The sequence below is a fragment of the Bacillus velezensis genome, assembly GCF_001461825.1.
Lineage (GTDB): Bacteria > Bacillota > Bacilli > Bacillales > Bacillaceae > Bacillus > Bacillus velezensis.
In genome coordinates this window covers 228,058-343,400 of sequence record NZ_LLZC01000012.1, presented here as the reverse complement: position 1 = coordinate 343,400, position 115,343 = coordinate 228,058, and the positions used below count along the sequence as shown (strand labels likewise).

Genomic DNA, 115,343 nt, shown 5'->3' with positions numbered 1-115,343 from the left:
GTCTTCAGAAAACAAATCATCAAGACTGCTTAACGTGCCGTCTTCCTCTACTTGATGTGTCGCAATTTTGCCTTTGGCCACTGTCAGCTCAATGAAGCAGCCCCAGCAATAGTATTGGTTTACGCCGATTTTGCCGATATCTTTACTTTTGCAGTTCGGACATACAAGCACAGACTACACCTCTTATCCGTTCAGGACGATGCCTTCTTTCCCCGCTTCAATAAGCGTATCGGCGGCGCGGCGCACTTGGCGTCTGCCAGCCAGATCTGAAAAGAAGCCGTCCGAGAGTTCATATGCTACGATTATGCCCCTGTCCAAACAAAAGTATACATCTTCCAGCAAACCGAACATTTCACCATCAGGCGATTTCACCGGCTGCATCTTAATCTGTTCAAAAGTGAAACAGCTCTTCGGCAAAGGCTGCAAATGAGCATGACCGGCAGCTACGGCTTCTTGATCCATCTCTTTTATATCACTTGCCTCTAAAAAAAGATGGCGGTTGTGAAACAGGCGTTTCTGCTCCAGCACGAAACCGAGAAACCGGCCGTCCAGAGAGAAACATACATCCGATATCATCCCGAGACTGCGCCCGGTGTTTTCGTCATATACTGTTCGTCCTTCAGCTGCATGGCATGTTCTCAAAGTGTGATCAACCACCTTTTGTTGAACACGTATAGGTTTTGCCAAGAAGCCGGGCAGCATACTTTGAAATGACTTCCACAGGCGAAAACCCGGCGCATGTTTATGCTCCGGGTTTTATTTACGCTTTTTCTTCCATAAAGTCAAACGGCGTGATGCCTTCCATTCCGATGTTCGCATCATATACACTGAACGGCAGCTCTTTTTGCAGGGCGGCCAGTTCTGCATCCATCTCTTCAGTCTGCTCTGTGAGCCTGTTTTTAAGCGACGTCTGTCTGACGGTGGCATCATTGTTTTTGACGCCCCATTCAAGCGCTTCTTCTTCTCCGCAAAGAATCAGAAATTTTTTCGCCCTTGTTATGGCGGTATAAAGCAGATTTCTCCTGAGCATTCGATAGTAGCCTTTGACGACAGGCAGGACGACAATCGGGAATTCGCTTCCCTGCGACTTATGAATGGAACAGCAGTAAGCGTGGGTAAACTGGCTGAAATCCTTTTTCGTAAAGGTGATTTCGTTGCCGTCAAACGAGACGACGACCATGTCTTCTTTTTCCGTATTTTCTTTGGCATAAAAAATGGACACGATTTCGCCGATATCGCCATTAAACACATTGTTTTCCGGCTGGTTGACAAGCTGTAATATTTTATCGCCCGTCCTGTAGACGACATCACCGAATTTCAGCTCCCGCCTTTTTTCTTTCGGCGGATTCATGATGTCTTGAAGAAGCATATTCAGCTCGTTAATTCCCGCTTTTCCCCTGTACATCGGGGCAAGCACTTGAATATCCCTGGAGGTATACCCCTTTTTTAACGCGTTCGAGACGACCTGATCCACGACTTCTTTCATCTGTGAAGAATTACAGCGGATAAATGAGCGGTCCTTTGTCGGCGCGGTCAGCCCTTTTGGAAGCAGTCCTTTTTTCATATCATGCGCAAGTTCCACAATGGATGATCCTTCAGCCTGACGGTAAATATCTGTCAAACGCACGGTCGGCAGCACCTCAGAAGCCAAAAGGTCTCTGAGCACCTGCCCCGGTCCTACTGAAGGAAGCTGGTCTTCATCACCGACGACAATGAGCTGAATGTGCTTAGGAAGCGCCTTAAACAAATGGCTGGCGAGCCAGATATCGAGCATACTCGCTTCGTCTATAATGATCAGTTTCCCTTCAATCGGCTGATCTTCATTGTAGGTAAAGCCTTCAGCGCCATTCCAGCCGAGCAGCCTGTGAATCGTAACAGCCGGCAGCCCCGTAGATTCGCTCATCCGTTTTGCGGCTCTTCCCGTCGGCGCGGCAAGCAGCACCGGGAACGTCTCGTCTTTTTTATAATCACCGGGGTCAAGCGATACTCCGTGCAGTTCACTGTATAATTCCACGATTCCTTTAATAACGGTCGTTTTCCCCGTCCCGGGTCCTCCGGTCAATAAAAGCATCGGTGAAGACAGCGCTTTTTGAATGGCATCCTTTTGGCTTGGTGCGTATTGAACATTCATCCGTTCTTCCAGTTCACCGAGTGCAAGCAGAAATTCCGATTCAGGAAATTGATCGGCATACTCCGTCTGAGCCGCAATGTCGAGCACGCGTTTTGCGACATTTTGTTCGGCGTAAAACAAGGACGGAAAATAGCAGCGCTCTCCTTCTATGACGATATCCTTACTCTCCCCGAGGGCGATGATGCCGTCAGCCGCATCCATCTCCGTGACGCGGCCGCCTTCAGCTGACTGATTCAGGAGCGTTTGCGTATTGATAATCAGCTGCTTTGTCTCTATGTACGTATGGCCTTCTGAAAGACAGGTCGATTCAATCGTATATAAGATTGCCGCTTTGATCCGCTCCGGGTGGTTTCCTGACAGACCCATTTTTCCGCCCAGCTCGTCAGCTTTCACAAAGCCGATGCCTTCAACGTCTTTTACAAGCTGATAAGGATTTTCCTGAATTTTCTCCAGGGTTTCCGTTTCGTAGGCCTGATATATTTTCATTGATAGCTGGGGCCCGAAACCGTATTGGTTCAGAGAGATCATAATCTGCTCAAGCCCCTGATGCCGCTGCAGCTCTCCGGCAAGCTTATCCGCTTTCTTTTTCGACATTTTCGGCACATCGTAAAGCACCGACGCATCCGTCAGAATTTTATTGAGCGCGCCGTCTCCGAGCTTTTTGACGATTTCTTCCGCCGTTTTTTTTCCGATTCCTTCAAACAGATCACTTGATAAATAGTGAATGATCCCTTCTTTTGTGGTCGGAATTTCTTTTTTAAAGTGTTCAGCCTGAAATTGCAGGCCGAACTTAGGATGCGTGGCGGTTTTTCCGTAAAATGTGTAGGTCTCATCTTCTTGCAGCAGAGGGAAGTAGCCCGTTACGGATACGACCTTGTCTTCGATCGCCTCAGACGTTTCTGCAACTTTGACTTTCAGCACTGTATACAGGTTGGTGTCATTATGATAAATGACCGTATGAATGACGCCTTTTACATACGGCTGTTCTTCGATGTTCAGCTGATCCACGAGCCTTCCCTCCTTTTGTTATGACTGGGTGATAAGCTGTTTCGCATGAAGCGCAAGCATATGATCAGGCTGTATGCCGATTGCGCCTTCGAGCATCTCAAGCGCCTTTTCACGATTTTCTTTGTACGCGTAAGCGACCCCGGCATTATAAAATGCGTCCGCGTGGCTTGGGTCCTGCTCGATCACCGTCTCAAACTGCGCCAGAGCTTCATCCAGCATTTCTTCATTTGCGAGACACATTCCGAACTGGAAGCGTGCTTCCGTGTCATTTTCGTTTAATTCAACGGCACGCTGCAAATACGGCAGTGCAAGCTTCGGCCGCTCTAATTTAACGAGAACGGTCCCCAGCATATAAAACAAATCTCCGTTTTCCATTCCGGAGCGAAGCGCTTTTTCAAACATATCCTTCGCTTCGGAAAACGATTCTTTCATCACGTATACGTTTCCCGCACCGTAATAAGCGGCTGCCGCCGAATTGTCCAATTCGAGCGCTCTGTTATAGAATGCAAGCGCCCGTTCGAGTTCGTTCACAGAAGAAAGCAGATTTGCGAAGTTGATATACGGCACCGGATCTTGGCCGTTTTCCTCAATCGCTTTCGTAAAAGCCTCTGCTGCTTTTTCAAAATCGCCCTCCTGCATGGCGTCAATCCCGATTTTATTATAATCCATTTTTAACTTCCTTTCGCTAAAAAACCCCAACATGCGAGTTGAGGTTTTTTACATGTGTTATACGTACCACAGTTTTGTTCCGTCTTTATAAACGTCATCTATCGTTCCGCCGCCGAGGCACTCTTCTCCGTCATAAAAAACGACGGCTTGTCCCGGCGTAACGGCGCGTACCTGCCCGTCAAAAATGACTTCCGCTTCATCATCACCCGTCATTTTCACCGTTACTTTGTGATCTTCCTGACGGTAGCGGAATTTCGCCGTGCATGTCATTTCGCCGCCGTCCATCAGACCGGGACGCGTCCAGCTGACATTTGTCGCCGTGATCTTATCGGAATACAGAAGCGGATTATGGAATCCTTGATCAACATACAGAATGTTTTTTTCAAGATCTTTACCGACGGCGAACCACGGCTCGCCGCTTCCGCCGATTCCAAGACCGTGGCGCTGTCCGATTGTATAATACATCAGACCGTCATGACGCCCTTTTACTTCTCCGTCCATTGTCATCATATCGCCCGGCTGAGCAGGGAGATATTGGCTGAGAAACGTTTTGAAGTTGCGTTCGCCGATAAAGCAGATTCCCGTGCTGTCTTTTTTCGCAGCTGTCGCAAGTTCCGCTTCTTTGGCGATTTCCCGCACGCGGCTTTTTTGCAGATCACCGATCGGGAACATGACTTTGCTGAGCTGTTCCTGATTGAGCTGATTCAGAAAATAAGTCTGGTCCTTGTTTTCATCCAGACCGCGGAGCATGCGCACTGTACCTGCGCTTCTGTCTACACGGGCGTAATGGCCCGTCGCAAGATAATCCGCGCCGAGTGACAGAGCATGATCCAAGAAAGCCTTAAACTTAATTTCTTTATTGCACATGACATCCGGATTGGGGGTTCTTCCGGCTTTATATTCATCAAGGAAATATTGAAATACCTTTTCCCAATATTGCTTCTCAAAGTTGACGGCATAATACGGAATTCCGATCTGGTTGCAGACCCGGATGACGTCTTCATAATCTTCCGTCGCCGTGCAAAAACCGTTTTCGTCCGTATCATCCCAGTTTTTCATAAAGATTCCGATTACATCGTAGCCCTGCTCCTTCAGCAGAAGGGCCGCCACGGAAGAGTCCACGCCGCCGGACATGCCGACTACGACTCTTGTATCCTCCGGCCGTTTTTCCATTTGCATTCACTCCATTAAAAACGTAAGTCCGCCGTTTTAAGCAAGCCGTTTAACGACGGCGGCAAGCTTTTCGGCGGCTGTTTCGATTTGTTCCGCCGTATTGCCGAGGCCGAAGCTGAGGCGGATTGACGAAGTCAGCCTGCCGCTCTCACTTCCGAACATGGCCGTAAGCACATGGGACGGAAGAACGGATCCCGCTGTACAAGCAGATCCGCTGGAGACGGCAATGCCTTCCATGTCAAGATTGACCAGCAGCGCTTCCACCGGCACACCGGGAAAGTAAAGGTTTAAAATATGAGGCAGGCATTTCTCGGCATCTCCGTTCACCTCCGCTGTAACGCCGGATTTTTCCAGCGTGCTCATGATAATGTTCTTAAACTCCTTATACTTCGCTGTTTTCTCTTCCCTCTCACGGTTTGAAAGGACGACCGCTTCTTTTAAGCCGGCGATGCCCGGTACATTTTCCGTCCCCGCGCGGCGCTTTCGTTCCTGCTCTCCCCCGAGAAGAATCGGTGACAGCTTCACCTCTTGATTTACATATAAAAAGCCTGTCCCTTTAGGCCCGTTAAGCTTGTGACCGGAAACAGACAGCATGTCAATTCTGCTTTTTTTCACGTCAATCGGCATATAACCGAATGCCTGAACGGCATCTGTGTGAAAATAGGCCTGATGCCCGCTTAACAGCTCTCCGATTTCGTCAATCGGCTGAATGGTTCCGACTTCGTTATTGCCATACATGACGGTAACAAGGATTGTATCATCACGGAGCGCTTCTTTCACCTGATTTGCACTGATCCGTCCTGAAGGGCCGGGGATGAGGTATGTCACCTCAAAGCCGTCTTCTTCCAGCTTTTCGCAGGCGTGCAATACAGCATGATGCTCAACAGCGGTCGTAATGATATGCTTTCCTTCATTTTTCCGGGCGGCAGCCGTTCCGAAAATCGCCAAATTATCAGCCTCCGTGCCGCCGCTTGTGAAAATAATTTCCTGTTCTTTCGCACTGATTTCGCGCGCGATGTCCGCTCTCGCTTCATCGACCCATTTCCGGGATTCTCTCCCGAATGAATGAATGCTTGACGGGTTGCCGAAACTGCCGAAGAAATGGGGCTTCATTTCTTCAAGCACACGCTCATCCATCGGGGAAGTCGCGGCATGATCTAAATAAATCCGTTCCATTGTCTGTACACCTCTGGTTTAAATATAGAACATATAAGCTTCCTGCTCGCCGTCCGTGTAGCTCGCAAGGTCTTCTAACGTCGTGCTGTCCAGCACGTCTTTTACAGCGTCGCGGATGCGGATCCATAACTCCCGCTTGGCAGGCTCTTCATCCTCAAGCACTTCTACCGGGCTGATCGGCCCTTCCAGCACTCTGATAATGTCTCCGGCCGTTATCTCTTCAGGCTGGCCCCCGAGCACGTAACCCCCGTAAGCGCCTCTGATGCTTTTTACGAGTCCCGCGTTTCTGAGCGGTGATACAAGCTGTTCCAAGTAATGCTCAGAAAGGCTGTTTGTTTGGGCGATGCTTTTGAGCGACGTCGGACCGTCTCCGTGCTTTTTCGCCAATTCAATCATAATGGTGAGCCCGTATCTTCCCTTTGTCGATATTTTCAATATGAACACCCCAGTCAATTCTAATTGTTAATTTATACAAGTAAATGGATATGAATAATCTGTTTAGTATCTTATAGACCAACTGTTATTATAACATAACTTATCCTAATTTTCATTGAAACACGGGGCCCGCCGCAATTCGCTTTTCTAATCGTCCGTTTTCCGTTACCCTGTATATGTAAGGAGAGATGTTCATGAAACCATTGGCGTATCGGATGCGGCCTGCCAATATCGAAGACATTATCGGCCAGGAACATTTGGTCAAAGAAGATAAAATCATCGGCAGAATGGTGCGTGCAAAGCACTTATCATCCATGATCCTGTACGGACCGCCGGGCATCGGAAAAACGTCCATCGCCACAGCGATCGCAGGATCGACAAGCATCGCATTCAGGAAATTGAATGCCGTCATTCATAATAAAAAAGACATGGAGATTGTCGTACAGGAAGCGAAAATGTCAGGCCAGGTCATTTTAATCCTTGACGAAGTGCACAGGCTTGATAAGGGAAAGCAGGATTTTCTGCTGCCCTATTTAGAAAACGGAATGATTATTTTAATCGGCGCGACGACCGCCAACCCTTATCATGCCATTAACCCGGCCATCAGAAGCCGGACCCAGATATTTGAGCTCGAACCGTTAACACCCGATCTGATCAAGCAGGCATTGAAAAGAGCGCTCACAGATAAACACCGGGGACTCGGTTCCTACAGCGTTTCGGTGGACGACGACGCGATGGATCATTTCGCACAAGGGTGCGGAGGAGACGTCCGCTCCGCTTTGAACGCACTGGAGCTTGCCGTGCTCTCTACAAAGGAATCAAGCGATGGCACGATCCGGATTACACGGGAAACGGCGGAAGAATGTCTGCAGAAAAAAAGCTATACTCATGATAAAAACGGCGATGCGCATTATGACGTCTTATCCGCCTTCCAAAAATCAATCCGAGGCTCGGACGCAAACGCCGCCCTTCATTATCTGGCCCGTCTGATCGAAGCCGGAGACCTTGAAAGCTTATCAAGAAGGCTTCTCGTGATCGCCTATGAAGATATCGGCCTCGCAAGCCCGCAGGCAGGCCCCCGGGTGCTGAGCGCGATTCAGACCGCAGAACGGATCGGCTTTCCGGAAGCGAGAATTCCGCTGGCCAATGCGGTAATCGAATTATGCCTCTCGCCAAAATCAAACTCCGCCATCACAGCCGTTGATGAGGCGCTCAAAGACATCAGGGCGGGTAAAATCGGCGATGTGCCGAAACATTTAAAAGACGCCCACTATAAAGGGGCCCAAGAGCTCGGACGCGGGATCGGCTATCAATATCCTCACGATTTCGAGAACGGATGGGTCGAACAGCAATATTTGCCCGATCCGTTAAAAAACAAGCAATACTATAAACCGAAACAAACGGGGAAATTTGAAGCCGCCATAAAGCAAGTGTATGAAAAACTGATGAAGCAGAAAAAATAACCGGACAAGGACACCTATGTGTTCTTGTCTTTTTTGATACCGGCCAAAATCTTTCGTGTAAACGGCGGATTCAAATAAAAAACAGCCTTTCCTGAAGAAGGCTGTTTTTCTTTTTATTTATCTTTAACCCGTTTAATGTCGATCTCCTTTAAGAGCTCCATGACAACATGTCCGCCCATAATCAGACCGGCCACTGACGGAACCCAGGCGTTGGAAGACGGCGGCATTTGCGCTTTGCGGATTTTCGCTTCATCATTCCCGACTTCTTTTCTGACGTCTTCACGGATGACGATCGGGCTTTCATCAGAAAAAATGACCTGTACGCCTTTTTTAATGCCCTCTTTGCGAAGCCTTGTGCGGACGACTTTGGCAATCGGATCAGTATGGGTTTTTGAAATATCAGCAATCTGAAAGCGTGTCGGGTCTGTTTTATTCGCCGCTCCCATGCTTGAAATCAGCGGAACATTCCGTTTCAGACATTCTTTCATCAGATGAATTTTATAATGAATCGTATCCGACGCGTCAATGACGTAATCGAGCGGATACTCAAAGAACTGCTCATACGTCTCTTCCGTATAAAACATTTTTAAGGCGACGACGTCACAATCCGGATTAATATCCGCGATCCGCTCTTTCATCAAGTCTGTTTTCGGCTGTCCCACCGTCGACAAGAGCGCATGCAGCTGGCGGTTTACGTTTGTAATGTCAACATCATCTTTATCGACAAGCACGATCCGCCCCACTCCGGACCTCGCCAATGCTTCGGCTGCGAATGAACCGACTCCGCCGACGCCGAGAACGGCCACCGTGCTGTTTTTTAACGTGTCCAGCCCTTCTTTTCCAATCGCTAGCTCATTTCTGGAAAACTGATGTAACAAGAACCTCACTCCACATTCTGGTTTTATAAACTCGGCTTGTCAAAAAGCCGCTGGTTTTAGCGCACAAAAAATAAAGTCCCAATTGTGCCGTTGCAGCTTTCCTTCGTTTTGAACCCGCTCTCAGCAGGTGGGTGCCCTTTTTTAAATCTTGTAAGTCCTCTTAACGAATGAAAAGAGGCATGTACGCCATTTAAAAATACGGGCTCCCAAATCAAAAAAATGTTCGGTCAAAACTAGGTGTACAACTAACACATCAGGACTTTATTTAACTTGTCAAAATCATATCACAGCAGATTTTGATTTTCAAGAAACAAACTGCTGATCTTTACTGTTTCACTTTTCTTTTGACAGAAAGGTGAAGTTCTTCAAGCTGGGCGTCGCTCACTTCGCCGGGCGCTTCCGTAAGAAGGCAGCTTGCGCTTGCCGTTTTCGGGAAAGCGATCGTATCTCTTAAGTTTGTGCGGCCTGCAAGAAGCATAACCAAACGGTCTAAGCCGAGCGCGATTCCGCCGTGCGGAGGGGCGCCGTATTCAAAGGCTTCAAGAAGGTATCCGAACTCCTCCTCCGCTTCTTCTTTTGTAAAGCCGAGAAGCCCGAACATTTTTTCCTGAACGTCTTTTTCAAAAATACGGATTGAGCCTCCGCCGAGTTCATAGCCGTTTAAGACAAGGTCGTAAGCCTGCGCTTTCATATCTTCAGGCGCCGTTTCAATCAGGTCAAGATCTTCACGGACAGGCATTGTAAACGGGTGGTGAGCCGCATAGAAACGGCCTTCTTCCTCGTCATGCTCCAGTAACGGCCAGTCCACAACCCATAGGAAGTTGAAGAGGCTTTCGTCAATCAGGCCGCGTTCTTTGCCGAGCTTTAAGCGAAGCGCGCCGAGGGATTGAGCCACAACCTCAAACTTATCAGCCCCGAACAGGAGCAGATCGCCTTCAGAAGCATCAAGCGCTTCAGCCAGTTTTGCCTGCTTCTCTTCATCAAAGAATTTCGCAATCGGGCCTTTTACGCCGTCAGCTTCAACTTTCACCCAAGCGAGACCTTTCGCGCCGTAATTTCCGGCAAAAACGCCGAGCGCATCGATATCTTTTCTGGAATAGTCGCCGGCAGCGCCTTTGACATTGATCGCTTTTACAACGCCGCCGTTTGCCACGGCTGATGAGAACACCTTAAATTCAGTATCTTTCACTATGTCTGACACGTCCGTCAGCAGCATGCCGAAGCGGGTATCTGGCTTGTCGGAACCGTAGCTGTTCATCGCTTCTTCATATGTCATTCTCGGAAGCGGAAGCGGTACTTCAACACCTTTTGTTTCAAGCATGACTTTCGCCATCATCTCTTCCGCCAGAGCCATGATGTCCTCTTGACTCATAAAGGACATTTCGATATCAATCTGCGTAAATTCCGGCTGGCGGTCGGCACGCAAGTCTTCATCGCGGAAGCAGCGGGCCACTTGATAATACCGTTCAAAGCCCGACACCATCAGAAGCTGTTTAAAAATCTGCGGCGATTGCGGAAGGGCGTAAAATTCTCCTTCATGCACCCGGCTCGGCACCAAGTAATCACGGGCGCCTTCGGGAGAGCTTTTTGTTAAAATCGGTGTTTCAATATCAAGAAATCCGTTTTCATCCAAGAAATGGCGGATGGATTTTGTGACTTGATGGCGCATTTGCAATGTTTGAAACATCGCCGGGCGGCGCAAATCCAAATAACGGTGTTTTAACCGGACGTCTTCAGAAACGTCAGCCGCCTGGTCACTGATCGGAAACGGAGGCGTTTTCGCCGTGCTGAGCACCGTCACCGCTTCAGCTTTGATTTCAATTTTACCGGTTTTCAGGTTGGGATTCACCGTGCCTTCTTCACGGGCAGAAACCGTGCCTTCGATATCAAGCACATATTCGTTTCTGATTGCTTCCGCTGCGGCAAGGGCTTCCTTCGATACGTCAGGGTTGAACACGACTTGCACAATACCCGAGCGGTCGCGCAAATCAATGAAAATCAAGCCGCCGAGATCGCGCCGTTTCTGCACCCACCCTTTCAGTTTGACGGTTTCGCCAATCGCTTTTTCAGTTATCTCGCCACAATAATATGTTCTTCCAAACATAGCGTTCCTCTCCTTCACTGCTTTTGATCTGCCTTTAACACTTGTATCAGCTCGTCTAACACCACTTCACGCTGCTCTCCTGTTTCCGCATCTTTTACATTGATTTTATTTTGGGCAAGTTCATCTTCCCCTAAAATCGCAATAAAACGTGCGCCGAGACGGTCAGCCGTTTTGAATTGGCCCTTCATCTTTTTATTTTCATAATCGATTTCACTTGAGATGCCCGCTTCTCTCAGTTTGTACACGAGGGAAACGGAATAATCCTTCGCTTTTTCTCCGAGCGTCACGATGTAGCAGTCAATCCCCTGATTGACGGGAAGCTCTGTTTTCTCAGCGTCAATGGCTGCCAGCAGACGTTCGATGCTCATCGCAAATCCGATACCCGGCGCTTCAGGTCCGCCGATCTGTTCAACAAGCCCGTCATAGCGGCCCCCGCCGGCAAGGGTTGTAATCGCTCCGAATCCTTCGGCATTGCTCATAATTTCAAAAGCGGTATGGTTATAATAATCAAGCCCTCTGACAAGATTCGGATCTATTTCGAACGGGATGCCGAGATCGTTTAAGTATTGTTTTACTTTCTCAAAATAAGCGGCTGATTCTTCATTTAAGTAATCAAGAATGGACGGAGCCGTTTTCATCAGTTCATGCTCTCTGTCTTTCTTGCAGTCAAGAATTCTGAGCGGGTTTGTGTGCAGACGCGACTGGCAGTCTGAGCAAAATTCTCCGATGCGCGGTTCAAAATGTTTGACGAGCGCTTCCCGGTAGGATTTGCGGCTCTCCTGGTCACCAAGGCTGTTCAGCACAAGCTTGATATGTTTCAAACCGGCTTTACGGTAAATACTCATCGCAAGCGCAATGACTTCTGCATCCACGGCCGGATCTTTGGAGCCGATCGCTTCAATTCCGAATTGATAGAATTGGCGGAAACGCCCTGTCTGCGGACGTTCGTAACGGAACATCGGTCCGACATAATAAAGCTTCGTCGGCTGCACCGGGTTCGCAAATAATTTATTTTCATTGAACGCGCGGACTGCGGCGGCTGTTCCTTCCGGCCGAAGCGTCAGGCTTCTCCCTTTACGGTCTTCAAACGTGTACATTTCTTTCTGCACGATATCTGTAGACTCACCGACACCTCTTGCGAACAGTTCCGTATGCTCGAAAATCGGCGTGCGGATTTCTTTATATTGATAAGTGCGGCACGTCTCCCTCATAATTTGTTCGACGAACTGCCATCTGTCTGATTCACCCGGCAGTATGTCCTGTGTGCCTCTTGGAATGTGATATGCCATGTTACAGGCCTCCTTAATGTCTTTCTTCAAATAAAAAAACTCCCGCTCCTACTATACATGTATAGTAGGGACGAGAGTTATACCCGTGGTGCCACCCTAGTTGGAATGCCGAAGCATCCCCGCTCTGACCTTTAACGCAGGTTCACGTCCGCTGCCTAATGACTTGCAAAAGCGTTCAGCAGGGAACCTCCGGAGTGTTGTTTCGAGAAAGATGCAGTGCGGATCCGCTTTCAGCCCGGGACGGTTCCTCTCTTCTCCATGCATTCTGACCTACTCTTCTCCATTATCGGTTCAAAATCGTTATCATGACTTATTTACATCAATTTCTATTATAATAATGGGATTGCACTCCCCTGTCAAGTTTTATTCCGTCTGTTTTTCCTTGCGACCGCTTCTTTCGATAAGAGACCGAACTCCGTCGCCGTCTCTTCAAGAAAACCCGCCTTTTCTCTATCGCTCTGATCACTGAAGTGCAGATTTCCTTCCGCATCGTGCAGCGCGCGTCCCATTTTTGGTTGATATTTCATGATTTGCACACCTTTTCGCTGTATTTATGACTAGTATAAACAAACCATTTTATTTTTATTTAACATTCAGCAAGGAAAATACGATATTATACAAGAATGTATTTTAGTTAGTTCAGAAAGGAGGACAGCCATGAAGAAGAGAACTCTTGCTCTTATTTTATGCGGCGTCATCATCACAGCGCTTCTTCCGTCATTCCACACCGCAATCGCCGCAGAGGGAGAAGCGGTCATCGCGACAGACAAGATCAATGTCAGAGGCGGTCCCGGCCTGAGCTATGGAATTAAGGCTGAAGTAAAAAAAGGGGAAAGATACCCGATCGCTAAAGAAGAGGGAGACTGGGTGCAGCTTCAGCTGAGCCCCGGTAAAACCGGATGGGTCGTTTCCTGGCTGATATCAAAAACAGCCGGGGGAGCAGACAATTCATCCGCAACAAGCGGAACGGTCACTTCCACCGATCCTGACCTCCGCATCAGAAAAGGCCCGGGGACATCATATGAAGTCATCGGCAAACTTCCGCAAGGCGCACATGCATCCGTGCTGGACAAGAACAGCGGATGGGTGAACATTTCTTATCAAGGCACAACCGGATGGGTTTCTTCCGAATACGTCACCGCGGACAGCGGCGGATCGGATACGAAAGCAACTTCGGCCCGAAGCGGGTCAAAAAACGGGACGGTCGGCGTTTCTTCATTGAATGTCAGAAGTGCAGCATCACATGATTCAGCGATTATGACTAAATTATCACGCGGAACAAAGGTTTCCATTTTAAGTGAAGACCACGGCTGGCTGAAAATTGAAGCAAACGGGCAAAAAGGCTGGGCAGCAAGCCACTACATCATAAAGGATTCTGACTCATCGGGCAGCGCATCCGGCTCGGGAGACGGTTCTGCGGGCTCAGGCTCCTCGAAAAAAGCGTATATTGTGTACGGCGGCACCAACTTAAGGAGCTCGGCCTCGACTTCCGCTTCTATCGTAAAAAGAGCAGATAAAGGCGCAGCCTACCCGATTGTCGGCTCAAGCGGCAAATGGTATGAAGTCCGGCTTGAAAACGGACAAACCGCATATGTGGCAAACTGGGTCGTACAAACGTCAAAAAGCGGGGAGGAAACAGGAGAAGCACCTTCTCCCGACACGTCGGGCGGCAGCGGCTCACTTAAAAACAAAACGATCGTCGTTGATCCCGGACACGGAGGAAAAGACAGCGGAACGATCGGCTACTCCGGAAAGTTTGAAAAAAACGTAACGATTAAAACCGCTAAGCTGCTGGCCCAAAAATTGCGGGCATCCGGTGCAAACGTGTATATCACCAGACAGGATGATACTTTTATCAGCCTGCAGGCCAGGGTTTCAACCTCTCATTACCGGAATGCGGATGCCTTTATCAGCATTCACTATGACAGCTATGCCGATACGTCAACGCGGGGAAGCACGGCTTATTATTACAGTCCGTCTAAGGATCGCCAGCTTGCCTCAGACGTCCATTCTGAAGTACTGAAGCGTTCCCCTATCCCGGATCGCGGCGTTCTGTTTGGCGATTATTACGTCCTGAGGGAAAATAAACGGCCTGCCATGCTGTATGAGCTCGGCTATCTCAGTCAACCGCAAGAAGAAACAATCATACATAGCGGCTCTTATCAGGAAAAAGTGACAGACGGAATTGAAAGCGGATTGGAACATTATTTTCAATCATAAAAAAAGCTGCCGAACGGCAGCTTTTTTTATTGTTTAGAATCCATAATCAATGTAATCGGCCCGGAATTCGTCAGCTGAACATCCATCATGGCTCCGAATATTCCTGTTTCCACTTTGACTCCTTTTTCCCGAAGGAGTTCGTTCCACTTTTCATAAAGGAGCACAGCCTGATCCGGTTTAGCCGCATTCATAAAATTCGGGCGTCTCCCTTTCTTCGTTTCGCCGTAAAGCGTAAACTGGGAAACGGATAAAATCTCCCCGCCCGTATCCAAAAGCGATAAATTCATCTTGCCGCTTTCATCATCAAAAATCCGAAGATTCACGATTTTATCCGCCAAGTAAGCGGCATCTTCTTCTGTATCTTCATGAGTGATGCCGACAAGCGCCATAATGCCGGGTCCGATCCGGCCGGCGACAGCGCCGTCAACCGTCACACTTGCTTCTGTTACACGCTGAACAACTAATTTCATAGCAAGCTCCTTTTAGTTCATTACCCGCCGGACTGAATAGATGTCTCTGATCTGCTTAATCCGCTCGACCACTTTATGCAGATGGTTGATGTTTTGAATAAAAATCGCCATATGAATCGTAGCGACTTTATTGCGGTCGGATTTGCCGGAGACAGAGGAGATGTTGGTTTTCGTCTCATTTACGGCTTGGAGCACCTCATTTAAAAGCCCGAGACGGTCATACCCCAAAATCTCAATCTCAACGTTATATTCTTTGCGTCTTTGAACCTGTGATTCATGCTCCCATTCAACAGGGATCAGACGTTCCTGCGCTTCATTCGTTTTGACGTTCGGACAGTCATCCCGGTGAACGGATACACCGCGCCCTTTTGTAATAAAACCGACGATATGGTCGCCCGGCACCGGGTTGCAGCATTTCGACAAGCGGACGAGAAGGTTGTCAATGCCTTTTACGCGCACACCCGCTTCCCGTTTTCTCCCTTGCGGATAATGTTTCGGCTCGGAAGTGACTTCCTGAACGATTTTTTCCTGCTCTTCCTGGTCACGCAGCTTCCGCTCTTTTTCAGTGAGCCTGTTGGCCACCTGAAGAGCGGTAATGCCGTTATACCCGACCGCCGCGTACATATCCTCTTCATTTGAGAAATTGAACTTGTCGGCAACTTTTTGAAGATTTTCGAGTGTTAAAACATCTTTCACTTCAAAATCAAGATTTTTAATTTCTTTCTCGACAAGCTCACGGCCTTTTTCGACGTTTTCTTCACGGCGCTGTTTCTTAAAGAATTGGCGGATTTTGTGTTTCGCCTGGGACGTCTGCGCCAGTTTGACCCAGTCTTGGCTCGGGCCGTATGAATGCTTGGACGTCAGAATCTCGACGATGTCGCCCGTCCGGAGCTTATGGTCAAGCGTCACCATTTTTCCGTTCACTTTCGCCCCGATTGTTTTGTTGCCGATCTCCGAGTGTATCCTGTAGGAAAAATCAATCGGCACAGAGCCTGACGGCAGTTCAATGACATCGCCTTTTGGCGTAAATACGTATACCATGTCAGAAAACAGATCGATTTTCAGCGATTCCATAAATTCTTCCGCATCCGTAGACTCGTTTTGGAATTCCAGAATTTCACGGAACCAGGACAGTTTTTTCTCAAATGTCGCTTCTTCGTTTGCAGCCTTGCCTTCTTTATATGCCCAGTGTGCGGCCACCCCGTATTCAGCGATCTCATGCATCTCAAACGTTCTGATCTGCACTTCCAGCGGATCGCCTTTAGGCCCGATTACGGTCGTATGCAGCGACTGATACATATTCGGCTTAGGCATCGCAATATAATCTTTGAATCTGCCCGGCATCGGCTTCCAGCACGTATGAATAATGCCGAGTACGGCGTAGCAGTCTTTAATGCTTCCGACAAGAATACGGACGGCGAGCAGATCATATATTTCATTGAACTGTTTATTTTGCAGCGCCATCTTGCGGTAAATGCTGTAGATGTGCTTCGGACGTCCTGAAAAGTCCGCTTTGATATTCACTTCTTCGACCCGTTTTTTCACTTCATTGACAACCTCTTCGACATAAAGTTCGCGTTCCGCGCGCTTTTTCTTCATGAGGTTGACGATTCTGTAATACTGCTGAGGATTCAAATAACGGAGAGCGGTGTCTTCAAGCTCCCATTTGATTTTAGAAATCCCGAGCCGATGGGCCAGCGGAGCGAAAATCTCCAGCGTCTCATTTGAAATTCTCCGCTGCTTTTCCTGCGGAAGATGCTTTAACGTCCGCATATTGTGAAGGCGATCCGCCAGCTTGATCAATATGACTCTGATATCCTGAGCCATAGCGACAAACATTTTTCGATGGTTTTCCGCCTGCTGCTCCTCTTGAGATTTATACTTAATTTTACCGAGCTTCGTCACGCCGTCGACAAGCATCGCCACTTCTTCAGAAAATGCTTCCTTCAGGTCGTCGAGGGTGACATCCGTGTCCTCTACCACGTCATGCAGAAATCCGCCCGCAATTGTGGAAGGGTCCATTTCCAGATCGACGAGAATCCCCGCCACCTGAATCGGATGAATGATGTACGGCTCACCTGATTTGCGGTACTGTTCGCGATGCGCGTTTTGCGCATACAGGTAAGCTTTCTCAACAAACGCAATCTGCTCCTCCGGCAGATAAGTGCGCGCTTTATCTATTACTTGCTCGGCAGTCAATACTTGTTCGTTCGCCATGGAATCACCTTTTTTAAATGTAAACTGTATTAGTTTATTATCAAGAAAAAAACGAGAGATGTAAAGGGCAGAAGTTCAAAACACCTAAAGAATCTGTCAGGATGATGAAATAATAGGAAAAAAGCACCCTGACACGAGTGCTTTTTTCCATATGCGGTTAATATTTCATTAATGTTAAAATATCGTAATCGTCAAGCTTGTCTCTGCCGTCAAGGTAAGAAAGCTCGATTAAGAACGCAATACCGGCTACGACGCCGCCCAGTTCTTCGACTAGCTTAATCGTTGCTTCGATCGTGCCGCCTGTTGCAAGCAAGTCATCAGTAATCAGCACGCGCTGTCCCGGCAGAATCGCATCTTTATGAATCGTCAGTACGTCTTTTCCGTACTCCAAACCGTAATCGACTTTAATGACCTCACGCGGAAGTTTTCCTTCTTTCCGAACCGGCGCAAAGCCGACTCCGAGAGCGTATGCAACCGGACAGCCGATAATAAAGCCGCGCGCTTCAGGCCCGACAACTAAATCAATTTCTTTTTCTTTTGCATATTCAACAATTTGGTCAGTAGCGTAACGGTATACGTCGCCTTTGTCCATCAATGTCGTAATATCTTTAAATTGTACGCCTTCTTTCGGGTAATCGGGCACAATTGTTACGTATTTTTTAAGATCCATCTGTTCTATGTCCTCCTCGTACTTTCATAAGCTTCTGAACCTTGGTTCATCAGCTTATTCAGCCATTCCTTCAGCTCATGGGCTGCGGAATAATTGAGCTTCTGGTCTAATTCCATCAGCTGCTGTTTTACCTGATAGGTTTGCGAATCTGCCAGGTCGCGTTTTTTCGCGCCGCTCACGACAGACAGCACACCATCTTCTATTTTAACAAAACCGAGATCAAAAAACACCTTTGTCATGAAATTGATTGTGTCAATTGACCATCCTCTGTGTCTCGCAAGCTCTGAACCATGCTTGCCGAAGTCAAAAGCGCCCCTTTTTAAGAGAAATGCGTAAAACCACTTGAAATCATTCCGCGATGGAAATGAGGACAGGAAATGTTCTTCATGATTGATAAAAACAAAATAAATCCGTTCCGGCTTCTTTCCGTCAAGCAAATGCTGCAGGCGATCCGCTGACGGCGGCACATCCAGAAAAACGGCATATTTTCCGTCAAGCTGGAGAGCTTCCGCCTCGGATTCCGATGTGATCCCGGCCAGCTCGCCCGACAGCTCTTTTGCACGGAGCTTCTGAGCGGTTTTTTCGTTAAAGCTGATGAGCACCCGTTTTTCCTTCGGCAGCGAGGTGACCGTGTCTTCCCACGTCCGCTTGCCCCTGATATCAAAAAGCTGCCATTCCGGCACCGCAGCATCTTTAATCATCAGCTGGGGTTTCTTTCTGTTGTTCCATTCATTAATGGACATCTCGCCGACAATGGAAATCGTTGATCCGGGGACAACTCCGGCTTCAAGCTCCCCTTTGTTAAAGCCGACGCAGTCAAGGACGGCGGAATCACTTTTCACCGTCATTTTCACGTGATTTTTATTCGCTCCGATCAGGCGCACATCATCAAGCACGGCATTTTTCACCATCACATGCGGTTTAGGGTTAAGCATGCCGAACGGCGACAGCATATTCAATTCTGTAATGCTTTCAACGGTTATGTCTTCAACGCCGCAGACAAGATCAACCTCCTGAACGGGAATAAAATCCTCTTCCGTAAGGGTTTCTTCAGCCATTTGATTCAGCCTGTCCCTTAATTCCGCCACATCTTCAGCCTTCAACGTCATTCCTGCCGCCATCGGATGCCCGCCGAAATGAGGAAGAATGTCTCTGCACTGTGAAAGGCTCGTAAAAAGGTTGAAGCCTCTGATGCTTCGCGCCGACCCTTTAGCGATGCCCTGCTCCTCATCTATCCCAAGCACAACAGCGGGCCGGTAAAAACGTTCAGCCAGCTTCGATGCGACAATACCGACGACTCCCGGATTCCAGCCGGCTTTTGCCACTACAATGGCAGACGGGTTTCCGCCTTGCTGCTGAACCATTTCAACAGCCTCTTCGGTCATGGTTTTCACTATTTTCTGCCGCTCTTTATTCAGCCGGTCAATATCCGAAGCCAGTTCCTCCGCTTCAAACTGATCTTCGGTCATCAGCAGATGCACGGCGGGATCAGCCTGTTCTATTCTTCCGACGGCATTGAGCCTCGGCGCGACCTGAAATCCGATCGTTTCCTCATCAGCTTGTCCGATATCTCCGCCGGAAAGCTTAATCAGAGCTTTGAGGCCCGGCCGATTTGTCGTCCGAAGCCTTTCGATCCCAAGTGACGCAATTAATCTGTTTTCATCATGAAGAGGCACCAGATCTGCAACCGTACCGATTGCCGCCAAGTCCAGCATAGCTTCCGGCAAAGAACCCGTAAGCGCGTGGGCAAGCTTAAACGCCACACCGACGCCGGCCAATTCTTTAAACGGATAGCCGCATCCCGGCTGCTTCGGGTGGATGATCGCAAATACGTCAGGAAGCTCGGGTCCCGGCTCATGGTGGTCGGTAATAATGACGTCTAAGCCCAGCTCTTTTGCGACTTCAGCTTCATGGACGGCGGCGATTCCCGTATCCACTGTAATGATCAGCGAAAATCCCCGCTCTTTTATGGAACGGAAAGCTTGTTCATTCGGGCCGTAGCCTTCTGTGAAACGGTCGGGAATATAAAAGTCAACGTCCGCCGACAGCTGTCTGAGTGCCGTCAGCATCACTGACGTGCTTGTAACGCCGTCTGCATCGTAATCTCCGTAAATCATAATCGGTTCCCCTTGAGAAACCGCCAGTTTTATCCGATCAACTGCTTCCCGCATTCCCTTTAATTCATACGGGTCATAAAAGTCTGCATCCTTTGTATGTAAAAACAGCCTTGCGCTTTCGGCAGTATCAAAACCTCTTTTTACAAGCAGTGATGCCACAAGAGGTGTTATGTCCAATTGTTCTGTGAGTGATTTGACTTTTTCCTGATCCGGCTGCTGGATTTCCCAGCGCATTTTTGACGCTAACATAAATTCACCCCTCAACCACCCTATTATACTAGAGCGGACTGAGGGGTTTCAAATGTTATTCTGATCCTTTTTTCTCTTCAAGCATTTCTTCCGGCGGCGCGGCTGTTTTTTGGCCGTCCGAATCAGCCGTCAATTCACCTGCGGATCTGTTTTCTTTCCGCAGCATTTTAATTTCGCGCTTCAGCTTCATCACTTGAAATATGCCGGCCGAAAACACGATCAGCGCTCCCATTAACACAGAACCTAAAATGACTAAAATCAGCGGCCATTCAGCGGTTCCGAACAGATAATCAACCTCAACCGCCCGCACGTTAATGACAGCAAAAATGGCGACAATCAGAGTAAATAGTAATGCGAATATAATAGTCCATTGTTTATTCATGCGTCTGCCCCCAATCGTTCACTCTTATCTTTTCCCCCATTTTCCCGGGAGTAAACCCCGGTCTCAGGAAATCCGGGCCGTTAACTGCTCGCGGACCAGCTTTTTCAGTCCGCTTCTTTCTCCCGATATGACGAGGGTGTCCCCTTCTTCAATTACGGTATCAATGCCGGGGCTCAGCTGTTTTTGCCGATTTTTCTTTACGATCGCAATAATCTGGACGTTGTAATGTTTCTTGATCTCCAAATCTCCGATTGTACGGCTGACAGCCGGTGCATGAGATTCGGCTTTAAACCACTCAATGACGAGGCCATCAAGCGCGACTTCCACAGATTCCAGCGCTTTCGGCTTATACGTCATCCCGCCTAAAATAGCGGAAATCTGCCTCGCCTCTTCGTCGTTAAATTCAACGCATGCCAAGCATTCGTCATGATCATTCTCATCGAAGTAATAGAGCTCTTTTCTGCCGTCATCATGAAGAATAATACTGATTTTATCGTGATTTTTCGTAATGACTTCTACTTTCTGGCCGATGCCCGGAAGCTCCGACTCACGAACGTTCATAAGAACCCTCCTACATGTTTTTACAATGATGATTGATTATGTAAGCGTATGTCATTATAGCAAATGCAGGTTTTAAGTTCAATGCGGCCTGAAAAAACAGGCTGCCTTCTGCAAGACAGCCTGTTCCCATTTTACTCTTCGATTGATTTTTTCCCTTTAAATTCTTTTCCTTTCCATACAAGCCACAGCTGCGCGGCGATGTAAAGAGAGGAATAAACACCCGTCAATAAACCGACCAATAAAGCGACGGAGAAGTTTGTAATTGACGATGAGCCCAAAATGAGCAGCACGACGACAACAATCACAACGGTCAAGACCGTATTGATCGAACGTGTAAAGGTTTGCTGCAAGCTCAGATTCACGATATGTTCCAGATCGGCAAATGACTTCGGCTTACGTTTTTTCATCTGCTCACGTATCCGGTCAAATGTAACGATCGTATCATTTATCGAGTAACCGATTATGGTGAGTACAGCGGCGATAAAGGTGACATCGACCTCCAGCCTGGTAATGCTGAAAAACGCGACGATAAAGAAAGCGTCATACAGCAGGGATACAATTGCGGCGATTGCCATTCTGTACTCGAAACGGATTGACACGTAAATAATGATGCCGATTGATGCAATGGCGACAGCATATAAAGCATTACGGGCCAGTTCTTTTCCGACTGTCGGCGATACCGTGCTGACGTTCGGTTCAGATCCGTATTTGTCCTTAAAGTACGTTTTGATTTCAGCGATTTTTTCTTTAGACGGCTCTCCGACAAACCGGGCCGCGGCAACATGGTTCTCTTTACCAGAAAGCACGATGTTTTCCGGCTCCATGCCGAGAGAATCAAAATCTTTTTCAACCTGCTGCGCCGTCAAAGAATGATTGCTCTGCACGTCAATCCGCGCGCCGCTTGCAAAATCGATTCCCAGGTTGAGCTTAAAGACCAGTAAGATGATAATTCCCGCAATGGTTACAGCGCTTGAGAAAATAAAGAAATATTTTCGCTTGCTCGTGAAATCCCATTTTTGGAATGCCGTATGCGGTTCAGTATTTTCATCCGTTTTTTGAATGTCCATAATATGTTTTTTCTTGACGCCGAACCAGCCTTTTTTCCGGTCAAGCCATCTGCTTTCCACGAGAAGAGAGAGCAGGAATCTTGAAAGGAAGACAGCTGTAATAAAGCTTGTCAGAATTGACAAAATCAGCATCGTCGCAAACCCTTTTACAGAGCTTGTCCCGAAAATAAAGAGTACGACCGCTGCGATGATCGTTGTGATGTTCGCATCGAAAATCGTCGCGAATGACCGTCTGTTCCCTGAACGGAAAGCTGAGCGGACGGATTTGCCGAGTTTCAGTTCTTCTTTTATCCGTTCATAGGTGATGATGTTGGCGTCAACCGCCATCCCGACACCCAAAATGAGCGCCGCAATACCCGGAAGCGTCAGCACCGCCTGCATCCAGTCAAACACTTGAAGCGTAATATACACGTATACAGAAAGCGTAATTACCGCTATGAGTCCAGGCAGTCTGTAATAAAGCAACATAAATAAGAAAACAATTGCAATACCGATGATGCCGGCCTCTACCGTATCATGCAAAGCCTGCTGTCCGAATTGCGCCCCTACGGAAGTAGAGTATTTTTCGGTCAGTTTCACAGGCAGCGCGCCCGCGTTTAAAATATTGGCCAAGTCCTTTGCTTTTTGAACGGTGAACTGGCCTTCAATCGTGACATCCTTTGTATTTAGTTCCCGGCTCACATTCGGAGCGGATACATATTTCGGATGTTTTTTGCCGACTTCTTTTTTAAATGAATCGCCTTTTTGGTAATCAAGCCAGATCACAAGCTGATTATTAGGCGCCATTTTCTTGACTTTTTTCGTCACTTCTCCGAACTTATCCGCATCCTTCAGCTTAACGCTGACAATCGGTTCGTTCGTCGTCGGATCAAATGTTTGCTTCGCGCCGTTTTCCACGAGATCAGAGCCGTTTAAAAGCTCTTTATCATTCGTATCCCTGAACGAGAGCTGCGCTTCCGTTGACAGAATTTCGCGCGCCCTGTTCTGATTCGTGACGCCCGCCAGCTGAACGCGGATGCGGTTATTTCCTTCAATCTGAATGTTCGGCTCGCTTACGCCGAGAACGTTAGCCCGGCGGTTCAGCGCCTGCACCGTGCTGACGAGCACGTCTTTTGTGATTTTATCGCCTTTTTTGACGGGCTGCACATCGTACAGAACTTCAAACCCGCCGCGTAAATCCAATCCTAACGTAATATTATTGGCAGCCGGTTTTGTAAAATACCCCAGCCCTGTGCCGATCAATAATACGATCAGGAAAAACGCAATCAAGCGTCCTTTTTTCATTATGTATTTCCTCCTTAAACCTATGCCGTCAAATCATTATCTCAGCAGTTCATCTAAAGCTTCCTGACCCTCATCGCTTTCCAGCCAATTAGACGACTTAAAAGCTTCAACGGTTGCATAGTTCATAAAATCGCCAATTTTAACTGATAAAATATGACCGGCCAATTCATGCAGCGGCAGTTCCTTTTTCTGTTTCCACTTTTTATGTATTAAGTATGACCATAAACTCTCGTGCTCAACATCATCGTATCCGAGGATTTTGAACTCTTCAAGTTTACTGTACAAAAAAGGCCGCAAATGATCTTTGTATATTTCGGCGGGATGTTTCTCCACTGGGCGCTCGCTCCTTTTTCCATTTTTCTCGAAGACTTGTCATGCTCGGACGACATCGGCGCATATCTTTATTGTATATGATTCCAGGTAGTTTGAGAAGGCAGGGGTTTATAAAATGGCAAAACAGACTTTTTTAAGAGGCACTCTTATTCTCATCGCAGCCGGGATGATTACGAGAATGCTCGGCTTTGTCAACCGGGTGGTTATCGCCCGGTTTATCGGTGAAGAAGGGGTCGGTTTATACATGATGGCTGCCCCGACATTTTTTTTGGCCACCACTTTGACTCAATTCGGCCTCCCCGTTGCCATCAGCAAACTTGTCGCTGAAGCAAGCGCGCGGGGGGACCGGCAGAAAATGAAACACATTTTAGTGATGTCGCTTACCGTCACCGGGATATTAAGTCTCATCTTCACGCCGCTGTTTTTATGCTTTGCGCCGATTATGTCCGAAACGATGCTGACGGATCAGCGCACGGTTTACCCGCTTCTGGCGATTACGCCCGTCGTGCCGATTATCGCAATCTCCAGCGTGCTGCGCGGTTACTTTCAGGGCAGGCAGAATATGAACCCGCTGGCGTTTTCCCAAGTGCTTGAGCAGATCGTGCGGATTTCACTTGTCGCGGTCTGCACGACGGTGTTTCTGCCGTACGGGATTGAATATGCCGCAGCCGGAGCTATGATTTCGTCTGTCATCGGGGAGCTTGCCTCTCTTATTTATTTATTCATTTGTTTTAAAGCAAATAAAACAATCAGAATCAGAAAACAATTTTTCAAGTCGATTGCAAATGGAAAAGAAACCTTCCGCCAGCTGATGAGCGTGTCGCTCCCGACAACCGGAAGCCGCTTCATCGGAAATTTATCTTGGTTTTTTGAACCTATTGTCGTCGCGCAGAGCCTTGCGATTGCAGGAGTGGCCACCGCTGCCGCCACCAGCCAGTACGGGGAGCTGACCGGATTTGCCATGACGGTTTTGACGCTGCCCAGCTTTATAACCTATTCTCTGTCAACGGCGCTTGTTCCTGCGATCAGTGAAGGAATGGAGCAAAAAAAGCTGCAAGTTGTCGAATACCGTCTGGAACAGGCGATGAGGCTGTGTCTTTTAAGCGGAGGCATTTCGGTGGTTATTTTATTCTCTTTCGCTGATGAACTGATGTCCGTCATGTACGGATCAACTAATGCAGCGGTATTTGTTAAAGTGATGGCGCCGTTTTTTCTGCTTTACTATTTTCAGGGGCCCCTTCAGGCGGTGCTGCAGGCTCTCAATTTAGCCGGGGCCGCCATGATGAACAGTTTTATCGGCGCCGCTGTCAAAACCGGCCTGATTTTTGTTTTGGCGACCAGGCCTTCATTGGGCATCATGGGCGCCGCACTTGCGATTGTAACGGGGATGGTCCTTGTCACCCTGCTGCATGCGTCCACCGTAAGCAAGGTGCTTCCGATCAGCATTAAAATAAAAGAATACGCGCTCTGTTTTGCCGTTATATTCATTTGCGGTTATGTCAGCCGCATCATCAAGCACGCCGTTCATTTTTCAGGGTCAGAGGCTGTTAATCTCACAGGCTGGATTGCAATGACCGCGATTTTGTACATTGCGCTTCTTCTGTTATTCAGGCTGATTAAAAGGGAAGAGCTGATCCGGATTCCGGTCATCGGCAAGTTCGTGACGCGGTAAAACCGATTTATGGCTCCCCTTTTTCATCTTTAAGATCAATAAAAAAAGCGCCGTCCGTAAACGTGCAGAATGATATAACCGAAAGATCGCGATATCCTCTTTTTGCTAAATTTTTTTCGAGCCAGTGTTTATCTTTCCCGATTCTGTCCAGATGCTCGTTCTGAATGACCCCGTCAACGATAAGCGATGTTTCCATCTGCTTATCCTTATTAGTTTTCTTTTTGACGATCGACAGTTTGCCCGAAGACTCCAAAATGGCGTATGACACGTCAGAGATTCTATCGATGTTATTTTCCCTCAGCTGCATAAGAAGATCGTCAAAATTGTAGCGCTGCGATCTCATCGCCCGTTCATCAATTTTTCCCTGTTTTATAATAATGGTGGGTTTTCCGTCAAGCAGCTGCCGTATTTTTTGGCTTTTGAGCGAAATAAAAGCAAGGCTTACTTGAATAATCATTAAAACGACAATCGGCACAATTGTATGCAAAAGCTTATCTTTTACATTTTCAATTGCCAATACGGCAATCTCGGCAATCATAATGGAGACGACAAGGTCTAAAATGCTCAGTTCTCCGATTTCCCGTTTTCCCATCAGTCTGAAAATCACAAGAATGATAAAATAAAGCACAATCGTACGAAACGTAATAATGATAATATCTTCCATATCGCACCTCCAACGGTCATAGCATTTGCCATCGGCTCTGAATTATGTAAGAAACGGGCTGAACATCATGCATTTACGTCTAATTCGAACATTCAGAGAATACATTTAGAAAAAGACGGGCTCCGGCTTGTCATATATCAGGCCGCAGGGGCGGAGAGGAGATAAAAATGGAAGAAACGAAACAAGTGGGAAGAGGCGTCTTGTATGGCTTAGTGGCTATCTTTGCGGTGATGCTTCTTACGAGTTTGGCGATTTCGCTTTTACTGACGGTTACCTCAATGGAAGAATCATCTTTCAGCTGGCTGATCACCGCGCTTTCCTTTCTTTCTTTATTTGCGGGCGGTTTTATATCGGGCGGCAAAGCGAAGGAAAAAGGCTGGATGATCGGGGCTTTAACCGCCGTCTGTTTTTCATTAATCATCTTGCTGTTTCAATATTTAGGGTTCGGAAAAACGTTTACATCCGGTCAGCTTTTGTTTCATCTCGGCTTTTTGGGAGTCAGCATGCTGGGCGGCATTTTCGGAGTGAATTTGAAAGGAAGCAGATCAGCGTAATAAAAAAAGAGCGGATTCTCCGCTCTTTTTTTGTATGTATGAGCTTCGCTGTTATTCAGCGGAAGCTTCTCTGATTGCGCGGCGGTCAAATGTTAAACGGGTGTTATCACCTGTTTTAATGACGACCTTGCTTTCATCAATTGAATCAACAGTGCCGTGCAATCCTCCGATTGTCACCACTGTATCCCCTTTTTTCAGCTCTTCCTGCATCTGGCGTACGGCCTTCTGCTGCTTTTGCTGCGGACGGATGAGCAGGAAATAAAGCACTGCAAACATTAAAATAATAGGAACGATTGTGCCTAAAGTACCCATCTGTTTCCCTCCTTTCAAGAATGGTTTTATTTAGAAGCTTTTCGCATTTGGCTTATTATAGCCGTAACGCTCAAAGAACTCTTCTCGGAAATCACCAAGACGATCCTCCCGGATGGCTTGTCTGACCTGCTCCATTAAGTGTAACAGAAAATGAAGGTTATGGTAAGTTGTTAATCGAATTCCAAACGTTTCATTACAGCGGATCAAATGTCTGATGTAAGCGCGGGAGTAATTTTGGCATGTATGGCAGCTGCACTCTTCGTCAATCGGACGGAAATCACGCTCATATTTGGCGTTTTTCATGTTCAGACGCCCTTCATTCGTAAACACCGTGCCGTTTCGGGCAATCCGGGTCGGCAGTACGCAGTCAAACATATCCACGCCGCGGATGGCGCCGTCAATTAAGGCATCCGGTGAACCCACACCCATTAAATATCTCGGCTTGTCCTTCGGTAAAAGCGGAGTTGTAAACTCAAGCACTCGGTTCATGACGTGCTTCGGCTCGCCGACAGATAATCCGCCTATGGCATAACCCGGAAAATCAAGCGAAACCAAGTCTTTTGCACTTTGTGTCCGCAGATCTTCGTATTCTCCGCCCTGTACGATTCCGAACAGCCCCTGCTCATCTGAGCGCCCGTGCGCCTCCAGGCAGCGTTCCGCCCAGCGGCTGGTCCGTTCCACAGAGCGTTTCATGTAATCATACTCTGCCGGATACGGCGGACACTCATCAAACGCCATCATGATATCAGAGCCGAGGGCGTTTTGAATTTCCATCGCTTTTTCCGGAGATAAAAACAGTTTGTCTCCGTTTAAGTGATTGCGGAAATGAACGCCTTCTTCTTCTATATTACGAAACTTGCTCAATGAAAAGACCTGAAAACCGCCGGAATCCGTTAAAATCGCGCGGTCCCAGTTCATAAACTTATGAAGCCCGCCCGCTTCTTTTACAATGTCATGTCCCGGGCGGAGCCATAAATGGTACGTATTGCTTAAAATAATGCCCGCATCCATAGATTTCAGCTCGTCCGGAGACATCGTCTTTACCGTAGCAAGCGTGCCGACCGGCATAAATACAGGCGTCTCAAAGGAGCCGTGGGGCGTATGAACTCTGCCCAGGCGCGCTCCCGTTTGTTTGCATTCCTTTATAAATTCATAACGTATCGGTTGTTCAGCCACTTTGTATGAGGCCTCCTGTCATTCAAATTAGATAATCAGCATGGCGTCGCCAAAGCTGAAGAAACGATATTCCTCTTCTACCGCATGACGGTAGGCGGAAAGAACATGCTCTCTGCCGGCAAGCGCAGAAACGAGCATGATAAGCGAAGATTTCGGCAGATGAAAATTGGTGATCATGCCGTCAATCGCCTTAAATTCATATCCCGGATAAATGAAGATGGACGTCCAGCCGCTTGAAGCGGTAAATACGCCGTCATGCTCGCCTGCAATGGTTTCCAGGGTGCGCGTTGATGTCGTCCCGACCGACACGATGCGCCCTCCCGCCTTTCTGACCTCGTTTAAAGAGGCGGCGGTTTCTTCCGTCATTTCATAAAATTCCGCGTGCATGTTATGCTCTTCCACATCATCCGCACTGACCGGGCGGAATGTGCCGAGTCCCACATGAAGTGTGATAAATTCAATCCGCACACCCTTTTGCTTCAGCTCGTCCAGAATCTCTTCCGTAAAATGAAGTCCGGCCGTCGGAGCTGCGGCAGATCCGATTTCTTTTGAAAAGACGGTCTGATACCGTTCTTTATCATCAAGCTGCTCTTTAATATAAGGAGGCAGCGGCATTTCACCGAGTGATTCAAGCACTTCGTAAAAAATACCGTCATACCGGAATTCTATTTTTCTGCCTCCGTGATCAAGCTCCTCCGTGCAGACCGCTGTCAGCCGGCCGTCGCCAAATGTCAGGACCGTTCCTTTTTTTACGCGTTTCGCCGGCTTTACGAGCGTTTCCCATGTATCATTTTCTTCCTGTTTTAATAACAGAAGCTCCACTTTCGCCCCCGTATCTTCTTTTGTGCCGAATAATCTTGCAGGCAGCACACGGGTATTGTTCAAGACGAGGCAATCCCCTTCATTAAAAAAGCTTACAATCTCTTTAAATGAACTGTCCGTCAGCCCGCCCGTCTGTTTGTCGAGCACCATCAGCCGCGATGCGTCACGCTCTTTCAGCGGCACTTGGGCAATGAGGCGTTCAGGCAGTTCAAAATCAAATAAATCGACTTTCATCATTTCACCTTTATTCTGTCTATTGTTATTTCATTCTGCCGAAAAAATTAAGCAGAATGGATAGTATCACACTGATCACAATACAAGTGACAACGGGAAAGAAAAATGTAACATTTCCCTTCTTAACGAAAATATCTCCGGGCAGCCTTCCGACAAAGTGCCAGACTGCGCCGGCAATAAGCAAAACGGCACCGAGAACCATGAGAACCTTCGGAAAGTCAGTCACGGGCGGGCGCCTCCAATCGAAAATGTTCATACACAGCCGGAGTCACGACCCGTCCCCTCGGCGTCCTCTGGAGAAATCCGATCTGCAGCAGATACGGTTCGTACACATCCTCTATTGTATGCGGTTCTTCGCCGATTGTCGCGGAAATCGTATCAAGGCCGACGGGGCCGCCGCTGAATTTTTCGATCATGCCCATCAGCAGCTTATGGTCGATATGGTCAAGGCCGAGCGCATCGACTTGAAGACGTTCGAGCGCGTCGTGAGCGATTTCTTCCGTGATGCGGCTGTCGCCGAGCACCTGGGCAAAATCTCTCACCCTTCTGAGAAGCCGGTTTGCAACCCGCGGCGTTCCCCTTGACCGTCTGGCGATTTCCAGAGCCGGAGCTTCTTCGATATCCACTTCAAAAACGTCAGCCGTTCTTGACACGATATCTGTCAGCTCTTCCTGCGTATAGTATTCAAGGCGCGACAGCACCCCGAACCGGTCTCTGAGCGGTGCGGTCAATAATCCGACCCTTGTCGTCGCTCCTACAAGCGTAAAAGGGGGAAGGTCGAGACGGACGGAGCGGGCGGACGGGCCTTTTCCGATGACAATATCAAGGCAGAAATCCTCCATCGCCGGGTACAGCACTTCCTCAATTGAGCGGTTCAGCCTGTGAATTTCGTCTATAAACAGCACATCCCCTGGTTCGAGCGCCGTCAAAATGGCTGCCAAATCTCCCGGTCTTTCGATGGCGGGACCTGACGTCGTCCGCATCTCCACACCCATCTCATTGGCCACGATAGACGCAAGCGTTGTTTTCCCGAGACCCGGAGGCCCGTATAAAAGAACATGGTCCAGCGTTTCCTGCCTCATTTTCGCCGCATCGATAAACACGCGCAGATTTTCTTTCACCTTCTTTTGGCCGATATACTGGGCGAGATTCTGCGGCCTGAGGCTTTGCTCGATTATTGATTCATGGCTGTCTGCTTCACTTGAAACGAGCCGTTCATCCATGAACATCACCTTACTTTAATAATTTTTGCAATGCTTTTTTCACATATTGATCTGTTGAAAGCGCCGTTTCCTCTTTTAAGTGAGGAAGCACTTTTTTAATTTCTTTTTCGGCGTAGCCGAGAACCCGGAGCGCTTCAAGCGCCTCGTCAAGCGCCGTTTCAGCCTCTTGTTTTTCAATGCGCGCTTCATGATTGAACAGGTTGTCAATCATTTCAGGCACGACGTCGGCCAGTTTGCCTTTCAAATCAAGAATAATCTGCCGCGCCGTTTTTTTGCCCACACCCGGAAATTTCACCAAAAAGGCTTCGTCTTCCTGTTCGATCGCTTCGATGACGGCTCCGGGATCACCGGAACCGAGGATGGCGAGCGCCCCTTTAGGCCCGATGCCGGTGACGTTCAGCAGCTTTGTGAAAAGCGCTTTTTCTTCCCGGGTTGAAAAACCGTACAAAGAAAAGGCGTCTTCTTTTATATGATGATACGTAAAAATGGTCTCTTGATTGCTTACCTTATAAATAAACGGATTCGGAGTGAAGACCTGATAGCCGATTCCGCCGTTTTCAATCACGATGTATTGGGGAGATACGTAATCAATCGTCCCCTTCACGAATTCAATCACACCTATTCACCTCTTTGACTGCTTATCATTGTAACACAAAAACAGCCAAAGTCTTATAGAAAAGTTAACGTATGTTCGCTTTGACACCTTCCATTCAGAAAAAAAAGACATGTGTCACATGTCTTGCGTCAAAGTCAGCCGCTGTAAGTCTTAATATGATCGATCACGCTCTCAAACTCCGCTTTTGTTCTGTACGGTATGCCGTGTTCCAAGTGCTTTTGCAATCGGCTTTCCAGCCTTTCTATATCAATCTGGAAGAAAGACTGAATCGGCTCGGCCAGCGATCCGGGACGGCCGTGAAAAGTGGAGATGACGCCTCCGTCCGTGACGCCGATATAACCGTTAATCTTACTGAGCGGAGAAATATCATCAACATGCTTACGGAAAAGGACGAAGCCTTTTTTCTGCTCAACGAGCGTCCAGCCGGCATATGCGGCCCAAAAATCCTCCATCGCTAAAACGGTTTCATCCGTATGTTCAATGCCGACATCACCGTCAAGATAGACCTTTTCCAGCTGGACATGCACCCGAAGCGGCCCGTAATGCTCGACCTCCGCCCCGTATGCGCCTTTTCCTCCGCAAATCAGGACTGCAGCTGATAAGATAAGCATAAACAATAGACGAGCACCGCAAATTCGTTTCACCAATAACACCTCTTTATTCAATCAAACTCTTGATGCTAGTTTGACCAAAGATGCCGGTGCTTAACCGTTTTCTTTCATTGTCTGTTTCAGCCGAAAAAAGCAGCTCTCTAAATGAGGGCTGCCCCGATGATTATGCCCGGCCGTCTGAAATCAGTTTCATTTGTCCGGGCGTCAGTTTGAGCCGGTATCCCCTTACGGTCAGATACACAGTTTTTGTTCCGCGGCTTTTGTCATGCTCCGTTTTTTTCATCCCGGCCCCTCCGTTACGTTTTATTACTTTTATGTTAACACCGCAATATAAAGAGCGTTTTAAGAATATGTAAAGAAATGATGAAGCTTTATCCATAAAAATACTGCCGGATGAAATCATCCGGCAGTCCGTTTAACGGCTGTTTCTGTTCATGTCTTGCAGCTTTGTAAAAGTAGCGTTGTCGGTAAACACTTGAATTGTACGGCCGTCCGCGAATTTTTTGGCCGCATGTTTGACATGTTTATCATCATTTTTCGTAAAAGGATGATTTGTTCTGACGGCAATGACGACTCTCGTGTCAGTCACGATGACCTGACTATCCTGTACGCCTTTTACTTTTTTCACGCGGTTTGCAACTTTTGCCGCCAACCTGATGTTTTCGGCGTTGTCATACCCATTATAAGACATTGCTGCCGGCGGCGTATTGACATTTCGGCCGTTATATGTGCCGTCCGTCGTTAACGGAACCCCGTCATTAGGGGCGTACTGGTCGGACACGTTTGTCGTATTATGACGGCCGTTTCGGTTTTCCATCATTTCAGAAACGGGTCCTTGATGGTCCATTCCGTACTGGCCTCTGCCGTTACCATTATCATTCGAATAATATCCGACCGGACGTGTTGACTGATTGTAGCGTCCGTCATTCATGGCATTATTTGCTCCGCATGCCGTTAAGCTTGCCGTCACGGCTAAAACGCCCGCGATCGTCATCAGTTTTTTACCCAATGGAAAAACCCCCCGTGGATTCATCGCTGTTTGAGCGTTTTCCGCTCATGTTTAGGATGTGCGGCGGGCGGCGGGTTTAAGCTTGTCAGTTATGTCCATTCCTCAGTTGGACATAAAAAAAGGAACGACATACATCGTCCCGAAACATTAATCTTCTTCTTCCTCCGGCCGTCCGAATACTTGATTTGGACTCGGCTGATTCGGCGCGACATTGGGATTTGCTCCGCCGTAAGGCATAAAATGTCCTGCGTTTGCACCCATATTCGGATACGGCTGCACAGGCATATTTGCGTGATGGTGATGTGAACCGTGGTGGTGATGATGGTGATGATGTGAATCATGGCAGCCGCAATCATCATCCTTATATTTTCCATCATGATGAGGGGCGTGTGCGTAATGTGACGAATATCCGCCGTAATACGGCATTTGACCGTAAGGAGCACCGCCGAAACCAGATGCAGAACCATCATAATGCTCTGCATTTTCATGGGCCTGGTTTTCATATTCACCGTAACCCGCTTGCGGCCCAAATCCCGGATGATGGAATCCGTACGGTAACGGCATCGGCATGACCGGAAAGCCTCCGAAACCTCCTCCAAAACCGCCGAAACCTCCGCCTACCGGGAAGCACGGATGGCATAATCCAGAACCCGGCAGCATCGGTGTCACCGGAACCGGACAAGGACAAGGCATGCACGGCATCGGGTAATGCATAAAAGGCGGTTCAACGGCCGGCATATTCGGAAACGGGACATTCGGAATGTTTGGCATGTTCGGCAGATGATAAGCGGCGTTTTCTTCTTCCATCTTTCCGGCTTCAGGCGCCTTTGGCATATTCGGGTAATTCGCGTTTTCCATGTTGATCATTTCCTCCTGTTGTGGAATGTTATTGTCATGCTCTTTTTCTTTCGGCTCGACAAAATGTGTCACCGGTTCCTCCGGCTTAGGAGGCGACCACGGCTGAAACAGCTGATTGGACGGGTAATATTGGTTCATATCAGCTTCCGGCAGCACATTTTCATGCTTTTCAGGGATTGGCGGCACATAAGGAATCGACGGCTTTGGTTCTTCCGGTATGGTGTCTTCAATGTCCACAACTGATTTCGGTTTTTCTTTGGCATATGGATGCTCATGCTTATGCGCAGACGTTCCGAAGCCGGCCTTAGGTTCTTTTCTGACCGGAACGGCTTCTGAAGGCACCTTTATCTTCATTCCAGGCATAATTAAGTCTGGATTGCTAAGCTGATGATTCAGTTTTTTTAACTCTTCAAGATCAACTCCGTATTTTTCAGCTATTTTCCAGAGCGAATCGCCTTTTTGAACGATATGAATTTTCAACGTTTTCCCCTCCTATGCACAAAACGTGAACGGTACATTTGTCATTACAATACGTTTCTTCACACTATATGCCGATGGACTGGGCATGATGATAAAAAATTTGGGAAGGAGGGGAAATTTTTATAACTACGTATGACTCAGCATTCTGTTCAAAGCACGAAGCGCTTCTGTCCGAACCGCTTCCGGAACTTTAATGACACCCTTCAGCTCGCCTTTTTCAAGCTGCTCAAGCGACCACAATAAATGCGGCAGATCGATTCTGTTCATTGTCAGACACGGACACATATCGGGATTCAATGATTCAATCTGTTTATCCGGATGCGATTGAATGAGGCGCTGAACAAGATTCATTTCCGTTCCGATCGCCCACTTGCTTCCCGGTTCAGCCTGTTCAATCGTATCAATAATGTATTTGGTAGACCCGCTGTCGTCACTGAGCGAGACCACTTCCCTCGAACATTCCGGATGAACGATAATGCGGATGCCGGAATCCCGCTGCCGCAGCTGAGAAATATTTTCCGCTGTGAACTTTTCGTGTACGGAGCAATGCCCTTTCCAAAGGATGACTTTAATGTTTTCCGGATGGTCAGTAAGCAATCGGTTCTGCCCCGGGTCCCATACAGCCATTTCTGTCAGCGGAATGCCGAGATCATAGGCTGTATTTCTGCCTAAATGCTGATCCGGCAAAAATAAAATTCTCTCTTTTTGTTTAAAAGCCCATTTCAGCACACTCCGGGCATTCGAAGAGGTGACGGTCGCTCCTCCGTGCCGTCCGACGAATGCTTTAATTTCCGCCGTCGAGTTAACATATGTTAACGGAATGATGGTGTTACCGTACAGTTCTTGAAGCTCTTGCCATGCTTTGTCCGTCTGCTGAATATCTGCCATATCAGCCATCGAGCATCCGGCGCGCATATCGGGCAAAATGACGGTTTGGTTATCATCAGTCAGCATATCAGCGGTTTCCGCCATAAAATGCACGCCGCAAAACACAATATATTCCGCCTCTTTATTTTTTTCTGCCACTTGAGCAAGCTGCAGGGAGTCACCTGCCGTATCGGCGAATTGTATTACTTCGTCTTTTTGATAGTGATGCCCCGGAATGAACAGGCGCTTTCCGAAATCCCGTTTAATGGCAGCGACCCGCTTCTCCATTTCTCCGGTGCTCATGTCTTTATAATGGCTCGGCATCATTTCGGCTGATGCAGTTAACACGTCAAAAATAGACATCTTAAAAATCCCCCTGTTCCGCAGCCTCAACATCCATGCTGATGTCGGCGCTTTTTACTGAATGAGTCAGAAATCCGAGTGAAATATATTGGACGCCCGTTCCTTTATAAGCGGGCAATGTGTCGAGCGTTATGCCTCCGGATGCTTCCGTTTTGATATGGCCCGGTGTCATGCCTGCAAAACGCCGGACGGACTCAGGCGGACAGTTGTCAAACATAATAACGTCTGCGCCCGCTTCTATTGCCTCGAGCAGCTGCTGTTCGGATTCGATTTCGACTTCCACCGCAAGCATCTGCCCCGCCGTTTTTCTTGCCCGCTCCATGGCCGCCTTTATCGATCCGCAGGCGGCAATATGATTATCTTTTATCATGATGCCGTCATATAAGCCGAAGCGATGATTAAAGCCGCCTCCGACCCGAACGGCGTATTTTTCCAGCATTCTGAGCCCGGGTGTCGTTTTTCTCGTATCACAAATCTTAATGGACGGATCATCAAGACGCCTTTTGGCCTCATCCGTCATTGTCGCAATGCCTGACATTCTTTGTAAGAGATTCAGAATGACCCGCTCCCCCGTAAGAAGAGCCGCCGCCTGGCCTTCCATTTCAGCGAGCACGTCTCCTTTTTTCATCCGTTCTCCGTCTTTTTTCAGGGAGCGGATGCGGATATCATCGTGTAAAAGCTTCCATCCTTCACGGATAACGGCTTCTCCGGCAAACACGCCATCTGTTTTTGCGATGATTCGCGCTTTACATTGCTGATCAGAAAAAATCGCTTGTGACGTCGCATCACCCGTTCCGATATCTTCCTGAAAAAAATGAGTCAGCATTTGTTTCAGCTGCAGAATGTCCATAGTTCCCCAATCCTTTCGTTTTTTCTGATAACTGTTCCAGATGTTGAATGAATGATTTGTTTTCCGTGCCACTCTTTCTCCGTCCCGGGAAAATCAGCGCGAAAATGAGCTCCCCTGCTTTCTTCCCGAATAAGGGCTGAGGTCACAACAAGTTGCGCAGTCTTCCATAGGCAGGATAGCTCGGCTTGTTCTATTGTGATTTCCTTCACATTTATATGACGCACAGATACGTTGTTAAGCCAGGATGCCAGCGCCTGCATGTTTTCTTTTTCCCTGACGATGCCCGCTCCGGTTGTCATTTTGGCTTGGAGCACATGAAGCGTTGTGTCCGGCACTTCTAAGATGACGTCAAATTTCTTCGGGGTTTTTTTATATCTTCCGTTTAACGGTGTTTGAATGATATGTTCAGCACATCGTTGCCCGCTTGCCAGCGCTTCCAGCAGTGAGTTGCTCGCAAGGCGGTTCGCCCCGTGCAAGCCTGTGCAGGCGGTTTCGCCTATAGCGTACAAATCAGGCACGGACGTTTTCCCCCATGTATCGGCTTTTACTCCGCCCATTAAAAAATGCATTCCGGGTGCTACGGGAATTCCGCTTTCAAGATCAACACCGGCTGTTTGACAAATTTCTGTTATGGTCGGAAAACGTTTCTTAAAATCGGCTATTCGGCTGCAATTTATAAAAACAGGATTTTCTCTCATCATTTCTTCATAAATCGCCCGTGAAACCACATCCCGGGGCGCCAAATCTTCTAGTGCGTGTCTGCCAGCCATGATCCTGCGCCCGAAGCGATCCGCTAAATATCCGCCTTCTCCTCTCACTGCTTCAGAAATCAGACCGTACACAGTCCCGTTTTTCACAAGGAGGGTCGGGTGGAACTGGGTGAACTCCATATCCGTGATCTCAGCTCCAGCGCGGAAGGCAAGAGCGATGCCGTCTCCCGTTATGGCGGAATCATTTGTGTGATATTGGTACAGACTGCCGCAGCCGCCTGATGCAAGCACTACACAATCCGCTCTTCTGTAAGAAACGGCGCCTGAAGCATCCTTTACGGCAACGCCTGCGCATCGCCCGTGTTCAATCAGCAGATCAACAACCGTCTCGTGTTCAATGATCCGAATGCCGTCCCTCAGCTGCTGAACCAGAAACTCAACCAACATCCGTCCGGTCGCATCTCCCCCGGCGTGCAGAATCCTCCTTTTGGAATGAGCGCCTTCCCTGCCGAGACAAAACGTTCCGTCCGACTTCGTATCAAAAGGGAAATGGCCTTCTATCAGCCTGTTTATCATGCTCTGTCCGCTTTTCAGCAAATGCCGCACGGCTGTCACGTCATTGTGTCCGCATCCCGCATACAGTGTATCGTTCACATGGGATTCTATCGAGTCATCTTTTGCGTATGAAACAGCAATCCCGCCTTGAGCATAATGCGAATTGCTGTTCGTTACGTTTCTCTTTGTGATGACGGTCACTTGGTATGACGGAGGAAATGAGGAAGCACAGGCAAGGGCCGCCGTCCCCGAACCAATGACGATAATTGTTTTTTCAGACATACATCACCCTCCTGTTATATTTACACCTGTCTTGACACCTATATTTACACAGCGATAAAATAAACTCAAGCTTTTTTTTAACATAAACGGATAGGAGACGGGCTGTATGATTTATCTTGATTACGCGGCGGGAGCGCCTTTAAGCAAAGAAGCCGCGAAAGTCTTTCAGCATCTCAGCACAGAGGTATACGGCAATGCAAGCAGCCTTCATGACGCCGGAGGAAGAGCGGCGGACGTGCTGGAATATTGCAGACATTCTGCAGGAAAATTGATCGGCGGAGCGGCAGACGGCATTTACTTTACAAGCGGCGGAACGGAAGCGAACATCTTGGCCGTCCAATCATTGCTGCACGGTCTGCCCGATCACAAAAAACATTTTATTACGACCGCAATGGAACACCATTCGATCCATAATGCCGCGGCGTTTTTAGCTGACCGGGGAATTGATGTCACCATCATATATCCCGACGAGAACGGCCTTATAACCGAGGACATACTGGCGGCTCATATCCGTCCTGACACGGGGCTCGTTTCCATACAGCACGCCAATTCAGAAACCGGCCTCATCCAGCCTGTGAATCGTCTGGCCGCTTTTCTTCACCAGAGAAACATTTTGCTGCATTGCGATTGTGTTCAAAGTTTCGGCAAACTGCCGATTGATGCGGATCAGGCGGGAATCGACGCCCTTTCCGTCTCCGGTCATAAAGTATACGGCCCGAAAGGCACCGGGGCTGTTTACATTCGGCCCGGTGTCAGCTGGAACCCGGTTTATCCGCATACCGTGCATGAAAACGGGTTCAGGCCCGGTACGGTGAATGTGCCGGCCATCGGCGCTTTTACCGCTGCTGCGGAGTATGCAGTGAAACATATGGAGGAACACCGTGAGCATGCTGACAGGCTGAGGAATTATTTGTATGACCAAATTCGGCGTCAAGGCCTCCCCATTTCATTTTCAGAGGAAGAAACCGGCGGTGAATGCCTGCCCCACATTGTCGGGTGTTTTTTTCACTCCTTTGAAGGACAATATATTATGTTAGAATGTAATCGTAACGATATTTGCATCTCAACCGGGAGCGCATGTTCCGCCGGCAGCCACGGCCCTTCTTCAGCTATGAAGGCGCTGAGAAAAACCGAACGGGAAGCGCGGCAGTTTTTCCGAATCTCATTCGGAAACGAAACAACATGTGAACAGCTCGATATGCTGATACATACATTTACGGCGCTGTGGGAGCAAAAGAAAGGAGAATCAGCAATTTGACAGAAGGAACGAAGCTTACTGGGGAGAAAAGACGCGACATGCTGCTTCATTGGCTGAAAGAAGCCGGCTCGCCATTAACAGGAGGCGAATTGGCCAAAAAAGCAAATGTCTCAAGACAGGTGATCGTGCAGGACATATCACTCTTGAAAGCAAAAAACGAGCCGATCATCGCGACGAGCCAAGGCTACTTATACATCAGCATGAATGCCGGCGGCGAAAAAAATGCCGAACGGATTGTCGCCTGTCTGCACGGCCCGGAGCGGACGGAAGAAGAGCTTGAACTCATTGTCGATGAAGGCGTCACCATAAAGGACGTCATTATTGAACACCCCGTATACGGCGATTTAACCGCCGCCATAAGAGTCAGCACACGGAAAGAAGTCAAACAATTCATGGATCACATTAACTCGACAAATGCCGCTTACCTTTCACAGCTGACCGGAGGCGTGCACCTCCATACGTTAAGCGCCCCGACAAAAGAGCGGATTGACCAAGCCTGCCAAGCGCTGGACGACGCGGGTATTTTAATAAAAGATTAAAAAAAAGCCCCCTGAAGGGCTTTTTTTATATCGAATAGGATTGATATGTTCCCAGAAGCTTGACCCGGCAGCCGAGGGCTTCCATCTCTTGAACGGCACCGGGAATGAGAACCTGATCCATCGCCTGTTCAATATCAATAATAAAGAAATAGTTGCCGAGACCCGTTTTTGTCGGGCGCGATTCGATCTTTGATAAATTCAGGTTTCTCCATGAAAAAGCGGACAGCACCCTGTGCAGCGCACCTGATTGGTCATCTTGGGGAAGCGTTACCATCATCGTCGTTTTCGGCCGTGAAGACAGTTTCGCATTCACTTCGAATGAGACGTCTTTTTCAGGCGAAAGAATGACAAATCTCGTGTGGTTGTCCTGATAATCCTGAATATCCCGCTTCACGATGCTCAATCCGTATGTAGCGGCGGCCATTTCATTTGCAATCACGCCGATCGGAAGGTCCGAATGCTCACTGACATACTTGGCAGCCGCACCTGTTGACTTCGCATACTCATAAGGAACGGACGAAAAATGCCGGTGAAGAAATTTGTGGCATTGCGCAATCGCATGGGAATGAGAATAAATTTTCTCAAGCTTTTTCCACTCATTTTCTCTCGAAGGGTGAACGAGCAGATGCTGGTGAATCGGCAGCGTCATTTCCCCCACGATCGCAAGAGGCTGCTCATGAATCAAATAGTCAATCGTTAAGTTAACCGAACCCTCCAGCGCGTTTTCCAAAGGAACAAATGCAAGATCAACTTCTCCCGCAACCGCCGCATCCATGCATGCCGGTATTGTTTGATAAGGTACTTGTGTCACGCTGTTTTGAAAGCAGGAACTGACTGCTAGATGTGTAAATGTGGCTTCTGGCCCTAAATAACCGACTTTCATGTCTCTTCTCTCCTTACGCGCCTGACCCTAAGATCTCAACTTTTTCTATAAAATCAAATTTTCTCAGTTTATTCATTAACGTATGAATGTTTTCTTCCATTGCGGACGTACTGATTGAGAGCGTGACATTCGCCCTGCCCTGAAGCGGAATCGTCTGGTGAATGGAAAGCACGTTGCTTCCTGAGTCAGCCACCGCCTGCAAAAGCTGGGATAACGCGCCTGACCGATCCTCCAAATGAAAGAAAAGTGTGATTATTTGTTCTTTAACCATCGTGTAAAAAGGGAAAACCGCATCTCGGTATTTGTAAAAAGCGCTTCTGCTTAAATCAACTTTCTGCACGGCATCTGCAACCGATTCAGCCTTTTTTCTGTCGAGCAGCTTTTTGACTTCAAGGGTTTTCCGCATCGCATCAGGCAGAACGTCTTCACGCACTAAATAAAATGTCTCTTCTTTCACCTGCACCCCTCCCTTTTACATCAGAGAGCCTGCATTGCAAGCTCTCCGTTTTTTTAATCAATAAATTCAAATTCAAATTCCAGAAGCCGGATGATATCGCCGTCTTTAGCACCGCGTTCTCTGAGCGCTTCATCAACGCCCATACCGCGCATCTGTCTTGCAAAACGCTTGACGGATTCGTCACGGGAGAAGTCAGTCATTTTAAAGAGGCGTTCCAGGCTGTCACCTGAAAGCACAAACGCACCGTCCGGATCACGGGTAATGTTAAATGGAATTTCTTCATCTTCCATCGTGTACATCACGCGGTTTTCCGCCAGTTCTTCTTCATCATACAGCGGGAATTCAGGCGTTGTTTCCAGCTGGTTGGCGACTTCAAACAGAAGATCGCGGAGCCCTTCTCTCGTCACCGCGCTGATCGGGAAGACAGGGTGATCATCCTGAAGCTTTTCTTTAAACGCTTTAAGATTTTCAGCCGCCTCGGGCATGTCCATTTTATTCGCAACGATAATTTGCGGACGCTCCGTCAGCCGCAGATTATATTCACTGAGCTCCTGATTAATGGTCACATAATCCTCATACGGATCACGGCCTTCCATCGCTGACATGTCAATGACATGAACGATGACACGCGTCCGTTCGATATGGCGGAGAAATTGGTGGCCTAAGCCGACTCCTTCGTGCGCTCCTTCAATCAAACCGGGCAGATCCGCCATGACGAAGCTTCTTCCGTCATCCGTTTCCACCATGCCCAGATTCGGAACAAGCGTTGTAAAATGATAATCGGCAATTTTCGGCTTTGCCGATGAAACGACAGACAGAAGCGTAGATTTTCCGACGCTCGGGAAGCCGACGAGACCTACGTCTGCAAGCACTTTCAGTTCAAGCACGATATAGCGCTCTTTTCCGGGCTCTCCGTGCTCTGACAGCTGCGGTGCCGGGTTGGCCGGTGTCGCAAAGCGGGTATTTCCGCGTCCGCCGCGTCCGCCTTTTGCGATGACGGCGCGCTGCCCGTGCTCAGTCAGATCGGCAATGACCTGTTTTGTATCGTCATCCGTTACGACTGTGCCGGGCGGAACTTTAACAACCATATCGTCCGCATTTCTGCCGTGCTGGTTTTTAGACATGCCGTGCTCGCCGCGTATCGCTTTGAAATGCCGCTGGTACCGGAAGTCCATGAGCGTGCGCAGTCCTTCATCAACCTCAAAAACGACGTCGCCTCCATTACCTCCGTCACCGCCGGCAGGCCCGCCTTTCGGCACATATTTTTCACGGCGGAACGCAACCATTCCGTTACCGCCGTCGCCGCCTTTTACATATACTTTCACCTGATCTACAAACATAATATCCTCCGTTCTAAACCGTAAAAAACCGCTAGTTCATTCCAATTTCGGCCACACATTCATGGCCGGTCAGCTCAAATTGCATGACATCAAAGTCCTCATACCGGGATTTGCGAAATTCATCAAACACATCTGCATTTGCAATCGTTCCATGAAAATCGAGATATACAATAAGCTGTCTGTCAGGGTGATCCGTCTGCAGCGATACGGTCAGATGATTTTCACTTTCATTGTTTACCGCCAGACCGAACAGATGAAACAGTTTTCTCATCAGGTTCGACAGCTTTTGATCATATGCCGATAAATCTTTAATTTCTCCGAGCACTTCGTATTCGAGCCTCATATAACGGGACTTCCAATTAAATGTAAGAAAGTCAAACGCCAAGTGCGGGGTTTTCAGGTTTGAGAGCTTTGATTCGTGCTTTGCATCTATGACCATTTCGTCAATAATTTCAACGACCCTGTCATACTTCTGCAAACTTAAGTTTCCTTTTATCAGCTGCAGCTTATTCATCCAATCATGACGGAAATGGCCCATTAATTGGATCAGCTCATTGATCAGAGCCGCATCGCTTACAGGTTCTTCTTGTTTCTTCGATACATCCTTCATTTTCGCACTCCCAATCGTTTAATTTCTTTTTAGGAGTCTTGATAAGTGTGTACTATGAATTATAACAGAGAAGGCTTTGTTAAAAAAACACTTGTTTTTCCTGGTTCATCATGTTCCTTTTTCGGATCGCATACAATGCGGATGCCAGGCAGAAACATTTTTGGTATCACTGCTTGGGGAACATATCCAGTGGGTATGGGAAGCTGATGTCCTCATTCAAGGCGGGGTTCACTCACGCATCCTCTGCTTTTCATTCTTGATGTTACTCCGCTTACTGCAAAAAAAACTCCAGTCAACGACCGGAGTTTTTTGTGTCATTATTGAGCTACAGGATATACGCTCACTTTTTTGCGGTCACGGCCGAAACGTTCGAATTTAACAGTTCCGTCGATTTTAGCAAAAAGAGTGTCATCTCCTCCGCGGCCCACGTTTTCACCTGGGTAGATTTTCGTTCCGCGTTGACGGTAAAGGATAGATCCGCCTGTTACGAATTGACCGTCTGCACGTTTAGCGCCTAAACGTTTAGATTCAGAGTCACGTCCGTTCTTTGTAGAACCTACACCTTTTTTAGAAGCGAAAAACTGAAGATCTAATCTAAGCATGTAACTCACCTCCTATATTTGGTTTGCAGTCAACCGTAAGTGTTCACTGTAATCCCGCTCGATCGTTTCAAGAGAAACAATCATGCCTTCAATCAGCAGCTGCGCTTTTTGCAAAGCTTCCTGATCAGCGGCTTCAGGGAATTCAAAGTAGAAATAACCCCCGTCCTCGCCTATATCAAGAATCGGTTCGAGAGGAGCCAGCGCGATAACCGCATTGACCGCTCCGAAAACGACAGCCGTGACCCCGGCGCATACGAGATCTCGTCCATGTTCAGCAAAATCGGCATGTCCCGTCATTTCAAAGGACAAAATGCCCCCGTCATTCCGGGATCTTCGAATTGTTGCCTCAATCATGCTTACGCGTTGATTTTTTCGATTGTCAATTTAGTATAAGGCTGACGATGACCTTGTTTTTTATGAACATTTTTCTTTGGCTTGTAACGGAAAACAGTGATTTTTTTCGCACGGCCTTGTTTTTCAACTTTAGCTGTAACTGTCGCGCCTGCAACTGTTGGGTTGCCGACTTTCACGCTGTCTCCGCCAACAAACAATACGTCTTCAAACGTCACTGTTTCACCTGCTTCAGCAGCAAGTTTTTCGATGTAAACAGTTTGACCTTCTTCAACTTTGATTTGTTTTCCGCCTGTTTTAATGATTGCGTACATTCTCTGCACCTCCTATTAGACTAAGACTCGCCAGCAACAGGGGGCTTTAAAGCTCTTATCACCTGTCCCGAGCGGTTGTAGCATTGGTGCTACATCCATAACATTAAAAAATATATCAGAACCAAAAGGATATGTCAATCTATTTCTAGTAAGGCAGCAGCAGGTCTTCCATAGAGGAATCTGTCCGTTTATCGGCAAAATACGCATGAAGCACTTCATTTTCATCGAGCTGGCTGAGCTTTTCGCCAGCTTTTTCAACGATAATGGGGTGCTTGCATCCCCGTTTGAATTCGGCCATGACATGCTTCACTTTGGCATCGGCCGCGACCGTCAAAGGATGCAGCATGGTGACATCACGGTTTTTGCCGTAGTATCTCTCCAAAAGAAACCTCAGCTGAATATAATGCCGCTTCCGGTATTCATCCCATAAAGAAGCGGCGAGAAAGACGAACAGCACCCATGCGCTGACCTGAAGGGGGACGGCCAGCACAATCCAGCAGCAGAGCAAAAGCGCGGAAACGGCCGATGTCTGCAGGCTGAGGAGATGCGCTTTTTGAAAAGCCATTTGTTTAGAAAAGTATAAAAACACAAACTTTCCGCCGTCAAGCGGCCAGATCGGCAAAAGATTGATGAAAAGAATGGAGAGATTATAAAAGGTAAACATCTCAAATGTCTGCTCACTTGCAAAACCTGACATGAAAAAGAGCCAGGCTGCCGCCTGAAGCCACACATGCTGAAGCGGGCCCGCCAGGATGACCGCAAATTCCTCTTTAAGCGGCCGGTTTCCGTGCTCCTCCACCTCAACCGTCCCGCCGAAAGGGAGCAGAAAGATTCGTTTAATGCGCCACGAAAAAAACACAGCCAGAGCAGCATGCCCCAGCTCATGAACGGATACGACCAGCAAAAGACACAGCAGCGCTTTGATGTGCCCCGTCATAAGACCAAGCCCCATGATAATCCAAAGAAAAGGATGGACATGAACTTTGAAAAGGAGGCTGAGCCATTTATTCATCAAAAGTGATCACCTGGATCGGATCTATGAATTTATCGCCATCCTGGATCGCGAAATAGTACTGGCCTTTACTTTTATCGTTGAGCTTGATCGAACCGATCTTTTTCCCTTTATCGACAAAGTCATACAATGAAACGTTAACATCTTTTAGCCGGCCGTAAATGCTGCTGGTATTGTCGGCATGCTGCACCTTCACCGTCAGTCCTGTTTTTTTATCTTTGCTCACTTCCATAATGTAGCCTTCTTTTACGCTGTCAATGGCTTCGCTGGCGGTTTCGACGACGACGCCCTCTCCGTTATTTTGAAAGTCCTGCTGGATTTTCCCCGCGGCAGGAACGGCCATATCCTGACTGACCGCCACCTGACCGTCCTTCTTTTTCGTTCCCGGCGTAAGAAAAGCGAGCGGGTTTCCGAAGGAAGATACGAACCAATTGCTTACGGCAGCAAACTGAAATTCTTTTTGAAAGGTTTGTGCGATCGCCGGTTTGATCTGACTCAGCGGCTGTTTGTCGGTTTTATAGGCAATAGCGGAGATCAGTACGAGACAGGCGGCCAGCAGGCATTTTAAAATAATAGAATGAGCGCTGATCAATGGATGCCGTCCGTTAAATTCGGGCGGGTGTTCCGTTTGATATTCGTAGTCCGGTAGAAGCTTGTGCTTTTCCTGCTCCTTGACCGTCTGCCACGCGGGAAAATTCTGTGTTTGGGCGTTTTGAACGAAAGTAAGTTTTGATTCAGGCCGCTGTTTTCTTCTTTTGGCCAGTCTTTTTCTAATTTCATCAGCTCTGTGACTCATCGCCATCATCCTTTGCAATCGTTGGGTTTGTACATCCTATGTCTTGTCCATTGCAAATATGCGCTCTTGAAAAACAAAAAAGACCTGATAAGCTGGGCTTCATCAGATCTTTGTATTCTGGTATATATTATGAACGCACGCCGAAAAATGACTTGATTTTCGCCATCATCCCTTTTTGCTGCTCTTCAAGCACCTGCAAAGGAACGGATTCTCCTAAAATGCGCCGGGCGATATTGCGGTACGCAATGCTGGCGCGGTTTTTGGAATTCATGGCAATCGGTTCGCCGATATTTGAAGCCCTGATCACTTCATCATCGTCAGCAACGATTCCGAGGAGATCAATAGACAGATGATGAACAACTTCATCCACATCCATCGTGTCACCGTTTTTCACCAGGTGATTTCTGATGCGGTTCACGATAAGGCGCGGCGGTTCAATATCTTCCTGCTCCAAAAGTCCGATAATGCGGTCAGCGTCCCGCACCGCTGATATTTCCGGCGTCGTCACAACAATCGCCTTATCAGCTCCGGAGACGGCATTTTTATAGCCTTGTTCAATTCCGGCCGGACAATCAATAATGACATAATCAAATTCCTGCTTAAGCTCCTGCACAAGCGATTTGATCTGCTCAGGGACAACAGCCGTCTTGTCGCTTGTCTGGGCAGCCGGCATTAAATGAAGCAGATCATCAAAACGTTTGTCTTTGACAAGCGCCTGATGCGTCTTGCATCTGCCTTCAATTACATCTACTAAGTCGTAAATAATTCTGTTTTCAAGACCCATTACGACATCAAGGTTGCGCAGTCCGATATCTGTGTCTACCAAACAGACGCGCTTCCCTAAAATGGCTAAGGCGGTACCGAGGTTTGCAGATGTTGTTGTTTTACCTACTCCGCCTTTTCCCGAAGTTATTACGATAGCCTCACCCAATTTCACATTCCTCCCTCAAGCCTTGTTAGATCAGGTCTTAAATGAGCCAATTGCTGAAGGCGTTCAATGACCATATTTCCGTCAGTATCTAAATAAGCACATTCCATGTCGTTCCCTTTTTGAATGTGGTCTGGGGAGCGATTTAACACGTGATTGATCCTCAATTGTGTCGGCATCATTTCGGATGCGGCGATCACAGCCCGGTTATTTCCGTTATAACCCGCGTGGGCAATCCCTTTTAATGAACCGAGAACAAATATATTTCCTCCGGCTCTGATCGTACCGCCGGGATTCACATCTCCGATTAAAAGCAAATCTCCCGTCACGTGAAGCACCTGGCCCGAACGGACGATTTTGGAAACAGAAACAATTTCCTGCTCCTCTTTCATCCGCTGCGCTTCTTCTTTGGCGATGACTTCACTGTCAATTGAATGCACGACTAAATCTTTCTTTGACGCGATCAGATCAGTCAGCTGCTCTGCCTGTTCCTGATACAGATACCGATGCCCGAGTTTAATATGAACACTGATTTTTTGGCCTTTGCCATCAGTATATTGTTCAATCGACAGCATGTTTTGAAGACCATCGAGAAGCTCATCAAAAGAACATGCATCATCCAGATGCAATGTTAAGCCGTTTTTTGTTCCTTTTATTGTTACATATTGCTGCTTTTTGGTCTTCATCAATGTTCACCTCAACAACATACTCTTTTCGTCAAAAAAAGATAAAATCCTTTTTACTCATCTCTTAATTCTTTCTTCAGACTTATATAAAACAGCCTGAAGGGCAGGACTAATATAACGGCCCCCGCAATATTCAGCAAAGCAGTCGGCAAGAACCGCTGAATGACAAAATCGTTAAACGTCATTGTGCCGCTGCGGATTAACGTCTGAATGCCGTAGACGTAAAATTCAAGCACACATACGCTCAGCACCGCGACCAGAATGACCATCAGGGCGTTTGTCTGCAGCACTTTAAACGCTTTGGCCGCCAGATAGCATAAACCGGCAAAACCAAACATATAAACGCCTAAAACACCCGTATAATTGATGTCATAAAGAAATCCGAAAATCAAACCGTAGATCACCGCATGCTTTTGGTTGATATAAGCGGACATAAAAATCAGCGCAAGCAAAAGAAAATGCGGAACGACCTGCTGCTCGACGGAAACGAAAGGAAAACGCACCAGATCCGTATAGATGCTTTCCGCACAAAAGACCAAAATCATAATCAAAGGGAGAAGGAAACGTTTCACGATCCTTCCTCCCCTGTTGCTACGCTTCGGTTCACGACGATGACATGGTCAAGATCGTACAGGTCGGCAGCCGGTTTCACGTAAGCGATTTTCGTCAGGCCGTAAGCATCTGATTCTACATCGGTCACTTCCCCGACCGTCAGCCCTTGAGGAAATACGCCGCCCGTTCCAGATGTCTCCACGAGGTCGCCTTTTTTCACTTCACGTTTTTCATCCGGCTCAAGGATGGTCATTTTCAGGGTCTGTTTCTTTTTATCGTACCCTTCAATTAAACCGTAGCCTTTGCTTCCCTTTTTGCCGGAGATTTTGGTGGCCACTCTGTTATTGCGGTCAACATCGCTCAGCAGCTGAACGGCGGATGTGAAACTGTTGAGTCCGCTGCTTTTGATCTTCCCGACCAGCGCACCCTTTTCGTTCGTGACAGCCATGTCTTTGGCCACTTTCTGCTTCGTTCCCTTATTGATCATGATCTGCTTGTACCATTGATCAGGGTTTCTGGCGATAACGGTCGCTAAAATCGGATCATAGTCGGAAATTGATTTGACATGCCCGAGTTCATCACGCAGCTTCTTGTTTTCATCTTTGAGTTCTTGGAGCTTCGCTTCATATTGTGTCTGTCCGTCCAGCTTTTGTCTTAAGCGTTCGTTTTCCTTGTACGTGTTTTTCAGGTCTTTTATGTCCCCGAAGAACCCTGCAAAATATTCGGCAGGCGTGTGAAAAATGTTTTGAAATACTCCCGTCGTATCACCGATCAGCTTTTCAGGCCAGGTGGTATTACGGCCGTTCTTCAGCGAGAATCCAATCATAGCCACCAATATGATAATACACAGAAGTAATAGCATTAACCGTTTGTTCGGCATCGTGATACACCTCTTCTATTTAACTCCTGATTATCTTGTTTTTCCTTTGAAAAGATGGATGTGCTCCAGTGCTTTTCCAGTGCCGATCGCAACACAATCCAGCGGATCTTCAGCGATAAGAACAGGCATTTTCGTTTCGTCGCTGATGACTTTGTCGAGATTGCGGAGCAGGGCGCCTCCCCCTGTTAATACAATACCTCTGTCCATAATGTCAGCGGCCAGCTCAGGCGGTGTTTTTTCAAGCGTGCTCTTCACCGCGTCAACGATTGAGAGAACTGTATCACGCAGTGCATTTGCAATTTCCGTTCCCGTGATTTCGATCGTTTTCGGCAGACCTGTCAGAAGATCGCGGCCGCGGATTTCCATTGACGCATTTTCTTCACCGGTTTCTGCTGAACCGATTTCCATTTTAATAGCTTCCGCCGTACGGTCACCGATCATCAGATTATATGTTTTTCTGATATAGCTGATGATTGAGTCGTCCATTTCGTCACCGGCTACGCGGATTGACTGAGACGTAACAATGCCGCCTAAAGAAATGATCGCCACTTCAGTTGTTCCGCCGCCGATATCAACGACCATGCTGCCCGTCGGCTCCCATACCGGAAGATTCGCGCCGATTGCTGCCGCAAACGGTTCTTCAATCGGATAAGCGTCACGTGCGCCCGCTTGTCTTGTCGCGTCGATGACCGCCCGTTCTTCAACGGCCGTAATACCTGACGGCACACACACCATAACGTAAGGCTTTCTCGCAAACAATCCTTTATTTTTCACAGCCTGATTAATGTAGTATTTCATCATTGTCGCAGTTGTTTCATAGTCAGCGATAACGCCGTCTTTCATCGGACGGAGCGCAACCACGTTGCCCGGAGTTCTTCCGATCATGTTTTTCGCATCGTTACCGACCGCAACGATGGACTTCGTATCCGTTTGCAGAGCAACGACAGACGGCTCTCTCACTACGATTCCTTTACCTTTAACAAACACAAGCGTATTCGCGGTTCCCAAATCTATACCAAGGTCTCTTGTACCAATTCCGAACATATGTATGTATCTTCCTTTCTTAAAGCAAAAATACCCTAAAGGGAAAAACTCATAAAATCTATTATATCTTAAATCAACGAAAAAAAAAGTGTTACAAATATCCTTTTTCCTTTAAACTCACAAATTTTTTGTCACCAATGACCAAATGATCCAGCAGCTCGATGCCGATTAAATTTCCGCACTCAAAAAGCCGCCTGGTTACCTCTATATCTTCCCTGCTCGGTGTAGGATCTCCTGAAGGATGATTGTGAACGCAAATGAAGGACGCGGCGGATCGTTTGAAAGCTTCTTTAAACACCTCCCGCGGGTGGACAATAGATGAATTCAGACTTCCGATAAAAACGGTGCGTTTATGAATGACTTGATTTTTGGTATTTAAATATAAACAGACAAAATGCTCCTGGGATAAAAAGCGCATATCCTCCATCACATACTTCGCCCCGTCTTCCGGAGAGCGGATGACGCAATGCTCCCCGGCGGATGTCTTATGAATGCGGCTCCCCAGCTCAATTGCGGCAAGAATCTGAACGGCTTTCACCGTGCCGATTCCCGGAATGCTGGAAAGCTCCTGGGCAGAGGCGCCTTTTAACAGTCGCAGCCCGTCAAACGTCCGCAGCAGCCGGTGAGCGAGGTTCATGACGGACTCATGTTTCGTTCCCGTCCGCAGCAGGATGGCGAGCAATTCATTGTTAGAGAGATGTTCGGCTCCGAAGTGCAGAAGCCGCTCTCTCGGTTTTTCTTTTTCGGGGAAATCTCTTAATTTTAACGGCAGATCACGGATGATCAACCCCTCCTTGTTCCCCTTCCCGGTTTGAACATCAAGCTTTTATATTAAATTCTTTCAAGGCTCTCATTGTTTTAGCGACAGGAAGCCCGACGACAGAATAAAAATCACCGTCTATTTTTTTCACTAAAAGCGCGCCTTTTCCTTGGATGCCGTATGCACCTGCTTTATCCATCGGTTCTTTTGTTTCAATGTAGAGCTGTATGTCGTCTTCACTGAGCGGCCAAAACGTCACTTCCGTCGTGTCACAGAACGTTTCTTTCCGGTCATGCGTCTGAATGCTGACCGCCGTAATGACTTGATGGCTTCGGCCGGAAAGCCTCCGCAGCATGTGTGCCGCTTCTTCTCTGTCATGCGGTTTGCCGAGGCATTCGCCGTCTATGCACACCATCGTGTCAGCCCCGATAACGACTGCATCGGGATTTTCGGCCAATACAGCACCGGCTTTTTGCTCGGCCAAACATTGGACGTTTTCTTCCGGCGAAAGGTTTCGATTTAATTTTTCTTCTGTGCGGCTTGCAATAATGCTGTAAGGAATCTGAAGAAGATTAAGGAGTTCTTTTCTTCGCGGAGATTGTGATGCGAGTATTAAGCGTTTTGTCATGATTGTCATCCTTTCAGGGTTTGCTTAAGAAAAAAAGATACTTGTCTATCCTACCAAATCAAACGGGCAACCACAATTTCAGAAAAATAACTTTTTGATGACAAAATAAAAAATCCCGCCGGATGACGGGAAATGAGATACTATTTTACAACACTTAAAAGCTCTTTTTGGGCTTTCCAGCCGGATTCCGAACCCGACGTTTCCAGTTCTTTCAGCGCTTGAAGCACGGCCTCTTTCTGCTTTTTGTCAGCGGCGTCTGCGCTGGATGCCGCTTTTGCCGCTTCAGCCACTTCCGTTTTTGAAAGATCTTTGCCGGTAATCGCTTTGGCGGAGAGCTCAGATGCTTGTTTAAAAGAGTTTTCCAGTCCTGAATCGACAGCGAAGCTGAGCTCTTTTCCGCCCCAAGCCTCAAAATCATGGTCTATCAGTGTCTGACCCAATTGCTGTGATAAGCTTTTTTCCGCTGCAAGCCCGGCGATCACGTATGTGTATCCGTCTTCTTTTGCCAGTGAGACGGCCGAGTATCCTTTTTCAGTCAGCTGGTCAACAAGCGTTTGCGCTCCTTTTTCTGATGAAAATTTTCCGGCCTGCACCGCATATGTTTTATAGTTTCCCTCTGAAGATTCCGCATCTCCTGTGCCGGCTGTTTCAGATTTGTCTTTAGAAACATCTCCCGCTTTCGCCGTCTGCCCTTGTGAACCTTTGTCAGCTGATGTCGGAGCGGAGGCTTCTTTACTTCCCGACATATTTAAGGCGACAAGGCCGAGCCCGGTGCCTAAAACAGCCGCAACGGCAATTGTCGTGACCGCTTTTTTAACTGGAGAAGACGGCTGCTTTTTTTTCGGAAAATGAGGGCCTGTTTTTTTCTTCTGGTATGGCGGAACGACTTTCGGGTCATCTTCAAATACCTTAGAATTCTTCTCATGATCCCAATTGAAATCTTCTTCTTTCGGATCTTCATGGGATGCGGCGGTCTCCTGCTCCGCCTTTTTTGTTTCCTCCCAATTTGAAAATGTGACGGTTTTCTCCCCGCCTTCTTTCACATCTTCTTGTCCATACATCGTTTCTTCTTGTCCGTTAATGGTTACTTTAAGGGCATTGTTTTTTGCTTTGCTGTGCTTTTTGCTCTTCCTTTTTTTCAACGTCTCTTCCCCCTTGCATTCGTCTTGGCCGTACCTTGAACTGATCATGGTTCACACTTTAGCATAGGCGAAAAAAAAAAGAACAAGACTTTTGTCGTCTTGTCCAAAAAACGTTCGCCAAATTTTTTAAGCTCCGCCTGAAGCGAGCTTGATGTAAAACGAAAACAGCTCTTCTCCGTATAAATAACTCAAAGCGCTCCCGGCTGAGATGGCCGGCGCAAACGGAAATGGCTGCTTTTTACCAAGCCTGCCCCGGGCTGCGGCGCACATACCGTATACGGTTCCGATCATAACGGAAAGAAAGAATGCAATGAGCACGAGCTTCACGCCGAGCGGCAGGCCGATCACCCCAAACAGTTTCACATCACCTGCGCCGATGCCTCCTTTACTGACAAACATGATAAAAACAAGCAGAAAAAATCCGCAAACGGCTCCGGCAAACCCTGCATACCATGTATCCAGCGGAGAAAACATACGGCCGGCAATGAAAAGCGGAAGAAAAAACAGCAGAACCTTGTCAGGAATCAGCATATATTGCAGATCCGTCACGGTAACAATCATGAGCAGAGACAGAAATAACAGCGCGACTAACAGTTCTTTTGAGAAACCGAAATGAATGCCTGCAGCCGTGAATAAACACGCCGTCCAGCATTCCGCCGCCGGATACATAACCGACAGCTTCGCACGGCAGTTTCTGCATCTGCCTCTTTGCAGAATATAGGAAACGACGGGCACAAGCTCCCCCCAGGAGAGCGGCAAGCGGCAAAACGAACAGGCTGAACGCGGCGAAATAACCGAGATTCGAAGCGGGATACGGCACGCTGCTGTATAAAAAAAAGAACCGAAAATCAAGCCGAGAAAAAACAGAAACAAAAGCACTCAGACCACACCTTTACTATCAATCTGGCTCAGATTATAGCAAAGAAAAACACCATGACTGAAATGGCTGAAAATATATTTTCAGCATAAAAACACCCGGCAAAACCGGAAAAGGGTCTGCCGGGCATCCGAGGGGCTGTCAGATAAGCCGCTTTCTCATTTCTGAAATAAAATATAAGGAGCCGGTAATGATGATGACATCATCCGCCCCGTCTTTTTGTTCTATCCATTCTTTCACACTGTCTGGGTTCTCATCGAAGCTCTTAGCCGCAAGACTGCTTGCATTGTAAAGGGCTTCGGCGCTTGAAGCACGCGGAAAGTCAAATGATACAAAGTGAATAGAGTCCGCTTCGGTTTCAAGCTTTTTAATCATTTCCTGATACGGTTTGTCTTTTAATGCGCTGAATACGACATGAACGTTTTTATCGGAAAAGCGCTGCCTGATCGTTTCTGTCAGCGTTTCAACGCCCTCTTCGTTATGCGCGCCGTCCGCAAACACTAAAGGGCGGCTTTGAAGACGTTCAAACCGGCCCGGCCATGAAGCTTTTTCCAGACCGTTTCGCATTGCTTCTTCAGAAATGACTGCGGCTCCCAGACGATTCATCCATTCAGCGGCCAATATCGCCAATGCCGCATTCTGCCTTTGGTGAATGCCGATCAGCGACGTTTGAATGTTTTCATAGCATTTCGTTTCCGTTTCCAGCGAAAAGCTTTCACCGGACGGAAGCGCCGCTTCATTAAACAGTCTGCACGTTTTATACAGTGACTGATACGGAGCCTGCTTTTTTTCGGCTTCCGCTTCAATAACGCCGAGTGCTTCCGGCTGATTGACGCCCGTAATGACCGGAATGGAATTTTTAATGATACCGGCTTTCTGCCCGGCGATCTCCTCGATGGTATTGCCTAAAATGGCCATATGGTCATGTCCGATACTTGTAATGACGGACAGAAGCGGTTTCACAATATTGGTTGAATCAAATGTGCCGCCGAGCCCCGCTTCAAAAATGACAAAATCGATATCAGCCCGTTTCGCAAAATATAAAAATGCACACGCTGTAATGATTTCAAATTCTGTCACCGTTCCGGCATCGGTCTTATCAAGCTCATCGACTATCGGTTTTATGTCATTAACGAGCGTTCTCCATTCCTCATCAGAAATCGGCGTGCCGTTGACGCTGATACGCTCATTAAACGTAATAATGTAAGGCGATGTGAACGTGCCGACCGTATAACCGGCTTCTTGAAGCACGGAACGGATAAAAGCGACGGTCGATCCTTTGCCGTTTGTGCCCGCCACATGAATGGCGCGAATGTTCTTTTCCGGGTGTTCCAGTTTTTCCATCAGCTTTTCCATACGGAGAAGGCCCGGCTTAACGCCGAACTTGAGTCTGCCGTGAATCCAGCTGATCGCTTCTTTGTACGTATTAAACAATGAAATCCCCTCTTTTATACGACAAGGCGGTTTCTTAGGAAACCGCCCCGCTGTTTTATCAGCCTTTCAGCTCTGCAATCCGCTGCCGGACAGCTTCGCGTTTTGCCGTGTAGTCTTTCTCTTTTCCGCGTTCTTCTTCAATGACATGTTCAGGAGCTTTTTTAATGAATCCTTCGTTGCCGAGTTTTTTCTGAACGCGTTCGACTTCTTTTGTCAGCTTGTCGAATTCTTTTTGCAGACGGGCGATCTCCTCATCAATGTTAATCAGCCCTTCAAGCGGCAGAATGACTTCCGCTCCGGTGACGACCGCTGTCATCGCTTTGTCTGCCGCAGTGATATCCGTCCCGATTTTCAGCGTGCTCGGATTCGTAAAGCGTTCAACGTAAGAACGGTTCTTCTCAAGGCGGCCGGCAATGTCTTCCGTAGATGTTTTAATGTAAAGCTCAACCTGCTTGCTCATCGGCGTGTTGACTTCGCTCCGGATATTGCGGACAGAACGGATTAATTCGACGAGCAGTTTCATATCCGCCGCTGCCTCTTTATCCGTATGTTCCGGCACCGGAACCGGCCAAGAGCTGATCGTGATTGACTCGCCTTCATGAGGAAGGTGCTGCCAGATTTCTTCCGTTAAGAATGGCATAAACGGGTGAAGAAGACGCATCGTCTGGTCAAGCACGTATGCCAGAACAGAACGGGTTGTTTTCTTCGCCGCTTCATCTTCCCCGTACAGCGGAAGCTTCGCCATTTCGATATACCAGTCGCACACATCGTCCCAGATAAAGTTGTACAGGTGGCGTCCGACTTCACCGAATTCATAACGATCCGCAAGCTGTGTTACGTCTTCTATCGTTTCATTCAGTCTTGTGAGGATCCACTTATCAGCAACTGATTTTTCACCGGACAGATCAAGCTCGTCATACGTCATGCCGTCCATGTTCATTAATGCAAAACGGGAGGCGTTCCAAATTTTATTTGCGAAATTCCATGTGGATTCCACTTTTTCATAGCTGAAACGGAGATCCTGTCCCGGTGAACTTCCGGTTGCCAGGAAATAGCGCAGGGAATCCGCTCCGTACTTGTCGATGACATCCATCGGGTCCACGCCGTTCCCAAGGGATTTACTCATTTTTCTGCCCTGCTCGTCACGGATTAAGCCGTGAATCAGCACGTCTTTGAACGGACGCTCGCCGGTAAACTCAAGACCTTGGAAAATCATCCGGGATACCCAGAAGAAAATGATGTCATATCCCGTTACAAGAACATCGGTTGAGTAATACCGCTTAAAGTCTTCAGCGTTTTCATCAGGCCAGCCCATTGTAGAAAACGGCCAAAGCGCGGAGCTGAACCATGTATCAAGCACGTCTGAATCCTGTTCCCAATTTTCACTGTCCTCAGGCGCCTCAAGGCCGACGTACACTTCTTTTGTTTCTTTATGATACCAAGCCGGGATGCGGTGGCCCCACCACAGCTGACGGGAAATACACCAATCACGGATATTTTCCATCCAGTGCAGGTACGTTTTCTCGAACCGGTCAGGAACGAAGTGAACTTTCTCTTCTTTTGACTGAAGGTCAACCGCAGCATCGGCCAGCGGCTGCATTTTGACAAACCATTGTGTGGACAGGTACGGCTCAACAACGGCGCCGCTTCTTTCACTGTGGCCGACAGAATGCATATGGTCTTCGATTTTAAAGAGAACGCCGGATTCCTGAAGATCTTTGACGAGTTTTTTGCGGCATTCAAACCGGTCCATGCCGTTATATTGCAGCGCTTTTTCATTCATTGTTCCGTCTTCATTCATGACGAGAATCCGCTCTAAATTGTGGCGGTTTCCGAGTTCAAAGTCATTCGGGTCATGGGCAGGCGTGATTTTAACGGCGCCTGATCCGAATTCCATATCAACATAATCATCGCCGACGATCGGAATTTCGCGGTTTGTAATCGGCAGAATCACCGTTTTGCCGATTAAGTGCTTGTAGCGCTCATCTTCAGGATGAACCGCGACAGCCGTGTCGCCAAGCATCGTTTCCGGACGGGTGGTCGCGATTTCAATTGAGCCTGAACCGTCTGCTAACGGGTAGCGCAAATGATAAAACGCGCCCTGTACGTCTTTGTAAATCACTTCAATATCGGATAAAGCCGTTTTTGTGGCAGGGTCCCAGTTGATGATATATTCGCCTCTGTAAATCAAGCCTTTCTCGTACAGCTTGACGAATACTTCCCGCACGGCTTTATTCAGCCCTTCATCAAGAGTGAAACGTTCGCGCGAATAATCGAGTCCGAGTCCCATCTTGGCCCATTGGCTGCGGATGAAATCAGCATACTCTTCTTTCCACTTCCACGTTTCTTCTAAAAACTTTTCACGGCCGAGGTCATAACGGCTTGTGCCCTGTTCACGGAGTTTCGCTTCGACTTTTGCCTGAGTGGCGATGCCGGCGTGGTCCATGCCCGGAAGCCAGAGCACGTCATAGCCCTGCATGCGTTTCATACGCGTAACGATATCTTGCAGCGTCGTATCCCACGCATGTCCGAGGTGCAGCCTGCCCGTCACGTTCGGCGGCGGAATGACGACAGAATACGGCTGTTTCGTTTGATCGCCGCCCGCTTCAAAATATTTTCCTTTCAGCCAAAAATCATAGCGGCCTTTTTCAATCGCAGATGGATCATATTTTGTCGGCATTGTTTGTTCATTTGTATCCATGATAACCCTCCAGCATGTTTAGAAATGGCTGAGCAACTAAAAAAGAGCCTTCATCCTGATAAAGGACGAAAAGCTCTTTCGCGGTACCACCTTTTTTCATGAACAGATTTGTTCATGCACTTAAACGGATAACGGGTGCGGCCCGAATTTCTCTACTGTATGTTCAAGAAATTATGCTCCCGGGCGACCTTCCAATGAGACGGCATAAGAAGCCTTTCAGCACAGTAGCTTCTCTCTCTTCATGCGTCTTTCTTGTACTCTTCCCGTTCAAAGCAGGTGTATTTATATCAGCTCATGATCTTATTTATTATGTTCTTTATTATAGTAAAAGTGTTTTTGATTCGTCAATCATCTTTTCCAAAAACCGCTGCCGTCATACATAAATGGGCATGCACCCCGCCCTTTCCCTTACATACGATACATAGAAAGGCGAATGTGAGGAGGAATTGCCCGTGAGAAAAAAATTCAATTCTTATTCGCTCCCCCAGTGGGCCAGACAGGTCCGCCTTGTATCCGTGCAAGTCATTATCCCGATTACGATCTTTCAGGGGATCAGGACGATTTTCTTTCCGACGACTTTTGATGTCCTGCTGCTTGCCATCCTGCTGTTTTTAGCGTGCGCCCTGCATTTGGAATGGATATAAAAAAACGAGTCCCGTTATGAAGAGGACTCGTTTTCCGCTTTTATTTTTTTCTCCCGCTCAATCTGATGAACCTTCATGAGAAAAGGCTCAACATTTTTCATCTGCCAAAACGCTCTTAATAATTGCGTGCACTCTTCTTTTTCAGAGCCCCTTTGGCCGGTCTGATACCGTTTCAGCACTTTGTACATGGCGGACGGATAAGCCATATAGCTGAGAAACAGGCTGATTTCCGCTTCACGGAGCGGGAATGATTTGTGATACGTATAAAACCAGTCCAGACACTCCGGGCATGCTTTCGGATAGCTTCTGAACATTCTGGAGTAAAAGCCGAGCAGGTCGTTTTGCGGAGGGCCCAGCGCAGCTTTCTCGAAATTCGTGAAAAAGCCCGATCCCGCATCATTATACAGAAAGTGGCGGCTCGATAAGCTGCCGTGGTTGATCACCGCTCTCGTCTTGTCATGATCCTTTGCCGCGTCAAACCATTCTTCCAGACGTTCCAGAGCAAAATTGACGGCGGAAACCGTTTCTGTAAGATACGTAACAGCCTGCAGTTCAAAAGGTGAAAGGTACCACTCTTTTTCCGCCCGGTCGGCGAATTGTTCATAGACAAGCTTATCATTTTCCCAATCTCTTTTCGTTACTTCATAAAAGCCGCTGATATCTTCAGTCCGGATTTGGATGTCCCGCACAGTCGCGGAGTGGAGCTTCGCGACCTCTTTAAAAAGGTAAACATGTTTTTGATCCCGTTCTTCTTCCTGATCGTACTGAAGCCAAGGCATTAAATAATAAGAATTCTCCGTCTGTCTTCCCGCAAAAAAATCGCCGGCATACGTGCGGCAGATCGGCACAAACGAACGGTAGCCTTTCTCCTCAATCTCAATCATAAGATCCGTAAATTCACTGCTGCGGGCCGGCTTGAGCTGTTTCAAAGCAAAAATGCCGTAGTTTGAGTAGACCTTCCAAACATGCGGGCTGACAGGCTCAATATACTCTGCCGCCAGCCCGTATTCCTGAAGCACTGATTGGACTGCTTCCATTCCATTCACCACATTTTTACGGCCTCTTTGTGCTTACGCATGGCTGTTATTATATTCAGGTATATACAGAAGCTGACCTTCTTCAAGCTCGTCATCAAACGATAAAGCATTCGTTCTGATGAGCTGCTGGGATGTTATGTCATATCGTTCACACACCCGGTCGATAGTATCTTGCTGCTGTACGATACAAATTTTCATTCTTGAAAACTTTTCTTCTTCCCTTGTAAATAATTTTGTCAAGTAATGAGAGTTGTCATTTTCCTTCTGCTCGGTTCCCGGTGCCGCTTCTTCATTCTTTCTTTCAGACTTAAGCGGCTCAGGCGGTTCAGCTTGCGCCGGCTCCTCAGGCGGCAGTTTGGAAAACTGAAAAGACAAATCGAGAGGCTTCCCGGTTTCCTCCTCCGGCTGCGCCATCTTCCTTACCTCAATTTCAAACCCTTCTTCATCATGAGCCTCTTCTTCAAGCAGCTTAGGAGCGCTGTAAAACTCCTCTTCCTGCTGTTCCGGAACGAACTCGCGATAAACGGGCGCCTGCTCTTCTTGAAAAACCGCAGGCTCATCTTCGTCTTCTGCCGCCTCATGATCGCTCTGACGGAGAAGCGGCTCGGCCTCTGGCTGCTCTTCTTTTTGAAGGAAGGGCTGTTCCGCAATTTTTGGTTTTTCCGCATGCGGAGTCAGAGTGAACGCAGGGAAAACCGGCTCGTTATCATCTTTTGGCTCTTCCTGCACTTCTGCTGAATCATCCTCAAATACAGGTTCATTCCTCACAGCCGACATGATTGCAGGCTCCTCAGCTTCTTCCGGCTCTTCTTCGTGTTGAAAGGAAACGGGAGGAGGAGGCTCAGTAAAGGAAACAGGTTTCGGCACCTCTTCCTGCTCCCTCAGAATCGGGGCAGTCTCATGCTCTTCTTCTTCCCGCTCCCTCAGAATCGGGGCAGTCTCATGCTCTTCTTCTTCTTGCTCCCTCAGAATCGGGGCAGTCTCATGCTCTTCTTCTTCCTGCTCCCTCAGAATCGGGGCAGTCTCATGCTCTTCTTCTTTGTGTTCCCTCAGAATCGGGGCAGTTTCCTGCTCTTCTTCTTCCCGCTCCCTCAGAATCGGGGCTGCTTCCTGCTCTTCTTCTTCCCGCTCTCTCAGAATCGGGGCTGCTTCCTGCTCTTCTTCTTCCCGTTCCCTCAGAATCGGAGCAGTCTCCGGCTCTTCTTCCTCCTGCCTGAGTAAAGGCGGAGTTTCTTCCTCGTTCTTCTCGGTTTCTTGTGCTGCTTCTTCTGATACAGTCAAAGGTATTTCAGGCTCATGGCGTATCATTAATTCTGGTTCGTTTTCGTCCTCAGAATAATGTCCGGCAAGATTGATCATTTCTTCTCTGGCAAATTCAGGCGCCACGTACAAAGGGATCTCCGGCTCTTTTGGCTCGGATTCCTCAAGCAGCCCTTCAATTGCCAAATCAGCTTGAATGGTTAAGATCCTTGAATCCGTCAGCTGATAATCAAAGGCATCAATAAATACGAAAACATCATTGAGGTGGCTCACTTTATTTTTCGGAATCGTGATGTCCACCGGGAAACAATGAATGAGCTCGGCCGTGCCATCCTCCCTCGCCCTCACTTCCTCTACATGCCTCAGCTCCCTATCAAGCTCTTCAAAATGACTGCTGTGATCTATGTTGTACTCGCCAGTAAGTTCTAATGATCCTTTAATTGAGACATAATCATTTACTTCCTGCACCCTGATGTCAGGGTCTAATGAAATCGAAAGTAATTCAGAAACTTCCTGTCCTTTTTGGAAACAGATTGATTCTTCAACAGAAAATTGCAATCGGTGATTATGCGGCAAGTTCATATCCTCCTTTCATCTAATCCATACAATTAGATGTCACTAAAGGTGTATGCCGCAATCCGGGAAAATATGATAATGGAGGCATTGAAAAAAGCCGATACAAGTCTTGCTTGCATCGGCTTTTCGTTATCAGCGGCTGATCGCCTGGAACACTTTCTCAGCGGCTTGAATGGTTTTTTCAATATCCTCCATTGTATGCGCAGTGGAGAGAAACAATCCTTCAAATTGAGACGGCGGCAGAAATACGCCTGCGTCGGCCATCCCTTTATAATATTTGGCGAACAGCTTTAAATCAGAAGATTTGGCTGCTTCATAGTTAATGACAGGCTCATTTGTGAAAAAGAAGCCGATCATGGAACCCGCCCGGTTAAACGTGTGCGGAATGCCATGTGCTGCAGCTGCTTTTGAAATGCCTTCTTCAAGCATATCGCCTTTTTTCACAAATTCTTGGTAAGATTCAGGTGTGAGCTGCTGTAGCGTCTCAAGTCCCGCTGTCATGGCAAGCGGATTTCCTGACAATGTTCCCGCCTGGTAGATCGGACCGCTCGGCGCGATTCGTTCCATAATGTCAGCTTTTCCGCCATACGCACCGACAGGAAGACCGCCGCCGATGACTTTGCCGAGACACGTTAAGTCAGGCGTCACGCCGAAATACCCTTGCGCACAGTTATAATCCACGCGAAAACCGGTCATGACCTCGTCAAAAATGAGCAGCGCGCCATACTGTTCCGTAATGTCGCGAAGTCCTTGTAAAAAGCCTTCCTGCGGCGGAACAACGCCCATATTGCCTGCTACCGGTTCAACAATGACCCCGGCAATATCTTCACCGTACTCCCGGAATGCGAGTGCAACGCTTTCCAAGTCGTTGTATGGAACGGTAATCGTATTCATTGCTATTCCTTCCGGCACGCCCGGGCTGTCCGGCAGGCCGAGTGTCGCCACTCCGGATCCCGCTTTGATCAGCAGCGAATCGCCATGGCCGTGGTAACAGCCTTCGAATTTCAAAATTTTGTTGCGGCCGGTATATCCTCTTGCCAGACGCAGGGCGCTCATTGTCGCCTCTGTGCCGGAGCTGACCATCCGCACGATTTCAACAGACGGCACACGGTCAATGACCAATTTGGCCAGTTCGTTTTCCACCTCAGTAGATGCCCCGAAACTTGTCCCGTTCTCGGCTACTTTTTTCAGGCTTTCAACGACCCGGTCATTTGTGTGGCCCAAAATGAGCGGCCCCCAGCTCAGGACGTAGTCGATATATTCATTGCCGTCAATATCAAAAATTTTCGATCCTTTTCCGCGCTGCATAAAGATCGGGTCCATATCAACTGATTTAAACGCGCGCACCGGGCTGTTCACTCCGCCCGGCATCAGTTTCTGCGCTTCTTTAAAAGCGGCTTTTGATTTTTCATAGCTTCTCATCTGCCTCAGCTCCCGTCAAATGAAATCGTTACTCAGCAAGCCATTTTGCTGCGTCTTTTGCATGATACGTCATAATCAGATCGGCTCCTGCACGTTTCATGCTCGTTAAAATTTCCAGCACCATTTCTTTTTCTTTAATCCAGCCGTTTTGGGCTGCCGCTTTCACCATGGAATACTCCCCGCTCACATTATATGCGACCAGCGGCAGGTGATGGCGGTTTTTCACATCACGCATAATATCTAAGTATGACATAGACGGTTTGACGATTAAAAAGTCAGCGCCTTCTGCCGCGTCTGATTCAGCCTCACGGAGCGCTTCCAAGCGGTTGGCCGGATCCATCTGATATGTTTTTCGGTCTCCGAACTGCGGCGTGCTGTCAGCCGCGTCGCGGAACGGACCGTAAAATTCACTTGAATATTTCACGGCATAAGACATGATCGGAATATTCGTGAATCCTTCTTTGTCGAGCGCTTCTCTGATCACTGTGACAAAACCGTCCATCATATTTGAAGGAGCGATGATGTCAGCGCCTGCTTTGGCCTGGCTGACGGCTGTCTGCGCCAGCAGTTCAAGCGACTCGTCATTGAGGATTTCTCCGTCTTTCACGACGCCGCAATGGCCGTGATCCGTGTATTCACAGAGACACGTATCAGCGATTACGATCATTTCAGGATAATGCTTTTTAATTTCAGCAATCCCTTTCTGCACAATGCCGTGATCGTGAAAAGCCTGGGTTCCGCAGGCGTCTTTTTCTTCCGGCACGCCGAAAACGATGACTGACTTAATGCCGAGCGATATCAGCTCAGACATTTCATCCTTTAACAAATCGAGTGATACATGATAAACCCCCGGCATGGAAGGAACTTCTTTTTTTCCTTCGAGTCCTTCAACGACAAATAACGGGTAAATAAAATCTGAGGGGTGAAGACGTGTTTCTTTTACTAAATCTCTCATCGCAGCGTTCGCGCGCAAACGGCGGTGTCTGTTAAATGTTTGATTCATCATTATCAATCCTTTCCCGACATGCTGCACATGACGTCCAGCATGCCTTCAATCGTATAGATGTCAGGCACATGGGATGAGATCCCGTATTCCAAGAGCGCTTTCTCTGTCAAAGGGCCGATGCTGATATAGCTCGCACCGCTGTTTTCCCACGCTTTTTCTCCGTCTCCGACCGCGTGCATAAACGTATGCACCGCCGATGAGCTGGTAAACGTAATAAAATCAAAATGAGAGCGGGATGCAGCCCGTCTCAGCTCGTCCATGCCTTTTTCATCCTGAATGGTATTGTATAACACCCATTCCCTTATTTGATAGCCAAGCGGCTCAAGCTCCGCTTTTATGACATCGCGTGATAAATTGCCCTTTATCACTGAAATGGGTTCGGCAGCTGATGCGTGCCGTTTTAAAGTATCAGCCAGACATTCCGCCACATACTCGTCAGGCATCGCATCCGTCCGGGCTCCCCGCTCTTTCAGGGCGCGCGCAGTCTTTTCACCGACGGCTGCGATTTTTTTCCGTCCCGAAAGCGCAAGACCGTGCCGATCAAGATAGGAAAAAAAGAACCGGACACCGTTTACGCTTGTAAACACAAGCCATCCCGGCTCAGAAAGGTCTTCCCGGAGACTGTCCGCACATTCATCCGGGAGCGCTTCCTGAAAAGCGATCAGCGAAGCGGAAACAGCCGTTCCGCCGAGCGCCTCCACTTTTTTTCGGAACGGTGCGGCCTGTCTTTTGTTCCGGGTGACAAGCACGGTCTTTCCTTGTAAAGGAAGGTCATTTGCCATCCTGATCGAGCTCCTGTTTCACGCTGTCGATTAATGCTTTGGCTCCTTTTTCAGACATCATCGCCGCACAGCGTTTCCCGATTTCTTCCGGATCATGTCCCGCCGCTGTTTCTTTATAAATCGTCTTTCCGTCCGGAGACGCGACAAGACCGACCAATTCAACCTCATCCCGGTCATTGACGGACGCATACCCGGCTATCGGCACTTGGCAGCCGCCTTCCATCGCGTGTAAGAAAGCCCGTTCGGCTGCCACCGTGCGCTGCGTATACTCATCGGTAAATTGCGCAAACAGCTTCAAAAGCTCCTCATCCGACTCTCTGCATTCAATGGCAAGAGCGCCTTGGCCGACCGCAGGCAGACAGCGGTCCGGTTCGAGAAATTCAGATACGACATCATCTTTCCAGCCCATTCTCGAAAGTCCCGCAGCCGCTAAAATAATAGCATCGTAATCTTCCGTTTCAAGCTTTTGAAGTCTCGTATCGATATTGCCTCTGATCCACTTAATTGTAAGATCAGGGCGTTCAGCAAGAATCTGGGCGCTTCTTCTTAAACTGCTGGTGCCGATGATGCCCCCTTCTTTTATGCCGTCCAGCTTTTGATGCCCCTTTGAAATCAGCGCATCACGCGGATCCTCACGTTTCGGTATGCAGCCTATGACAAGACCCTCAGGCAAAACGGCGGGCATGTCTTTCATGCTGTGAACCGCCATATCAATCTCCTGATGCAGCAGCGCCTGTTCAATCTCTTTGACAAACAAACCTTTGCCGCCCACTTTTGACAGTGTAACATCAAGGATGCGGTCGCCTTTTGTGACAATCTCCCGGATTTCAAAGTTATAGGAAGGGTTCAATTCCTTCAGTTTGTTAATCACCCATTTTGTCTGGGTCATAGCCAGTTTGCTCCGTCTGGAACCTACCTTAATCGTTCTCATTTTCTTTCCTCCCGAATCTGTTTGGGCGCGTGCGTTAACTGAACCAATGGAATTGCGACAGGCTTCCGAGCAGGAAGTAATTAATCATCAGCACGAGAAAACATGCTGAATTCCATAACGCCGCCACTTTTCCCTGCAGTTCCTTAATCATTCTGATATATAAATAGTAGCTGTATAAAAGCAGCACAATAAACGAACCGAGCACTTTTGAATCAAACCAGTACAGCGTTTCCAGCGACACATACGCCCAGATCACGCCTAATATCAGGCTCAACAGCAGCATCGGAACCCCGATGACATTTAAAACGTAAGCCATATAATCAAGTTTTGACAAATCTTCAATTCTCAACAGCCATTTTCCCCACTTTTTCTTCTTTAATAAAGAATATTGAAACTGATAAAGAAGCGAAAAGACAAAAGAAAGGGAAAAAGCGCCGTAAGACAGAATCGCCATTGTAATATGAATGACCAAAAGCTCTGAGACCAGCTGGCCGGAAAAAGCGGCCGAATGCTGATCCGTCGGTGAAAACGTATGGATCGCAATCATCGAGAAACCGATGACATTCGTGAAAAATACGATAAAATCAACGCGCAGAATCTGCGTGACCACAAGTGAGAGCGTGACAAGCACCCACGCATAAAAGTAAAGGGCCTCTGTAATATTCAAGACCGGAAATCTGCCCGTCTGCCACATGAAATAAGAAAGATAGACGGTTTGCAGAGTCCAGACAATAGAAAGCAACCAGAAGGCCATTTTCCCAGCCTTCCGGTTGTGTTGAAGAAAATCTATAAAGTAAAAAAGGACGCTTACTGCATAAATAACAATTGTCGCTTCATTAAGTCTTGCCATTGCTGTATCAATCATACAGCCCTCACTCACTTACAAGCGGACGTAAGCCCGTTTTTGCTTCTGCCTTTTGAAACGAATGAACCGTCTGGCGGTTATCCAGGCTTTTGTCCAGCTGGCGGCCGGCCTCTTCCTCAATATCGAATATCTGCATAAACAGCTTCAGCTTTTCATCTGAATCCGCTTCAGCCGCAAGCTCTTTCGCTTTCAGAATCGGATCGCGCAGCATTTGGTTAATGATGCTTTTCGTATGTTTGCTGAGAAGTTTTTTCTCTCTTACCGTCAGATGAGGCAGCTTGCGCTCAATGCTCTGCATCGTATCGGACTGGATGGACAGCGCCTTTTCACGCAGCGCCGAAATGACCGGCACGACGCCGAGCGTATTAAGCCACTGCTTAAACTCAACAATTGCCGCTTCAATAAACAGCTCGACTTTTTCAGCGGTTTCACGGCGTTCTTGTAAGTTAGCTTCAACGATTCCTTCAAGGTCATCAATATCGTACAGAAAAACACCTTCAAGATCGTTAAGCGCCGGATCGAGGTCTCGCGGCACAGCGATATCCACCATAAATAACGGACGGCCTTTCCGCTGTCTGCCCGCTCTCTCCATCATTTCTTTGGACACGACGAAATCACTTGCGCCTGTCGAACTGATTAAAATATCAGCTTCAGCAAGTGCATGTTCAAGCTGGTTTAAGCTGCGCGCTTCTCCGGAGAAACGGTCAGCAAGCGCTTTTGCCTTCAAAAACGTTCTGTTGATGACCGTTACTTTGCCGATGCCCTGACCGTGCAGGTTTTCTGCGGCGAGCTCGCCCATTTTTCCCGCACCGAGAATCAAAATGTGCTTATTTGACAATGAGCCGAAGATTTTTTTCGCGAGTTCAACGGCGGCGTAACTGACGGAAACGGCATTGGCGCCGATATCGGTTTCGGCATGCGTGCGTTTGCCGACGGTCACCGCCTGTTTAAACAGCTCATTGAAAATGGTGCCGATCGTCTTTTCTGCCTGCGCCGTTTTAAAGCTCGAGCGGACCTGGCCGAGTATTTGCGTTTCTCCGATGACCATGGAATCCAAGCCGCACGCCACACGGAATAAATGCTCGATCGCCGCGTCGCTCTCATAAAATTTCAGAAACGGAGACAGCTCTTCTTTCGGCAGCGAGAACCATTCGGATAAAAATGTCTTTATATAATAACGGCCGGTATGAAGCTGGTCGACCACCGCATATATTTCGGTGCGGTTGCAGGTTGACACGATAATGTTTTCAAGAACGCTTTTTTCTTCTTTTAAACGGAGCATCGCTTCTGCAAGCTCATCCGGCTGAAAACTTATTTTTTCGCGTATTTCAATAGGGGCGGATTTATAATCTACTCCCACAACAAGAATATGCATCGCTTTCATGCACCCCCGTACATCGCAATTTATTTATAATTATTCTAACATAGAATTTATTATTTATAATAATTATAACATAGTTTCTTCGGGAAAATGTGAACAGATTTCAAAAATGTTATGCTATAGTATAAAAAGCTCGTTTCCACTTAATCATCATACTAAAAATCCTTTACTGCGGGTAGGTGACAGGATGAAAAAAACATCAATTTTATTACCGGGACTTATGCTTGCCGCTTCATTATTCGCATGGCTTCAGAGCGGACAGGTTCACCTGTTTGCGAATCAGGGGGAATGGCCGGTGCTCCTTATGCTCTTGGGCGCCGTGCTCTTGTATCAGGGCAAAAAGGAAGCGGCCGGGCCTCACGTCCTGATCGGCATGCTTCTTTTCGGCATAGGTTTACACTTTTTCGCCAAACCTGAGCTCTCATGGTGGCCGGGAGATTTTGAAATGATTCTCTTCGTCTTCGGATTCTCCTTATTTGCGGCAGCCAGAAAAGAATATGTATACGAAGCGGTTGCCATGATTGGTTTTTCCCTCTTTTTATACTTCTTTAAACAAATTACGGCATGGCTGGAGTCCGTCCATATTCCGACGGAACACTTCAAAACATACTGGCCGTATGTTTTCATCGGAATCAGCCTTTTATTATTGTTTATCAAGCGGAACAAAACTATACGATAAAACCCAAAACGCACTGCGTTTTGGGTTTTTCATTACCGGCTGATCATTTTTTTAATGGCTCCCCAGGCTTCATCTTTGCCTTTTTTCGTTTCAGAGGAAAATAAAATCAGCTCATCTTCAGGATCCATATCAAGCGTCTGTTTGACAACCTTTAAGTGCTTGTCCCATTTTCCTTTTGGAATCTTATCCGCTTTTGTCGCGATAACGATGACAGGAATGCCGTAATACTTCAGGAATTCATACATGTTCACGTCTTCAGCAGACGGCGCATGCCTGAGGTCGACAATCTGCACGCAGGCTTTCAGCTCTTCGCGGGTCGTCATATAGGTTTCAATCATTCTCCCCCATGCTTCCCGCTCGCTTTTGGAAACTTTCGCAAATCCGTACCCGGGAACGTCGACAAAATGCAATTCATCATTGATGATGTAAAAGTTTAAGGTCTGTGTTTTCCCCGGTTTTGATGACGTTCTGGCCAAGTTTTTCCGATTGATTAATGAATTGATAAAAGATGACTTTCCTACATTTGATCTTCCCGCCAGCGCGATTTCCGGAAGCCCCCTATCAGGGTACTGTTCGGGTTTGACCGCGCTGATCACGATTTCTGACTTTGTGACTTTCATTTCTTCTCTCCTACTAAGGCATGTTCCAAAACGTCATCCAGGTGAGAAACGAATATAAACTTCAGTCCCTCTCTGACGCTTTCTGGAATATCCTCTATATCTTTTTCGTTATCTTTAGGCGCAATAATAGTAGTCAGGCCCGCTCTGTGCGCGCCGAGCGCCTTTTCTTTCAGTCCGCCGATCGGAAGCACGCGGCCCCGCAGCGTGATTTCTCCCGTCATACCGACTTCGCGTTTTACCGCACGGTCCGTTAATGCTGAAACGAGCGCCGTGGCCATCGTAATTCCGGCAGAAGGGCCGTCTTTCGGCACCGCTCCTTCAGGGACATGAATATGAATGTCATACTTCTCATGGAATTTCGGGTCGATTCCGAACTGTTCCGCTTTCGAGCGGACATAACTGAAAGCGGCCTGCGCTGATTCCCGCATGACATCTCCAAGCTTCCCGGTCAGAATCAGCTTTCCTTTTCCCGGTGACAATGACACTTCGATTGACAGCGTATCTCCGCCGACCGTCGTATACGCGAGCCCCGTGACAACCCCGATTTGATCTTCGGTTTCCGCCTGTCCGTATCTGAATATCCGTTTTCCGAGATAGTCGGCCAGATTTTTCTCTGTAACGGTAATGCGTTTTCTCTCCTCAGACACAATGGCTTTCGCAGCCTTTCGGCAAATGGCGGCAATCTGGCGTTCAAGCGTTCTCACGCCGGCTTCCCTCGTATAGTAGCGGATGATGTCCGTAATCGCCTGGTCCCGAATCTGCAGGTTGCTCTTTGTGAGCCCGTGCTCTTTGATTTGTTTCGGAAGCAGGTGGTCCTTCACGATTTCCAGCTTTTCGTTTTCAGTGTAGCCTGACAGGCTGATAATCTCCATTCTGTCTCTGAGAGGTCCCGGTATGGAAGCAAGGTTATTCGCAGTCGCGATAAACAGCACTTTCGATAAATCGAACGTCTCTTCAATATAGTGGTCGCTGAATGTGCTGTTTTGTTCCGGATCCAGCACCTCAAGCATCGCCGAAGACGGATCGCCTCTGAAATCAGACGACATTTTGTCGATCTCATCCAGGAGAAAGACGGGATTTTGTTTACCGGCTTTTTTCATCCCCTGTATAATACGGCCCGGCATCGCTCCGACGTATGTACGCCGGTGCCCGCGGATTTCAGACTCATCGCGCACTCCGCCCAGTGAAATTCTCACAAAACGGCGCCCCATGCTCGTACTGATTGATTTTGCAAGAGATGTTTTACCGACTCCTGGAGGTCCGGCCAGACAAAGAATCGGCCCTTTCAGCGTTTTCGTCAGCTGTTTCACGGCCAAATACTCCAAAATCCGCTCTTTCACTTTCTCTAAGCCGTGATGCTCTTTATCTAAGATTTCCCCGGCTTTTTTAATGTCAAGTTTATCTTCTGTTTCATCCGACCACGGAAGGGCGATGAGCCAGTCAATATAGTTGCGGATAACAGAGCTTTCCGCTGAGCTTGACGGCACTTTTTCGTAACGGCTTAATTCCTTAAGCGCCGTTTCTTTGACACGCTCAGGCATGCCTGCTTCTTCTATCTTTTCCGTGAGCGACTGAACTTCGCCGGTTTTTCCTTCTTTGTCGCCAAGCTCCTTCTGAATGGCTTTCATCTGTTCACGCAAGTAGTATTCCTTTTGAGTGCGTTCCATCGAACGTTTGACGCGCTGACCGATTTTTTTCTCAATCTCCAGCACTTCTTTTTCATTATGAATGGAACGGATGACCTTATTCAGACGTTCTTTAATATCCGCCGTTTCTAAAATGTCCTGCTTGTCCTTTAATTTCAGCGGGAGATGAGAAGCGACGATATCCGCCATTCTGCCGGGCTCTTCAATATCAGTCACAGCCGCATACGTTTCTGCGGAGATTTTTTTAGAAATTTTTATGTACTGGTCAAAATGGTCCAGCAGCGTCCGCATAAGCGCTTCGTCTTCCACGTCTTTTGAATCATCCTCATGCATCAGCTGTATATCGACCGAAGTATAATCTTCGAGCTCGGCGTATTCAAGAATCTGCGCCCGCTGAATTCCTTCTACAAGCACTCTGATCGTACCGTTGGGCAGCTTCAGCATCTGTTTAATTTTTGTATAAGTGCCGACGGCGAAAATATCCTCTTCACCCGGTTCGTCTATCGAAATATCCTGCTGAGTGGCTAAAAAAATCATATGATCATGCATCATTGCCTGTTCAAGAGCCTGAACCGACTTGTCACGGCCTACATCTAAATGTAAAACCATTGTCGGGTATACCAATAAGCCTCTTAAAGGGAGGAGCGGGATGCTGCGTTTTGTATCTTCTGCCATGTGACTGACACCTCCGTGACTTTAGTATGAACCATTATAATACAACTTTTTCATCGTTGTACAATTCCGGGATCGGGCAAAATCGGCTTATCCGCCTGCCCTGTATATAAAACAGTCTCTTCGTAGTATACCCTTTCTTTCTGTTCTGAAAAAGGAAAAGATGTCCTCCATAAAAAAACCCCATTATAAAAATGGGGTTTATACGGATTCTTTATTCATTTGGATATCAAACGGTTTTTGTTCTGAAGGAGGGTCAACCAATATGACGTCAAGCACTTCCTGGAACGTTTTTACCGCTTTAATGGTGATTCCGTCTATTCGTTTCAGAATGGACTGCTGATTTTCATATGGGATAATGACCGTTTTTGCTCCGGCCTGTTTTGCGGCTTTAATTTTCGGAATGACGCCGCCGATCGGTTTGACAAGCCCCGTCAGGCTGATTTCTCCCGTCATCGCCACCGTATGGTCGATCGGGATGCGGTGAATCGCGGAAAAAATCCCCGCGGCCATCGCGATACCTGCTGAAGGTCCGTCAATCGGGCCTCCGCCCGGAAAATTGACGTGAATGTCATAGTCTGAAGGTTTGATGCCCATTGTGCGCAGAACCGTCAGAACATTTTCCACAGATCCCTTCGCCATGCTTTTGCGGCGGATCGACTTCGATTGGCTGCCGATGCTTTCTTCCTCTGCAATTCCCGTGATATTCAGGCTTCCTTTGTCCTGCGCAGGTGTGACATTCACTTCAATTTCCAGCAATGCGCCGCTGTTCGGCCCGTAGACAGCAAGTCCGTTCACGATGCCGACTTGCGGTTCATCGGCGATTTTCTGCTCATTTTTAGGTGTAAGCTGACTGGAATGAACAACCCATTCTATATCTTCTGTCGTAATTTCTTGTCTGTCCTCAGTCACCGCCATGCCGGCGGCGATCTGGATCATATTGACGGCTTCACGTCCGTTTCTCGTATATGCGGTCAGCACACTGAGAGCTTCGTCAGAAATCTCTTTCTGAATTTTGTCGGCTGCTTTTTTCGCAACGATTTTAAGTTCATCCTTTTCCAGCTCGCGGAAAAATACTTCAAGACAGCGCGAACGGATGGCCGGCGGAATTTCATTCGGCATTCTCGTTGTCGCTCCGATCAAACGGAAATCTGCCGGAAGCCCATTTTGAAAAATATCATGAATGTGATTCGGTATTTGCGTATTTTCTTCACTGTAATACGCACTGTCTAAAAATACTTTTCGATCTTCAAGCACCTTCAGCATTTTATTCATCTGAATCGGATGAAGCTCGCCGATTTCATCAATAAACAATACCCCGCCGTGAGCATGGGTCACAGCCCCCTGTTTCGGCTGCGGAATGCCTGCTTGGCCCATCGCTCCCGCTCCCTGATAAATCGGATCATGCACTGAACCGATAAGCGGATCGGCAATCCCCCGTTCATCAAACCGCGCGGTCGTCGCATCAAGTTCAACAAATACAGCCTGCTTTTGAAACGGTGACTGTTTATGTTTTTTCGCTTCTTCCAATACCAGCCGCGCCGCAGCCGTTTTACCGACTCCCGGAGGACCGTAAATAATGACGTGCTGCGGGTTCGGTCCGCAAAGTGCTGCTTTTAACGCTTTAATTCCGTCTTCCTGGCCGACAATGTCTTGAAAGCTTTTCGGCCGCACCTTTTCTGATAAAGGTTCTGATAAACTGATGGCGCGCATTTTGCGCAGCTGTTCCATTTCTTTTTTTGATTCTTTATCTATCGTCACTTTTTGTGTACGCTGGTTTTTGAGCAGATTCCAAAAGTATAATCCGATGACTATCCCGAAAAACAGCTGTACAAATAATGCGATCCCTGTCCAACTCATGCTGGTCCCTCCTGAAAAAACGATTTATGTATCCAATTCATTCCTCTGTCCGCTAGTATCTCCCAGCAAAGCCCGGAATAAACATTTTCAGAAGGGTCAGGACAAGAAAAAAACCTCCTGATCAATTCGGGTCAGGAGGTTTTGTCATGTTATGCTGATGTTTTATCTTGGCCGACAACTGTGCCGTCTTTTAATACAAGACGCGGTGCTTCACCGTCTGCGACTGTCGCTCCGGTAATGACACATTTTTCAATATCATCGCGGGACGGCAGATCAAACATGACGTCAAGCATGATGCCTTCAATGATAGAACGCAGGCCGCGTGCGCCTGTTTTACGCTCGATCGCTTTTTTCGCAATTTCAGATAATGCCTCGTCTTCAAATTCAAGCTCGACATCATCAAGTTCTAACATTTTCTTGTATTGTTTGACGAGTGCGTTTTTCGGTTTAGTCAGAATTTCAACCAGTGCCGTTTCGTCAAGCTGCTCAAGGCTTGCAATGACAGGAAGACGGCCGATGAATTCAGGAATCAGCCCGAAACGGAGCAAGTCTTCCGGAAGAACTTTAGAAAGCAGTTCTTCTTTTTCCAGGTCTGCCGCTTTATTATCTGAGCCGAAGCCGATGACTTTTTGTCCGAGACGGCGTTTGATGATTTGTTCAATGCCGTCAAATGCACCGCCGCAAATGAACAGAATGTTCGTCGTATCGATCTGGATGAATTCCTGATGAGGATGTTTGCGTCCTCCTTGAGGCGGCACGCTTGCAACCGTTCCTTCAAGAATTTTCAGCAGCGCCTGCTGAACGCCTTCGCCTGATACGTCGCGTGTAATGGACGGATTTTCAGATTTTCGCGCTACTTTATCGATTTCATCGATATAAATAATGCCTTTTTCTGCTTTTTCCACATCATAGTCTGCTGCCTGAATCAGCTTGAGGAGGATGTTCTCTACGTCCTCACCGACATATCCGGCTTCAGTCAGAGATGTAGCGTCCGCGATCGCAAACGGCACGTTCAGAATACGCGCAAGCGTCTGGGCAAGAAGTGTTTTCCCGCTTCCAGTCGGCCCGATTAAAGAAATATTACTTTTAGAAAGCTCGACATCATCCACTTTACTGTTGGAATTGATGCGTTTGTAATGGTTGTATACCGCAACCGCAAGTGATTTCTTCGCCTGATCCTGTCCGATGACATATTCATTCAGAATCTCACGGATTTCCTGCGGCTTCGGAACGTCTTTAAATTCGACTTCTTCTTCCGTACCAAGCTCTTCCTCTACGATTTCTGTACAGAGCTCGATACATTCGTCGCATATATATACACCCGGTCCTGCAACCAGCTTACGAACCTGATCTTGCGTTTTTCCGCAGAACGAGCATTTCAATTGTCCTTTTTCCTCGTTGAATTTAAACATTCTTTCACCCCTTAATCTTGTCTCACTTTTTCTTTTACCTGAAGGGCAAAAGAAAACGGTTCTTGCTACGATCGAGTATGTATTGCATTTTACCATACTTTCCAGTAAGACGGTAACAATGTGTTTCGCACTTGCACATTCTATATGTATGACGAAAAACAGCCCGGCAATGACTATCTTGCCCCAAGAAAAAGAGTTATATCATAATTGTACAAAACAAGGCACGAATTAATCGCGCCCTGTTTTATTATGTCTATTATTATGAACCATATTAACGGTTTTCTACAAGAAAATCAATTGCTTTTCGAACTTTTAAATCTTCTTTCATCGCGTCAGTTGAACCGATTGCCTGCTTGATGTTTTCAACCGGCATGTTGTAAGCTTCAGCCATTTTAGTCAGCTCAGCTTCAACTTCTTCGTCCGTTACTTCAAGGTTTTCTGCTTGAGCGATCGCTTCAAGAGTCAGGTTTGATTTTACGCGTTTTGCGGCATCTTCTTTCATTTGCTCTTTTAACGCGTTTTCGTCTTGGCCTGAGAATTGAGTGTAAAGCTCAAGGTTCATGCCTTGCATTTGCAGACGCTGTTCGAATTCTTTCAGCATGCGGTCAAGCTCAGTGTCGATCATCGCTTGAGGAACATCAGCTTCAGCGTTTTCAGATGCTTTCAGAACAAGCTCTTCACGCAATTTAGCGTCAGCTTCGTTTTCTTTTGCTTCTTCAAGGCGTTTTTTTGTTTTCTCAGTTAATTCAGCAAGCGTTTCAACTTCTTCGTCAATGTCTTTTGCGAATTCGTCGTTAAGCTCAGGAAGCTCTTTCGCTTTGATTTCATGAATTTTCACTTTGAAAACAGCTGGTTTTCCGGCAAGCTCTTCAGCGTGGTACTCTTCAGGGAATGTTACTTCAACATCCTTTTCAGCGCCTGCTTCAAGGCCTGTTAACTGCTCTTCGAAGCCCGGGATGAATGAACCTGATCCTACTTCAAGTGAGTAGTTCTCAGCTTTTCCGCCTTCAAACGCTTCGCCGTCAACGAAACCTTCGAAGTCAAGAACGACTGTATCGCCGTTTTCAACAGCGCCTTCTTCTTTCACGACAAGCTCAGCCTGACGCTCTTGAAGCGCTTTAAGTTCGTTTTGCACATCTTCGTCAGTAACGGCAGTGTCATCTTTTTCGATTCCTAAGCCTTTGTAGTCGCCAAGTTTCACTTCCGGTTTTACAGTCACTTTTGCAGTGAAAATCAAGCTTTCGCCTTTTTCGATTTTTTCAACATCGATTTCAGGGCGGTCTACAGGCTCAATGCCGGCTTCTTCAACCGCTTTAGGGTATTCTACAGGAAGTAAAATATCTAAAGCATCCTGGTAAAGAGCTTCAACGCCGAAACGCTGTTCGAATAAACCGCGGGGAACTTTCCCTTTGCGGAATCCAGGAATAGAAACCTGTTTTACTACTTTTTTAAATGCATCATCAAGAGCTGTTTTGAACGTATCCGCATCAACCTCAACCGTTAATACGCCTTCGTTGCCTTCTTGTTTTTCCCATTTTACAGACATGTGTTTCCCTCCAAAAATCTATTCAGGTTGTGTCGGTCTTCCATTCTAAAGCAATCCGCGGCTTTGTCAAAGAAAAAACCGCTTTGAATCAGAATCATTATGTAATGAACTGGCAGCCTGTCCAACCGTAATTCTCATTTCAGTTAAACCGCTATACATAAATACAACCACTATATTATAACATAACGCCTACCGCTTTCAACTATATGGCGTGATTTACAAATAAGAAATTTCTTCAATATCCTTAATCATCGTGCAGGCTTCTTCGAGTTCGCGGCTGTCAAACTCGTACATCATATGAAGTTCCTCCGGCTCAATGTCAATGCCGTGCATCTCGTAACCGACCTTATGAAGCGCCGCCGCCCATAAATCTGCGTTCAAAAACTTCGGCATAAAAGGGTGCAGGACGTACAGATGCCTTCTCCACAGCTCCTCGACGGCAGCGTATAATGTAGGGTTTTCATTGCCTAGCGTTTCATCAAGCACCCGGAGAACGCGATGCAAAATCGGAGCCGCATCAGGCTGAACCGTTTCACCCGGAACCGCGGTCATTGAATCGCCGAATTTTGTAATATGGACCGGCTTGCTGTAGTCATGCTCCGCCATCAGCGTCAAAATTATCGTCTTGATAAGCGGATGCGCGGCCGGATCTTGAAGAATTGTTTTTAAGAGACCCGTGTATTTTGCAATATTGCGGTCTTTAAGAGAATGAATCAGATTCATTTGTTCAGCGGGGCTGTTCAGCACTTTTTCCGCATCAAGAATGTCCTCGTATTCCTCCTCCCATGCTTCATCCTGCTGGTCGGGATCGGTCATTTTGCGGCTGAATTCGAGCAGCCGGTAGAATTGCTCCGCACTTTCTGCGGGCAGCTGATTTTCTTCCAGCACAGCTTCAATTGTGCTTTTGACTTCTTCATATTGTTTCAGCTGAATTAAAATGGTCATGTACACCTGCAGTACGGTAAAATAATGGCCGTACCCTTCATTCAGCATTTTCTCGCAAACTTGTTTTGCTTCTTCCAATTCCCCGAGTTCCAGAAAACAAATCGCCATGCCTAAATGTACGTCGGACTCGGTATCACCGTGGCTTACCGCCTCTGAGAACAGTTCGAGGGCCTCCTGATACTGTTTATCCTTCATGGCGGCCATCCCTTTATCAACCAAGCGTTCTTTCAGACGGGGGAAAGGAATGATATCAGCTTTTTTCTTGTCATGCGTCATACTTTATTTCCTTTCAGGCGCTATTTTGTTCAAGTGTATCAACACACGTCAGGAAACACAAGAAAGGATGGTGCGCACGGTAAAAAAAGCCGCCGGACAGATGCCGGGCGGCTTTTTTCAGGCTTGAAGCCATGAACTTCTTTTCGATTCAAACTGCTGAATGTCGTCCTCCAGCAGAAGCGTTAATGAAATTTCATCATAACCGTTAATCAGCATTTCCTTCCAGTGCGGATCGACTTCAAATGAAATCTCTTTTCCTTCACTGTCGTGAATGAGCTGGTTTTCCAAATCAACCGTCATATTAAGAGACTGATTTTCATATTGACCGGCGAGTTTTTTCCACTGATCATACGGCATACGGATGGGAAGCATACCGTTTTTAAAACAGTTTTGATGAAAAATATCGGCAAATGACGGAGCAATGATGATTTTGAAGCCGTAATCATCCAGCGCCCAAGGAGCGTGCTCACGGGATGATCCGCAGCCGAAATTCTCTCCGGCAATTAATATGGACGCGCCTTCATAGACTTTGCGGTTTAATTCAAATTCAGGATCAGGCTCACCGTTCTCTAGGTATCTCCAATCAAAAAACGCGAATCTGCCGTATCCGGTTCTTTCAATTCTTTTCAAAAACTGTTTCGGAATAATCTGGTCCGTATCGACGTTGATCCGGTTTAAGACGGCCGCTTTTCCCGTATGCGTTTTTAAAGGTTCCATCTTTTCGCGCACTCCTTACACAACTGTTTTTTCTTGATAAAACTTTCTTACATCGACGAAATGCCCGTGAATGGCTGCCATTGCCGCCATCGCCGGACTGACAAGGTGTGTTCTCGCGCCTTTTCCCTGTCTGCCTTCGAAGTTGCGGTTGGAGGTGGAAGCGCATCGTTCCCCTTCAGGCACGACATCATTGTTCATACTGAGGCACATGCTGCAGCCTGATTCTCTCCATTCAAATCCGGCCTCGAGAAACACGCGGTGCAGCCCTTCTTCCTCGGCCTGCTGTTTCACGCTTTGAGAACCCGGCACCACAATGGCCCTGACGCTGTCAGCGACTTTTCGGCCTTTGATCATATCCGCAGCCTGGCGAAGATCGGTCATCCGCGAATTTGTACAGGAGCCGATAAACACATGCTCGACTTTAATATCTTCAATTTTTTGATTCGGTGCGATTCCCATGTATTCGTACGCGCGGATGGCTTCTTTTTTACCGTCTTCAGAATCAATGGTTTCCGGCGCCGGTATTTGGGCATCGACCGGAAGAACCATGCCGGGATTGACGCCCCATGTTACCATTGGAGAAATCTCGCTGCCGTCTAACACGATGGAATGATCGTATACGGCGCCCGGATCGGTTTGTAACGCTTTCCATTCTGCGGCGGCTTTTTCAAATTCCTCGCCTTTTGGCGCGTATTTACGGTTTTTACAATATTCAATCGTCGTGTCATCTGGAGCGATCAGTCCCGCCCGTGCTCCCGCTTCTATTGACATATTGCAGACCGTCATGCGTTCGTCCATAGACATGTTTCTGAATACTTCCCCGGTGTATTCAATGACATATCCGGTACCGAATTTCACCCCGTATTTTCCGATGACCGACAAGATGACATCCTTCGCGGTCACTCCTTTTTGGAGCGTTCCGTCAACGCGGATTTCAAGCGTTTTCGGCCGCTGCTGCCATAATGTCTGTGTGGAAAGAACATGTTCCACCTCACTTGTGCCGATACCGAAGGCAAGCGCTCCGAACGCGCCGTGAGTCGATGTATGGCTGTCTCCGCAAACGATCGTTTTTCCCGGAAGTGTCAGACCAAGCTCAGGCCCGACCACGTGAACGATTCCCTGGTCTGCGCTGTGAAGATCCGCAAGACGGACGCCGAACTCCTCACAATTCCGTTCAAGCGCGGTTACTTGGCGCTTTGCGACTTCATCTTTAATGTCAAAACGGTTGACGGTCGGAATATTGTGGTCCATCGTCGCGAATGTGTTCTGCGGCCGTCTGACCTTTCTCCCCTTCTGCCTTAACCCTTCAAACGCCTGAGGAGACGTCACCTCATGAATTAGGTGCAGATCAATATAGAGAAGGTCGGGTTTTCCTTCACCGCTTTTTACAACATGCCGATCCCAAATCTTTTCGATGATTGTTCGAGGCATCATCTTTGTTTCCTCCCTCTACCTATGAACTAAGACCGCTTTCTTTAAAGCGTCACACTATAGATTTTGTATTCGAGCCGGCTAATGCGGCTTTTACTTTTTCAGTAATGTCATGCGTTCCGGCATATTGGCCGTCCCGGGCGATATCACGTGTACGGCTGCCGTCTGCAAGCACCTTTGCGACCGCCTTTTCCACCGCCTGAGCTTCGTTTTCAAGTCCGAAAGATGTTCTCAAAAGCATCGCCGCTGATAAAATCGCCGCAAACGGATTGGCCATCCCTTTACCGGCGATGTCAGGCGCAGATCCATGCACGGGTTCAAACAAGTGAAGACCTGAACTTGATAAACTGGCTGACGGCAGCATGCCGAGCGAGCCTGTCAGCATGGAGGCTTCATCGCTTAAAATATCGCCGAACATATTCTCAGTTACGATGACGTCAAACTGGCTCGGAGCATAGATGAGCTGCATCGCGGCATTATCGACAAGCATATGTTCAAGCGTCACATCAGGAAATTCTTTTGCGATTTCATCCGCTGTTTCCCGCCATAGCCTGCTTGAAGAAAGCACATTCGCCTTATCGACGGACGTCACTTTTCCTTTTCTGCCGGCAGCCATCTTAAAGGCTTCTCTTACAACGCGTTCGATTTCTTCTTTCTTATAAAAAAGGGTATCGACCGCTTCCTTTTCTCCCGCTTCATTGACATACTGTCTGCTCGGTTCTCCGAAGTAGAGGCCGCCCGTCAGTTCCCTGACGATTACAAAGTCGACGCCGCTGATATATTCTTTTTTCAGCGGAGACGCCTCAGACAGGCTTTCAAATACGGTCACGGGACGCAGATTGGCAAACAGGCCGAGTTTTTTTCTGATGCCAAGCAGGCCTTTTTCCGGTCTGAGCTCTGGAGGATTTTGGTCCCATTTCGGCCCGCCGACTGCCCCGAGCAGGATGGCGTCGGATCTTTCACAAAGAGCCACCGTCTCCTCAGGAAGGGGGTTTTGATGGGCGTCAATAGCCGCTCCCCCGATCAGCCCGTTTTCAAATTCAAATTCATGTCCGAATTGTTCGGCAACGCTTTTCAATACATCTGCCGCTGATTCCGCCACTTCCGGTCCGATTCCGTCACCGGGCAGCAAAGCAATGCGTTTTTTCAAATCAAACGTTCTCCTTTCTATTACGAGCCGACCGCAGTCTGTCTCTTTAATCCGTCTAAATTGCAATCCAGCACCAACTGCCGGTTCACGGCGTTCAGATAAGCTTTAGCAGAAGCTTCCAGAACATCCTGCGCGATTCCCCGCCCTGATGTTTCTTTTCCGTTCACGGTCACTCTGACAAAAACTTGAGCCAGCGCGTCTTCGCCTTTCCGGTTGGATTGGATGCGGTAGTCTGTCAGTTCAATATTTTTATCGATGCAGCGCCCGAGCGTATTATAAACGGCTTCTACGCTGCCCGCCCCCGTTGCCGCCTCTTGAATCAGCTGTTCGTTTTCCTGATTTTTTAAAGAGACTGTTGCAGTCGGCACCTGAGACGTCCCGTAATGCACTTGCAGAGACAAAAATTCATAGCCGATTTTTTTGTCCGTCACTTTTTCTTCTAAAATAAGAGAAATCAAGTCATCATCGGTGATTTCTTTTTTCTTTTCGGTCAGTTCTTTAAACATCGTAAAAAATTTATTGATTTCCTCACTATCAAACTGGAATCCAAGCGCATTCAGGCGGTCTTTGAACGCATGGCGTCCGGAATGCTTTCCGAGTACGAGCGCATCAGCAGTCACGCCGACAAGTTCCGGTGAAATGATTTCATATGTTGATTTTTCTTTCAGGAAACCGTCTTGGTGAATGCCGGACTCATGTGCGAAAGCGTTATCTCCGACGATTGCTTTATTGCGGGGAACGGCCATGCCCGTCAGTTTGCTGACAAGATCACTCGTCCGCTTCAATTCATGAAGATTGAGGGATGAATCGGCTTGATGCGCGTCATTTCTGACATGAAGCGCAACGGCGATTTCCTCTAGCGCGGCGTTCCCGGCTCTTTCTCCTATGCCGTTAATGGCGCATTCAATTTGATCTGCGCCGTTCTCAATTGCCGAAAGTGAGTTGGCAACCGCCATTCCGAGATCATCGTGGCAATGGGCTGAAAGCTTTACCCGGCCGATATTCGGAACGTGTTCCTTCATATATTTAAAGATGTTTCCGTATTCAGCCGGCGTCAGGTAACCTACAGTGTCCGGCAGGTTGATGACGCTCGCGCCGGCATCAATCACTTTTTCTACGATTTCAGCCAGAAACGGAAGTTCGGTGCGGCATGCGTCTTCTGCTGACCATTGAACGATCGGAAAGCGTTCTTTTGCATACTTCACCATTTCAACCGCTTTTTCCTTAACCTCTTCCCGCGTCATTTTCAGCTTATGCTTCAGATGAATGTCAGAGGTGGCGATAAAGATGTGAATCCGCGGGCTGGCCCCGTCTTTCAGCGCTTCCCAGGCTGCGTCGATGTCACCTTTGACAGATCGGGCAAGCCCTGTTACCGAACAATTTTTAATCGTTCTTGCGATTTCCTGCACGGCTAAAAAATCACCTCGGGATGAAGCGGGAAATCCCGCTTCAATAATGTCCACCCCGAGTCTTTCAAGCTGCTTGGCTATCGCCAGTTTCTCCCGGGAATTGAGGTTGACCCCGGGGGATTGTTCACCGTCACGAAGGGTCGTGTCGAAAACATTAATTTTGCGCAACGGAGACCACCGCTTCCTTCTTTTTGCCTTGTTTGACAAACGGCATCATTTCACGAAGCTGTCTGCCGACCTTTTCAATCTGATGCTCGTTTTCACTTGCATTGATCGCATTGAAACGAGGACGGTTCACTTGGTTTTCCACGATCCATTCTTTTGCGAATGTACCGTTTTGAATATCCGTTAATACTTGTTTCATCGATTCTTTTACCTTCGCATCGACTACGCGCGGTCCTGATACAAAGTCTCCCCATTGAGCCGTATCGGAGATAGAGTATCTCATGCCCGCCAATCCTTCTTCATACATCAAGTCTACGATCAACTTCAGTTCGTGCAGACACTCGAAGTATGCGAGTTCAGGCTGGTAGCCGGCTTCTGTCAGCGTTTCAAAACCCGCTTTGACAAGCGCTGTTAAACCTCCGCACAGAACAGCCTGCTCACCGAACAAATCCGTTTCCGTTTCTTCCTTAAATGTTGTTTCAAGAACGCCCGCACGCGCTCCGCCGATTCCTTTTGCATAAGCAAGAGCCGTATCTTTCGCTTCGCCTGATACATCCTGGTAGATGGCAAACAATGCCGGTACGCCCGCGCCTTGTTCATATGTTCTTCTGACAAGGTGTCCAGGTCCTTTAGGGGCGACAAGGAATACATCCACATCAGCAGGAGGCACGATCTGATGGAAATGGACGTTAAATCCGTGTGCGAATACCAATGACTTGCCCGCCGTCAATTCATCTTTGATTTCAGATTCATATACTTTTTGCTGCTGTTCATCCGGAAGAAGAACCATAATGATATCAGCCTGGGCAGCCGCTTCTCTTACCGAAAAGACTTTATGACCGTCTTCTTGGGCCTGTGTAAATGATTTGCCTTGTCTGACGCCGACAATGACATCAATTCCGCTTTCTTTTAAGTTCAGCGCGTGTGCATGACCTTGTGAACCGTAACCGATAATCGCTACTTTTTTACCTGCCAATACGTTCTCTTTGATATCACCGTTATAATATACTTTTACCATTTTAATCTCTCCCTTTTTTGTGTTATACAATTGAAATTGTTTTATTGGATGACGCCTTCTGCTGGGTTCCCCTCGCAAAAGCCGTTGTGCCCGTTCTCGCGATTTCTTTAATTCCGTAAGGTTTGAGAAGCTCTATGAGCGCTTCGATTTTATTAGATTCGCCGGTAACCTGAACGACGATGCTGTCTCTTGAGACATCAACGACGGAAGCTCTGAACGGCTCAATGATTCCATTGATTTCCGTTCTGGCCGACGGTGCGGAAACAACTTTGATTAATGCCAGCTCACGCTGTACAATTGATTGGTTTGTAATATCCGTCACTTTCAGGACGTCAATTTGTTTGTTAAGCTGCTTTGTCAGCTGCTCTACGTCATTTTCGCCTTCCACATGGACGACAAATGTAATCCTTGAAACACCGCTTGTTTCCGTGTGGCCTACAGTGATGCTTTCGATATTATAGTGTCTTTTTGTAAACAGGCCGGTGATCCGGTTTAATACTCCCGAGCGGTTGACCACCGTTAATGTGATAATGCGTTTCAAGGTTTCACCCCCACCATTTCATGAAGTCCTTTACCCGGCGCAATCATCGGGAATACTTTTTCGCTTTTGGCGACCCGGACGTCAATAACGGCCGGTTCTTTTGATGAAAGCGCCTTTTTAAGCTCTTCTTCCGCCTCTTCTTCCGATGAAATCCGGACGCCTTTAATGCCGTAGGCTTCTGACAATTTGACAAAGTCAGGCTGCGCCGAGAATTTGGATTCAGAGTAGCGTTCTTCATAGAAGATTTCCTGCCACTGTCTGACCATGCCCAGACATTCGTTGTTCAAGATAACCACTTTGACAGGAAGATTCAGCTGCCGGATGACATCTAATTCCTGAAGGGTCATCTGAAAACCGCCGTCTCCGAGGATGGCAACGACCGTGGCGTTACGATCGGCCAGCTGCGCTCCGATAGCCGCCGGAAGGCCGAAGCCCATTGTGCCGAGCCCCCCCGAGGTCACCCACTTATCAGCCTTTCGGAAAGGATAAAACTGAGCCGCCCACATCTGGTGCTGGCCGACATCCGTCGCCACAATCGCCTCACCGTTTGTAAACTGGTGAATATACTCAATCAGCTTTTGGGGTTTCAAGCCCTCTTCTCTGTTGTCTGTATACCAAAGCGGATATTCTTCTTTCCATTCTGAAAGCTGCTGTTTCCATTCCTCTGTCTGTCCCTGTTTTCCGTTTTGCTTCAATAATTCCTGAAGGACGATTTTACTGTCGCCGACCACCGGAATCTGCGTTTCGATAATTTTTCCGATTTCAGCAGGATCAATATCGATATGCGCTACTTTGGCCGATTTTGCAAAATGCTTCAGATTTCCGGTCACGCGATCATCGAACCGCGCTCCGATGCTGATCAACAAGTCACAGTGGTAAAGCGCCATATTCGCTGTGTATGTGCCGTGCATCCCCGCCATTCCCAGAAAAAGAGGATGGTCTGCCGGGAAACCGCCCAGACCGAGAAGCGTGTGGGCTACCGGTATTTGCTGCTGTTCGGCATAATTTTTTAAATCTTCTGAAGCTTTACCGTGCAAAACACCCGCTCCGGCTAAAATAACCGGCTTTTTCGCACTGCTGACAGCTTCCACGAGCTTTCGGATCTGCAGATAGTTAGGCTCTTTTACCGGCTGATAACCCGGAAGGCTGATCTCGTGATCATATCTGAACTCTCCTTCAAATGCTGCGACATCCTTCGGTATATCAATTAATACCGGGCCCGGTCTTCCCGTCGTGGCGATATGGAAAGCCTCTTTAATCACACGGGGGAGATCTTCCGGACGGCGGACTTGGTAGCTGTGTTTCGTAATCGGCATCGTAATTCCTAAAATGTCGGCTTCCTGGAAAGCGTCGCTGCCGATGACCGAAGTGGCCACCTGCCCGGTAAATACTACGAGCGGCAGTGAATCAATCATCGCATCCGCAAGACCGGTAACTAAATTTGTCGCGCCGGGTCCTGAGGTTGCAATCACAACCCCCGGCTTTCCGGAGATTCGCGCATACCCTTCTGCCGCGTGAATCGCGCCTTGCTCGTGGCGGGGCAGGATGTGGACCAGCCCTGATTGATACAGTTTATCGTAAATCGGAAGGACGGCTCCCCCCGGATAGCCGAAGATCATCTCGACATTTTCTTTCTTTAATGATTCAATCAGCATCAGAGCCCCGTTCATTGTTTTTGTACAATCGGCAGACAAAGAATCCGCCTGTACATTTGTGCCCATTTTCAGTTCCTCCTTTTCAATGTTCCCTTCTAAAATCCAATTCATAAAACGCAGCGCCGGCTGACGCAAATAAAAAAGCCTTCCCACCCACATTCAGCCAAGCATTTCATGCGATAGCCAAAAGGGGCGAAAAGGCTTTGCTCTCCGCGGTACCACCCTTGTTTACGGTCATATGCAGACCGTCTCATGGATAATGATTATCCGTTTTGATAACGAGTAAACATTGCGTTCACTCGGCCGAGTCCTACTCTTTACATTTCAGACCGGCACTCTGAGGGGAGTTCACTTTGATTTGTTTTACCGGCTCTCAGCGTTACCGGCTCTCTGTGAAAAACTTCAGCAAAGCTACTTATCCTCTTCTGCGCTTTTTATTATGGCAGCTCTTTTATTAAAAAAGAACCTTCATTTGTTTGTTTTTTTCAGTGTTTTATGATTTTTCTTTTTAGCGTGAATCATTTATTTATTTTTGTTTGAACTCATATTACGCCCGTTTGCAGACAGTGTCAACAGCATTTTTATAATTATTAGACAATTTAGATTAATCAATCTACTTTGTATACGCTTTCATTACTGGTACAAAGGGATCTGTAAATATTAAAAGTTTTTATCATTTTTTTATTAATCTCTCAAGATTACATGAAATTTTTCCGTTCATATACGAATATGTCACATTTTATTACACGATTTTTCTCTGTCCTTCCGACATGCTTGTCAGATATTCCGTTCGATTGAACAGGCTCTTTATACAGACATACGCATACACTGTTCTTATCTCGTAAGAAATGAGTGATGTCATGAATAAGATGTTATCAGGCATGCAGGGCCTGCCTCCCGGATTTCCGCCTTTACCGGTCTTACCGCCGCAGTCTTATTATCCTCCGGCCCCGATGCATACAGCACCATATCAAGGCGGCCCTTCTTTTCAGCAGGGATTCCCGTCATCCGGATACGGACAGCAGACCCCGCAAAGCACGCTGTCATTCGCCGGACAGCAATTCGTCCCATACCCTTATACATCCGGGTACTACGGCCAATCCTTCAGTGACGTCGGCGGAAGCCTCGGCGCCGGGGCACATCCCGGCGCGCTCGGGGGCGGTTTCAGCGGCCATGCCGGGGGCTTCAGCGCTCCGAGCGGATTCAGATGATACAAAAACCGGTCTCACACGGCCGGTTTCTTTTCTTATTCACAGAGTATAACGGTCATTCCATTGATTCATTTCCTGCTCCGTATAGTAATCAGCCCTTGAAACCTCAACAATGATTAAACCGCATTGAGTGATTAAAAATTGCTTCAGTTCCTCAAACAGCTCATCTTTTCCGCAAAAGATCGTTTCTATATTGTGATTTTTATATGCAAATGCGTACTTCAAAAGCTAATTCCTCCTGCTGTCTTTCTATCATTAATCAACAAAACGCATGATAGAAATTAGATAATTTATCACTCAAGGGCGCCTTAAGTATCTTTATACATATATTTATTACGGTAAATATTACATTAAGTTTCATTTATATTAAAATTACTTTACAATTTTCATCAAATACGGAACTTTTGTTTCGTAAAATAAAAAATAAAATACAAAAAAACCTCAAACCCATCGTCAGGGCTTGAGGTTTTTATACGTCCCAGGAGAGATTCGAACTCCCGACCGACGGCTTAGAAGGCCACTATGGCTTTCGCCACCAGCGCCCTATATATCGCTATTTATTTAGGTTCATGTATAACGGTCACTTGCCGAACTTTGACCGATTGACTTACTTTCGATTATATTTGCTTATGCTGTACAATTCAAACATTCATATAGTAGAAAACAACCCTATTGACAAGGTAATACAGTTGTACTTAAATCTGCTATATTAAAAGGTAAAGGTATTTATTTAAAAGAGTGGTCATGAGAGATAACAAAGAATGCTGTCCATATTGCAATGCTGATTTGCAAGGAGAACCTATTCCGAAAGAATCGCAGAATGTCGAAAAATCGTTGTAAACTTTAGAAGCTGATAGGATTATTAAATGGAAATGTCCAGACTGCAACAAAGAACAGGATAGGGATTGATCATTTAAAATAATGTAATTTGAGATGGACTAGAATTAGATTCGTTTCGACAAGTTATTTTTTTCATGGTGTGTGGATGAGCCGACTATAGGTTTATCCCTTTCATGCCCCCAGTGAAAATGTGGAAACATCCCCACATATTCTTTATATTAAAGAAAGAGAGAAGTTATAGGAATCCTTTAGCTTGTTTCATATTCTTTAACCTTGCGATAGAATGTAGCCTTAGTCATACTTGATCTCTTCATTGCTTCAACCGCTGTAATTTCTCTTGCTTTCCATCGTTTATAAGCCTGCTCAAACTCAGTTGTAATAGTTGTTTTAGGTCTTCCAAGGTGTTTGCCCTGTGCCTTAGCTGCAGCTATCCCTTCAGCTTGATGAGTCTTAATCTTCGTTCTCTCTTCTTCAGCAACCCATGATAATACCTGTAACACCAAGTCAGCCACGAAAGAACCGATGGATTCATTGTATTTCCGTGTATCCAACAATGGCATATCAACTACAACAATATGTGCTTAGATGTTCTGTGTGATATCTTTCCACTCGTTTAAAATCATCTCTTTGTTACGACCTAGCCTATCTAATGAATGTATGTATAACGTATCTCCATTACGCAAACGCAATTTCAAAGCTTGGTATTGAGGTCTATTGAAGTCTTTCCCGCTTTGTTATCGATATGAATATCACGCTCATCAATTCCAAGAGCATACATACTATCCAGTTGTCGTGCTTCATTTTGGTCTTTGCTACTTACACTAACGTATCCAAATTCTTTGTTGTCCACTGGTTAAATCCACCTTGTTATTTGATACTCTTATCGTATCGAACTCGTATCAAAAGATCAGCAACAAATATGATACGTTTCAAAATTCAGTTGTATACCATATGAGACTATACAAACCCTTATTCAACCGTTTCATTATATGCGTCCCAAAAAATGTACCTTTTGAAACAAATAGCTTATCGAAAACAACATTATAAAAAACGATGTACACCCTTTCACAATAGTCTAATAGGATACACCTCTGTTATCGGTTATCATTATCGAATTACCACAGTTTATTACAATACTTTTTATCATTTTTCCGCACTAAATTATACCTATTATTTGAGTCGAATATGAATGACCGTGCTTAATATCCAAAAAGCTTAAACAGTAAAGCCAATTATAAAGGCAACCAGAAAAAGCACCCAATTAATTTAGATGCCTTCTCTTACTTATTTTACTTGTTCTTGTAGCACTTCTTTTAATAATTCAATTGCGTTTTCTTCACTTGGGTTATTTGTTCCTAGTTCACCACGAAAAGCTTTAGAGAGGATAGATTGTTTTAAGTTGTTTATATTGTCTTCAAGATTAGTAACATAGTCTAATTGTTCATCAACTGAATTTACTTTTTCTAAAATTGATACTATAACCTCCTGTTCATTAAATGGTGGTAATGGTATTATGCCTTGTTTAATCTTTTTTAAAGTTAAACGGGTAATTGCATTACCAGATATCATTCCCAACATCCTGCTCTTTGTAGAAGGTGAATTAAGGCAGTACATCAAATACTTAGCTGCCAAAACATTCCTTTTGGGTCTTAATAACGCCACGGAGGATAAAAGCGAAAACTCTTCGGTTATTTGATTTACTGTTGCTATTCCTGTAGTCGCCCCATCTTTAATATAAAGAACATCACCTTTCTTCACATCACAGCGATTGTATATTTCTTGATGAACTTCTTTCGATACATAAGTAACGTTATCTAAAAGAATACCTTGTTTTTTAATATTCTTTGCTGTTATATACATATAATCTCCAGAAGGATAAGATTTTGGGCTGTGATGTGTACCATCCGTTATTTTCTCACATACTGTATCCAAATCAACCCATTTCCAGTTAAAAGGTAGATTATATAACGTTTTGTCCGTTTGAACCACTTCAGTATCTGATGATTTCTTATGATTCTCACCTCTCCACTTCCTAGTCAACTCTCCACGAAACGCCTTATCTAAAATAGCCGCTCGACGAAGTTCAAACGTTTCCTTTGCTTCCTCAATCAACTGCTTTGCTTTTTCAATTTTACTTAAAAGCCGCTCCACTTTATCAGCAATCCGTTTTTGTTCATTAAATGGTGGCAGTGGGAAAGTGATTTTTTTAAGTTTCTCTACTTGTATACCTTTAACAGTAGAGCCTGTTGACATCGATTCAATTAACGGGGTATTCATTGTAAAAAATAACCACAAAAAATAAGGCAGTATTTCAATTTTTGGTCTGACTATTTTTAAATCTTGATTAATGGTTGTCGATATCTTTGTTATTGCACTCTTACCAGGAGACATTCTTGTAATTAATAAGAGTTCATTTGGTGATGCCATAGTAGCCGAACTGTTTTCCAAACCTTCAACCGTAATATAATCTATTGTAGATGATAAATACCCATTCTTAATATCTTTTACTGTAGCCCACGGAATATCTCCATTCCAATAATCACTATTACTCTTCGAAGGTGTACCCCCACCTATGAAGTTCAATATGTGTCCTGAATTAACCCACATCCAATTCTCTGGCACTTGATAAGGTTGTTCCTCATGTGGCACTACCACTTCTTCCATCAACTCTTCGATGGTCTTTTGTGTCTTACTCATTTTCTGACCACCCCATCCTCTTCAACAGCACGTAACTCCTCAACTACTTCACCTAATAAATCCATCGCCTGCTGAAGTTTCACAATCGCTTCCTCTGCTGATTCAATCGGGTCTGGTAAGTTTTCATATGAAGATAATGATTCATCCGCAATCAATCCAATATCTAAACTATCATCCTTTTTCGTAATTTCTTCTCGTGTAAACTTATTCCAACGTTCATCTTCCACTTTAGAGCGGTCTTCTGCTACATATGCCTTCATGAAGTTTTCAAAATGAGCCATTGTTAGCTGATTACGCTTTCCAAACGAGGACATATTTGTACGAAGGTCATATACCCAAACATCTTTCGTATTATCTTGGTCTGTTGTTCCTCTTGTGAAGAATAAGACGTTTGTTTTAACACCTTGAGCATAGAAAATCCCTGTTGGTAATCGTAAAATCGTGTGTAAGTTACATTTATTCATTAAATCACGACGAATTTGCGTACCAATACCACTTTCAAACAACACATTATCGGGCAAGACAACCGCTGCTCTTGCATTTCCATCATCTTTTAAAGCGTTATAAATCAACTGTAAGAAATTAAGCTGTTTGTTCGATGTTTCAAACGTTAAATCATCACGAGATACACGCTCTCCGCCTTTTTTTGTACCGAACGGTGGATTCGTTAAAATAACGTCAAAGTTCTTCATCCATTTACCGTTACCCGATAACGTGTCTCCTTGTTCCAAACGACCTTCGATATTATGAAGCAAAGCATTCATGAGTGCCAGACGATGCGTATCTTTAACAAGTTCCATACCTACAAAGGCTTCTTTCTTTTGGAACTCGGCTTCTTGTGGTTCTATATCAAAGTAGTCATCTGTTTGATTCTTTAAATATTGGTCTGCAGCAATCATGAAACCGAATGTTCCAGCTGCAGGGTCAGCACACCGCTCACCAATTTTCGGGTCAATTAATTGAACCATCACATCAATTAATACACGAGGCGTAAAGTATTGCCCCGCTCCTGATTTCTTTTCACTGGCATTCTTCTCTAACAATCCCTCATAAAGATTGCCCAGTCCTTCTTCTTTCGCATTGTACCAATCAAGAGCATCAATTGATTTGATAATTTTCTCTAAGTTTTTCGGCTCAGCAATACTTGTAGAAGCATCACTGTATATTAGACGCAGCCGCTCATTTTCACCGCTTCCTAATTCAAGTAACAATCGCTGATAAAATGTCTTTAATTCCAAACCTTCTTTATCTAACAAATCATCCCATCGATTTCCTTCTGGAATCACACCTTCTGTTTCCTGCTCCTTCATCATTTTGAGGAATAATAAGTAGGTTAACTCTGTTACATATTGCTGATAGGTAATCCCATCATCACGTAACACATTACATAAATTCCATAGTTTTTGAACAATTTCTTGGTTGTTCATTTTTCAGCCTCCTGCTAACTCCGAGTATATTTTAATTTTGGATTCTCATTCAAACCTCATTAAAGTGAAAATCAAAGGTAAAGTAACTTATCTATTATAACTTAAAAAGTGCCCCTATGAAGAGGCACATTGTTAACTAATATAAAGGTTCTCATTTATAGTGGTAACAACCGCGTCAATATAGTCACCGAACTCCCGCTTCAGCAATTTATAGCCGCCCGGAGTTTTAAATGGTTCTTCCGAGAATGCCTCTTCTGCAGTTGGTGCTAATACAGGCACTTTAAGTAATTGCTTTTCTATTCTCTCTAACCATTTCTTCTGTCTTGGAGTCCAATCATGCAGTGAATACACTTTTTGCATCGCTTGTTTAATACGTGCTTCATGGGCAACTAGTGCTTCACCTAATGCAGCTTGGCGAATAAAGCTAATAATGTCTGCTGCAATGTCTTCATTTTTTGTCTGCTTCCAAGCTGTCTGCAAATGAGATTGCTTAAAGCCTTTCGTTTCTAGAATGGTAATAAGTTCTCGTAAATCCTGCCTTGTTAAATCTTTCGGGCGTGTGCAAATAAGATGAAGAGCGGGAATTTCATTAATATTTTCTTGGATAAAACGAACGAAACCTTCTAAATAATCTTCTGGTCTCTTGTTTCCTTCACCGTATCCCCGAACCACATCTGTTACTTCATCCTCTTTGTTGGAGATATATCGTTTCTCGCCTTTTACCCGATAGGCTTCCATATATTCAAATAACATGTTGTGCTGTTTTGCTTCTTGTGGCGTATACGTTTGAATTTCTTTCGCCCACTCATCCACATTTTTTCCATTCGACAATTCTTCAAACTTTTGTTTTCCTTCTTCATTCAGCCTTTGCTTGCGACGCTGAATTTTCGCTGCCAATTGGTCACGATAAAACGAAGCTTCATCTTCTGCAGTAGCATTGGCAAGTGATTCATATAGTTCACCGATACTGTAATTTTGTTTCTTTACAACAGGTTTCATCTCTGTATAGCTTTGCAATTTATCGTAGATGCCCACTGCATCGTAAATGTTAAAGTGTGTTTTTCCAATGTCGGGACAAAGACGGGTTGCACGTCCAAGCATTTGGTCATAAAGAATACGAGACTGTATACGCCGTAAGAATACTAGATTTGTTATTGGAGGAACGTCAATGCCTGTGGTGAGTAAATCAACCGTTACAACGACATTTGGCAGCCGCTCGTTCTTAAACCTTTTAATGGCATCTAATGGCTTGTAGATATAGCCAGTGATTTTCATAATGGCATCATCTTCAATGTCATCACCACGTTCTTTAAATGCTTCTTTTAATAAGCGAACAACAAGATCTGCGTGTTGATCAGTAGCTGCAAAGATGAGCGTTTTTTCTTTACCTGCAGGGTCAATATAATCAACTAATTTATTTAAAACTGCACGGTTAAACGGTTCTGTAATGACTTTTTTATTAAACTGCTCCACTTCAAAGTGCACAGTATCTTCTACCTTTTCTAGTTGAATCTCCCCTTTATCAACATCATATACTTCTACTTCCTCATCTTTTTCAAAGGTGATGCCCACTTGTGAAAGTTCTGTTTTAAACAAATAAGGGGGCTCATGGTCCACTAGATATCCGTCCAACACTGCTTCGCTATATGAATATTTAAAAATTGGCATACCGAAAATGTCTGTTGTATGTAGAGCAGGTGTTGCGGTAAGCCCTAAACATGCCGCATCAAAATAATCGATAACGCGCCGATATTGACTAATATAATCATTCTGATCACGGAATTCTAATTCTTCCTCTGTCATTTCTTTGTCACTTGTATAGCCACGATGTGCTTCATCTACAATGATGAAATCATACTGCCCGACACTTGGAAGCTTTTCGTTATCGCTATAGAAAAGTCTTCTAACCATTCCCTGCACCGTCGCAATTTGCACCTTCGTTTCAACTTCTGGAGACATGTCTTCTAAAGACTTTACATCGTATATATCAGCAAATGAGTAGCCTTCAATCTTTGTATCCTTAAGTGCATCCTCTGTCTGTTTTCCTAACGAATTACGGTCTACAAGAAAAAGAATACGACGACATTTTTTGGACTTAATTAAGCGATACATGAGGGCGATAGCTGTACGAGTTTTCCCAGTTCCAGTTGCCATCGCAATAAGCATTCTTCGTTGCCCTTCTTTTAATCCCTCTTCAGCGGAAAGTACCGCTCTTTGCTGATAATGACGCAAACCAAACTTCGTAATATCCTCTTCTTCTAACCGTTTATTCGCATCCTTATCATCTTGACTAAGAAGAAGCTGCAAGTCATCAGGTGAATGCCAGCCTTCTAATGGGCGAGCATGTTCTAACGGTTTACGTGAATCCCAGAACCAAATGCCCGACTCTTCTTGAAGTTGTTTCAAGTATGGTCGGCCGTTCGTTGCGTATAAGAACGGCACTTTATATTCACCTGTTGTAGGTGTGATGACTTCATCTTCGACTTGTGCCACATTTTTTGCATACACTTTTGTTTGACTTTCTAATGCGCCAGGAATCGTTTTCTTTTTTGCCTTAGCTTCAATAAAGCCAACAAGCTTTAAGCCAATAAACAACGCATAGTCAATCCTGCCGCCATTGACCTTCCATTCAGCAATTGCCATGTTTCGATTTTTCTCTGGCAGCGTTCCGTTCTTTTGATGATTTAGTACAGTTGTGTCTACTTCCCATCCAACAGCACGTAGTTTTCCATCAATAATCGTACGCGTTTCAGCTTCAGTTAATTGTTGTCGACGCATAAAGTTTTTGGATATTTTTTTACGCTCGATTTTTACCTCTTCTTGTTCCACTTCCGCCTGTCGACGAATTGCCTCTAATTCTTCTTCAAGCTTTTTGACTTTCTCCTCATATTCTCGCTGAAGTGTTTCTGTACTCTGTTCTACTTGTTCTTGAAGTTCTGTATACTCTGGTGCTTGAAAATCCCAATCACCATATACCTCCATGAACCAAATGGACAAGCGGAACGTTAATTTCAACAAAGCCTTTGCTTCTTCTACTTTTCCATAATCCGCTTCATGCATCGCTACATTCCCTTTGCGACGAAGAGCCTCTAATATATCAATTAATTCAGGCTCAAGTAACCTTTCCCGACGCAAAGTGTTAATGCGATCCACTTGTGTTGTACCATATGCCTCTTTAATATTTTCAGCGGCAAGAATAAATTTAGTTAGTGTTTCAGCGAACAATCGCAGTTTCATTACTGTTGTATGGGGGTCATGATATACATTTCTCTCAGCTGTCTCTCCCAAGTTAGCAAGTACATCCCATTTCCCTTGAAAAAATGAAAAGTTGCCACTCATTGTTATCACCGGTTTTCCTAAAAGGTTGTTTGTGTCTATTATACTATAATCATGCAAAAATTAGGAATAATATGTATCGCTCTTTTTTCTACTCTGCTCCTTAGTTTAGGTTCATTCTTTAACCAAGTGGGGTTTTATTAGTTATTGTTTAAATATCGAGGCTACGACATCAGTTTTGATTGATAAAAAGAAGAGCCTCAATTAAGAGACTCCCACAAAGTTTGTGCCTTTTATTGAATAATTGCCGCATCCGCTCCATATATAGATTCTGCAAGTGTAACCTCTAAACTCCCAAGTCATAGCCGGCAAAGATATCAAGTTCTTGCTGCGTGTAGAAGAGTCTAATAAATACTTCCTCCTCCTCAGTGGCAAATCTAATATTCTGTTCCTTGTATTCCTGAAGCCTTTGCTCGTGATGTTTCTCAGCCTTTTTCATGATATTTACCTTACGCTTCAGCACATAGTCAGCTTCATTCTCATTTATGATAGGAAAGCTGTAGCATCCCTCAGCTGAATGAAATTGCTTAAGTCCAATAAAGAGAGCAATACATAACTTCACGCTCTGCATCCCCTTCTTTAACCTTTTGATCGACCTTTATATTAATCGTTTTCCAAAACTTTATTTCAATCCAACCGTTATCAAAACAGCGGGAGAGGAAGGCTTTTAGGCATTTCAATCGTGTTAATTTGGTTTGATTGCTTACATTCATACTGTCTAGCCACTTATAGACCGTATCGGCTGTAATATCAGCAACATGGTTTACGTTTGTTCCACTCTGAAAATACTCTACATGGAGGACATAATCGCTTATTGTACGGCTTCTATTCCCGCTCACCTTCATTTGCCTAGTGTTGGTTTCGAGAGCATCAGAAACCAACATTGAGTCATCCAAGACCTCAAATTGTTTTATTTTTTCTTTTGGAGCGGTGGAACTAGTACTAGTAATGGTTAATCCATTTAATAATCCCTTTACATCCACATCAACATCTAATAATCCTTTTCTTTTGGTCACAACAAAAAACCTCCTATACCGAAAGTGATATAAGCCAATAACAGGTGTAATTTCTTACGTGACCATTATACTGACCGTTTCACTAAACGATATAGAAGGTTGATTTGACGGGGTTTGCACCCGATTTAATTACGTCCCAGGAGAGATTCGAACTCCCGACCGACGGCTTAGAAGGCCGTTGCTCTATCCGGCTGAGCTACTGGGACATGAAAATCAAATTGTTCTGCTGATCATTTTACCATGATATCAGCGAATTGACAATATAGTCATCCGATAAAAAAGGCCAGCGGCATCAGTTTTCAATCTGATGTCACCAGCTCTTTTTTTGTACGTCCCAGGAGAGATTCGAACTCCCGACCGACGGCTTAGAAGGCCGTTGCTCTATCCAGCTGAGCTACTGGGACAGCTTTTGCTTTATGTATCAGCGACAAGATTTATTATATACAGGTTCAAATCATAAGTCAATATTTTTTTAAAAACTTTTGATGGGGAAGAATGAAATCTCCCCCATCACTTGTTAAAAACTGATTGTAGTCTCCAAGTCCTTCAATTCCCGACCCGTTTCGTCGTAAAATGTCACGGCGCCTTCTCTTTCTGTAAGAGTAAGAATGGCATAGCTTTTCACATTGCGGACTCTCGGAAGACGGATGCTGCCCGGATTAATCAAAAGCTTGCCCCGAAGCTCTTCACTCCCGGCAATATGTGAATGGCCGAAGCAGACGATATCCGCCCCAAGCTCTTCCGCCCGGTAAAAAACAGTTAAAAGTGACTGTTTAATGCCGTGAAGATGCCCGTGAACGGCCAGAATTTTCTTTGAACCGGCGTCCAGAAGGAGTTCATCCTGAAACCCGCCGCCAAAGTCGCAATTGCCTTTTACCGTGTGATACGGCGTAAGCGCCGGATGTGCGGCGTCAAGCTCTGAATCACCGCAATGAATCATCAGATCCGCTTCGTCTTCGTGCCGCTTTGCAATCGTCTCCAGCTCGTCTTCAAGGCCGTGACTGTCACTTATTATCAGCACTTTCATTGCATACGCTCCCCCTTATGAATCAAGCAGCTTTGACAGTTTCTTGAGCGCCTCAGCCCTGTGGCTGATTTTGTTTTTCTGAGCGCTTGTCAGCTGGGCCATGGTTTTATCTTTATCTTTTACAATAAAAATGGGATCATAGCCGAACCCGTTATCCCCCTCGGGTCCTTCCGCAATATACCCTTCAACATGACCTTCGACCGTTTTTGTTTCCTGCCCCGGCATGCTGACGGCAAGGGCGCAGCGGAAACGGGCCGTACGCTGCTCTTTTTCGATGCCTTTTAATTCTGACAGCACCTTGTCCATATTCGCCTTATCATCTTTTGCTTCTCCGGCATAACGGGCTGAATAAACGCCTGGTCTGCCTCCAAGGTTGTCCACCGATAAACCGGAGTCGTCTGCAATGACCATTTTGTTTACGGCTTTTGCCACGGCTTCCGCTTTTAAGATGGCGTTTTCTTCAAAGGTATGTCCGGTTTCCTCAATTTCTTCCGTAAATCCGATTTCCGCCAAAGAAGAGACGCTGTAGCCTTTCGGTTCGAGTATTTCCTTGAATTCTTTCACTTTTCCCTGATTGTGTGTCGCAATAATGGCTTCTTTCACGGTGATCAGGCCTCTCTTTCTTATTTCAGTTCAGGCAATGTTTCTCCCAGCACTTCTTTTTGCTTTTGAATAAGCGTCTGGATTCCTTTTTCGGCAAGGCTTAACAGTCCGTTTAAATCTTCACGGGAGAATGTGGCTTCTTCGCCCGTCCCTTGAAGCTCTACAAAACGTCCGCTTCCCGTCATGATAATATTCATGTCGACTTCAGCCGCCGAATCCTCTTCATAATTCAGATCCAAAAGAAGGCCTTCTTCTTTATCCATCCCAACAGAAATGGCCGCGAGATAATCTGTCACAGGAGAGGTTTTGATAACGCCGCTTTTTACGAGTTTGCCGATCGCAATGGCCATTGCCAAGAAGGCGCCGGTAATGGAAGCCGTTCTTGTTCCGCCGTCAGCTTGAATGACGTCACAGTCGATCCAGATCGTCCGTTCGCCAAGCTTCTCCAAATCAACGACGGCCCGGAGCGCGCGCCCGATCAGCCGCTGAATTTCCATCGTTCTGCCGGAGACCTTTCCTTTTGAAGATTCTCTTATCGTTCTTTGATTCGTCGCGCGGGGAAGCATGCTGTATTCCGCTGTGATCCAGCCTTTTCCTCCGCCGCGTAAAAATGGCGGCACCCGGTCTTCCACAGATGCATTACAGATGACCTTCGTATTTCCTGCTGTAATTAAAACAGAGCCTTCCGGGTGAGTGATAAAATCCAAATCAAATGTGATAGGGCGCAGCTCATCGTGCTGTCTTCCGTCGTGTCTCATATTTTACCTCCGATTATATGTACATAAACCTTTTGTTCCGGATTGTGAATAAAGAAAGAGGCAGCCGGAACGCTAACCTCTTTTTTACTAGTATATCAAAAATCGCAAATTAAAAACTACCCGTATTCACTTGTGACGGCCTCGAAACAGGTTTTGAAAGGGATTCTCCTTTTTCATTCACCAGTTCTGATTTTCCATTTACTTTTATAGAAACACTTTTGATCGACGGCTGTTCGGTTAACGTGAGAACGATGCTGTCCAGTACGCCCGATGATACCATTTTTGTTTTTTCGTCGGCGCTTCCGTAAATAGAGCTGTTAAAGTCCAGTGTAACCTGGCCGTCTTTCACTTTCGGCTTGCTGAGAAGCTTAACATCGTTATTAAAGTCCGTCAAAAGCCCGCTTGCTTTGCCCGGTCCGTCGGCGAGCTGTTCAACGGCAGCGGTGATGTCATTTGTTTCCGAATTGTCAATCCGCTTTGTGACAGGCACGTAGTATTCGCTCGTCTCTGTCTCCGCCAGATAATATACAGTCAGCGGATGGGTATCTGTCAGATCATTCACTCCGGCCGTTTCAATATTAATCCCGTCTTTTCTGCTTAAGTCACCCGTAATCGGCGTGCCGCCCACAGGCATTTCTTTCAGCTCGTGCCCGTTGATTCTGATTTTGACTTTATCTATTGAGCTGAATTGGGTAAGCGTCCATGTAATCGATTGCAGGATTTTTTGTTCGTCTTCTTTTTTATAGTTTTTAAATTCCTTCGAAAAATCAGCGACGGCAGTGCCGTCTTTTTTAATATCAACATTTACCGTCGTATCCGCAGGGAGCACCGCTCTGAAGCCGTTCGGCAGGATTTCTGACACAGGCCCTCCCTGAACCAAATACTCAAGGGCCTGCTTTGCGGTTCCCTCACTGTTCGGAAGAGGCAGTGTCTGTGCTGCGACATAGCCGTTTTTATCAATCAGATACAGCTCTCGCATGACTGTATTGGCCGGCTGGTCGGCTTTAGAAGTGCCGTTTTTCTCTGACTGCTTTGGTTTTGCCTGAATTCCCGCTTCATCCTTTACATATGAAATGTCTTGAGGCGGGTCAATTTCCCCGGCTGTTTTATCGGATTGAAACAAACCGCATCCAGATAACACAAAAGCCGAAGTAAGACATGTTGCAGCAATGACTGCAGGTCCTTTTTTCAGCATACTTTTCCCTCCTAAGGCTGTTTGTACTATGATGTATACGAGCCCTGTCCGGGAAATAGACCGGGAAGCGCAAAAAAACCCGCCGTAAACAGCGGGTTTTTTGATTTATTTTCTGACCGGCTCTTGAAGGGAGATGCACTCGACATGGCCGATTTCGTGGCCGAACCAGTCTTCGGCAATTTTTGCGAAACCGTTCCGCTCCCCCGTTGTAAGAAATTGATGCTCCGGTGCATGTTTCGATTGGTTTAACAAACCTTTATAAGACAAGATGGTGCTCACTTCTCTCGCCGTCTCGTCTCCGGAGGAAATGATTTTCACATGCTCTCCCATATAGTTCTGAATCGGATCTTTTAAAATCGGATAATGCGTACATCCTAAAATCAAGGTGTCAATTGATGTACCTTTTAAAGGCTCAAGCGATGCTTCAACCGCTTCCTCCGCCGATTCCTGAAGAAACCGTCCGCTTTCTACAAACGGCACGAGCAGCGGACAAGCCGTGTTCTCAACTTGAAGTTCTGCGTTTAACCCGAGCAGCGCCTGCTCATACGCTCTGCTTTTAATGGTATTGACCGTGCCGATGACGCCGATATGCTGGTTTTTCGTGACCTTTATCGCCGTTCTCGCACCCGGCTGAATGACGCCGACAACCGGAATATCCGTTTTGCGCTGAATATCCTCCAAGGCAATGGCCGTGGCCGTATTGCAGGCGATCACGAGCATTTTGATATGGTGGTTTTCCAGCAGGTAATCGGTCATTTCCCACGTGTATTGAAGAACTTCTTCTTCAGGACGCGGGCCGTACGGGCAGCGTTTTGTATCTCCCACATAGATGATATTTTCCTTCGGTAGCTGTCTCATGATTTCCTTAGCAACGGTTAACCCGCCAACCCCGGAATCAATGACTCCTATCGGCTGTTCCAACAAAATCGCCTCATTTTCTTTTCATTTCATGCTGCAGTTTCAATAATGATTTTTCGAAAGCGGCTGTTTCTTCTTCGGAAAATGTCGCAAACATATCCCGCAAATAAGCCTGTCTTTTCAAAATCACTTCTTGGATAATGCGCTCTCCTTCAGCGAGAAGATGAATTCTGACGACCCGTCTGTCAGCCGGGTCTTTGACCCGCTCGACAAGCTTATTTTTTTCCATGCGGTCTATCAGATCCGTCGTCGTGCTGCAAGCCAAATACATTTTGGCTGATAATTCGCCTATTGTCATATCCCCCAATTCATAAAGCCATTGAAGCCCCACGAATTGCGGCGGTGTAATTGCATATTGGTTAAGGATTTCTCTTCCTTTTTGTTTAATGATCGCAGCGATATGGCGGAGTGATTTTTCGATATCCGCAACATGCTCTACAGATTTTGATGTCATTTGTCCATCCCTCACTCAAGGATCTTTCTGGGCTATGCGCTCCGTGTCTATTTTCCTTCTTTTTTTAAGAAAATGCAAGACTGACGGAGAAAAAGGAAAAACCGGGATTTTCACCGCATGCCCATCAGCCCGGGCGCCAACGCAAATAACCGGCTCCTTCTCGAAAAGAAGGAAAACCGGCAAGAATCAGAGCTCTAGCTCACCCATTCTAAGAAGCTCGACAACAGCTTGCGAACGCCCTTTCACACCTAACTTCTGCATGGCATTTGAAATGTGATTCCGTACAGTTTTTTCACTGATAAATAGCTCGCTTGCAATTTCCTTTGTTGTCTTGTCTTGAACGAGCAATTCGAATACTTCTCTTTCTCTTTTGGTCAGCAGCGGCTTTGATTGAAAATCTTTCTCCTTCAAGTATTGTAACCCTCCTTGCTAAGGTGAGAGCGAATCTGAAACGAATGGGTTTATATAGTCAAGATATCATATGTAAAGGGCGCTTCGGAGGTGACGTCTCTTAGAGAAATAGTTATCCGTTCAGGCGAGCAGAATGCCTTTCTCCCGCTCCGTCCAGCTGACCGCTTTGCCGCTTTTCTTCGACACTTGAACCATAACGACGGAACCTGTAAAGCACGGCAGGCCCGACTCATTTTCTCCAAGGTAATGAAGGGTGACGGACGCATTTCCGGCAGCGCTTGCTTTCACATAAATCCGCAGATTTTCATACGGCATCACCTGACGCATATAGTCGCACTGCTGGCTTGCGACGACCGTCATCGTTTCCGAGTTTTGCGCCGTTATGCCTCGCTGTTTAAAATAAGCGATCCGTGCTTCTTCAAAATAGATGAAAGGGGTTACATTATTCATATGGCCGAACATATCCGTTTCTGAAAAACGAACCGATACTTCAGTAAAGAAAGAAAACGACTGTCTCCATTCTTCAAACGGGATATCAATATATTGCGGTTGTTTCATCATCTTCAGCTCCTTATAAAAAAACCTCTCCCGTGCGGAAGAGGCTCTTTTTCTCTTTCTTATACTCTGTCGCTTCCGAAGAAATTACGGAATGCTTGTAAATTGGTATCTCTGTTCAAAGCGGCGATTGAAGTCGTAAGCGGAATGCCTTTCGGGCAGGATTGCACACAGTTTTGTGAATTCCCGCAATCTCCAAGGCCGCCGTCTGTCATTAACGCTTCTAAACGTTCTGCTTTGTTCATCGCGCCCGTCGGATGGGCGTTAAACAGACGCACTTGCGACATCGGGGCAGGCCCCATGAATTTCGACTTGCTGTTGACGTTCGGGCAGGCTTCGAGGCAGACGCCGCATGTCATGCATTTAGACAATTCATATGCCCACTGGCGGCGTTTTTCCGGCATTCTCGGCCCCGGCCCCAAATCGTAAGTTCCGTCAATCGGCACCCATGCTTTCACTTTTTTCAGTGAATCAAACATTCTGCTGCGGTCAACCTGAAGGTCACGGACAACCGGGAATGTTTTCATCGGCTTCAGACGGATCGGCTGTTCCAGCTTATCAATCAGCGCCGTACATGACTGGCGCGGTCTCCCGTTGATGACCATGGAGCAGGCGCCGCATACTTCTTCAAGACAGTTCATGTCCCATGCGACCGGAGTGGTTTTCTCTCCTTTTGCATTCACGGGATTTCTGCGGATTTCCATCAGGGCAGAAATCACGTTCAGATTCGGGCGGTAATTGATTTCGAATTCTTCATCGTATGGCGCGCTTTCGGGCGTATCCTGACGTGTAATGATAAACCGTATCTTTTTCTCACTCATGATTATTTCGCCACCTTCTTCTTCGAGTAGTCGCGTTTACGGGGCGCAATCAGTGATACATCGACATCCTGATATTCAAATTCCGGAGCTTCAAACGGACCGGCATGTTTAGCCATCGTCGTTTTGAGCCACTCATCGTCATTTCTTTCAGGGAAATCCGGTTTATAGTGCGCTCCCCGGCTTTCATTTCGGTTATATGCGCCGAGCGTGATGACTCTGGCAAGCTGAAGCATATTGGAGAACTGGCGGGTGAACATCGCCCCTTGGTTGCTCCATTTTGTCGTATCGTTGATATTGATTTTCTTAAAGCGTTCCATCAGCTCTTGGATCTTGTCATCCGTTTTCAAAAGCTTGTCGTTGTGGCGGACCACCGTGACGTTGGCCGTCATCCACTCTCCGAGCTCACGGTGAAGCACGTAGGCATTTTCGTCGCCGTCCATCTTCATAATATCGGCCCATTTTTCTTCTTCTTTTTTCACATAGGAATCAAATAATGAAGAAGACAGGTCTTCCGCTGATGTTTCAAGTCCGGAAACATATTTCACCGCATTCGGTCCGGCCACCATTCCTCCGTAGATGGCGGAAAGCAGAGAGTTCGCCCCTAAACGGTTTCCTCCGTGCATTGAATAATCACATTCACCCGCTGCGAACAGTCCGCGGATGCTTGTCATCTGATCATAATCAACCCACAGTCCGCCCATTGAATAGTGAACGGCAGGGAAAATTTTCATCGGAAGCTTGCGCGGGTCATCGCCCATGAATTTTTCATAGATTTCGATAATGCCGCCAAGCTTAACGTCAAGCTCTTTCGGATCTTTGTGCGACAGATCGAGATACACCATGTTTTCTCCGTTGATGCCGAGTTTCTGATTCACACACACGTCAAAGATTTCACGTGTCGCAATATCCCGCGGCACGAGGTTTCCGTAAGCCGGATATTTTTCCTCAAGGAAGTACCAAGGTTTTCCGTCTTTGTACGTCCAGACTCTTCCGCCCTCGCCGCGTGCCGATTCACTCATCAGACGCAGTTTATCGTCCCCCGGGATTGCTGTCGGGTGAATTTGGATAAATTCGCCGTTTGCATAATAAGCGCCCTGCTGATAAACGATTGATGCGGCAGATCCCGTGTTGATCATGCTGTTTGTTGATTTTCCGAATACGATTCCGGGTCCTCCCGTCGCCATAATAACGGCGTCAGAACGGAATGACTCGATTTGCATATTGGTCAGATTTTGGGCTACGATACCGCGGCACGTGCGCTCATCGTCAAGAACGGCGCCGAGGAATTCCCAGCCTTCGTATTTTGTGACGAGACCCGCCACTTCATATCTGCGCACCTGCTCGTCCAGTGCGTAAAGAAGCTGCTGACCCGTCGTCGCTCCCGCGTATGCGGTTCTGTGATGCTGTGTACCCCCGAAACGGCGGAAGTCCAAAAGCCCTTCCGGCGTTCTGTTAAACATAACCCCCATGCGGTCCAATAAGTGGATAATGGACGGCGCCGCTTCACACATCGCTTTTACAGGAGGCTGGTTTGCCAAAAAGTCGCCTCCGTATACCGTGTCATCAAAATGCTCAAACGGAGAGTCTCCTTCCCCTTTTGTGTTGACAGCTCCGTTTATCCCGCCCTGCGCGCAGACCGAGTGAGAGCGTTTGACCGGAACGATGGAAAACAATTTAACGGCCGTGCCTGATTCCGCTGCTTTAATTGTCGCCATGAGGCCGGCAAGACCCCCGCCGACTACGATAATGCTTGATTGACTCATGATAGCCCCTCTCCCTCTAGTAATCTAGTTCTCTTACACAAACGCAAAAATCGCTTTTAAACCTACGTATGAAAGCGCTAAAAATATAATCAGCGTCACGTAAGTCGAAATTCTTTGAGAACGCGGCGTGACCGTGATCCCCCATGTGACCGCAAAAGACCATAAGCCGTTTGAAAAGTGAAAAATGACCGATAAAACGCCTACAATGTAAAAGCCGAGCATAAACGGCGAGCTCAGAATATTCGCCATCATATCGAAGTTGACTTCAGCGCCCATCTGCGCGGCAATCCGCGTCTGCCACACATGCCAGCTGACGAAAATAAGGGTGAGAATACCAGTGACACGCTGAAGCACAAACATCCAGTTTCTGAAATAACTGTAGTGGCCAGCGTTGTTTTTCGCAGTAAATGCTATGTACACACCGTAAACCGCATGATAAATTAAAGGTAAGAAAATAATAAAAATTTCTAACGCATACCTGAACGGCAGACTGTCCATAAAGCCGGCCGCCTTGTTAAACGCATCCGCTCCCCTTGCGGCAAATTGGTTGACGACTAAATGCTGGATCAAAAAGATGCCGACCGGAATAACACCGAGCAAGGAATGCAATCTTCGAAAATAAAACTCTCTGTTCCCAGACATTACTTTACCCCCTGTTTGATTTAAGTGCGAAATGTACTAAAATCTCTGCCCCCACTTCGTTTCAATTGTAAGCACTTTATTAAAATTTATTGACAATTTCATTTTACTCCTCCCTCAAAAGGGCGTCAAGAAAACGTGTACATAAATTATAATTTTCGGAATTGATTATCTGGAGGGAAAATTTTATTTTCCTGCGATATCTTTCTCACATTTTTTCGCTTGTTTTATAGGATCATCCTGTAATCCTCCCCCCTGTTTAAGCTATAATAAACGAAGGAGAGAGGGGAATACATAATATGAAGAATAATTATGAAGCAGCTTTAGAACCTTTAACTGAACTCGACGTCAGCGCATACGGCTACGAATTAATCCGGGAAATCGTGCTTCCGGATATCCTCGGCCCGGAACATTCATCGATGATGTATTGGGCGGGAAAACGCCTCGCCCGCAAATTTCCTCTTCAATCGTGGGAAGAAATCCCCGCCTTTTTTGAAAAAGCCGGCTGGGGAACTTTGACAAACGCAGGATCAAAAAAACAAGAACTGGAATTTGAACTGGAAGGACCGCTCGTATCCAGCAGGCTCAAACATCAGAAAGAGCCTTGTTTTCAGCTTGAAGCCGGTTTTATAGCCGAACAGATTCAATTGATGAACGATCAGATTGCAGAATCTTATGAACAGGTAAAAAAGAGAGCGGATAAAGTCGTCCTGACCGTAAAATGGGATATGAAGGACCCTGTATAATTGAAAAAAGGCGGTGACTCCAAGTCCCGCCTTTTTGCCTGCCCGTTTATACGGCAGACGGCTGTTTAGAAAGCTCAAACGCATCATGAAGCGCTTCGACCGCTTTCACCATATCATTTTCGCTGACAACCGCTGATACTTTTATTTCAGATGTGCTCACCATTTTGACTTGTACATTTTTTTCCGCCAGTACGGCAAACATGTCCGCGGCGACGCCGGGATTTGAAACCATGCCCGACCCGACAATAGAGACTTTCGCCAGTTTTCTTTCGGTTTCAATTTTTTCATAGTCAAGCGCGTTTTTATATTCTTCAAGCACGGCGACCGTTTGCGCGGCATCTTCCGTTTTCACTGAGAAAGAAATATCCGCTTCCCCATCGTCCGACTGTGTCTGAATAATAATGTCAACGTTGATGTTTCGTTTTGCCAGCGCGGTGAAGATTGTTGAAAGTGTTGTCAGTCCGCTTGCAAGACCCGTAACGGACACCCTTGTGATCTGGTCTTCAAATGCAATTCCTCTGACGATTAAATTCTGCTCCATTGATGATTCCTCCTCAATTAATGTTCCCGCTTCATGCTCTGTGCTTGACCGCACTTCCAAAGGCACTTGGTAGTTTTTCGCGAACTCAACCGCCCGCGGGTGAAGAACACCCGCTCCTAGATTTGCAAGCTCCAGCATTTCATCATAAGAAATTCCCGCCAGTTTTCTCGCTGACCGGACATACCGCGGATCTGTCGTAAATACGCCCGGAACATCTGTATAAATGTCGCATTTATCCGCTTCCAGCGCTGCTGCAAGAGCGACCGCCGTCGTATCGGAACCGCCCCGTCCGAGCGTCGTGATGCCGCCGTCTTCCGTTACACCCTGAAAACCGGCAACGACTGTGATTTTGCCTTCTGCAAGCTGCGAACGAATCGCCGTAATATCAATATCCGTAATTCTCGCATTACCGTGAACGGCTTCCGTGCGGACACCCGCCTGCCAGCCCGTATAAGAGACGGCGCCATATCCTTTTTCCTGAAGCGCCATGGCCAAAAGGGAAATCGTGACCTGCTCTCCCGTTGACAAAAGCATATCCATCTCGCGTCTGCTTGGTTCAGATGTGATTTCAGCCGCGAGGTTAACGAGCGCGTCGGTTGATTTTCCCATTGCCGAAACGACGACTACGATATCATGGCCTTTTTGCTTTTCAGCAATGGCGCGATTTGCAGCATTTTGAATTTTTTCGGCAGAGCCGACGGAAGTGCCTCCGAATTTTTGTACGATAAGACCCATACTAGACCACCCTTTACATTTTGGTTCGTGCGGGTGAGGAGAAAAGAGCGTTTTGTCCACAATAAAAAAAGCAATGAGAGGAATAGCTCTCATTGCTTTTTCATATCATTACGATTGATTATGAACAACGAGATAGCCCTCCAAGAAAATGAATTCTTGACAGCCTTACATTTATTTAATGCAAGGCCAGCGAATCACACCGATGGGATGTGATACACTTCGGCGACGCTCCCCTTTCAGCCTTTTTCGCAGAATCCATCATTCTCCAAAGGCTTACTATTGAAGTTCGCACCTCTATCTTCACCATATAACACGATCTTATGAAATTAGTTCACATTCTAGCAGATTTTTCAGAAAAGCACAATACTATTTTTTCAATTTTTCAAACAGCAGCTGGGCCGCCGCGGCCGGCACACCGGCTTTTTTGATATCGTCAAGGCTTGCTTCCTTCATCTTTTTGACAGATCCGAAATGTTTTAAGAGCATTTTTTTGCGTTTTTCGCCGATTCCGGGGATATCATCCAGAACGGATTGAAAGACGCTTTTTCCCCGGATCTGTCTGTGAAAGCTGATCGCAAAACGGTGAACTTCGTCCTGAATACGCTGAAGCAGGTAAAACTCTTGGCTGTTCCGCTCCAGAAACACCGGTTCAAGCGGGTCGCCGATCAAAAGGTTCGATGTTCGGTGTTTATCATCTTTCGCCAATCCCGCTACCGGGACATCAAGGCCGAGCTCATTCTCGAGCACGTCGCGCGCCGCGTTAATCTGCCCTTTTCCGCCGTCAATGATGATTAAATCCGGCAGCGGAAGATTTTCGCGGAGCACCCTCGTGTACCTTCTTCTGACGACTTCCCTCATTGAGCCGTAATCATCCGGCCCTGTTACGGTTTTAATTTTATATTTGCGGTATTCCTTTTTATTCGGTTTTCCGTCAATAAAGACAATCATGGCCGATACGGGGTTTGTGCCTTGAATATTGGAGTTGTCAAACGCTTCAATCCGATGCGGCGTGTAAATATTCAGCGCTTCGCCGAGCCGTTCGGCTGCACCGATCGACCGTTCCTCATCCCGCTCGATTAACGAGAATTTTTCCCGCAGAGCAATTTTCGCATTTTTGTGCGCAAGCAAAAGCAGCTCTTTTTTCGGGCCTTTTTTCGGCTGATGCACGGCGGTTTCCAACAGCTCGCTGATCATGTCCCTGTCAACGCTGTCAGGCACCAGAATTTCCTTAGGCAGAAAGTGATTGTTTTTGGAATAGAACTGGCCGATGAAGGTCAGGAATTCTTCATCCGCTTCCTGATACATCGGAAACATGCTGACGTCGCGTTCGATCAGTTTTCCTTGGCGAATGAAAAAGACTTGGACGCACATCCAGCCTTTATCGTAGGCATATGCAAACACATCGCGGTCCAGAAGGTCATTCATGGTCATTTTTTGCTTCTCCATCGTCGATTCGATGTGAACAAGCTGGTCGCGGAATTCTTTAGCCCGTTCAAATTCAAGCTTTTCCGCCGCTTCTGCCATTTTCGCTTCGAGCTCTTTTTTGATTTCGTTATGCCCTCCCTTTAAAAAACGGGTGATGTCTTCAACAATCTCGCGGTTTGTCTCCTCAGATATATCCTTTACACATGGGGCGAGGCATTGTCCGAGATGATAATAAAGACAGACGCGGTCCGGAAGCTTTGAGCATTTCCTGAGCGGGTAAAGGCGGTCCAACAGTTTTTTCGTTTCCCGCGCCGCCTGCACATTCGGATACGGGCCGAAATAGCGTCCTTTGTCTTTTTTGACATTCCGGGTGACAATCAGCCGCGGATGGCGTTCATGGGTGATTTTAATAAAGGGATAGGTTTTATCATCTTTCAGCATGACATTGTATTTCGGATCGTATTTTTTAATCAGATTCATTTCCAAAATAAGCGCTTCAAGATTGGAGGAAGTCACGATATATTCAAAGTCCTCAATCTCCGTCACAAGCCGTTGGGTTTTTGCGTCGTGAGAACCGGTGAAATAAGATCGCACCCTGTTTTTCAAGACTTTCGCTTTCCCCACGTAGATGACTGTTTTTTGACGGTCTTTCATTAAATAACAGCCCGGCTGATCGGGAAGGAGGGCCAGCTTTTCTTTCAGTTGTTTATTCATACGTTACCCTTCCTTACATTCATTTCTCGTGTCCATTCAGTGTATCACGAACATTTGTTTTTCTCCATTTTCAGCTTTTGGAAGATCAAAAAAGGCGATTCCCTTTCAAAGGAATCGCCCTGCCGTAACGGAAGCTTTCGGCTTACAGATGTTTGTTTACAAGCTCTTCAAGAGCTTCTTTCGGTTTGAAACCGACAGATGTTTCAACGACTTCTCCGTCTTTTAACACGAGAAGTGTCGGGATGCTCATGACGCCGTATTTACCGGCAGTTTCTTGGTTTTCATCCACGTCGATTTTGACGATTTTCAGTTTGTCTCCCATTTCTTGATCAAGCTCTTCAAGAACGGGCGCGATCATTTTACAAGGTCCGCACCAAGGAGCCCAGAAATCAGCCAATACGACACCTTCACTTGTTTCAGCTGAGAACGATTGATCAGTTGCTTTTACGATAGCCATTTTGTTATTCCTCCAATTGTCAAATGATGATTTTTAGTATAGCATCTCCCATTCGTTCATGCTAATTTAATGCTTATATTATTTTCTCCCGATCCCGCCGGAAATAATCTTATTTATACAGTGTATTATAACCGGGCGGCGGGCGTTCAAAACTTAAGATGGACCCGCAGGCAGCGTGATTAATACAATCGCCATCGGAGGAAGCTCCGCCTCAAGTTTTCCGCTCTTTTGAGTAAACCCGGAAAACGGCTTCGGTTTGACGTTTTCCGGACTGCTGAATGTATTATGGGCATTCATTTTTTCCGCGTGCAGAATCGTTCCCGAAGGCTTCCCTGTCTTTTTCATGCCCCGCAGTTCAATCTTCACATCAGCTTTTTGCAGATGATCGATATTGCAAATGCTGATATGTATGTCTCCGTTTTGCTGTTTGGACGCTGAAATGCTGACTTGCGGGAGCCGGCCGTCATTCCATTCGTACCCGGCTGCTTTTGTTTCTGTCGCCAAAAAAGAAGCGTCCTGATGCACTTTAAACATATCAAACACATGATACGTCGGCGTCAACAGCATTTCTTTCCCTTTTGTCAGGATCATTGCCTGAAGCACGTTGACGGTTTGCGCGATATTGGCCATCTGTACGCGGTCTGCGTGCTGATGAAAAATATGAAAATGCGTGGCGGCGACAAGGGCGTCGCGGATCGTATTCTGCTGATACAGAAAGCCCGGATTCGTGCCCGGCTCAGGATCAAGCCACGTGCCCCATTCATCAATGATCAGCCCGACTCTTTTTTCGGGATCGTACTGATCCATGATGGCACTGTGCCTTGTGATCAATTCATCCATATGCGCCGCTTTTTTCATCGTGGTGAACCATTCATCTTCCGTAAACTCCGTCGCTGATCCTTTCCCCTTCCAGAAGTCGCCCGGTATTGTGTAATAATGCAGGCTCAGCCCGTCCATGAGATCAGCGGCTTTTTTCATTAAAGTTTCAGTCCAGCGGTAATCGTCGACATTCGCGCCGCCGGCAATTTTATAGATTTCATTGCCGCTGTAATTACGGACATAGGTTTGAAAGTTTCTGTAAAGGTCGGCATAATAGTCAGGATGCATGTTTCCGCCGCAGCCCCAGTTCTCATTTCCTATTCCGAAATATTTCAGCTTCCACGGTTTTTCCCGCCCGTTTTCTTTTCTCCAGTCGGACATCGGCGTGCCCGCTTCAAACGTCATGTATTCAATCCAATCAGCCATTTCTTTAACCGTTCCGCTGCCGACGTTTCCGGCGATGTACGGTTCGCAGCCGAGCAGTTCACAAAGCATCATAAACTCGTGCGTGCCGAATTCATTGGAATCAATCGTCCCGCCCCAATGGGTATTCAGCATGGTTTTGCGTTTCCCTACGCCGTTTGCCCAATGGTATTCATCAGCAAAACAGCCGCCCGGCCATCTGAGGACGGGAATCTGAAGCTGTTTGAGGGCGGCGGCAACATCCGTCCTGACCCCGCCGGTATTCGGAATATCGGAATCTTTTCCGACCCAGATGCCCTCATATATGCCTCTTCCCAGGTGTTCCGCGAAATGTCCGTATATGTTTTTATTAATGGTTCCCCGTGTGATATCAGTTTGAATGACTGCCGTATTGTGAGACAAACTTGATCATTCCTTTCCCTTAATAAGAATGAAAGCACTACAGCCGATCTATGTATCTGGAATGCATGCTGAATGGATAAGTTTGTAAGCGCTTTACAAAAGCTTATTACATTGGTTCGTACATGTCAATCTATTGTTTTATTAATCTATAATTTGTACGAACCAATTAACACAAATCAAAACCCTCTGACAAATTAAGCCAGAGGGTTTTGATTATGAATGAATATTGGCATTTTTAAATTCCTGGGTCAGAAGCGGAACCACTTCGAACAAATCGCCGACAATTCCGTAGTCCGCTATTTTAAATATTTCCGCTTCCGGGTCTTTGTTAATGGCAACAATGACCTTACTGTTTGACATGCCCGCCAAGTGCTGAATCGCTCCGGAAATGCCGCAGGCGATATACAAATCCGGCGTGACGACTTTTCCCGTCTGGCCGATTTGAAGAGAATAATCGCAATAGTCCGCGTCACACGCGCCGCGTGAAGCGCCCACCGCTGCTCCGAGCACCTCGGCAAGTTCTTTTAACGGTTCAAACCCATCTTTGCTTTTTACACCGCGGCCGCCTGCTACGATAATTTTCGCTTCTGATAAATCCACGCCGTCCGCCGTTTTTTTGACTACTTCTTCAATGACTGTCCGCAAATCTGCCGGAGGCGCCGCAAGCTCTTCAATATCACCCGTCCGGTTCGCTTCTTTTTCTAATGCCTGAATATTATTCGGCCGAATTGTCGCCAAAATGAAAGGATCGGTTGAAATCACCTGTTCAAAGGCTTTTCCCGAATAAATCGGTCTTGTAAAAACGATGTTGTCTCCGGTAACGCTTACATCCGTGCTGTCTGAAATCAGCCCCGTTTCAAACCGGGCCGCAAGCTTAGGCGACAAATCTTTTCCCATAGAAGTGTGGCCGAAAATGACCGCATCAGGCTTTTCATTTTCGATCAAATCCCCGAGAACCGCGGCATATCCGTCCGCCGTATACTGAGAAAGCCCCGGCGCATCGGCCGTAAATACTTTGTCGGCGCCGTACTGAATGAGTTCTGATGCTGCATCAGCCGCGCCTTTTCCCATCAGCACGCCGATGACATCTCCTCCGCCGGAAATGGTTTTGCCTGCGGCTATGGCTTCAAAGGTGACGTTCCGTAAGGCGCCGTCACGAATTTCTCCGAGTACGATCACTTTTTTTCCCATTCTGACATCCCCCAGTTTCTTTAATATCGGTTTATACGACTTTGGCTTCTTTTCTCAGCAGTGACACAAGCTCTTTCGCCTGCTCAGCGGCTTCTCCTTCGATCAGTCTGCCCGCTTCTTTTTGCGGCGGCAGAAAACGTTCGATCGTTTTGAGCTTCGGTGCGGCATCATCTTCATCAATATCGAGATCATCGAGCTCAAGTTCTTCCAGCGGTTTTTTCTTCGCCTTCATAATGCCCGGAAGCGACGGATAGCGCGGCTCGTTTAAGCCTTGCTGTGCCGTGATGACTAAAGGAAGTGAGGTTTTAATGATTTCGGTATCCCCTTCGTTGTCTTTCTCTGCCACAGCTTCATCGCCGCTGATTGTCAGTTTTGTAATCGTTGTGACGCAAGGAATGTTCAGCAGTTCGGCAAGCCTTGGAGCCACTTGGCCGGAACCGCCGTCAATCGCGACATTTCCTCCGAGAATCAGATCATATTCCCGATCCTTGAAATAATGATATAAGATAGTTGAAATGGAGTATTGGTCAGGATCGCTCAGATCATCTTCAATATTGATTAACACCGCCTGGTCACAGCCCATCGCAAGGGCGGTTCTCAGTTCTTTCTCCGCATCTTCTCCGCCGACGGTTACAGCGGTAACGGTTCCGCCGTGCTCTTCTTTCAGCTGAATGGCTTCTTCAATGGCGTATTCATCATACGGATTAATGATAAATTCGGCTCCGTCCTCCTGAATCTTTCCTGCTTCAATGACGATTTTCTCTTCTGTGTCAAACGTCCGTTTCATCAGTACAAATAGATTCATAATCTTATCCCCTTTATCTTCGCCCACCGAATTGAGGCTTTCTTTTTTCGAGAAATGCCTGAATGCCTTCTTTTGCGTCATCTGATGCAAATGCTTCCCCAAAGCGCTTTGCTTCAAGCTTTAAGCCGCCGTCATAAGAATAGATCTTGTTTGAATAAAGGAGCTCAAGCAGAGAAGCCATCGACTGCGGGCTTTTTTCCGCAAACTTGCCCGCGAGCGTTTTCGCTTTTTGCAGCAGCTCTTCCTCATGTTCGGCGCCTATCGTGACAAGGCCGAGGCTGAGCGCTTCTTCTCCGGTCACAGGTTCTGAAGTGCCGATCATTTCAAGCGCTTTCGCCGTACCGACGTACCGGGGAAGCCGCTGCGTCCCGGCAAAGCCCGGAATAATGCCGAGATTCAGCTCGGGCAGGCCGAGCTTTGCATCCAATGTAGCGATTCTGATATGGCAGGCCATGGCTAGCTCAAGACCGCCGCCGAACGCAGCGCCGTGAATCGCTGCGATAACGGGCTTCGGAAACCCTTCAATTCTTTCCATCAGCTGCTGGCCTTTATCCGCCATGGCAGAAGATTGCTCAAGATTTTCAAGCGACGTAAATTCCTTTATATCGGCGCCCGCCGAGAAAAATTTTCCCTCACCGCGAATAATGATACTTCTGACGCTGTCATCTGTTTCACACCGGTCGAACAGACCGGACAACTCATCTAAAACCGCACCGGACAGCGCGTTGGCCGGCTGATGATTAATGGTGATCACCGCAACAGATTGTTCTACCGCCATCGAAAGGCTGTTCATCCGTCAACCCCCTTTAGTTTTGATGAATCCCTGACACCAACAGCTCCAATACCTTGTCTGACAAATCCGGAAGATCATATTTCTGATCGTTCATCACCCATGTTGTCACTGTTTCATCTATCGTCCCGAATATCATCTGCCGGGCGAGGCGGACGTCGAGATTGTCTTTCCATTCCCCCGACTTGATTCCTTCGGTCAAAATGGTGTCCAGCATGTTTAAATAACCTTTTAAAATATCATTGATTTTCAGGCGCAGCTTGATATTCGACTGTCTGAGCTCAAGCTGGGTCACAATCGCGAGGTGGCGGTCATTGCCGAGCAGTGTGAAATGCTGCTTAATAACGAGGGCGAGTTTTTCTTTTGCCGTCGTTTTTTCTTTCACTTCTTCTTCCATGCGTTCAATGAACTGGCCCATCTTTTCTTTAAAAAGAGAAATGAGTATATCCTCTTTGTTTTTGAAATATAAATAGATGGTGCCGTCCGCAACGCCGGCCTGCTTGGCGATTTTGGACACCTGTGATTGGTGATAGCCGTTTTCCGCTATGACTTCTACTGCTGCATCAATAATCTGCATATACTTTGGCCGTTTTTGGTTCAATGTCATCGTTCCTTCCTCCGATAAATGAATGACTATTCATTCATAACTTCATGATAAAAAGGAATCCGGATTTTGTCAAGTTTTTCTTTTAAGGCACCTTGTTTTCACGGGAAGCATCTTCCTCTTCGACTAAACGCCTTCTTAATATTTTTCCGACGGCCGTTTTCGGAAGCTCTTTTCTGAATTCGTAAAGCTTCGGGACTTTGTACGGCGCAAGCCGCTCTCTTGCAAACGCATCAAGCTCATCGGCATCTGCCTCGGCGCCTTTTTTCAAAACGATAAATGCTTTCACCGTTTCCCCCCTGTAGGAATCAGGAACGCCCGCTACGACGATTTCCTGAACGGCTTCATGCTCATACAGCGCCTCTTCCACCTCCCGGGGGTAAATGTTGTATCCGCCGGCAATGATGATGTCTTTTTTCCTGTCGGCGATGTAGAAAAATCCTTCCTCATCCATATATCCCATATCTCCGGTAAACAGCCAGCCGTCTCTGATGACACGCGCCGTCTCCTCCTGCTTATTCCAGTATCCTTTCATGACCTGAGGACCTTTTACGATCAGCTCGCCGTGTTCATACGGCCCCGCAAGCCCGCCTTTTTCTTCTGAATAGATTCCGGCGTCGGTATTGGGCCAGGGACAGCCGATGCTGCCGGGTTTATTTTTTCCCCAAATGAAGTTTGAATGGGTAACCGGTGATGCTTCGGATAATCCGTAGCCTTCCACAAGCTTTCCTCCGGTCACTTTTTCAAATTTCTGTTTGACCTCAACCGGAAGCGCCGCTGAACCGCTCGGACAGCTTTCAATGGAGGACAAATCATACTTATTCAG

General features: G+C 46.8%; 110 protein-coding genes, 2 tRNA genes, 1 other RNA gene, 1 pseudogene, 1 riboswitch and 4 other annotated features (2 of these 119 only partly in view). Of the genes and pseudogenes, 10 read left to right on the top strand and 104 right to left on the bottom strand.

The window, feature by feature from the left end; genetic code table 11:
- The 7 genes from AR442_RS05880 to cymR form a co-directional block, all read right to left on the bottom strand.
- Positions 1-171: the 5' portion of a hypothetical protein gene (locus AR442_RS05880; RefSeq protein WP_003152738.1), read on the bottom strand. It extends 21 nt beyond the left edge of the window; 171 of the gene's 192 nt are visible here — the first part of the coding sequence; the start codon lies at positions 169-171; the stop codon falls past the left edge of the window.
- A 12-nt stretch (positions 172-183) separates the two neighbouring features.
- The gene (locus AR442_RS05875) at positions 184-642 is read right to left on the bottom strand and encodes a PRC-barrel domain-containing protein (protein WP_007408205.1); all 459 of its coding nucleotides are present in this window, start codon (positions 640-642) and stop codon (positions 184-186) included.
- A gap of 118 nt (positions 643-760) precedes the next feature.
- Positions 761-3,139 (bottom strand): SF1B family DNA helicase RecD2, encoded by a 2,379-nt coding sequence (gene recD2, locus AR442_RS05870; protein WP_014418522.1) that lies wholly within the window; start codon positions 3,137-3,139, stop codon positions 761-763.
- 18 nt (positions 3,140-3,157) lie between these two features.
- The gene (locus AR442_RS05865; protein WP_088461189.1) at positions 3,158-3,778 is read right to left on the bottom strand and encodes a tetratricopeptide repeat protein; all 621 of its coding nucleotides are present in this window, start codon (positions 3,776-3,778) and stop codon (positions 3,158-3,160) included.
- 87 nt (positions 3,779-3,865) lie between these two features.
- Positions 3,866-4,981, bottom strand: coding sequence for a tRNA 2-thiouridine(34) synthase MnmA (gene mnmA / locus AR442_RS05860; protein ID WP_012118077.1), 1,116 nt, complete (start codon positions 4,979-4,981; stop codon positions 3,866-3,868).
- Between the two features lie 36 nt (positions 4,982-5,017).
- Complete coding sequence (locus tag AR442_RS05855) at positions 5,018-6,157, bottom strand: cysteine desulfurase family protein (protein WP_007612815.1); 1,140 nt, start codon at positions 6,155-6,157, stop codon at positions 5,018-5,020.
- An 18-nt stretch (positions 6,158-6,175) separates the two neighbouring features.
- On the bottom strand, positions 6,176-6,592 hold the full coding sequence (cymR, locus tag AR442_RS05850) for a cysteine metabolism transcriptional regulator CymR (RefSeq protein WP_003152730.1): 417 nt from the start codon (positions 6,590-6,592) through the stop codon (positions 6,176-6,178).
- A 194-nt stretch (positions 6,593-6,786) separates the two neighbouring features.
- On the opposite strand from cymR, the gene AR442_RS05845 reads away from it, so the two are divergent.
- Positions 6,787-8,055 (top strand): replication-associated recombination protein A, encoded by a 1,269-nt coding sequence (locus AR442_RS05845; protein WP_032863553.1) that lies wholly within the window; start codon positions 6,787-6,789, stop codon positions 8,053-8,055.
- A 113-nt stretch (positions 8,056-8,168) separates the two neighbouring features.
- On the opposite strand, the gene AR442_RS05840 is transcribed toward AR442_RS05845, so the two are convergent.
- The 5 genes from AR442_RS05840 to AR442_RS20435 all read right to left on the bottom strand — a co-directional run bounded on the left by AR442_RS05840 (position 8,169) and on the right by AR442_RS20435 (position 12,853).
- A complete protein-coding gene (locus AR442_RS05840) occupies positions 8,169-8,933 on the bottom strand; it encodes a tRNA threonylcarbamoyladenosine dehydratase (protein WP_014418524.1) in 765 nt (254 codons plus the stop codon).
- Positions 8,934-9,004: 71 nt separating this feature from the next.
- Positions 9,005-9,196: non-coding RNA, 6S RNA (gene ssrS, locus AR442_RS05835), on the bottom strand.
- 62 nt (positions 9,197-9,258) lie between these two features.
- On the bottom strand, positions 9,259-11,037 hold the full coding sequence (gene aspS, locus AR442_RS05830) for an aspartate--tRNA ligase (protein WP_007408199.1): 1,779 nt from the start codon (positions 11,035-11,037) through the stop codon (positions 9,259-9,261).
- A 14-nt stretch (positions 11,038-11,051) separates the two neighbouring features.
- Complete coding sequence (hisS, locus tag AR442_RS05825) at positions 11,052-12,326, bottom strand: histidine--tRNA ligase (protein WP_014418525.1); 1,275 nt, start codon at positions 12,324-12,326, stop codon at positions 11,052-11,054.
- 63 nt (positions 12,327-12,389) lie between these two features.
- Positions 12,390-12,622: a binding site (T-box leader), on the bottom strand.
- Between the two features lie 60 nt (positions 12,623-12,682).
- Positions 12,683-12,853 carry a YrzK family protein gene (locus tag AR442_RS20435; protein ID WP_003152722.1) on the bottom strand — a complete coding sequence of 57 codons (171 nt, stop codon included), beginning with the start codon at positions 12,851-12,853 and terminating at the stop codon, positions 12,683-12,685.
- Between the two features lie 130 nt (positions 12,854-12,983).
- Between AR442_RS20435 and AR442_RS05820 the strand changes: the two genes are divergently transcribed.
- Positions 12,984-14,546 carry an N-acetylmuramoyl-L-alanine amidase family protein gene (locus tag AR442_RS05820; protein ID WP_014418526.1) on the top strand — a complete coding sequence of 521 codons (1,563 nt, stop codon included), beginning with the start codon at positions 12,984-12,986 and terminating at the stop codon, positions 14,544-14,546.
- A gap of 26 nt (positions 14,547-14,572) precedes the next feature.
- Here the strand turns inward: AR442_RS05820 and dtd are convergent, their stop codons facing one another.
- From dtd to AR442_RS05780, 8 genes are all read right to left on the bottom strand, one after another.
- Positions 14,573-15,016 (bottom strand): D-aminoacyl-tRNA deacylase, encoded by a 444-nt coding sequence (gene dtd / locus AR442_RS05815; protein ID WP_007408194.1) that lies wholly within the window; start codon positions 15,014-15,016, stop codon positions 14,573-14,575.
- 12 nt (positions 15,017-15,028) lie between these two features.
- Positions 15,029-17,233 (bottom strand): GTP diphosphokinase, encoded by a 2,205-nt coding sequence (gene relA, locus AR442_RS05810; protein WP_003152716.1) that lies wholly within the window; start codon positions 17,231-17,233, stop codon positions 15,029-15,031.
- Between the two features lie 157 nt (positions 17,234-17,390).
- On the bottom strand, positions 17,391-17,903 hold the full coding sequence (locus AR442_RS05805) for an adenine phosphoribosyltransferase (RefSeq protein WP_003152714.1): 513 nt from the start codon (positions 17,901-17,903) through the stop codon (positions 17,391-17,393).
- A gap of 5 nt (positions 17,904-17,908) precedes the next feature.
- Positions 17,909-20,269 carry a single-stranded-DNA-specific exonuclease RecJ gene (gene recJ / locus AR442_RS05800; RefSeq protein WP_014418527.1) on the bottom strand — a complete coding sequence of 787 codons (2,361 nt, stop codon included), beginning with the start codon at positions 20,267-20,269 and terminating at the stop codon, positions 17,909-17,911.
- 55 nt (positions 20,270-20,324) lie between these two features.
- Entirely contained in the window at positions 20,325-20,651 is a 327-nt protein-coding gene (locus tag AR442_RS05795; protein ID WP_014418528.1) for a LapA family protein, read from the bottom strand.
- Between the two features lie 63 nt (positions 20,652-20,714).
- Positions 20,715-21,212, bottom strand: a complete 498-nt coding sequence (locus tag AR442_RS05790) for a cation:proton antiporter regulatory subunit (protein WP_014418529.1) — start codon at positions 21,210-21,212, stop codon at positions 20,715-20,717.
- Between the two features lie 131 nt (positions 21,213-21,343).
- Positions 21,344-23,563 (bottom strand): protein translocase subunit SecDF, encoded by a 2,220-nt coding sequence (secDF, locus tag AR442_RS05785; protein WP_014418530.1) that lies wholly within the window; start codon positions 23,561-23,563, stop codon positions 21,344-21,346.
- A 36-nt stretch (positions 23,564-23,599) separates the two neighbouring features.
- Positions 23,600-23,896, bottom strand: coding sequence for a post-transcriptional regulator (locus tag AR442_RS05780; protein ID WP_014418531.1), 297 nt, complete (start codon positions 23,894-23,896; stop codon positions 23,600-23,602).
- Positions 23,897-24,011: 115 nt separating this feature from the next.
- Here AR442_RS05780 and spoVB point away from each other — a divergent pair, with 115 nt between their 5' ends.
- Positions 24,012-25,568 carry a stage V sporulation protein B gene (gene spoVB / locus AR442_RS05775; protein WP_014418532.1) on the top strand — a complete coding sequence of 519 codons (1,557 nt, stop codon included), beginning with the start codon at positions 24,012-24,014 and terminating at the stop codon, positions 25,566-25,568.
- A gap of 7 nt (positions 25,569-25,575) precedes the next feature.
- Here the strand turns inward: spoVB and AR442_RS05770 are convergent, their stop codons facing one another.
- Entirely contained in the window at positions 25,576-26,232 is a 657-nt protein-coding gene (locus AR442_RS05770) for a DUF421 domain-containing protein (RefSeq protein WP_014418533.1), read from the bottom strand.
- A 167-nt stretch (positions 26,233-26,399) separates the two neighbouring features.
- Here AR442_RS05770 and AR442_RS05765 point away from each other — a divergent pair, with 167 nt between their 5' ends.
- The gene (locus tag AR442_RS05765) at positions 26,400-26,786 is read left to right on the top strand and encodes a TIGR04086 family membrane protein (RefSeq protein ID WP_003152697.1); all 387 of its coding nucleotides are present in this window, start codon (positions 26,400-26,402) and stop codon (positions 26,784-26,786) included.
- Positions 26,787-26,837: 51 nt separating this feature from the next.
- Here the strand turns inward: AR442_RS05765 and yajC are convergent, their stop codons facing one another.
- From yajC to nadB, 13 genes are all read right to left on the bottom strand, one after another.
- The gene (gene yajC / locus AR442_RS05760; RefSeq protein ID WP_007408187.1) at positions 26,838-27,098 is read right to left on the bottom strand and encodes a preprotein translocase subunit YajC; all 261 of its coding nucleotides are present in this window, start codon (positions 27,096-27,098) and stop codon (positions 26,838-26,840) included.
- 30 nt (positions 27,099-27,128) lie between these two features.
- The gene (gene tgt, locus AR442_RS05755; protein ID WP_014305500.1) at positions 27,129-28,274 is read right to left on the bottom strand and encodes a tRNA guanosine(34) transglycosylase Tgt; all 1,146 of its coding nucleotides are present in this window, start codon (positions 28,272-28,274) and stop codon (positions 27,129-27,131) included.
- 27 nt (positions 28,275-28,301) lie between these two features.
- Complete coding sequence (gene queA / locus AR442_RS05750) at positions 28,302-29,330, bottom strand: tRNA preQ1(34) S-adenosylmethionine ribosyltransferase-isomerase QueA (RefSeq protein ID WP_003152692.1); 1,029 nt, start codon at positions 29,328-29,330, stop codon at positions 28,302-28,304.
- A 25-nt stretch (positions 29,331-29,355) separates the two neighbouring features.
- Complete coding sequence (locus tag AR442_RS05745) at positions 29,356-29,556, bottom strand: DUF2905 domain-containing protein (protein ID WP_003152687.1); 201 nt, start codon at positions 29,554-29,556, stop codon at positions 29,356-29,358.
- Positions 29,549-30,553, bottom strand: coding sequence for a Holliday junction branch migration DNA helicase RuvB (gene ruvB, locus AR442_RS05740; RefSeq protein WP_003152685.1), 1,005 nt, complete (start codon positions 30,551-30,553; stop codon positions 29,549-29,551). The genes AR442_RS05745 and ruvB overlap by 8 nt, the downstream gene beginning before the upstream one ends.
- A gap of 10 nt (positions 30,554-30,563) precedes the next feature.
- A complete protein-coding gene (gene ruvA, locus AR442_RS05735; protein WP_003152683.1) occupies positions 30,564-31,169 on the bottom strand; it encodes a Holliday junction branch migration protein RuvA in 606 nt (201 codons plus the stop codon).
- 134 nt (positions 31,170-31,303) lie between these two features.
- Entirely contained in the window at positions 31,304-31,813 is a 510-nt protein-coding gene (locus AR442_RS05730) for an intercompartmental signaling factor BofC (protein ID WP_014418534.1), read from the bottom strand.
- A 130-nt stretch (positions 31,814-31,943) separates the two neighbouring features.
- Complete coding sequence (locus AR442_RS21070; protein ID WP_373925908.1) at positions 31,944-32,063, bottom strand: hypothetical protein; 120 nt, start codon at positions 32,061-32,063, stop codon at positions 31,944-31,946.
- A 132-nt stretch (positions 32,064-32,195) separates the two neighbouring features.
- A complete protein-coding gene (locus tag AR442_RS05720) occupies positions 32,196-32,789 on the bottom strand; it encodes a YhcN/YlaJ family sporulation lipoprotein (RefSeq protein ID WP_014721606.1) in 594 nt (197 codons plus the stop codon).
- A 147-nt stretch (positions 32,790-32,936) separates the two neighbouring features.
- Complete coding sequence (gene safA, locus AR442_RS05715) at positions 32,937-34,127, bottom strand: SafA/ExsA family spore coat assembly protein (RefSeq protein WP_014418537.1); 1,191 nt, start codon at positions 34,125-34,127, stop codon at positions 32,937-32,939.
- 126 nt (positions 34,128-34,253) lie between these two features.
- On the bottom strand, positions 34,254-35,357 hold the full coding sequence (gene nadA, locus AR442_RS05710; RefSeq protein WP_014418538.1) for a quinolinate synthase NadA: 1,104 nt from the start codon (positions 35,355-35,357) through the stop codon (positions 34,254-34,256).
- A gap of 1 nt (position 35,358) precedes the next feature.
- A complete protein-coding gene (nadC, locus tag AR442_RS05705; protein WP_014721607.1) occupies positions 35,359-36,207 on the bottom strand; it encodes a carboxylating nicotinate-nucleotide diphosphorylase in 849 nt (282 codons plus the stop codon).
- A complete protein-coding gene (gene nadB, locus AR442_RS05700; protein ID WP_014418540.1) occupies positions 36,189-37,754 on the bottom strand; it encodes an L-aspartate oxidase in 1,566 nt (521 codons plus the stop codon). The genes nadC and nadB overlap by 19 nt, the downstream gene beginning before the upstream one ends.
- A 106-nt stretch (positions 37,755-37,860) precedes the next feature.
- Between nadB and AR442_RS05695 the strand changes: the two genes are divergently transcribed.
- Both AR442_RS05695 and AR442_RS05690 read left to right on the top strand, forming a co-directional pair.
- Positions 37,861-39,012 (top strand): IscS subfamily cysteine desulfurase, encoded by a 1,152-nt coding sequence (locus AR442_RS05695; protein WP_007408177.1) that lies wholly within the window; start codon positions 37,861-37,863, stop codon positions 39,010-39,012.
- Positions 39,009-39,551, top strand: a complete 543-nt coding sequence (locus tag AR442_RS05690; RefSeq protein WP_014418541.1) for a transcription repressor NadR — start codon at positions 39,009-39,011, stop codon at positions 39,549-39,551. The genes AR442_RS05695 and AR442_RS05690 overlap by 4 nt, the downstream gene beginning before the upstream one ends.
- A 25-nt stretch (positions 39,552-39,576) precedes the next feature.
- On the opposite strand, the gene pheA is transcribed toward AR442_RS05690, so the two are convergent.
- The 20 genes from pheA to AR442_RS05590 all read right to left on the bottom strand — a co-directional run bounded on the left by pheA (position 39,577) and on the right by AR442_RS05590 (position 57,548).
- Positions 39,577-40,434 carry a prephenate dehydratase gene (gene pheA, locus AR442_RS05685; RefSeq protein WP_014418542.1) on the bottom strand — a complete coding sequence of 286 codons (858 nt, stop codon included), beginning with the start codon at positions 40,432-40,434 and terminating at the stop codon, positions 39,577-39,579.
- A gap of 13 nt (positions 40,435-40,447) precedes the next feature.
- Positions 40,448-40,891: a transcriptional regulator ThrR gene (gene thrR, locus AR442_RS05680; protein ID WP_007408173.1), complete on the bottom strand. Its 444-nt coding sequence runs from the start codon at positions 40,889-40,891 to the stop codon at positions 40,448-40,450.
- A gap of 53 nt (positions 40,892-40,944) precedes the next feature.
- The gene (obgE, locus tag AR442_RS05675; protein ID WP_007408172.1) at positions 40,945-42,231 is read right to left on the bottom strand and encodes a GTPase ObgE; all 1,287 of its coding nucleotides are present in this window, start codon (positions 42,229-42,231) and stop codon (positions 40,945-40,947) included.
- Between the two features lie 31 nt (positions 42,232-42,262).
- Positions 42,263-42,841, bottom strand: coding sequence for a sporulation initiation phosphotransferase B (locus AR442_RS05670; RefSeq protein WP_014418543.1), 579 nt, complete (start codon positions 42,839-42,841; stop codon positions 42,263-42,265).
- A gap of 317 nt (positions 42,842-43,158) precedes the next feature.
- A complete protein-coding gene (gene rpmA / locus AR442_RS05665) occupies positions 43,159-43,443 on the bottom strand; it encodes a 50S ribosomal protein L27 (protein WP_003152662.1) in 285 nt (94 codons plus the stop codon).
- 12 nt (positions 43,444-43,455) lie between these two features.
- Entirely contained in the window at positions 43,456-43,797 is a 342-nt protein-coding gene (locus AR442_RS05660; protein WP_012118103.1) for a ribosomal-processing cysteine protease Prp, read from the bottom strand.
- A 2-nt stretch (positions 43,798-43,799) separates the two neighbouring features.
- Positions 43,800-44,108 (bottom strand): 50S ribosomal protein L21, encoded by a 309-nt coding sequence (gene rplU, locus AR442_RS05655; RefSeq protein ID WP_003152660.1) that lies wholly within the window; start codon positions 44,106-44,108, stop codon positions 43,800-43,802.
- Between the two features lie 13 nt (positions 44,109-44,121).
- Positions 44,122-44,195, bottom strand: a sequence feature (ribosomal protein L21 leader region).
- 58 nt (positions 44,196-44,253) lie between these two features.
- Positions 44,254-45,120: a M50 family metallopeptidase gene (locus AR442_RS05650; RefSeq protein WP_014418544.1), complete on the bottom strand. Its 867-nt coding sequence runs from the start codon at positions 45,118-45,120 to the stop codon at positions 44,254-44,256.
- Positions 45,113-45,916 (bottom strand): M23 family metallopeptidase, encoded by an 804-nt coding sequence (locus tag AR442_RS05645; protein ID WP_014418545.1) that lies wholly within the window; start codon positions 45,914-45,916, stop codon positions 45,113-45,115. Before AR442_RS05645 ends, AR442_RS05650 begins: the two co-directional genes overlap by 8 nt.
- A gap of 127 nt (positions 45,917-46,043) precedes the next feature.
- Complete coding sequence (minD, locus tag AR442_RS05640) at positions 46,044-46,847, bottom strand: septum site-determining protein MinD (RefSeq protein WP_003152655.1); 804 nt, start codon at positions 46,845-46,847, stop codon at positions 46,044-46,046.
- Positions 46,848-46,849: 2 nt separating this feature from the next.
- The gene (gene minC, locus AR442_RS05635; protein ID WP_003152653.1) at positions 46,850-47,530 is read right to left on the bottom strand and encodes a septum site-determining protein MinC; all 681 of its coding nucleotides are present in this window, start codon (positions 47,528-47,530) and stop codon (positions 46,850-46,852) included.
- Between the two features lie 53 nt (positions 47,531-47,583).
- Positions 47,584-48,102 (bottom strand): rod shape-determining protein MreD, encoded by a 519-nt coding sequence (gene mreD, locus AR442_RS05630; RefSeq protein WP_007408167.1) that lies wholly within the window; start codon positions 48,100-48,102, stop codon positions 47,584-47,586.
- Positions 48,099-48,962, bottom strand: coding sequence for a rod shape-determining protein MreC (mreC, locus tag AR442_RS05625; protein ID WP_007408166.1), 864 nt, complete (start codon positions 48,960-48,962; stop codon positions 48,099-48,101). The genes mreD and mreC overlap by 4 nt, the downstream gene beginning before the upstream one ends.
- 30 nt (positions 48,963-48,992) lie before the next feature.
- Positions 48,993-50,006, bottom strand: a complete 1,014-nt coding sequence (mreB, locus tag AR442_RS05620) for a cell shape-determining protein MreB (RefSeq protein ID WP_003152647.1) — start codon at positions 50,004-50,006, stop codon at positions 48,993-48,995.
- Positions 50,007-50,097: 91 nt separating this feature from the next.
- Complete coding sequence (gene radC / locus AR442_RS05615; RefSeq protein ID WP_007408165.1) at positions 50,098-50,793, bottom strand: RadC family protein; 696 nt, start codon at positions 50,791-50,793, stop codon at positions 50,098-50,100.
- A gap of 31 nt (positions 50,794-50,824) precedes the next feature.
- Positions 50,825-51,394: a Maf family protein gene (locus AR442_RS05610; RefSeq protein ID WP_012118105.1), complete on the bottom strand. Its 570-nt coding sequence runs from the start codon at positions 51,392-51,394 to the stop codon at positions 50,825-50,827.
- A 140-nt stretch (positions 51,395-51,534) separates the two neighbouring features.
- The gene (locus AR442_RS05605) at positions 51,535-52,536 is read right to left on the bottom strand and encodes an SPOR domain-containing protein (RefSeq protein WP_014418547.1); all 1,002 of its coding nucleotides are present in this window, start codon (positions 52,534-52,536) and stop codon (positions 51,535-51,537) included.
- A 126-nt stretch (positions 52,537-52,662) separates the two neighbouring features.
- Entirely contained in the window at positions 52,663-53,415 is a 753-nt protein-coding gene (locus AR442_RS05600; RefSeq protein WP_014418548.1) for a prepilin peptidase, read from the bottom strand.
- Positions 53,416-53,554: 139 nt separating this feature from the next.
- Complete coding sequence (locus AR442_RS05595; RefSeq protein WP_014418549.1) at positions 53,555-54,847, bottom strand: bifunctional folylpolyglutamate synthase/dihydrofolate synthase; 1,293 nt, start codon at positions 54,845-54,847, stop codon at positions 53,555-53,557.
- A gap of 58 nt (positions 54,848-54,905) precedes the next feature.
- Positions 54,906-57,548 carry a valine--tRNA ligase gene (locus AR442_RS05590; protein ID WP_014418550.1) on the bottom strand — a complete coding sequence of 881 codons (2,643 nt, stop codon included), beginning with the start codon at positions 57,546-57,548 and terminating at the stop codon, positions 54,906-54,908.
- Between the two features lie 58 nt (positions 57,549-57,606).
- Positions 57,607-57,828, bottom strand: a binding site (T-box leader).
- A 172-nt stretch (positions 57,829-58,000) separates the two neighbouring features.
- On the opposite strand from AR442_RS05590, the gene AR442_RS05585 reads away from it, so the two are divergent.
- Entirely contained in the window at positions 58,001-58,192 is a 192-nt protein-coding gene (locus tag AR442_RS05585) for a hypothetical protein (RefSeq protein ID WP_003152639.1), read from the top strand.
- A 14-nt stretch (positions 58,193-58,206) separates the two neighbouring features.
- Here AR442_RS05585 and ysxE read toward each other — a convergent pair whose 3' ends face one another.
- From ysxE to hemA, 8 genes are all read right to left on the bottom strand, one after another.
- Positions 58,207-59,229: a spore coat protein YsxE gene (gene ysxE / locus AR442_RS05580; RefSeq protein WP_014418551.1), complete on the bottom strand. Its 1,023-nt coding sequence runs from the start codon at positions 59,227-59,229 to the stop codon at positions 58,207-58,209.
- A gap of 33 nt (positions 59,230-59,262) precedes the next feature.
- Positions 59,263-61,065 (bottom strand): LysM peptidoglycan-binding domain-containing protein, encoded by a 1,803-nt coding sequence (locus AR442_RS05575; protein WP_014418552.1) that lies wholly within the window; start codon positions 61,063-61,065, stop codon positions 59,263-59,265.
- A 132-nt stretch (positions 61,066-61,197) separates the two neighbouring features.
- Positions 61,198-62,487, bottom strand: a complete 1,290-nt coding sequence (hemL, locus tag AR442_RS05570; protein WP_014418553.1) for a glutamate-1-semialdehyde 2,1-aminomutase — start codon at positions 62,485-62,487, stop codon at positions 61,198-61,200.
- 28 nt (positions 62,488-62,515) lie between these two features.
- Positions 62,516-63,490, bottom strand: a complete 975-nt coding sequence (hemB, locus tag AR442_RS05565) for a porphobilinogen synthase (RefSeq protein ID WP_101560370.1) — start codon at positions 63,488-63,490, stop codon at positions 62,516-62,518.
- A gap of 5 nt (positions 63,491-63,495) precedes the next feature.
- On the bottom strand, positions 63,496-64,275 hold the full coding sequence (locus AR442_RS05560; protein WP_014418554.1) for a uroporphyrinogen-III synthase: 780 nt from the start codon (positions 64,273-64,275) through the stop codon (positions 63,496-63,498).
- Positions 64,265-65,206: a hydroxymethylbilane synthase gene (gene hemC / locus AR442_RS05555; RefSeq protein WP_012118114.1), complete on the bottom strand. Its 942-nt coding sequence runs from the start codon at positions 65,204-65,206 to the stop codon at positions 64,265-64,267. Before hemC ends, AR442_RS05560 begins: the two co-directional genes overlap by 11 nt.
- A gap of 34 nt (positions 65,207-65,240) precedes the next feature.
- Positions 65,241-66,071, bottom strand: a complete 831-nt coding sequence (locus tag AR442_RS05550) for a cytochrome c biogenesis protein (RefSeq protein WP_007408154.1) — start codon at positions 66,069-66,071, stop codon at positions 65,241-65,243.
- Between the two features lie 7 nt (positions 66,072-66,078).
- Positions 66,079-67,446 (bottom strand): glutamyl-tRNA reductase, encoded by a 1,368-nt coding sequence (gene hemA / locus AR442_RS05545; protein WP_003152628.1) that lies wholly within the window; start codon positions 67,444-67,446, stop codon positions 66,079-66,081.
- Between the two features lie 193 nt (positions 67,447-67,639).
- Here hemA and AR442_RS05540 point away from each other — a divergent pair, with 193 nt between their 5' ends.
- Entirely contained in the window at positions 67,640-68,131 is a 492-nt protein-coding gene (locus tag AR442_RS05540) for a hypothetical protein (protein WP_014418555.1), read from the top strand.
- A 32-nt stretch (positions 68,132-68,163) separates the two neighbouring features.
- Here the strand turns inward: AR442_RS05540 and yihA are convergent, their stop codons facing one another.
- The 13 genes from yihA to ilvB form a co-directional block, all read right to left on the bottom strand.
- Complete coding sequence (yihA, locus tag AR442_RS05535) at positions 68,164-68,751, bottom strand: ribosome biogenesis GTP-binding protein YihA/YsxC (protein WP_053284937.1); 588 nt, start codon at positions 68,749-68,751, stop codon at positions 68,164-68,166.
- The gene (gene lon / locus AR442_RS05530; RefSeq protein WP_014418556.1) at positions 68,748-71,072 is read right to left on the bottom strand and encodes an endopeptidase La; all 2,325 of its coding nucleotides are present in this window, start codon (positions 71,070-71,072) and stop codon (positions 68,748-68,750) included. The genes yihA and lon overlap by 4 nt, the downstream gene beginning before the upstream one ends.
- A gap of 198 nt (positions 71,073-71,270) precedes the next feature.
- Positions 71,271-72,929, bottom strand: a complete 1,659-nt coding sequence (lonB, locus tag AR442_RS05525; protein WP_014418557.1) for an ATP-dependent protease LonB — start codon at positions 72,927-72,929, stop codon at positions 71,271-71,273.
- Positions 72,930-73,078: 149 nt separating this feature from the next.
- Complete coding sequence (gene clpX / locus AR442_RS05520; protein WP_007408149.1) at positions 73,079-74,341, bottom strand: ATP-dependent protease ATP-binding subunit ClpX; 1,263 nt, start codon at positions 74,339-74,341, stop codon at positions 73,079-73,081.
- 271 nt (positions 74,342-74,612) lie between these two features.
- Positions 74,613-75,887 (bottom strand): trigger factor, encoded by a 1,275-nt coding sequence (gene tig / locus AR442_RS05515; RefSeq protein WP_003152618.1) that lies wholly within the window; start codon positions 75,885-75,887, stop codon positions 74,613-74,615.
- Between the two features lie 216 nt (positions 75,888-76,103).
- A complete protein-coding gene (ddcA, locus tag AR442_RS05510) occupies positions 76,104-77,108 on the bottom strand; it encodes a DNA damage checkpoint antagonist DdcA (protein ID WP_014418558.1) in 1,005 nt (334 codons plus the stop codon).
- A 117-nt stretch (positions 77,109-77,225) separates the two neighbouring features.
- A complete protein-coding gene (leuD, locus tag AR442_RS05505; RefSeq protein ID WP_007408146.1) occupies positions 77,226-77,825 on the bottom strand; it encodes a 3-isopropylmalate dehydratase small subunit in 600 nt (199 codons plus the stop codon).
- A gap of 15 nt (positions 77,826-77,840) precedes the next feature.
- Entirely contained in the window at positions 77,841-79,259 is a 1,419-nt protein-coding gene (gene leuC, locus AR442_RS05500; RefSeq protein WP_014418559.1) for a 3-isopropylmalate dehydratase large subunit, read from the bottom strand.
- Between the two features lie 49 nt (positions 79,260-79,308).
- Positions 79,309-80,406 carry a 3-isopropylmalate dehydrogenase gene (gene leuB / locus AR442_RS05495; RefSeq protein WP_014418560.1) on the bottom strand — a complete coding sequence of 366 codons (1,098 nt, stop codon included), beginning with the start codon at positions 80,404-80,406 and terminating at the stop codon, positions 79,309-79,311.
- 20 nt (positions 80,407-80,426) lie between these two features.
- Positions 80,427-81,983, bottom strand: coding sequence for a 2-isopropylmalate synthase (locus AR442_RS05490; RefSeq protein WP_021494398.1), 1,557 nt, complete (start codon positions 81,981-81,983; stop codon positions 80,427-80,429).
- Positions 81,970-82,998 carry a ketol-acid reductoisomerase gene (gene ilvC, locus AR442_RS05485; protein WP_014418562.1) on the bottom strand — a complete coding sequence of 343 codons (1,029 nt, stop codon included), beginning with the start codon at positions 82,996-82,998 and terminating at the stop codon, positions 81,970-81,972. The genes AR442_RS05490 and ilvC overlap by 14 nt, the downstream gene beginning before the upstream one ends.
- Positions 82,999-83,020: 22 nt before the next feature.
- Positions 83,021-83,539 carry an acetolactate synthase small subunit gene (ilvN, locus tag AR442_RS05480; RefSeq protein ID WP_003152598.1) on the bottom strand — a complete coding sequence of 173 codons (519 nt, stop codon included), beginning with the start codon at positions 83,537-83,539 and terminating at the stop codon, positions 83,021-83,023.
- Positions 83,536-85,260, bottom strand: a complete 1,725-nt coding sequence (gene ilvB, locus AR442_RS05475; protein ID WP_032863657.1) for an acetolactate synthase large subunit — start codon at positions 85,258-85,260, stop codon at positions 83,536-83,538. Before ilvB ends, ilvN begins: the two co-directional genes overlap by 4 nt.
- A 119-nt stretch (positions 85,261-85,379) precedes the next feature.
- Positions 85,380-85,631 (bottom strand) — a binding site (T-box leader).
- A 423-nt stretch (positions 85,632-86,054) separates the two neighbouring features.
- Between ilvB and AR442_RS05470 the strand changes: the two genes are divergently transcribed.
- Entirely contained in the window at positions 86,055-86,405 is a 351-nt protein-coding gene (locus AR442_RS05470; RefSeq protein WP_025649695.1) for a hypothetical protein, read from the top strand.
- Positions 86,406-86,444: 39 nt separating this feature from the next.
- Here the strand turns inward: AR442_RS05470 and AR442_RS05465 are convergent, their stop codons facing one another.
- From AR442_RS05465 to sdhC, 20 genes and pseudogenes are all read right to left on the bottom strand, one after another.
- Entirely contained in the window at positions 86,445-86,630 is a 186-nt protein-coding gene (locus AR442_RS05465) for a hypothetical protein (RefSeq protein ID WP_007408136.1), read from the bottom strand.
- Between the two features lie 863 nt (positions 86,631-87,493).
- Positions 87,494-88,095: pseudogene (locus AR442_RS05460) on the bottom strand (recombinase family protein).
- A 434-nt stretch (positions 88,096-88,529) separates the two neighbouring features.
- On the bottom strand, positions 88,530-89,942 hold the full coding sequence (locus AR442_RS05455; RefSeq protein ID WP_014418567.1) for a restriction endonuclease subunit S: 1,413 nt from the start codon (positions 89,940-89,942) through the stop codon (positions 88,530-88,532).
- Positions 89,939-91,369: a class I SAM-dependent DNA methyltransferase gene (locus AR442_RS05450; RefSeq protein WP_014418568.1), complete on the bottom strand. Its 1,431-nt coding sequence runs from the start codon at positions 91,367-91,369 to the stop codon at positions 89,939-89,941. The genes AR442_RS05455 and AR442_RS05450 overlap by 4 nt, the downstream gene beginning before the upstream one ends.
- A 132-nt stretch (positions 91,370-91,501) precedes the next feature.
- Complete coding sequence (gene hsdR, locus AR442_RS05445) at positions 91,502-94,708, bottom strand: type I restriction-modification system endonuclease (protein ID WP_014418569.1); 3,207 nt, start codon at positions 94,706-94,708, stop codon at positions 91,502-91,504.
- A gap of 283 nt (positions 94,709-94,991) precedes the next feature.
- Positions 94,992-95,267 (bottom strand): hypothetical protein, encoded by a 276-nt coding sequence (locus tag AR442_RS20270; RefSeq protein ID WP_050496148.1) that lies wholly within the window; start codon positions 95,265-95,267, stop codon positions 94,992-94,994.
- Complete coding sequence (locus tag AR442_RS05435) at positions 95,233-95,721, bottom strand: hypothetical protein (RefSeq protein WP_014418570.1); 489 nt, start codon at positions 95,719-95,721, stop codon at positions 95,233-95,235. Before AR442_RS05435 ends, AR442_RS20270 begins: the two co-directional genes overlap by 35 nt.
- Positions 95,722-95,853: 132 nt before the next feature.
- A tRNA-Arg gene (locus tag AR442_RS05430) sits at positions 95,854-95,927 on the bottom strand.
- A gap of 124 nt (positions 95,928-96,051) precedes the next feature.
- Positions 96,052-96,125 (bottom strand) — tRNA-Arg (locus AR442_RS05425).
- A 113-nt stretch (positions 96,126-96,238) separates the two neighbouring features.
- Positions 96,239-96,748 carry a YfcE family phosphodiesterase gene (locus tag AR442_RS05420; RefSeq protein ID WP_021494403.1) on the bottom strand — a complete coding sequence of 170 codons (510 nt, stop codon included), beginning with the start codon at positions 96,746-96,748 and terminating at the stop codon, positions 96,239-96,241.
- 15 nt (positions 96,749-96,763) lie between these two features.
- Positions 96,764-97,360, bottom strand: a complete 597-nt coding sequence (locus AR442_RS05415; RefSeq protein ID WP_088056439.1) for an XTP/dITP diphosphatase — start codon at positions 97,358-97,360, stop codon at positions 96,764-96,766.
- Positions 97,361-97,371: 11 nt separating this feature from the next.
- On the bottom strand, positions 97,372-98,109 hold the full coding sequence (gene rph / locus AR442_RS05410) for a ribonuclease PH (RefSeq protein WP_007612934.1): 738 nt from the start codon (positions 98,107-98,109) through the stop codon (positions 97,372-97,374).
- Positions 98,110-98,218: 109 nt separating this feature from the next.
- Positions 98,219-99,304, bottom strand: coding sequence for a GerMN domain-containing protein (locus AR442_RS05405; protein WP_014418573.1), 1,086 nt, complete (start codon positions 99,302-99,304; stop codon positions 98,219-98,221).
- 105 nt (positions 99,305-99,409) lie between these two features.
- Positions 99,410-100,228, bottom strand: a complete 819-nt coding sequence (gene racE, locus AR442_RS05400; protein WP_012118125.1) for a glutamate racemase — start codon at positions 100,226-100,228, stop codon at positions 99,410-99,412.
- A gap of 7 nt (positions 100,229-100,235) precedes the next feature.
- On the bottom strand, positions 100,236-100,676 hold the full coding sequence (locus tag AR442_RS05395; protein WP_014418574.1) for a MarR family winged helix-turn-helix transcriptional regulator: 441 nt from the start codon (positions 100,674-100,676) through the stop codon (positions 100,236-100,238).
- Positions 100,677-100,862: 186 nt separating this feature from the next.
- Positions 100,863-101,087, bottom strand: coding sequence for a spore germination transcription factor GerE (gerE, locus tag AR442_RS05390; protein WP_003152579.1), 225 nt, complete (start codon positions 101,085-101,087; stop codon positions 100,863-100,865).
- A gap of 120 nt (positions 101,088-101,207) precedes the next feature.
- Complete coding sequence (locus AR442_RS05385) at positions 101,208-101,645, bottom strand: acyl-CoA thioesterase (RefSeq protein WP_012118126.1); 438 nt, start codon at positions 101,643-101,645, stop codon at positions 101,208-101,210.
- A 59-nt stretch (positions 101,646-101,704) separates the two neighbouring features.
- Positions 101,705-102,463 carry a succinate dehydrogenase iron-sulfur subunit gene (sdhB, locus tag AR442_RS05380; RefSeq protein WP_003152575.1) on the bottom strand — a complete coding sequence of 253 codons (759 nt, stop codon included), beginning with the start codon at positions 102,461-102,463 and terminating at the stop codon, positions 101,705-101,707.
- A 2-nt stretch (positions 102,464-102,465) separates the two neighbouring features.
- Complete coding sequence (gene sdhA, locus AR442_RS05375; RefSeq protein WP_003152573.1) at positions 102,466-104,226, bottom strand: succinate dehydrogenase flavoprotein subunit; 1,761 nt, start codon at positions 104,224-104,226, stop codon at positions 102,466-102,468.
- Between the two features lie 33 nt (positions 104,227-104,259).
- Positions 104,260-104,868: a succinate dehydrogenase cytochrome B558 gene (gene sdhC, locus AR442_RS05370; protein ID WP_003152571.1), complete on the bottom strand. Its 609-nt coding sequence runs from the start codon at positions 104,866-104,868 to the stop codon at positions 104,260-104,262.
- A gap of 296 nt (positions 104,869-105,164) precedes the next feature.
- On the opposite strand from sdhC, the gene AR442_RS05365 reads away from it, so the two are divergent.
- Positions 105,165-105,611: a YslB family protein gene (locus tag AR442_RS05365; protein WP_007612940.1), complete on the top strand. Its 447-nt coding sequence runs from the start codon at positions 105,165-105,167 to the stop codon at positions 105,609-105,611.
- A 46-nt stretch (positions 105,612-105,657) separates the two neighbouring features.
- Here the strand turns inward: AR442_RS05365 and AR442_RS05360 are convergent, their stop codons facing one another.
- The 9 genes from AR442_RS05360 to AR442_RS05320 form a co-directional block, all read right to left on the bottom strand.
- On the bottom strand, positions 105,658-106,887 hold the full coding sequence (locus tag AR442_RS05360) for an aspartate kinase (protein ID WP_014418576.1): 1,230 nt from the start codon (positions 106,885-106,887) through the stop codon (positions 105,658-105,660).
- 125 nt (positions 106,888-107,012) lie between these two features.
- A riboswitch (Lysine riboswitch) is annotated at positions 107,013-107,192 on the bottom strand.
- A gap of 61 nt (positions 107,193-107,253) precedes the next feature.
- A complete protein-coding gene (gene uvrC / locus AR442_RS05355; protein WP_017418307.1) occupies positions 107,254-109,026 on the bottom strand; it encodes an excinuclease ABC subunit UvrC in 1,773 nt (590 codons plus the stop codon).
- Positions 109,027-109,168: 142 nt separating this feature from the next.
- Positions 109,169-109,483, bottom strand: a complete 315-nt coding sequence (gene trxA, locus AR442_RS05350) for a thioredoxin (RefSeq protein ID WP_003152560.1) — start codon at positions 109,481-109,483, stop codon at positions 109,169-109,171.
- 153 nt (positions 109,484-109,636) lie between these two features.
- Positions 109,637-111,127: an alpha-N-arabinofuranosidase gene (locus AR442_RS05345; protein WP_014418579.1), complete on the bottom strand. Its 1,491-nt coding sequence runs from the start codon at positions 111,125-111,127 to the stop codon at positions 109,637-109,639.
- Between the two features lie 213 nt (positions 111,128-111,340).
- Positions 111,341-112,318, bottom strand: a complete 978-nt coding sequence (locus AR442_RS05340) for an electron transfer flavoprotein subunit alpha/FixB family protein (protein ID WP_014418580.1) — start codon at positions 112,316-112,318, stop codon at positions 111,341-111,343.
- Positions 112,319-112,349: 31 nt separating this feature from the next.
- Complete coding sequence (locus AR442_RS05335) at positions 112,350-113,123, bottom strand: electron transfer flavoprotein subunit beta/FixA family protein (protein WP_007408121.1); 774 nt, start codon at positions 113,121-113,123, stop codon at positions 112,350-112,352.
- A gap of 13 nt (positions 113,124-113,136) precedes the next feature.
- On the bottom strand, positions 113,137-113,916 hold the full coding sequence (locus tag AR442_RS05330; RefSeq protein WP_014418582.1) for an enoyl-CoA hydratase: 780 nt from the start codon (positions 113,914-113,916) through the stop codon (positions 113,137-113,139).
- Positions 113,917-113,929: 13 nt separating this feature from the next.
- Positions 113,930-114,514, bottom strand: a complete 585-nt coding sequence (locus AR442_RS05325) for a fatty acid metabolism transcriptional regulator FadR (protein WP_007408119.1) — start codon at positions 114,512-114,514, stop codon at positions 113,930-113,932.
- Positions 114,515-114,602: 88 nt separating this feature from the next.
- On the bottom strand, positions 114,603-115,343 hold the 3' portion of the coding sequence (locus AR442_RS05320) for an AMP-binding protein (protein ID WP_014721631.1). Its footprint extends 948 nt past the window's final position; only the last 741 of its 1,689 coding nucleotides appear in the window; its start codon lies off the right edge, out of view; it ends in the stop codon at positions 114,603-114,605.

Bases quoted from the DNA above. Each gene is read 5' to 3' on its own strand.
- AR442_RS05610 (WP_012118105.1), bottom strand. From the start codon at position 51,394: ATGACAAAACGCTTAATACTCGCATCACAATCTCCGCGAAGAAAAGAA.
- AR442_RS05805 (WP_003152714.1), bottom strand. From the start codon at position 17,903: ATGGATCTTAAAAAATACGTAACAATTGTGCCCGATTACCCGAAAGAA.
- minC (WP_003152653.1), bottom strand. From the start codon at position 47,530: ATGAAGACCAAAAAGCAGCAATATGTAACAATAAAAGGAACAAAAAAC.
- leuC (WP_014418559.1), bottom strand. From the start codon at position 79,259: ATGATGCCTCGAACAATCATCGAAAAGATTTGGGATCGGCATGTTGTA.
- AR442_RS05540 (WP_014418555.1), top strand. From the start codon at position 67,640: ATGAAAAAAACATCAATTTTATTACCGGGACTTATGCTTGCCGCTTCA.
- AR442_RS05845 (WP_032863553.1), top strand. From the start codon at position 6,787: ATGAAACCATTGGCGTATCGGATGCGGCCTGCCAATATCGAAGACATT.
- trxA (WP_003152560.1), bottom strand. From the start codon at position 109,483: ATGGCTATCGTAAAAGCAACTGATCAATCGTTCTCAGCTGAAACAAGT.
- nadA (WP_014418538.1), bottom strand. From the start codon at position 35,357: ATGTCTATTTTTGACGTGTTAACTGCATCAGCCGAAATGATGCCGAGC.
- spoVB (WP_014418532.1), top strand. From the start codon at position 24,012: ATGGCAAAACAGACTTTTTTAAGAGGCACTCTTATTCTCATCGCAGCC.
- yihA (WP_053284937.1), bottom strand. From the start codon at position 68,751: ATGAAAGTCACAAAGTCAGAAATCGTGATCAGCGCGGTCAAACCCGAA.
- yajC (WP_007408187.1), bottom strand. From the start codon at position 27,098: ATGGGTACTTTAGGCACAATCGTTCCTATTATTTTAATGTTTGCAGTG.
- nadC (WP_014721607.1), bottom strand. From the start codon at position 36,207: ATGGACATTCTGCAGCTGAAACAAATGCTGACTCATTTTTTTCAGGAA.
- AR442_RS05340 (WP_014418580.1), bottom strand. From the start codon at position 112,318: ATGGGAAAAAAAGTGATCGTACTCGGAGAAATTCGTGACGGCGCCTTA.
- ysxE (WP_014418551.1), bottom strand. From the start codon at position 59,229: ATGGAAGCAGTCCAATCAGTGCTTCAGGAATACGGGCTGGCGGCAGAG.
- clpX (WP_007408149.1), bottom strand. From the start codon at position 74,341: ATGTTTAAATTCAACGAGGAAAAAGGACAATTGAAATGCTCGTTCTGC.
- AR442_RS20435 (WP_003152722.1), bottom strand. From the start codon at position 12,853: ATGAAATATCAACCAAAAATGGGACGCGCGCTGCACGATGCGGAAGGA.
- AR442_RS05335 (WP_007408121.1), bottom strand. From the start codon at position 113,123: ATGAATCTATTTGTACTGATGAAACGGACGTTTGACACAGAAGAGAAA.
- hemA (WP_003152628.1), bottom strand. From the start codon at position 67,446: ATGCATATTCTTGTTGTGGGAGTAGATTATAAATCCGCCCCTATTGAA.
- AR442_RS05450 (WP_014418568.1), bottom strand. From the start codon at position 91,369: ATGAACAACCAAGAAATTGTTCAAAAACTATGGAATTTATGTAATGTG.
- AR442_RS05420 (WP_021494403.1), bottom strand. From the start codon at position 96,748: ATGAAAGTGCTGATAATAAGTGACAGTCACGGCCTTGAAGACGAGCTG.
- ilvC (WP_014418562.1), bottom strand. From the start codon at position 82,998: ATGGTAAAAGTATATTATAACGGTGATATCAAAGAGAACGTATTGGCA.
- obgE (WP_007408172.1), bottom strand. From the start codon at position 42,231: ATGTTTGTAGATCAGGTGAAAGTATATGTAAAAGGCGGCGACGGCGGT.
- nadB (WP_014418540.1), bottom strand. From the start codon at position 37,754: ATGTCTGAAAAAACAATTATCGTCATTGGTTCGGGGACGGCGGCCCTT.
- AR442_RS05660 (WP_012118103.1), bottom strand. From the start codon at position 43,797: ATGATTGAGGCAACAATTCGAAGATCCCGGAATGACGGGGGCATTTTG.
- tig (WP_003152618.1), bottom strand. From the start codon at position 75,887: ATGTCTGTAAAATGGGAAAAACAAGAAGGCAACGAAGGCGTATTAACG.
- ilvB (WP_032863657.1), bottom strand. From the start codon at position 85,260: ATGGGCACAAATGTACAGGCGGATTCTTTGTCTGCCGATTGTACAAAA.
- pheA (WP_014418542.1), bottom strand. From the start codon at position 40,434: ATGAAAGTCGGTTATTTAGGGCCAGAAGCCACATTTACACATCTAGCA.
- lon (WP_014418556.1), bottom strand. From the start codon at position 71,072: ATGGCAGAAGATACAAAACGCAGCATCCCGCTCCTCCCTTTAAGAGGC.
- queA (WP_003152692.1), bottom strand. From the start codon at position 29,330: ATGAAAGTCGATTTATTTGATTTTGAACTGCCTGAACGCCTCATTGCC.
- sdhC (WP_003152571.1), bottom strand. From the start codon at position 104,868: ATGTCTGGGAACAGAGAGTTTTATTTTCGAAGATTGCATTCCTTGCTC.
- AR442_RS05330 (WP_014418582.1), bottom strand. From the start codon at position 113,916: ATGAACAGCCTTTCGATGGCGGTAGAACAATCTGTTGCGGTGATCACC.
- AR442_RS05650 (WP_014418544.1), bottom strand. From the start codon at position 45,120: ATGAATAAATGGCTCAGCCTCCTTTTCAAAGTTCATGTCCATCCTTTT.
- hsdR (WP_014418569.1), bottom strand. From the start codon at position 94,708: ATGAGTGGCAACTTTTCATTTTTTCAAGGGAAATGGGATGTACTTGCT.
- recJ (WP_014418527.1), bottom strand. From the start codon at position 20,269: ATGTTAGCGTCAAAAATGCGCTGGGAAATCCAGCAGCCGGATCAGGAA.
- hisS (WP_014418525.1), bottom strand. From the start codon at position 12,326: ATGGCATATCACATTCCAAGAGGCACACAGGACATACTGCCGGGTGAA.
- relA (WP_003152716.1), bottom strand. From the start codon at position 17,233: ATGGCGAACGAACAAGTATTGACTGCCGAGCAAGTAATAGATAAAGCG.
- AR442_RS05670 (WP_014418543.1), bottom strand. From the start codon at position 42,841: ATGAAGGATGTATCGAAGAAACAAGAAGAACCTGTAAGCGATGCGGCT.
- dtd (WP_007408194.1), bottom strand. From the start codon at position 15,016: ATGAAATTAGTTGTTCAGCGTGTAACAGAAGCAAGTGTGACGGTTGAC.
- sdhB (WP_003152575.1), bottom strand. From the start codon at position 102,463: ATGAGTGAGAAAAAGATACGGTTTATCATTACACGTCAGGATACGCCC.
- AR442_RS05455 (WP_014418567.1), bottom strand. From the start codon at position 89,942: ATGAGTAAGACACAAAAGACCATCGAAGAGTTGATGGAAGAAGTGGTA.
- AR442_RS21070 (WP_373925908.1), bottom strand. From the start codon at position 32,063: ATGAAAAAAACGGAGCATGACAAAAGCCGCGGAACAAAAACTGTGTAT.
- AR442_RS05360 (WP_014418576.1), bottom strand. From the start codon at position 106,887: ATGGGTCTTATCGTACAAAAATTCGGAGGCACTTCCGTCGGCTCTGCC.
- secDF (WP_014418530.1), bottom strand. From the start codon at position 23,563: ATGAAAAAAGGACGCTTGATTGCGTTTTTCCTGATCGTATTATTGATC.
- AR442_RS05385 (WP_012118126.1), bottom strand. From the start codon at position 101,645: ATGAAACAACCGCAATATATTGATATCCCGTTTGAAGAATGGAGACAG.
- AR442_RS05590 (WP_014418550.1), bottom strand. From the start codon at position 57,548: ATGGATACAAATGAACAAACAATGCCGACAAAATATGATCCATCTGCG.
- AR442_RS05770 (WP_014418533.1), bottom strand. From the start codon at position 26,232: ATGGAAGATATTATCATTATTACGTTTCGTACGATTGTGCTTTATTTT.
- mreC (WP_007408166.1), bottom strand. From the start codon at position 48,962: ATGCCGAACAAACGGTTAATGCTATTACTTCTGTGTATTATCATATTG.
- AR442_RS05855 (WP_007612815.1), bottom strand. From the start codon at position 6,157: ATGGAACGGATTTATTTAGATCATGCCGCGACTTCCCCGATGGATGAG.
- rplU (WP_003152660.1), bottom strand. From the start codon at position 44,108: ATGTACGCAATCATTAAAACAGGCGGAAAACAAATCAAAGTTGAAGAA.
- AR442_RS05795 (WP_014418528.1), bottom strand. From the start codon at position 20,651: ATGAATAAACAATGGACTATTATATTCGCATTACTATTTACTCTGATT.
- hemC (WP_012118114.1), bottom strand. From the start codon at position 65,206: ATGAGAACGATTAAGGTAGGTTCCAGACGGAGCAAACTGGCTATGACC.
- sdhA (WP_003152573.1), bottom strand. From the start codon at position 104,226: ATGAGTCAATCAAGCATTATCGTAGTCGGCGGGGGTCTTGCCGGCCTC.
- AR442_RS05395 (WP_014418574.1), bottom strand. From the start codon at position 100,676: ATGACATCAAAATCTGTAGAGCATGTTGCGGATATCGAAAAATCACTC.
- AR442_RS05790 (WP_014418529.1), bottom strand. From the start codon at position 21,212: ATGAACGTTCGTGAGTCGGAGCTTCCGGGCATCGGCCAGAAAGTAGAA.
- rph (WP_007612934.1), bottom strand. From the start codon at position 98,109: ATGAGACACGACGGAAGACAGCACGATGAGCTGCGCCCTATCACATTT.
- AR442_RS05695 (WP_007408177.1), top strand. From the start codon at position 37,861: ATGATTTATCTTGATTACGCGGCGGGAGCGCCTTTAAGCAAAGAAGCC.
- AR442_RS05405 (WP_014418573.1), bottom strand. From the start codon at position 99,304: ATGCTGAAAAAAGGACCTGCAGTCATTGCTGCAACATGTCTTACTTCG.
- aspS (WP_007408199.1), bottom strand. From the start codon at position 11,037: ATGTTTGGAAGAACATATTATTGTGGCGAGATAACTGAAAAAGCGATT.
- hemL (WP_014418553.1), bottom strand. From the start codon at position 62,487: ATGAGAAGCTATGAAAAATCAAAAGCCGCTTTTAAAGAAGCGCAGAAA.
- AR442_RS05820 (WP_014418526.1), top strand. From the start codon at position 12,984: ATGAAGAAGAGAACTCTTGCTCTTATTTTATGCGGCGTCATCATCACA.
- AR442_RS05470 (WP_025649695.1), top strand. From the start codon at position 86,055: ATGAATAAGATGTTATCAGGCATGCAGGGCCTGCCTCCCGGATTTCCG.
- ruvB (WP_003152685.1), bottom strand. From the start codon at position 30,553: ATGGATGAACGGCTCGTTTCAAGTGAAGCAGACAGCCATGAATCAATA.
- AR442_RS05865 (WP_088461189.1), bottom strand. From the start codon at position 3,778: ATGCAGGAGGGCGATTTTGAAAAAGCAGCAGAGGCTTTTACGAAAGCG.
- AR442_RS05365 (WP_007612940.1), top strand. From the start codon at position 105,165: ATGAAGAATAATTATGAAGCAGCTTTAGAACCTTTAACTGAACTCGAC.
- lonB (WP_014418557.1), bottom strand. From the start codon at position 72,929: ATGAGTTGGACAGGGATCGCATTATTTGTACAGCTGTTTTTCGGGATA.
- AR442_RS05550 (WP_007408154.1), bottom strand. From the start codon at position 66,071: ATGATTGATACAGCAATGGCAAGACTTAATGAAGCGACAATTGTTATT.
- mreB (WP_003152647.1), bottom strand. From the start codon at position 50,006: ATGTTCGGAATTGGTACAAGAGACCTTGGTATAGATTTGGGAACCGCG.
- mnmA (WP_012118077.1), bottom strand. From the start codon at position 4,981: ATGGAAAAACGGCCGGAGGATACAAGAGTCGTAGTCGGCATGTCCGGC.
- leuD (WP_007408146.1), bottom strand. From the start codon at position 77,825: ATGGAACCTTTAAAAACGCATACGGGAAAAGCGGCCGTCTTAAACCGG.
- hemB (WP_101560370.1), bottom strand. From the start codon at position 63,490: ATGAATCAAACATTTAACAGACACCGCCGTTTGCGCGCGAACGCTGCG.
- AR442_RS05765 (WP_003152697.1), top strand. From the start codon at position 26,400: ATGGAAGAAACGAAACAAGTGGGAAGAGGCGTCTTGTATGGCTTAGTG.
- AR442_RS05560 (WP_014418554.1), bottom strand. From the start codon at position 64,275: ATGGCAAATGACCTTCCTTTACAAGGAAAGACCGTGCTTGTCACCCGG.
- uvrC (WP_017418307.1), bottom strand. From the start codon at position 109,026: ATGAATAAACAACTGAAAGAAAAGCTGGCCCTCCTTCCCGATCAGCCG.
- rpmA (WP_003152662.1), bottom strand. From the start codon at position 43,443: ATGCTTAGATTAGATCTTCAGTTTTTCGCTTCTAAAAAAGGTGTAGGT.
- ddcA (WP_014418558.1), bottom strand. From the start codon at position 77,108: ATGACGCATGACAAGAAAAAAGCTGATATCATTCCTTTCCCCCGTCTG.
- AR442_RS05645 (WP_014418545.1), bottom strand. From the start codon at position 45,916: ATGAGTCACAGAGCTGATGAAATTAGAAAAAGACTGGCCAAAAGAAGA.